Annotated in this window: 105 protein-coding genes, 1 tRNA gene and 1 pseudogene (2 of these 107 running past the window's edge); 54 read left to right on the plus strand and 53 right to left on the minus strand. The window is 65.9% G+C overall.

Translation table 11 applies throughout. From position 1 onward, the window contains the following. From ASE82_RS00800 to ASE82_RS00810, 3 genes are all read right to left on the minus strand, one after another. Positions 1 to 229, minus strand: the 5' end (the start) of a protein-coding gene (locus ASE82_RS00800) for an AMP-dependent synthetase/ligase (protein WP_056057648.1). It extends 1559 nt beyond the left edge of the window; only the first 229 of its 1788 coding nucleotides appear in the window; its start codon is at positions 227 to 229; the stop codon falls past the left edge of the window. 163 nt (positions 230 to 392) lie between these two features. Further along, a complete protein-coding gene (ggt, locus tag ASE82_RS00805; protein ID WP_056057650.1) occupies positions 393 to 2129 on the minus strand; it encodes a gamma-glutamyltransferase in 1737 nt (578 codons plus the stop codon). A gap of 181 nt (positions 2130 to 2310) precedes the next feature. Continuing rightward, positions 2311 to 3336 carry a quinone-dependent dihydroorotate dehydrogenase gene (locus ASE82_RS00810; protein ID WP_056057653.1) on the minus strand — a complete coding sequence of 342 codons (1026 nt, stop codon included), beginning with the start codon at positions 3334 to 3336 and terminating at the stop codon, positions 2311 to 2313. Positions 3337 to 3635: 299 nt separating this feature from the next. Between ASE82_RS00810 and ASE82_RS00815 the strand changes: the two genes are divergently transcribed. From ASE82_RS00815 to ASE82_RS00855, 9 genes are all read left to right on the plus strand, one after another. Continuing rightward, on the plus strand, positions 3636 to 4064 hold the full coding sequence (locus ASE82_RS00815) for an SUF system Fe-S cluster assembly regulator (RefSeq protein ID WP_056057656.1): 429 nt from the start codon (positions 3636 to 3638) through the stop codon (positions 4062 to 4064). 130 nt (positions 4065 to 4194) lie between these two features. Next, positions 4195 to 5685 (plus strand): Fe-S cluster assembly protein SufB, encoded by a 1491-nt coding sequence (gene sufB / locus ASE82_RS00820; protein WP_056057660.1) that lies wholly within the window; start codon positions 4195 to 4197, stop codon positions 5683 to 5685. Between the two features lie 151 nt (positions 5686 to 5836). Beyond that, positions 5837 to 6580, plus strand: coding sequence for a Fe-S cluster assembly ATPase SufC (gene sufC, locus ASE82_RS00825; RefSeq protein ID WP_056057662.1), 744 nt, complete (start codon positions 5837 to 5839; stop codon positions 6578 to 6580). Positions 6581 to 6582: 2 nt separating this feature from the next. Then, positions 6583 to 7656, plus strand: a complete 1074-nt coding sequence (locus ASE82_RS00830; RefSeq protein ID WP_056057664.1) for a SufD family Fe-S cluster assembly protein — start codon at positions 6583 to 6585, stop codon at positions 7654 to 7656. Between the two features lie 112 nt (positions 7657 to 7768). Further along, positions 7769 to 8983, plus strand: a complete 1215-nt coding sequence (locus ASE82_RS00835) for a cysteine desulfurase (protein WP_056057667.1) — start codon at positions 7769 to 7771, stop codon at positions 8981 to 8983. After that, positions 8980 to 9441, plus strand: a complete 462-nt coding sequence (locus tag ASE82_RS00840; RefSeq protein ID WP_056057670.1) for an SUF system Fe-S cluster assembly protein — start codon at positions 8980 to 8982, stop codon at positions 9439 to 9441. Before ASE82_RS00835 ends, ASE82_RS00840 begins: the two co-directional genes overlap by 4 nt. Positions 9442 to 9553: 112 nt before the next feature. Beyond that, positions 9554 to 9907 carry a HesB/IscA family protein gene (locus ASE82_RS00845; RefSeq protein WP_056057673.1) on the plus strand — a complete coding sequence of 118 codons (354 nt, stop codon included), beginning with the start codon at positions 9554 to 9556 and terminating at the stop codon, positions 9905 to 9907. A 304-nt stretch (positions 9908 to 10211) separates the two neighbouring features. Further along, complete coding sequence (locus ASE82_RS00850; protein WP_056057675.1) at positions 10212 to 11603, plus strand: amino acid permease; 1392 nt, start codon at positions 10212 to 10214, stop codon at positions 11601 to 11603. Next, the gene (locus ASE82_RS00855; protein WP_056057677.1) at positions 11600 to 12472 is read left to right on the plus strand and encodes an S-methyl-5'-thioadenosine phosphorylase; all 873 of its coding nucleotides are present in this window, start codon (positions 11600 to 11602) and stop codon (positions 12470 to 12472) included. The genes ASE82_RS00850 and ASE82_RS00855 overlap by 4 nt, the downstream gene beginning before the upstream one ends. 551 nt (positions 12473 to 13023) lie before the next feature. Here ASE82_RS00855 and acnA read toward each other — a convergent pair. Beyond that, positions 13024 to 15708: an aconitate hydratase AcnA gene (acnA, locus tag ASE82_RS00860; protein WP_056057681.1), complete on the minus strand. Its 2685-nt coding sequence runs from the start codon at positions 15706 to 15708 to the stop codon at positions 13024 to 13026. A gap of 204 nt (positions 15709 to 15912) precedes the next feature. Then, the gene (locus tag ASE82_RS00865) at positions 15913 to 16263 is read right to left on the minus strand and encodes a hypothetical protein (RefSeq protein ID WP_056057684.1); all 351 of its coding nucleotides are present in this window, start codon (positions 16261 to 16263) and stop codon (positions 15913 to 15915) included. A 131-nt stretch (positions 16264 to 16394) separates the two neighbouring features. Here ASE82_RS00865 and ASE82_RS19195 point away from each other — a divergent pair, with 131 nt between their 5' ends. The 7 genes from ASE82_RS19195 to ASE82_RS00895 all read left to right on the plus strand — a co-directional run bounded on the left by ASE82_RS19195 (position 16395) and on the right by ASE82_RS00895 (position 25787). Next, positions 16395 to 16544 (plus strand): hypothetical protein, encoded by a 150-nt coding sequence (locus ASE82_RS19195; RefSeq protein ID WP_156348714.1) that lies wholly within the window; start codon positions 16395 to 16397, stop codon positions 16542 to 16544. A gap of 224 nt (positions 16545 to 16768) precedes the next feature. Then, positions 16769 to 20173: an autotransporter family protein gene (locus tag ASE82_RS00870; RefSeq protein WP_235524319.1), complete on the plus strand. Its 3405-nt coding sequence runs from the start codon at positions 16769 to 16771 to the stop codon at positions 20171 to 20173. A gap of 346 nt (positions 20174 to 20519) precedes the next feature. Then, a complete protein-coding gene (locus tag ASE82_RS00875) occupies positions 20520 to 20990 on the plus strand; it encodes a MarR family winged helix-turn-helix transcriptional regulator (RefSeq protein WP_056057690.1) in 471 nt (156 codons plus the stop codon). Continuing rightward, positions 20987 to 22396, plus strand: a complete 1410-nt coding sequence (locus ASE82_RS00880; RefSeq protein ID WP_056057692.1) for an efflux transporter outer membrane subunit — start codon at positions 20987 to 20989, stop codon at positions 22394 to 22396. The genes ASE82_RS00875 and ASE82_RS00880 overlap by 4 nt, the downstream gene beginning before the upstream one ends. Next, the gene (locus ASE82_RS00885; RefSeq protein WP_056057695.1) at positions 22393 to 23556 is read left to right on the plus strand and encodes an efflux RND transporter periplasmic adaptor subunit; all 1164 of its coding nucleotides are present in this window, start codon (positions 22393 to 22395) and stop codon (positions 23554 to 23556) included. Before ASE82_RS00880 ends, ASE82_RS00885 begins: the two co-directional genes overlap by 4 nt. 277 nt (positions 23557 to 23833) lie before the next feature. Continuing rightward, a complete protein-coding gene (locus ASE82_RS00890) occupies positions 23834 to 25378 on the plus strand; it encodes a DHA2 family efflux MFS transporter permease subunit (protein ID WP_056057698.1) in 1545 nt (514 codons plus the stop codon). 133 nt (positions 25379 to 25511) lie between these two features. Then, positions 25512 to 25787 carry a hypothetical protein gene (locus ASE82_RS00895; RefSeq protein WP_056057701.1) on the plus strand — a complete coding sequence of 92 codons (276 nt, stop codon included), beginning with the start codon at positions 25512 to 25514 and terminating at the stop codon, positions 25785 to 25787. Here the strand turns inward: ASE82_RS00895 and ASE82_RS00900 are convergent. Together ASE82_RS00900 and ASE82_RS19200 are read right to left on the minus strand one after the other, a co-directional pair. Then, positions 25784 to 26830 (minus strand): lactonase family protein, encoded by a 1047-nt coding sequence (locus tag ASE82_RS00900; RefSeq protein WP_056057704.1) that lies wholly within the window; start codon positions 26828 to 26830, stop codon positions 25784 to 25786. The two genes, ASE82_RS00895 and ASE82_RS00900, sit on opposite strands and share 4 nt — an antisense overlap. Before the next feature lie 48 nt (positions 26831 to 26878). Further along, positions 26879 to 27037 carry a hypothetical protein gene (locus tag ASE82_RS19200; RefSeq protein ID WP_156348715.1) on the minus strand — a complete coding sequence of 53 codons (159 nt, stop codon included), beginning with the start codon at positions 27035 to 27037 and terminating at the stop codon, positions 26879 to 26881. Positions 27038 to 27111: 74 nt separating this feature from the next. Between ASE82_RS19200 and ASE82_RS00905 the strand changes: the two genes are divergently transcribed. Further along, positions 27112 to 27426 (plus strand): hypothetical protein, encoded by a 315-nt coding sequence (locus ASE82_RS00905; protein ID WP_235524321.1) that lies wholly within the window; start codon positions 27112 to 27114, stop codon positions 27424 to 27426. Positions 27427 to 27448: 22 nt separating this feature from the next. Here ASE82_RS00905 and ASE82_RS00910 read toward each other — a convergent pair whose 3' ends face one another. The 7 genes and pseudogenes from ASE82_RS00910 to ASE82_RS00940 all read right to left on the minus strand — a co-directional run bounded on the left by ASE82_RS00910 (position 27449) and on the right by ASE82_RS00940 (position 36537). Further along, positions 27449 to 27724, minus strand: coding sequence for a hypothetical protein (locus tag ASE82_RS00910; protein ID WP_056057707.1), 276 nt, complete (start codon positions 27722 to 27724; stop codon positions 27449 to 27451). A 91-nt stretch (positions 27725 to 27815) separates the two neighbouring features. Then, on the minus strand, positions 27816 to 29243 hold the full coding sequence (locus ASE82_RS00915; RefSeq protein ID WP_156348716.1) for an efflux transporter outer membrane subunit: 1428 nt from the start codon (positions 29241 to 29243) through the stop codon (positions 27816 to 27818). 10 nt (positions 29244 to 29253) lie between these two features. Further along, positions 29254 to 32434 (minus strand): annotated as a pseudogene (locus ASE82_RS00920) (efflux RND transporter permease subunit). Between the two features lie 135 nt (positions 32435 to 32569). Continuing rightward, the gene (locus ASE82_RS00925) at positions 32570 to 33847 is read right to left on the minus strand and encodes an efflux RND transporter periplasmic adaptor subunit (RefSeq protein WP_056057710.1); all 1278 of its coding nucleotides are present in this window, start codon (positions 33845 to 33847) and stop codon (positions 32570 to 32572) included. Then, entirely contained in the window at positions 33844 to 34242 is a 399-nt protein-coding gene (locus ASE82_RS00930; RefSeq protein ID WP_056057712.1) for a hypothetical protein, read from the minus strand. The genes ASE82_RS00925 and ASE82_RS00930 overlap by 4 nt, the downstream gene beginning before the upstream one ends. Before the next feature lie 314 nt (positions 34243 to 34556). Beyond that, positions 34557 to 35171: a TetR/AcrR family transcriptional regulator gene (locus tag ASE82_RS00935; protein WP_056057716.1), complete on the minus strand. Its 615-nt coding sequence runs from the start codon at positions 35169 to 35171 to the stop codon at positions 34557 to 34559. 64 nt (positions 35172 to 35235) lie between these two features. Then, the gene (locus tag ASE82_RS00940) at positions 35236 to 36537 is read right to left on the minus strand and encodes a UDP-glucose dehydrogenase family protein (protein WP_056057720.1); all 1302 of its coding nucleotides are present in this window, start codon (positions 36535 to 36537) and stop codon (positions 35236 to 35238) included. Between the two features lie 131 nt (positions 36538 to 36668). Between ASE82_RS00940 and ASE82_RS00945 the strand changes: the two genes are divergently transcribed. Beyond that, entirely contained in the window at positions 36669 to 37115 is a 447-nt protein-coding gene (locus ASE82_RS00945) for a phasin family protein (RefSeq protein ID WP_056057723.1), read from the plus strand. Between the two features lie 111 nt (positions 37116 to 37226). Here ASE82_RS00945 and ASE82_RS00950 read toward each other — a convergent pair whose 3' ends face one another. Beyond that, entirely contained in the window at positions 37227 to 38225 is a 999-nt protein-coding gene (locus ASE82_RS00950; protein WP_056057726.1) for an inorganic phosphate transporter, read from the minus strand. A gap of 195 nt (positions 38226 to 38420) precedes the next feature. Further along, complete coding sequence (locus ASE82_RS00955; protein WP_056057730.1) at positions 38421 to 39539, minus strand: DUF47 family protein; 1119 nt, start codon at positions 39537 to 39539, stop codon at positions 38421 to 38423. A 195-nt stretch (positions 39540 to 39734) separates the two neighbouring features. Between ASE82_RS00955 and ASE82_RS19755 the strand changes: the two genes are divergently transcribed. Then, complete coding sequence (locus ASE82_RS19755; protein WP_165895438.1) at positions 39735 to 39899, plus strand: hypothetical protein; 165 nt, start codon at positions 39735 to 39737, stop codon at positions 39897 to 39899. A gap of 137 nt (positions 39900 to 40036) precedes the next feature. On the opposite strand, the gene ASE82_RS00960 is transcribed toward ASE82_RS19755, so the two are convergent. Continuing rightward, entirely contained in the window at positions 40037 to 41362 is a 1326-nt protein-coding gene (locus ASE82_RS00960; RefSeq protein WP_056057732.1) for an MFS transporter, read from the minus strand. A 114-nt stretch (positions 41363 to 41476) separates the two neighbouring features. Between ASE82_RS00960 and pgsA the strand changes: the two genes are divergently transcribed. From pgsA to ASE82_RS00975, 3 genes are read left to right on the plus strand one after another with little or no spacing between them, the layout of a single operon-like run. Beyond that, positions 41477 to 42028, plus strand: a complete 552-nt coding sequence (gene pgsA / locus ASE82_RS00965; protein WP_056057734.1) for a CDP-diacylglycerol--glycerol-3-phosphate 3-phosphatidyltransferase — start codon at positions 41477 to 41479, stop codon at positions 42026 to 42028. Between the two features lie 2 nt (positions 42029 to 42030). Next, entirely contained in the window at positions 42031 to 42288 is a 258-nt protein-coding gene (gene moaD / locus ASE82_RS00970) for a molybdopterin converting factor subunit 1 (RefSeq protein ID WP_056057738.1), read from the plus strand. Further along, positions 42285 to 42734, plus strand: a complete 450-nt coding sequence (locus ASE82_RS00975) for a molybdenum cofactor biosynthesis protein MoaE (protein WP_056057741.1) — start codon at positions 42285 to 42287, stop codon at positions 42732 to 42734. Before moaD ends, ASE82_RS00975 begins: the two co-directional genes overlap by 4 nt. 111 nt (positions 42735 to 42845) lie before the next feature. On the opposite strand, the gene ASE82_RS00980 is transcribed toward ASE82_RS00975, so the two are convergent. From ASE82_RS00980 to ASE82_RS00990, 3 genes are all read right to left on the minus strand, one after another. After that, positions 42846 to 43517 (minus strand): fasciclin domain-containing protein, encoded by a 672-nt coding sequence (locus ASE82_RS00980; RefSeq protein WP_082440958.1) that lies wholly within the window; start codon positions 43515 to 43517, stop codon positions 42846 to 42848. Between the two features lie 134 nt (positions 43518 to 43651). Beyond that, a complete protein-coding gene (locus ASE82_RS00985) occupies positions 43652 to 44284 on the minus strand; it encodes a fasciclin domain-containing protein (RefSeq protein WP_056057744.1) in 633 nt (210 codons plus the stop codon). 256 nt (positions 44285 to 44540) lie between these two features. Beyond that, the gene (locus ASE82_RS00990) at positions 44541 to 45443 is read right to left on the minus strand and encodes a hydrogen peroxide-inducible genes activator (RefSeq protein ID WP_056057748.1); all 903 of its coding nucleotides are present in this window, start codon (positions 45441 to 45443) and stop codon (positions 44541 to 44543) included. A gap of 147 nt (positions 45444 to 45590) precedes the next feature. Between ASE82_RS00990 and ASE82_RS00995 the strand changes: the two genes are divergently transcribed. Together ASE82_RS00995 and ASE82_RS01000 are read left to right on the plus strand one after the other, a co-directional pair. Then, the gene (locus ASE82_RS00995) at positions 45591 to 46136 is read left to right on the plus strand and encodes a peroxiredoxin (protein WP_055879693.1); all 546 of its coding nucleotides are present in this window, start codon (positions 45591 to 45593) and stop codon (positions 46134 to 46136) included. 128 nt (positions 46137 to 46264) lie between these two features. After that, a complete protein-coding gene (locus tag ASE82_RS01000; protein WP_056057750.1) occupies positions 46265 to 46783 on the plus strand; it encodes a carboxymuconolactone decarboxylase family protein in 519 nt (172 codons plus the stop codon). A gap of 135 nt (positions 46784 to 46918) precedes the next feature. Here the strand turns inward: ASE82_RS01000 and ASE82_RS01005 are convergent, their stop codons facing one another. Further along, positions 46919 to 47686 carry a sulfite exporter TauE/SafE family protein gene (locus tag ASE82_RS01005; protein WP_056057753.1) on the minus strand — a complete coding sequence of 256 codons (768 nt, stop codon included), beginning with the start codon at positions 47684 to 47686 and terminating at the stop codon, positions 46919 to 46921. A 162-nt stretch (positions 47687 to 47848) separates the two neighbouring features. Between ASE82_RS01005 and epsC the strand changes: the two genes are divergently transcribed. Further along, positions 47849 to 48541 (plus strand): serine O-acetyltransferase EpsC, encoded by a 693-nt coding sequence (epsC, locus tag ASE82_RS01010; protein ID WP_056057758.1) that lies wholly within the window; start codon positions 47849 to 47851, stop codon positions 48539 to 48541. Positions 48542 to 48554: 13 nt separating this feature from the next. Then, entirely contained in the window at positions 48555 to 48893 is a 339-nt protein-coding gene (locus ASE82_RS01015; protein WP_056057761.1) for a DUF2794 domain-containing protein, read from the plus strand. A gap of 180 nt (positions 48894 to 49073) precedes the next feature. Here ASE82_RS01015 and ASE82_RS01020 read toward each other — a convergent pair whose 3' ends face one another. After that, positions 49074 to 51998, minus strand: coding sequence for a TonB-dependent receptor plug domain-containing protein (locus ASE82_RS01020; protein ID WP_333960298.1), 2925 nt, complete (start codon positions 51996 to 51998; stop codon positions 49074 to 49076). Positions 51999 to 52156: 158 nt separating this feature from the next. Beyond that, on the minus strand, positions 52157 to 53461 hold the full coding sequence (gene pncB, locus ASE82_RS01025) for a nicotinate phosphoribosyltransferase (protein ID WP_056057767.1): 1305 nt from the start codon (positions 53459 to 53461) through the stop codon (positions 52157 to 52159). Positions 53462 to 53543: 82 nt separating this feature from the next. Here pncB and ASE82_RS01030 point away from each other — a divergent pair, with 82 nt between their 5' ends. Continuing rightward, on the plus strand, positions 53544 to 54158 hold the full coding sequence (locus ASE82_RS01030; protein ID WP_056057769.1) for a cysteine hydrolase family protein: 615 nt from the start codon (positions 53544 to 53546) through the stop codon (positions 54156 to 54158). An 87-nt stretch (positions 54159 to 54245) separates the two neighbouring features. Here ASE82_RS01030 and ASE82_RS01035 read toward each other — a convergent pair whose 3' ends face one another. The 6 genes from ASE82_RS01035 to ASE82_RS01055 all read right to left on the minus strand — a co-directional run bounded on the left by ASE82_RS01035 (position 54246) and on the right by ASE82_RS01055 (position 59804). Beyond that, positions 54246 to 55541, minus strand: coding sequence for a glycoside hydrolase family 130 protein (locus ASE82_RS01035; protein ID WP_056057772.1), 1296 nt, complete (start codon positions 55539 to 55541; stop codon positions 54246 to 54248). A 208-nt stretch (positions 55542 to 55749) separates the two neighbouring features. Next, entirely contained in the window at positions 55750 to 55908 is a 159-nt protein-coding gene (locus ASE82_RS19205) for a hypothetical protein (protein WP_156348718.1), read from the minus strand. Between the two features lie 29 nt (positions 55909 to 55937). Then, complete coding sequence (locus ASE82_RS01040) at positions 55938 to 56657, minus strand: hypothetical protein (protein WP_056057774.1); 720 nt, start codon at positions 56655 to 56657, stop codon at positions 55938 to 55940. A gap of 78 nt (positions 56658 to 56735) precedes the next feature. Next, entirely contained in the window at positions 56736 to 58115 is a 1380-nt protein-coding gene (locus tag ASE82_RS01045; protein WP_056057777.1) for a sensor histidine kinase, read from the minus strand. After that, positions 58115 to 58837, minus strand: a complete 723-nt coding sequence (locus ASE82_RS01050) for a response regulator (RefSeq protein WP_056059479.1) — start codon at positions 58835 to 58837, stop codon at positions 58115 to 58117. The genes ASE82_RS01045 and ASE82_RS01050 overlap by 1 nt, the downstream gene beginning before the upstream one ends. 58 nt (positions 58838 to 58895) lie before the next feature. Next, complete coding sequence (locus tag ASE82_RS01055) at positions 58896 to 59804, minus strand: LysR family transcriptional regulator (RefSeq protein ID WP_056057781.1); 909 nt, start codon at positions 59802 to 59804, stop codon at positions 58896 to 58898. Positions 59805 to 59899: 95 nt separating this feature from the next. On the opposite strand from ASE82_RS01055, the gene ASE82_RS01060 reads away from it, so the two are divergent. Together ASE82_RS01060 and ASE82_RS01065 are read left to right on the plus strand one after the other, a co-directional pair. After that, positions 59900 to 60781, plus strand: coding sequence for an aldo/keto reductase family oxidoreductase (locus ASE82_RS01060; RefSeq protein ID WP_056059482.1), 882 nt, complete (start codon positions 59900 to 59902; stop codon positions 60779 to 60781). Positions 60782 to 60818: 37 nt separating this feature from the next. Further along, positions 60819 to 61076 (plus strand): hypothetical protein, encoded by a 258-nt coding sequence (locus ASE82_RS01065; RefSeq protein ID WP_056057783.1) that lies wholly within the window; start codon positions 60819 to 60821, stop codon positions 61074 to 61076. 13 nt (positions 61077 to 61089) lie between these two features. On the opposite strand, the gene ASE82_RS01070 is transcribed toward ASE82_RS01065, so the two are convergent. Genes ASE82_RS01070 through cysD form a run of 3 tightly spaced genes read right to left on the minus strand, consistent with a single transcriptional unit; the run spans position 61090 to position 64693 of the window. Continuing rightward, positions 61090 to 61830, minus strand: a complete 741-nt coding sequence (locus ASE82_RS01070) for a 3'(2'),5'-bisphosphate nucleotidase CysQ (protein ID WP_156348719.1) — start codon at positions 61828 to 61830, stop codon at positions 61090 to 61092. Between the two features lie 5 nt (positions 61831 to 61835). Then, positions 61836 to 63773 carry a sulfate adenylyltransferase subunit CysN gene (cysN, locus tag ASE82_RS01075; RefSeq protein ID WP_056057791.1) on the minus strand — a complete coding sequence of 646 codons (1938 nt, stop codon included), beginning with the start codon at positions 63771 to 63773 and terminating at the stop codon, positions 61836 to 61838. Continuing rightward, entirely contained in the window at positions 63773 to 64693 is a 921-nt protein-coding gene (gene cysD, locus ASE82_RS01080; protein WP_056057794.1) for a sulfate adenylyltransferase subunit CysD, read from the minus strand. The genes cysN and cysD overlap by 1 nt, the downstream gene beginning before the upstream one ends. Before the next feature lie 232 nt (positions 64694 to 64925). Between cysD and ASE82_RS01085 the strand changes: the two genes are divergently transcribed. Then, positions 64926 to 65789 carry an HpcH/HpaI aldolase/citrate lyase family protein gene (locus ASE82_RS01085; protein ID WP_235524328.1) on the plus strand — a complete coding sequence of 288 codons (864 nt, stop codon included), beginning with the start codon at positions 64926 to 64928 and terminating at the stop codon, positions 65787 to 65789. Positions 65790 to 65798: 9 nt separating this feature from the next. Here ASE82_RS01085 and ASE82_RS01090 read toward each other — a convergent pair whose 3' ends face one another. Continuing rightward, positions 65799 to 66857, minus strand: a complete 1059-nt coding sequence (locus tag ASE82_RS01090; protein WP_056059484.1) for a CaiB/BaiF CoA transferase family protein — start codon at positions 66855 to 66857, stop codon at positions 65799 to 65801. Positions 66858 to 66935: 78 nt separating this feature from the next. Continuing rightward, positions 66936 to 68216, minus strand: a complete 1281-nt coding sequence (locus ASE82_RS01095) for an NAD(P)/FAD-dependent oxidoreductase (protein WP_235524332.1) — start codon at positions 68214 to 68216, stop codon at positions 66936 to 66938. Positions 68217 to 68430: 214 nt separating this feature from the next. Here ASE82_RS01095 and ASE82_RS01100 point away from each other — a divergent pair, with 214 nt between their 5' ends. The 3 genes from ASE82_RS01100 (at position 68431) to ASE82_RS01110 (ending at position 70501) form a co-directional block, all read left to right on the plus strand. Further along, positions 68431 to 69444, plus strand: coding sequence for a sensor histidine kinase (locus ASE82_RS01100; RefSeq protein ID WP_200910633.1), 1014 nt, complete (start codon positions 68431 to 68433; stop codon positions 69442 to 69444). A 250-nt stretch (positions 69445 to 69694) separates the two neighbouring features. Next, positions 69695 to 69979: a CsbD family protein gene (locus ASE82_RS01105; RefSeq protein WP_056057800.1), complete on the plus strand. Its 285-nt coding sequence runs from the start codon at positions 69695 to 69697 to the stop codon at positions 69977 to 69979. A gap of 249 nt (positions 69980 to 70228) precedes the next feature. Next, complete coding sequence (locus ASE82_RS01110) at positions 70229 to 70501, plus strand: hypothetical protein (RefSeq protein WP_056057802.1); 273 nt, start codon at positions 70229 to 70231, stop codon at positions 70499 to 70501. A gap of 76 nt (positions 70502 to 70577) precedes the next feature. On the opposite strand, the gene ASE82_RS01115 is transcribed toward ASE82_RS01110, so the two are convergent. Both ASE82_RS01115 and ASE82_RS01120 read right to left on the minus strand, forming a co-directional pair. Continuing rightward, entirely contained in the window at positions 70578 to 71063 is a 486-nt protein-coding gene (locus ASE82_RS01115) for an Hsp20 family protein (RefSeq protein WP_056057805.1), read from the minus strand. A 255-nt stretch (positions 71064 to 71318) separates the two neighbouring features. Then, positions 71319 to 71639 carry a DUF2147 domain-containing protein gene (locus tag ASE82_RS01120; protein WP_235524335.1) on the minus strand — a complete coding sequence of 107 codons (321 nt, stop codon included), beginning with the start codon at positions 71637 to 71639 and terminating at the stop codon, positions 71319 to 71321. A 190-nt stretch (positions 71640 to 71829) separates the two neighbouring features. Between ASE82_RS01120 and ASE82_RS01125 the strand changes: the two genes are divergently transcribed. Continuing rightward, a complete protein-coding gene (locus tag ASE82_RS01125; RefSeq protein ID WP_268795388.1) occupies positions 71830 to 74451 on the plus strand; it encodes a PAS domain-containing protein in 2622 nt (873 codons plus the stop codon). A gap of 31 nt (positions 74452 to 74482) precedes the next feature. Here ASE82_RS01125 and ASE82_RS01130 read toward each other — a convergent pair whose 3' ends face one another. After that, positions 74483 to 75310: a helix-turn-helix transcriptional regulator gene (locus ASE82_RS01130; RefSeq protein WP_056057808.1), complete on the minus strand. Its 828-nt coding sequence runs from the start codon at positions 75308 to 75310 to the stop codon at positions 74483 to 74485. A 97-nt stretch (positions 75311 to 75407) separates the two neighbouring features. Between ASE82_RS01130 and ASE82_RS01135 the strand changes: the two genes are divergently transcribed. Then, positions 75408 to 76313, plus strand: coding sequence for an SDR family oxidoreductase (locus ASE82_RS01135; protein ID WP_056057811.1), 906 nt, complete (start codon positions 75408 to 75410; stop codon positions 76311 to 76313). Between the two features lie 119 nt (positions 76314 to 76432). After that, the gene (locus ASE82_RS01140; protein ID WP_082440960.1) at positions 76433 to 77989 is read left to right on the plus strand and encodes an amidase; all 1557 of its coding nucleotides are present in this window, start codon (positions 76433 to 76435) and stop codon (positions 77987 to 77989) included. Positions 77990 to 78001: 12 nt separating this feature from the next. Here the strand turns inward: ASE82_RS01140 and ASE82_RS01145 are convergent, their stop codons facing one another. Further along, positions 78002 to 79276: an MFS transporter gene (locus tag ASE82_RS01145; protein WP_056057814.1), complete on the minus strand. Its 1275-nt coding sequence runs from the start codon at positions 79274 to 79276 to the stop codon at positions 78002 to 78004. Positions 79277 to 79550: 274 nt separating this feature from the next. On the opposite strand from ASE82_RS01145, the gene ASE82_RS01150 reads away from it, so the two are divergent. Together ASE82_RS01150 and ASE82_RS01155 are read left to right on the plus strand one after the other, a co-directional pair. Then, on the plus strand, positions 79551 to 80663 hold the full coding sequence (locus tag ASE82_RS01150) for a metallophosphoesterase family protein (protein ID WP_056057816.1): 1113 nt from the start codon (positions 79551 to 79553) through the stop codon (positions 80661 to 80663). A 52-nt stretch (positions 80664 to 80715) separates the two neighbouring features. Next, positions 80716 to 81969, plus strand: coding sequence for an arsenic transporter (locus ASE82_RS01155; protein ID WP_056057819.1), 1254 nt, complete (start codon positions 80716 to 80718; stop codon positions 81967 to 81969). A 22-nt stretch (positions 81970 to 81991) separates the two neighbouring features. On the opposite strand, the gene ASE82_RS01160 is transcribed toward ASE82_RS01155, so the two are convergent. Then, a complete protein-coding gene (locus tag ASE82_RS01160; protein ID WP_056057822.1) occupies positions 81992 to 83305 on the minus strand; it encodes a metal-dependent hydrolase family protein in 1314 nt (437 codons plus the stop codon). A 187-nt stretch (positions 83306 to 83492) separates the two neighbouring features. Here ASE82_RS01160 and ASE82_RS01165 point away from each other — a divergent pair, with 187 nt between their 5' ends. The 4 genes from ASE82_RS01165 (at position 83493) to ASE82_RS01180 (ending at position 88536) form a co-directional block, all read left to right on the plus strand. Continuing rightward, positions 83493 to 83999, plus strand: coding sequence for a 2Fe-2S iron-sulfur cluster-binding protein (locus tag ASE82_RS01165; protein WP_056057825.1), 507 nt, complete (start codon positions 83493 to 83495; stop codon positions 83997 to 83999). Then, complete coding sequence (locus ASE82_RS01170) at positions 83996 to 84982, plus strand: FAD binding domain-containing protein (protein ID WP_056057828.1); 987 nt, start codon at positions 83996 to 83998, stop codon at positions 84980 to 84982. Before ASE82_RS01165 ends, ASE82_RS01170 begins: the two co-directional genes overlap by 4 nt. Next, complete coding sequence (locus tag ASE82_RS01175; RefSeq protein WP_056057831.1) at positions 84979 to 87315, plus strand: xanthine dehydrogenase family protein molybdopterin-binding subunit; 2337 nt, start codon at positions 84979 to 84981, stop codon at positions 87313 to 87315. The genes ASE82_RS01170 and ASE82_RS01175 overlap by 4 nt, the downstream gene beginning before the upstream one ends. 78 nt (positions 87316 to 87393) lie before the next feature. Next, positions 87394 to 88536 carry a nucleoside hydrolase gene (locus ASE82_RS01180; RefSeq protein WP_056059494.1) on the plus strand — a complete coding sequence of 381 codons (1143 nt, stop codon included), beginning with the start codon at positions 87394 to 87396 and terminating at the stop codon, positions 88534 to 88536. 98 nt (positions 88537 to 88634) lie between these two features. Here ASE82_RS01180 and ASE82_RS01185 read toward each other — a convergent pair whose 3' ends face one another. From ASE82_RS01185 to ASE82_RS01215, 7 genes are all read right to left on the minus strand, one after another. Beyond that, entirely contained in the window at positions 88635 to 89210 is a 576-nt protein-coding gene (locus ASE82_RS01185; RefSeq protein WP_056057833.1) for a hypothetical protein, read from the minus strand. Positions 89211 to 89309: 99 nt separating this feature from the next. After that, positions 89310 to 89385: transfer RNA gene (locus tag ASE82_RS01190), tRNA-Lys, on the minus strand. 156 nt (positions 89386 to 89541) lie between these two features. After that, on the minus strand, positions 89542 to 90648 hold the full coding sequence (gene rodA, locus ASE82_RS01195; protein ID WP_056057836.1) for a rod shape-determining protein RodA: 1107 nt from the start codon (positions 90646 to 90648) through the stop codon (positions 89542 to 89544). A 19-nt stretch (positions 90649 to 90667) separates the two neighbouring features. Next, positions 90668 to 92710: a penicillin-binding protein 2 gene (gene mrdA, locus ASE82_RS01200; protein ID WP_200910657.1), complete on the minus strand. Its 2043-nt coding sequence runs from the start codon at positions 92708 to 92710 to the stop codon at positions 90668 to 90670. Positions 92711 to 92736: 26 nt separating this feature from the next. Next, positions 92737 to 93267 (minus strand): rod shape-determining protein MreD, encoded by a 531-nt coding sequence (gene mreD, locus ASE82_RS01205; RefSeq protein ID WP_082440961.1) that lies wholly within the window; start codon positions 93265 to 93267, stop codon positions 92737 to 92739. Continuing rightward, positions 93264 to 94136 (minus strand): rod shape-determining protein MreC, encoded by an 873-nt coding sequence (mreC, locus tag ASE82_RS01210; RefSeq protein ID WP_056057843.1) that lies wholly within the window; start codon positions 94134 to 94136, stop codon positions 93264 to 93266. Before mreC ends, mreD begins: the two co-directional genes overlap by 4 nt. 106 nt (positions 94137 to 94242) lie before the next feature. After that, positions 94243 to 95286 (minus strand): rod shape-determining protein, encoded by a 1044-nt coding sequence (locus ASE82_RS01215; RefSeq protein WP_055878614.1) that lies wholly within the window; start codon positions 95284 to 95286, stop codon positions 94243 to 94245. A 141-nt stretch (positions 95287 to 95427) separates the two neighbouring features. Between ASE82_RS01215 and mutL the strand changes: the two genes are divergently transcribed. The 10 genes from mutL to ASE82_RS01265 all read left to right on the plus strand — a co-directional run bounded on the left by mutL (position 95428) and on the right by ASE82_RS01265 (position 105034). After that, positions 95428 to 97233: a DNA mismatch repair endonuclease MutL gene (gene mutL, locus ASE82_RS01220; protein ID WP_056057846.1), complete on the plus strand. Its 1806-nt coding sequence runs from the start codon at positions 95428 to 95430 to the stop codon at positions 97231 to 97233. A gap of 479 nt (positions 97234 to 97712) precedes the next feature. Next, positions 97713 to 97946, plus strand: a complete 234-nt coding sequence (locus ASE82_RS01225; protein ID WP_056057848.1) for a hypothetical protein — start codon at positions 97713 to 97715, stop codon at positions 97944 to 97946. 154 nt (positions 97947 to 98100) lie between these two features. After that, positions 98101 to 98469 carry a 30S ribosomal protein S13 gene (gene rpsM, locus ASE82_RS01230; protein ID WP_056015521.1) on the plus strand — a complete coding sequence of 123 codons (369 nt, stop codon included), beginning with the start codon at positions 98101 to 98103 and terminating at the stop codon, positions 98467 to 98469. 84 nt (positions 98470 to 98553) lie between these two features. Further along, on the plus strand, positions 98554 to 98943 hold the full coding sequence (gene rpsK / locus ASE82_RS01235; RefSeq protein WP_031395237.1) for a 30S ribosomal protein S11: 390 nt from the start codon (positions 98554 to 98556) through the stop codon (positions 98941 to 98943). Between the two features lie 115 nt (positions 98944 to 99058). Then, a complete protein-coding gene (locus ASE82_RS01240; RefSeq protein ID WP_031395236.1) occupies positions 99059 to 100129 on the plus strand; it encodes a DNA-directed RNA polymerase subunit alpha in 1071 nt (356 codons plus the stop codon). Between the two features lie 228 nt (positions 100130 to 100357). Beyond that, entirely contained in the window at positions 100358 to 100780 is a 423-nt protein-coding gene (gene rplQ / locus ASE82_RS01245; protein WP_056057851.1) for a 50S ribosomal protein L17, read from the plus strand. Between the two features lie 94 nt (positions 100781 to 100874). Then, the gene (guaA, locus tag ASE82_RS01250) at positions 100875 to 102431 is read left to right on the plus strand and encodes a glutamine-hydrolyzing GMP synthase (protein WP_056057854.1); all 1557 of its coding nucleotides are present in this window, start codon (positions 100875 to 100877) and stop codon (positions 102429 to 102431) included. Between the two features lie 160 nt (positions 102432 to 102591). After that, positions 102592 to 103437, plus strand: coding sequence for a subclass B3 metallo-beta-lactamase (gene bla, locus ASE82_RS01255; protein WP_056057858.1), 846 nt, complete (start codon positions 102592 to 102594; stop codon positions 103435 to 103437). A 5-nt stretch (positions 103438 to 103442) separates the two neighbouring features. Further along, entirely contained in the window at positions 103443 to 104096 is a 654-nt protein-coding gene (locus tag ASE82_RS01260) for a DUF969 domain-containing protein (protein ID WP_056057861.1), read from the plus strand. Further along, entirely contained in the window at positions 104093 to 105034 is a 942-nt protein-coding gene (locus tag ASE82_RS01265) for a DUF979 domain-containing protein (protein ID WP_056057863.1), read from the plus strand. The genes ASE82_RS01260 and ASE82_RS01265 overlap by 4 nt, the downstream gene beginning before the upstream one ends. On the opposite strand, the gene ASE82_RS01270 is transcribed toward ASE82_RS01265, so the two are convergent. From ASE82_RS01270 to ASE82_RS01285, 4 genes are all read right to left on the minus strand, one after another. Further along, positions 105013 to 105504: a cupin domain-containing protein gene (locus ASE82_RS01270; protein WP_056057866.1), complete on the minus strand. Its 492-nt coding sequence runs from the start codon at positions 105502 to 105504 to the stop codon at positions 105013 to 105015. The genes ASE82_RS01265 and ASE82_RS01270 overlap by 22 nt on opposite strands. Next, positions 105504 to 106601 carry a Gfo/Idh/MocA family protein gene (locus ASE82_RS01275; RefSeq protein WP_056057869.1) on the minus strand — a complete coding sequence of 366 codons (1098 nt, stop codon included), beginning with the start codon at positions 106599 to 106601 and terminating at the stop codon, positions 105504 to 105506. The genes ASE82_RS01270 and ASE82_RS01275 overlap by 1 nt, the downstream gene beginning before the upstream one ends. Next, a complete protein-coding gene (locus ASE82_RS01280; RefSeq protein WP_235524341.1) occupies positions 106601 to 107458 on the minus strand; it encodes an alpha/beta hydrolase in 858 nt (285 codons plus the stop codon). The genes ASE82_RS01275 and ASE82_RS01280 overlap by 1 nt, the downstream gene beginning before the upstream one ends. 133 nt (positions 107459 to 107591) lie before the next feature. Beyond that, positions 107592 to 108152: a gluconokinase gene (locus tag ASE82_RS01285; protein WP_056057876.1), complete on the minus strand. Its 561-nt coding sequence runs from the start codon at positions 108150 to 108152 to the stop codon at positions 107592 to 107594. Positions 108153 to 108322: 170 nt separating this feature from the next. Between ASE82_RS01285 and ASE82_RS01290 the strand changes: the two genes are divergently transcribed. Next, positions 108323 to 111358 (plus strand): glycosyl hydrolase family 28-related protein, encoded by a 3036-nt coding sequence (locus ASE82_RS01290; protein ID WP_082440963.1) that lies wholly within the window; start codon positions 108323 to 108325, stop codon positions 111356 to 111358. Between the two features lie 67 nt (positions 111359 to 111425). Further along, on the plus strand, positions 111426 to 112538 hold the full coding sequence (locus tag ASE82_RS01295; protein ID WP_056057879.1) for a lactonase family protein: 1113 nt from the start codon (positions 111426 to 111428) through the stop codon (positions 112536 to 112538). 15 nt (positions 112539 to 112553) lie between these two features. Here ASE82_RS01295 and ASE82_RS01300 read toward each other — a convergent pair whose 3' ends face one another. The 3 genes from ASE82_RS01300 to treF all read right to left on the minus strand — a co-directional run. After that, complete coding sequence (locus tag ASE82_RS01300; protein WP_082440965.1) at positions 112554 to 114125, minus strand: carboxylesterase/lipase family protein; 1572 nt, start codon at positions 114123 to 114125, stop codon at positions 112554 to 112556. A 102-nt stretch (positions 114126 to 114227) separates the two neighbouring features. Continuing rightward, a complete protein-coding gene (locus tag ASE82_RS01305; RefSeq protein WP_235524348.1) occupies positions 114228 to 115112 on the minus strand; it encodes an exonuclease domain-containing protein in 885 nt (294 codons plus the stop codon). A 69-nt stretch (positions 115113 to 115181) separates the two neighbouring features. After that, positions 115182 to 115343: the 3' end of an alpha,alpha-trehalase TreF gene (treF, locus tag ASE82_RS01310; RefSeq protein ID WP_056057883.1), read on the minus strand. Its footprint extends 1386 nt past the window's final position; only the last 162 of its 1548 coding nucleotides appear in the window; the start codon falls outside the window, past its right edge; its stop codon occupies positions 115182 to 115184.

Below are 115343 nucleotides of genomic sequence, written 5' to 3' on the forward strand. Positions count from 1 at the left end.
ACCATTCGGGGCGGTTCTCGGCGACCAGCATGACGCGGTCGCCGCGCTTGAGGCCGATCGCGGTGAGCGCGGTGGCGAGGCTGGCGACCTGGCGTGCGGCTTCGGCCCAGCTGGTGGCGACCCAGGTGCCGCCCGTCTTGGTCCATAGGAACGGGGCGTCGCCTTTCTCCGCGGCGCGCGTGAAGAACATCGTGACGAGGTTCGGGAAGCGTTCGAGCTGGCGGGCCATTGTCTCTCCTGACGTGCTCTGCGAGCTTGCCTTGGCGGGGGTGCTCGATCTTTGGGGTGGTATAGCCCGTCGGCGTGTCACGCTCCAAGCTTGTTTCCCCGCGAAGGCGGGGACCCAGTCTGGGCTCCCGCCTTCGCGGGAGAACAAGGGGGCAGAACGCGGCTTACTCCGGTGCGCGCTGAAGGGCGCCGACGCGCTGGATCTTGGTGACGGTACCGTCCTCCGCGATCGCGACACCTTCGCTGCGGGGGTCTGCTGCGCCGACCCATTTGCCGCCTACGCGCTCGATCGCGTTTGCCTTGAGGCCTAGCGCTGCGACCTGGACCGTCTCGCCTAGCGCTTGCAACGAGGGAACCATCCCTTCGCGCTCTGTGCCCTTTTCGGCGGCGGCGACGTGGCCGGGCGCGTAGAGCAGGCCGAGCGCGATCGAGTCCTGCGCGGACAGCTTCCAGTCGACCACGCCGATGATCGCCTTCGCCACCTGCGCGATGATCGTCGAGCCACCGGCTGCGCCGACCGCGAGGCGAACCTTGCCGTCGGGGCCGTAGACGATCGTCGGCGACATCGAACTGCGTGGGCGTTTGCCACCCTCGACGCGGTTGGCGACAAGCGCGCCGTCCTTCTCGGGGACGATGTCGAAATCGGTCAGCTGGTTGTTGAGCACGGTGCCGTCGACCGTCAGGCCCGAGCCGAAATAGCCTTCGACGGTGGTGGTCACCTCGACGACGTTGCCGCGCGCGTCGACGGTGGCGATGTCGGTGGTGCCGGCGACTTCGCTGACCGGCGCGCGGGTGCGGGCAGGGGCGCCGGGGGGCGAGCCTGCCGCCACGTTCGTCATCGTCGTGGTGGGGGAGATCAGCGCCGAGCGCGAGGCCAGATACTTGGTATCGAGCATGCCTTGCACCGGCACGCGGACGAAGTCGGGATCGCCGACGTACAGGTCGCGGTCGGCATAGGCGAGGCGCGAGGATTCGGCGAACAGGTGCCAGGCTTGGGCGCTGTTCTTACCTAGCCCGGCCATGCCGAAGCGTTCGAGCTGTTTCAGGATCATCAGCACGGTGATGCCGCCGGACGAGGGCGGGCCCATCCCGCAGACGCGGTAGACGCGGTATTTTACGCAGACCGGTGGGCGCGATTTCGCGTCGTAGCTGGCGAGGTCGCCGAGCGTCATCTTCGACGGATTGCGCGCGGCGGTGTTGACCGCGGTGACGATCTTCTGCGCCTCGGGACCGACATAGAAGCTGTCGGGGCCTTGGGTGGCGATGCGCTGGAGGAGTGCTGCTTGGGCGGGGTTCTTGATCGTGGCGCCGATCGCGATCGGTGAGCCGTCGGGGGCGGAGAAGAGCCGCCGCGTCTCGGGCGTGATGTGGTCGCCGTATGCCTTCATGCCGTTGACGAGGCGCGGCGAGGCCTGGAAGCCGTTGGTCGCGAGGCGGATCGCGGGCGCGAACAATTGCGCCCAGGGGAGCTTGCCCGAGGTCCGGTGCGCCAGTGCCATGCCGCGGAGCGCGCCGGGGACGCCGACGCTGCGGCCGCCGGGGACGGCGTCGGCGTGACTCAGCGGCGTGCCGTCGGGGGCGTAGAACCAATGCGCGTCGGCGGCCGCGGGAGCCTCTTCGCGCGCATCGATCGTGCTGAGCGCGCCGCCCGCCGCGTGGGAAATCCAGAAGCTGCCGCCGCCGATGCCCGAGCTTTGCGGTTCGACGACGTTGAGGGCTAGCATGGTGGCGATGGCGGCGTCGGTGGCGCTGCCGCCGGCGCGGAGGATCTCGACGCCGGCGGCGGCCGCGCGAGGGTCTGCGGCGCTGACCATGCCCTGCTCTTTGGTTGGGGCGGGTTGGCGCGCCTCTACGGTGGCGGTGGGAACGAGGAGGGCGAGCGCTAGGAGAGAGGTCTTCATCGAGCGCGAGCCTAGCGTGGTTCGGACATGAGGCAACCCGTCTCGCAACCTTGCAATCCTCCCCCGCCAGGGGGAGGTGGCGCCGAAGGCGACGGAGGGGGAGGACACGGAACAGCGGTTACTCTTGCCGCCCCCTCCGTCTGGCGAGTGCCAGCCACCTCCCCCTTGCGGGGGAGGATCGTTAGGCGTCTACGCCTACCGCGTCGGCGACCGAGGCGAAGCCGTCGCGCGTTAGCAGCGCGTCCAGTTCGCGGAGGATGCGGGCGGGGAGGCTGGGGCCTTCGTACACCAGCGCAGTGTAGAGCTGGACGAGGCTCGCACCGGCGCGGAGGCGGACATAGGCCTCGGCGCCGCTGTCTACGCCGCCGACCGAAATCAGGGGGATCGCTGCGCCGGTTGCCTTGCGGAAGTCCGACAGGCGTTGGCGGGCTAGCGGGACCAGCGGCGCGCCCGACAGGCCGCCGGTTTCCTGGGCATTGGCCGAGCGCAGGCCGGGGCGGGAGATCGTCGTGTTGTTGACGATCAGCGCGTCGATGCGGTTGTCGATCGCGGCGCGGGCGATGTCGTCGATGTCGGCGGGTTCGAGGTCGGGGGCGACCTTTAGGAAGATGGGCGTGGTGCCCTTGGCGGCGGTGCAGGCGGCGAGGAGGTCGCGGAGCGCTGCGCCGTGCTGGAGGTCGCGCAGGCCGGGGGTGTTGGGGGAGCTGATGTTGATGGTGATGTAGTCGGCGTGCGGCGCGGCTCGGGTGACGCCGTGGACGTAGTCGGCGGTGCGATCCGACGCGTCCTTGTTCGCGCCGACGTTGATTCCGAGAACGCCGTTCCGCTTTGCGCTCTGTGCCCGGGGAAGCGCGCCATCGAGGCCGCCGTTGTTGAAGCCCAAACGGTTGATCACCGCACGGTCTTCAGGAAGGCGGAAGATGCGGGGTTTGGGGTTGCCGGACTGCGCGAGCGGCGTGAGCGTCCCGATCTCGACGCTGCCGAAGCCCAGCCCGAAGAAGCCGTCGATCGCGCGGCCGTCCTTGTCGACCCCTGCTGCCAGTCCGACCGGGTTGGGGAAGGCGATTCCCGCCACGGTCGTCGCGAGCCGCGGTACGCTGGGGGCGAGTGGCGTGCCGGCCTTCCCCCATGCGGCAAGCGCGGCGATGGTGAGAGTATGCGCGCGCTCGGCGTCGAGACGGAAGAGGATCGGGTGGTAGAAGGCCATGCGCGTCGTCCTTGCTCCTTCCACTGGTCGGGAAGGGTCATTCTTGCCCCCCTCCCTGGAAGGGAGGGGCTGGGGGTGGGTTGGTCCGTTGGCTGGTGCTCCCTGACGTCAGCAGCCGACCCACCCCCGACCCCTCCCTTCCAGGGAGGGGGGAAGTCAAGCTTTCGGGCCTTACGCGATGCACAAAACCCGCCCCCAGTTGCGAGTCGTTAGCACCGCCCGGCGGGTTGACGATGCACTGCACAAAGCCCATTTGACCAATCGGATCATATCGGTCCGATTGGACTTTCGAAGCCACCATGCGTCTTTCCAGCCTTGCCGACTATGCGGTCGTGATGATGAGCGCCGCGGCGCGTCATTGCGGCGGTATCGCGCGGCTGAACGCGACGCTGCTCGCCGAGGAGACCGGCGTGCCGCTGCCGACCGTGCAGAAGCTGGTGAGCCGGCTTTCCGCTGCCGGGCTGATCGAGAGCACGCGGGGCACCGGCGGCGGCTTTCGCCTGTCGCGTCCGCCCGCGATGATCTCGCTCGCCGACATCATCGAGGCGGTCGAAGGGCCGATCGCACTGACGTCGTGTGTCGATGGTGCATCGCAAGATTGCTGCGTCGAGCAGACGTGCAAGGTGAAGCCGCACTGGAACGCCGTCAACGGCGCGGTCCGTGGTGCGCTCGCCGGCGTGTCGCTCGCCAGCCTTTCGCAAACCCCGGTTTTACAGGTGCCCGCATGAAGAACACATCGCGCGCAGCGCTTCACCTTTTCCTCCGCGTCTCCGCGTCTCCGCGTGAATCAGTTTTGTTCACGCGGAGACGCGGAGACGCGGAGATTTTAGAGAGCCGCTTTGCGGCCGAGGACAGATAATGGCTACCCGGAACGCAGAGGCCTATGCCGCCGCGAACAAGACGTACGAGTGGGGCTTCTCCTCGGACATCGAACAGGAATTCGCGCCCAAGGGTCTTTCGGAAGACACGGTGCGCTTCATTTCCGCCAAGAAGGGCGAACCGCAGTGGATGCTTGACTGGCGGCTGAAGGCGTTCGCGTTGTGGCAGACGATGGAGGCGCCCGACTGGTCGAAGCTCAACGTGCCGCCGATCGATTACCAGGACGCGTATTATTACGCGGAGCCCAAGGCGAAGCCGAAGCTCGGGTCGCTCGACGAGGTCGATCCGGAGATCCTGCGCGTCTACGAGAAGCTCGGCATTCCGATCGGCGAGCAGAAGATGCTGGCGGGCGTGGTCGAGGATCCGCTGAACGAGGACGGCACGCCCAAGCGCCGCGTCGCAGTCGATGCGGTGTTCGACAGCGTCTCGGTCGCGACCACGTTCCGCAAGGAGCTTGAGGCCGCGGGCGTGATTTTCCGCTCGATCTCCGAGGCGATCAAGGAATATCCCGATCTCGTCCGGAAGTGGCTCGGCAAGGTCGTGCCGCAGCGCGATAACTATTTCGCGACGCTGAACTCGGCGGTCTTCTCCGACGGGACGTTCGTCTATATCCCGGAGGGCGTCCGCTGCCCGATGGAGCTGTCGACCTACTTCCGCATCAACGCGGAGAATACCGGGCAGTTCGAGCGCACGCTGATCGTGGCCGACAAGGGCTCGTACGTCTCGTATCTCGAGGGCTGCACCGCGCCGATGCGCGACGAGAACCAGTTGCATGCCGCCGTGGTCGAACTGGTCGTGCTCGACGATGCCGAGATCAAATATTCGACCGTGCAGAACTGGTATCCGGGCGACGAGAACGGCGTCGGCGGGATCTACAACTTCGTCACCAAGCGCGCGCTGTGCCAGGGCAAGAACTCGAAGGTCAGCTGGACCCAGGTCGAGACCGGCAGCGCGATCACGTGGAAATACCCGTCGTGCGTGCTGCTCGGCGATGGCTCGGTCGGCGAGTTCTATTCGGTTGCGGTGACGAACAATCGCCAGCAGGCCGATACCGGCACGAAGATGATCCACCTTGGCAAGAACACGCGTTCGACGATCGTGTCGAAGGGGATTTCGGCGGGGCGTTCGGACAACACGTATCGCGGGCTGGTGCGCGTCGCGCCGACGGCGGAGGGTGTACGCAACTTCACGCAATGCGACAGCCTGCTGCTCGGCGACCAGTGCGGCGCGCATACCGTGCCGTATATCGAGGTCCGCAACCCGTCCGCGCAGATCGAGCACGAGGCGACGACGTCGAAGATCTCCGAGGACCAGCTGTTCTACGCGATGTCGCGGGGGCTGGATCAGGAGGCGGCGGTGGCGCTGATCGTGAATGGGTTTGCGCGGGAGGTGCTGCAGCAGCTGCCGATGGAGTTCGCGGTGGAAGCGCAGAAGCTGCTCGGGATTTCGCTGGAAGGCTCCGTGGGGTGACACGCCCCCTTTCGTCATTCCCGCGAAGGCGGGAATCCACTCCGCCTTTCGCGCATGCGGATGGGTGGATTCCCGCCTTCGCGGGAATGACGGGGTAGGATTGGCGTAATTGGCGCCTCGTATTTAGAGATTTGGAATTGGGCTACATTCGATGCTGAAAATTGAAAACCTCCACGCCGAGATCGACGGCAAGGAAATCCTCAAGGGCTTGTCCCTGACCGTAAACGCGGGCGAGGTGCACGCGATCATGGGGCCGAACGGGGCGGGCAAGTCGACGCTGGGCTATGTGCTCGGCGGACGGCCCGGTTACGAGGTCACCGCGGGCTCGGTGACGTTCGACGGCGTCGACCTGCTCGAGCTGGAGGCGCACGAGCGCGCCGCGGCGGGCGTGTTCCTAGGCTTCCAGTATCCGGTCGAGATCCCTGGCGTGTCGAACGTCCAGTTCCTGCGCGAGGCGCTCAACGCCCAGCGCGCGACCCGGGACGAGAAGCCGCTGTCGGGCGGCGAGTTCCTGAAGCTCGCGCGCGGGCAGGCGGATCTGCTCGGCATGGACTACGATATGCTCAAGCGGCCGGTGAACGTCGGCTTTTCGGGCGGCGAGAAGAAGCGCAACGAGATGGTCCAGATGGGCATCGTCAACCCGAAGTTCGCGATCCTCGACGAGACCGATTCGGGGCTCGACATCGATGCGCTGCGCGTCGTCGGCGACGGCATCAACCGCATCATGCGCGCGCCCGACAAGGCGGTGCTGCTGATCACGCATTACCAGCGGCTGCTCGACTACGTGGAGCCGGACTTCGTCCACGTGCTGGCGGACGGCAAGATCGTCCGCTCGGGCGGCAAGGACCTCGCCAAGCAGCTCGAGAGCGAAGGCTATGTGGGGATCGCCGCGTGACGATGCTGCTCGACCTTCCCTCGACGCGCGAGGAATCGTGGCGCTGGGGTGATCCGGCGGCGATTGCGGCGGCGGCCGGACTGCCGCGCGGCGCCGCGCTGGACGCGGATGCGTGGTTTATGGACCTGCCGGGTGCGCGGGCGCTGTTCGTCGATGGCGTGCTGGATCAGGGTCGAAGCGATCTGCGCCATGTCACGATGACGGCGATCCATGGCGGCGAGCATGCGCTTGGTCGTCGCACCACGGGTAGCGGTTGGTCGATACAAGTCGAGGCGAACGCCGGCGTAGAGCTTCTCCAGATCGTCCACATCGCGACCGGTGGTGAGAACCAGCTTCCCGCCGAGATCGTGCTGGCCGATGGCGCGAGCGCTTCGGTGGTCGAGACCTATGTCGGCGCTGGCTGGTCGAACCGGTCGACGCGGATGGCGCTTGGCAAGGGTGCCAAGCTGACGCGGGCCGTGCGGTTGCTTCAGGCCGATGGCTTCGTGTCGTTGCGCGACGAGGTCGAGATCGGTGCTGAGGCGAGCCTGATCGTCACTGTGTTGGGCGCGGGCGATGCCGGGACGCGGATCGATGGGGCGATCACGGTAACGGGCGACGATGCGTTTGCCGAATATGGCGGCGCGTTGCTGACGCGGAACGACCAGCGGCAGGAGTGCGCGGTGTCGGTGCGGCATGCGGCGCTGAACGGGCAGAGCAAGCAGATCTGGCGTGCGGTCGCGGCGGACAAGTCGACCGCGAGCCTCGCTGCCCGGGTCGAGGTGGCGCGCGATGCGCAGAAGACCGACGGGGTGCAGTCGCTCCGCGGGCTGCTGTTGCAACGCACCGCGACGGTGAACCTGAAGCCCGAGCTGGAGATCTTCGCTGACGACGTGAAGTGCGCGCACGGCGCGACGGTCGGCGAACTCGACCAGCGCGCGCTGTTCTACATGCAGAGCCGCGGGATCTCGCATGCCAAGGCGCAGGCACTGCTCACGCGCGCATTCGTCGGCGATGCGTTCGTGCAGATTGTTGATGAGACGGTGCGCGAGGCTTTCGTGGCGGACGCCGATGCATGGCTGGAGCGTGCGTTGTGACACACCCACTCCGTCATGCCGGGCTCGTTCCGGCATCCACCGTTCCGCGTGCTCCTCAAGCGTTGGGTCAGGCCCAACGGTGGACCCCGGAACTCGTCCGGGGTGACGGGGTATGAGCGTGACGACCGAAACCCGTCCCCTGGATCGCCTGTCGGATTTCCCGGCGATCCCCAACGGCTGGGCGTATCTCGATACCGCCGCGACCGCGCAAAAGCCGCAGGTGGTGGTCGACGCGATCACGCGCGCTTATGGCGAGACTTACGCCACCGTGCACCGCGGCGTGTACCAGCGGTCCGCTGACATGACCGTCGCTTACGAAGCGGCGCGTAAGGCCGTGGCGCGGTTCATTGGCGCGGGATCGTCGGACGAGATCGTGTTCGTGCGCGGTGCTACCGAGGCTATCAATTTGGTAGCGACGTGCTGGGCCGGGACGCAGTTGAAGGCGGGCGACCGCATCCTGCTCTCCATGCTTGAGCATCACTCGAACATCGTGCCTTGGCAGATGATCGCGGAAGCGCGCGGCGTCGCGATCGACGTGTTGCCGTTGACCCCCGACCACCGCATCGATCTCGACGCGATGGAGCGGATGATCACGCCGGCGCACCAGCTGGTCGCGCTGGGGCATGTCTCGAACGTGCTCGGCTCGGTGCTCGACGCCAAGCGCGCGACCGAGATCGCGCATTCGGTCGGCGCGAAGATCCTGCTCGACGGGTGCCAGTCGGTGCCGCGGATCACGGTCGATGTTAAAGTGATCGGCTGCGATTTCTACGTGTTCTCCGGGCACAAGCTGTACGGGCCGACCGGGATCGGCGTGCTGTGGGCCAAGCCGGAATTGCTCGACGCGATGCCGCCGTACCAGGGTGGCGGATCGATGATCGACAAGGTGTCGTTCGCCAAAACCACCTACGCGCCGCCGCCGGGACGGTTCGAGGCGGGAACGCCGCATATCGTCGGTGCGCTCGGGCTGCATGCGGCGATCGAGTATGTCGAGAGCATCGGGCTCGACGCGATCCACGCGCACGAGACCGCGCTGGTGACGGCCACGCGCGAGGCGCTGTCGGGTATCAATTCGGTGCGCCTCTATGGCCCGGCGGACTCGGCGGGGATCGTGAGCTTCACGATCGAGGGGGTTCATCCGCACGACATCGGCACCATATTGGACGAGGAGCGCGTCGCTATCCGTGCCGGCCATCACTGCGCGCAGCCGTTGATGGGGGCGCTGGGCGTCGAGGCGACGGCACGCGCGAGTTTCGGCGTGTATAACGGGCCGGCGGACGTCGAGGCGCTGGTGCGCGGTATCGAGCGAGTAACGAGGATCTTCAAATGAGCGATCGGTTCGAGATCGAGGAAGTAGATGCGGTCGCATCGCCGCCCAAGGCGCGCGTCGTCATGGAGACGGACTCCGACGCGGAGCGCAAGCGCGATTATCTCGCGGGCTTCCTCGCGCAGAAGCCGCAGGTGGATTCGCCCGGCGAGCCCGGTGGCGCAGTGTACGATGCGATCATCGATGCGCTGAAGGAGATCTACGATCCCGAGATCCCGGTGAACATCTATGACCTGGGGCTGATCTACGGCGTCGAAGTGACCGAGGACGGGCACGCGGTGGTGGCGATGACGCTGACCACGCCGAACTGTCCGGTGGCGGAGTCGATGCCGGCGGAGGTCGAGATGCGGGTTGGGTCGGTGCCTGGCGTTGGGTTTGCGGAAGTGAATCTGGTCTGGGATCCGCCTTGGGATCCGCAGAAGATGTCGGACGAGGCGAAGCTCGAACTGGGCATGCTGTAATCATTCCCCTCCCGCTTGCGGGAGGGGTTAGGGGAGGGGAGAGCGGAACGCTGCTGTTCAAGCCCTCCCCCGACCCCTCCCGCAGGCGGGAGGGGAGCAGAAGGAATTGGTGATGGCGACGACATTGCGAGCACGGCCGGCGGCGCTGAACCTGACGGCGACGGCGCATGCGCGGATCGCCGACCTGATGGCTCGGGCTCCGGAGGATGCGATCGGAGTGAAGCTGTCGACGCCGAAGCGTGGGTGTTCGGGGCTGGCCTATTCGGTGGATTACGTCACCGAGGCCAAACCTTTCGACGAGCGGATCGATACGCCGGGGGGGACCTTGTTCGTCGATGGCGGGTCGATTTTGTACCTGATCGGGTCGACTATGGATTGGGTCGAGGACGACTTCACCGCTGGCTTCGTGTTCCAGAACCCGAACGCCAAGGGTGCTTGCGGGTGTGGGGAAAGCTTCACCGTTTGAATCCCGGCATCAGATAGCTTGTGTCCCCGCGAAGGCGGGGACCCAGACTGCACTCCCGGCTTCGCGGGAGAACAAGGACGAGCGGACTGCCGTTCGATTTCGTCTCCCCTCTACCACCCCGGCGAAGGCCGGGGCCCAGTTGGGAAACGCTGCTGACATAGCGCTGCGCATCGTCACGATGACCTTGCCGACTGGACCCTGGCCTCCGCCGAGGAGGATATTGGCGCTCGGGTAAGTGGTTGGCTGGTGCCTTGCCCGCCGCGCCCCACCTGTGCCACTCCCCGCGCAACAAAAGGGGATATCCGTGGCCAGTCTGTTTCGCCGAAAAATCGTAACCGAGCAGCCGCCCGAGCATCAGCTCGCGCGGACGCTATCGTGGCCGCATCTGGTGGCGATGGGTGTCGGTGGGATCGTCGGTACCGGCATCCTGACACTGATCGGCGTCGGTGCAGGGCTTGCCGGACCCGCCGTAATCCTGTCCTTCATCATCGCCGGCGGGATCTGCGCCTGTGCCGCGCTCGCCTATGCCGAGATGGCGACGATGATCCCGGCCTCGGGCAGCGCGTACACCTACAGCTATGTCGTGCTCGGCGAGCTGATCGCGTGGGTGATCGGCTGGAGCCTCATTCTTGAATACTCGCTGGTCGTGTCGACCGTCGCGGTCGGCTGGTCGGGCTACGCTGCGCCGTTGCTGCGCGGCGCGTTCGGCTTCCCCGAGGCACTGACGCTCAGCCCCGAGCTTGGCGGCATCCTCAACGTGCCCGCGATCTTCATCATCGCGGTCGTGGCGGGCGTTCTGTCGTTCGGCACGCGCGAGAGTGCGACGCTGAACGCTGTGCTGGTCGGCGTGAAGATGATCGCGCTGACCGTGTTCGTGTTCATCGCGCTGCACTATTTCAACAGCGCGAACCTCCACCCGTTCATGCCCTATGGCTTCCCCAAGGCGGTCCAGCCCGACGGCGCCGAGCGCGGCGTCATGGCGGCGGCGGCGATCATCTTCTTCGCCTTCTATGGCTTCGACGCGATCTCGACCGCGGCGGAGGAGACCAAGAACCCCGGCCGCGATCTCGCGATCGGGATCGTCGGGTCGATGGTTGTGTGCATCGCGATCTACATCCTCGTCGCGGTCGCCGCGGTCGGCGCGCTGTCCTACACCAAGTTCGCCGGCAGCGCCGAGCCACTCGCGCTGATTCTGCGCGAGATTGGTCGGCCGGGGTTTGCGACCTTCCTCGGCGCTTCCGCTGTCATTGCGTTGCCGACGGTGCTGCTCGCGTTCCTGTTCGGGCAGAGCCGGATCTTCTTCACGATGGCGCGTGACGGGTTGCTGCCGTTGAGCCTTGCCAAGGTGTCGCGGCGGGGCGCGCCTGTGCGGATCACGTGGATCACCGCGGCGATCGTCGCGGTGATTGCAGGCCTGTTGCCGCTCGCCGAGATCGCCGCGCTCGCCAACGCGGGGACGCTCGCCGCGTTCGTCGCGGTCTGCGCGTGTATGCTCGTTATGCGCCGCCGGGCGCCCGACGCGGTACGGACGTTCCGGGCGCCAGCAGCGACGCTGGTTGGGACGATCGGTATCCTTGGGTGTCTATATCTGTTCTTCAGCCTGCCTTCGAAGACGCAACTGTATTTCGGACTTTGGAACCTGCTCGGGCTGGTGATCTATTTCGTTTACGCACGGCCTAGGGCGCTCGCCGAGTGAGTGGCTGGACGATCGGCGTCATCGGCGGGTCGGGGCTGTATGCGGTCGATGGGATCGAGGACGGGCGTTGGCAGACGGTGGAAACGCCCTGGGGCGAGCCGTCCGATGCTATCTATACCGGGCGAGTCGGGCATGTCGGGGTGGCGTTCCTGCCGCGGCATGGGCGTGGGCACCGGATCTCACCGTCGGAGCTGAACGCGCGCGCGAACATCGATGCGTTGAAGCGGCTTGGCGTGACGGACGTGCTGGCGGTGTCGTCGGTCGGGTCGCTGGTCGAGCAACGGCCGCCAGGGAGTTTCACCGTGGTCGACCAGTTCATCGATCGCACCAAGGGGCGGCCGTCGAGTTTCTTCGGCACCGGCCTCGTCGCGCATGTCTCGATGGCGGACCCGGTCTGCCCGCGACTGGCGCGCTATGCCGCCGACGCCGCGCGTGAGGCGGGTGCGCAGGTCGACGACCGCGGCACCTATCTCGCGATGGAAGGCCCGCAATTCTCGACGCGGGCGGAAAGCCGGCTCTACTGCCAATGGGGCTGCGACGTGATCGGGATGACCGCGATGCCCGAGGCGAAGCTCGCGCGGGAGGCGGAGCTTCCGTACGCGCTGGTCGGCATGGTGACGGATTACGATTGCTGGCGTGAGGACGAGGCGGGCGTCGATGTGACGCAGGTCGTGGCGCAGCTTGGTGCCAATGCGGCGAAGGCTCGGGCGATGGTGATGGCGTTGCTGCGCGCCTTGCCGGTGGAGCGGGAGGCTTCGCCGATCGATACGTGCCTGGATAGCGCGATCATTACGGCGCGGAAGGCTCGTGATCCGGCGTTGGTGGCGAAGCTGGATGCCGTGGCGGGGCGGGCGCTTTCTCGGGGCTGAAGCTTGGCCTTGCCCTCACCTTTCCCACCGGCAAGAGCCGGCGGGCTCCTTCCCTCTCCCGATGGGAGAAGGGGAGACGGCGAAGGCGGCGAGGGTGAGGGCAGGGGGCGCTGGCGATGGCGCTTGAAACCCTGGGCTCCCGCTTTCGCGGGAGAACAGGTTGGCAGCGCTTAACTAAAAGTTCGTCCGTCGCCCCGTCCGACATATCGCTGCAACATATCGGGACGAAAGGGAGTGGGTCGCCGCCCCTCTCCCCCTGTGGACGGCGACTTGACCGGGTCTCCCCTGTCCCGGTCTTCTCCCTGAACTACGGGGCGATCCTTGCGATCGCCCCGCCTTTTTCGATTGGGAGTGCGGGGAATCGCGGCGAAAGCCGCGCGGCAATAGCTTGAGATTTTGGAAGTCTATCGACCCTCCCCCGCTTGGGGGAGGTGGCAGGCGGTTGCCTGAGGGAGGGGGGAGGTAAGGGGAACCTCTGTTCCGATGTCCTCCCCCTCCGTCACCTACGGCGCCAACTCCCCCTTGCGGGGGAGGATCAATAGGGCGCAGTCTTACGCGGCCAGCTTGCGCAGGACGTAGTGGAGGATGCCGCCGTTTAGGAAGTATTCCAGCTCGTTGACGGTATCGATCCGGCACTTGGTGTGGAACGTCTCGCTCGACCCGTCAGCGCGGGTCATCTCCACGGTGACGTCCTGACGCGGACGGATGCTCGCGACGTCGAGGATCGTGAAGGTCTCCGAGCCGTCGAGGCCGAGCGTCTTGCGATCGGTGCCTTCCGCGAACTGCAATGGCAGCACGCCCATGCCGACCAGGTTCGAGCGGTGGATGCGCTCGAAGCTTTCGGTGATGACCGCGCGGACGCCGAGCAGGTTGGTGCCCTTCGCCGCCCAGTCGCGCGACGAGCCGGTGCCGTATTCCTTGCCGGCGACGATCACCAGCGGGGTGCCGTCCTGCTTGAAGCGCATCGCCGCGTCGTAGATCGCCATGACCTCGCCGTCGTACTTCGACATGCCGCCCTCGATGCCGGGGACCATCTCGTTCTTGATGCGGATGTTGGCGAAAGTGCCGCGCATCATGACATCATGGTTGCCGCGGCGTGCGCCGTAGCTGTTGAAGTCCGCCTTGCTGACCTGATGCTCCTGCAGGAAGCGGCCCGCGGGGCTGTCGGCCTTGATCGAACCGGCCGGCGAGATGTGATCGGTGGTGATTGAATCGCCGAGGATCGCGAGCGGCTTGGCGTCGATGATGTCCTGCACCGGCGACGGCGTCATGCTGAGGCCCTCGAAGTACGGCGGGTTCGCGACATAGGTCGACCCTGCGCGCCATGCGTACGTGTCCGAGCCCGTGACGTCGATCTCGCGCCACTTGGCGTCACCCGCATAGACGTCGCCGTAGCGCGCGCCGAACATGCCGGCGTCGATGTTGGCGTCCATCGTCGTGCGAACTTCCTCGTTGGTCGGCCAGATATCGCGCAGATACACGTCCTGGCCGTCCGAACCCTGGCCCAGCGGCGTCTCGATCATGTCGGTCGTGACGGTGCCCTTGATCGCATAGGCGACGACGAGCGGCGGCGAGGCGAGGAAGTTGGCGCGAACGTCCGGCGACACGCGGCCTTCGAAGTTGCGGTTGCCCGAGAGCACCGACGCAGCGACGAGGTCGTTCTCGTTGATCGCGGCCGAAATCGCAGGGGCCAGCGGCCCCGAGTTGCCGATGCAGGTCGTGCAGCCATAGCCGACGAGGTTGAAGCCGAGCGCGTTGAGGTCCGCGGTAAGCCCGGCCTTGTCGAGATAGTCGGTGACGACCTGCGAACCGGGGGCGAGCGAGGTCTTCACCCACGGCTTCGACTTCAGGCCGAGCGCGTTCGCCTTGCGTGCGACGAGCCCTGCGGCGACCAGCACCGACGGGTTCGACGTGTTGGTGCAGCTGGTGATCGCGGCGATGACGACGTCGCCGTCGCCGATGTCATGCTCGCGGCCTTCCACGGCGACGCGCGCGGGCTGCTCCTTGTGGTACAGCTTGTGGAGGTCGCTGTTGAACACCTCGTCGACCTTGTTGAGGCTGACACGGTCCTGCGGGCGCTTCGGGCCTGCGAGCGACGCGACGACGGTGCCCATGTCGAGCTCGAGCGTGTCGGTGAAGACGGGGTCCTCGGCGTTCTCGTCGCGCCAGAAGCCGTTCGCCTTGGCATATGCTTCGACCAGCTCGACATTCTCGTCCGAACGTGCCGTGAGGCGCATGTAATCGAGCGTCTTGTCGTCGATCGGGAAGAAGCCGCAGGTCGCGCCGTATTCGGGCGCCATGTTGGCGATCGTCGCGCGATCGGCGAGCGTCATCGACGACAGGCCGGGGCCGAAGAACTCGACGAAGCGGCCGACCACGCCCTTGGCGCGCAGCATCTGCGTGACGGTGAGCACGAGATCGGTGGCGGTGATGCCCTCGTTCAGCTTGCCGAGCAGTTTGAAGCCGACGACCTCGGGGATCAGCATCGACACGGGCTGGCCGAGCATCGCGGCCTCGGCCTCGATCCCGCCGACGCCCCAGCCGAGCACGCCCAGGCCGTTGATCATCGTCGTGTGGCTGTCGGTGCCGACCAGCGTATCCGGATACGCGATCATCGTGCCGTCGCCGTGGTCACCCGACGACGCCGACGACCAGACTGCCTGGCCGATATATTCGAGGTTCACCTGGTGGCAGATGCCGGTGCCGGGGGGGACGACCTGGAAATTGTCGAGCGCCTTGCTGCCCCACTTCAGGAACTCGTAGCGCTCGATGTTGCGCTCGTATTCGAGATCGACGTTGTCGTGGAACGCCTGGGGCGTGCCGAACTCGTCGACCATCACCGAGTGATCGATGACGAGGTGGACGGGGACCTGCGGGTTGATCTTCTCGGGGTTGCCGCCAAGCTTGGTCATCGCGTCGCGCATCGCGGCGAGGTCGACCACGCAGGGAACACCGGTGAAATCCTGCATAAGTACGCGGGCGGGGCGGTACTGGATCTCGCGGTCGCTGCGACGCTCCTTCTGCCAGTCGACGATCGCCTGGATATCCTCGCGGGTGACGGTCACGCCGTCCTCGAAGCGGAGCAAATTCTCGAGAAGGACCTTCATCGAGAACGGCAGGCGGCTGATGTCGCCGAGCTGCTCGGACGCCTTGGCGAGGCTGTAATAGTCGTACGACTTGCCGCCGGTGGAGAGGCTGGTGCGGGTCTTGAGGGTGTCCTGGCCGATGGCAGTCATAGGGGTCCTTCCCGTGGGCGTCGGGCCGCCGGGCGCCGAGGGGAAAGCAGCCGTATAGGCCACGCGGGCGCGTCGGGGACCGAGCGAAAAATGCTGTTACCGGAGGGGCCTTAGCAAGGGGGAGCGCATCGGGGAAGGGCGCGGGAGTGCCGTAGGCCGGTTATTCCGCCTTCGCGTTGCCGAGTGGACGAGTGCACTGGCGCGTCAGGCGGGACCATCGCTTTCGTGGACGCCGGCGGCGCGTCGCAGGAACAGGTTCATGCGATCGACCGCGGAACGGGTAAGCGTTATCGTACCGCCGTCCGAATAGGGCTCGATCTGCGCATCCGCGACGAGATGGGCGAGCCAGCGCTGGCCCACCGCGGGCGGCGTCTTCGTGAGCGCCATCAGGTCGGGTGCGGTAATGGCTTCATCGCTGGCTTCCGCGACGAACAGCCGTAGCAGCATGTTCCACGCGTGTTCGTCGAAGATCTCGCTGGGAAATATTTCCCCACGCATGTCGCGTACCGTGAGGAGGTTTTCCGCGGTGCGGGCCGAGTCGGTGTCGATTGCCATACGCTAACATGACAGATCGCGGTTGCGACGCGCTAGCAAAAATAGCGCGATTTCGTGGCTAACACAGGTTGCCGAGCGCCGTGATAACCTAGCGCATTGCGCACGATCGCTCCGGCGGCGAACGTGGGGGTATGGGCCCCGATACCGAAGAAACGCGGATTTTGCGCGATGCCATCGAACATGCCTTGGCAATTGCCGATGCGCAGCGACGGTATCTAATGGCGGCGTTGCTGGCACATTGCCTCGACGAACTGGCGGACAACCCTCCAACAAGCGCGTGATGGTGCCAAGCCGGGCACCGCCTCTGTTCATTATCGCCGCTGTCGTCACGAAACACCGAAGCGTCCAAACCGGCCGAGCGGTGACAATTTTACAACGTTTAAGACAGAATGTTACAGTTCCCTGAATAAGGCGTAGTCATTGATTGCGTTCCCAAAATGGTCTGCATACCCTCTCCATATTGGCGTACGTCCCAGAGCGGGTGGCGCGAACAAGGGGATGTAACGTGACGACTATCGCTACCTTGCGCACGCGCGGCGCACGCACCGGATCGCGCCATGCGCGCGCGACTCTGCTGACCTCGACGGCGTTGCTCGCCGCGGCGACGCTGCCATCGATCGCTGCCGCGCAGGACCGCCTGCCGCGCATGGAATCGATCGCCTATGGAAGCACGCTGAACCCGGTCGATGTCGTTTCAGAACCCAACATCGTGATCTCGGCGCCGGGCACGCCGACCACAGCGCAGGATGTCGCTGGCGGCGTCAACGGCGTAGGCCAGATGACGATCTCGACGGGCGGCGGCGGCGTCGGCCTGTGCACGGGGACGCTGATCAATCCGCGCACCGTGATCTTCGCCGCGCACTGCGTGAACGAGAACGCTGCCGGCACCGGCGCGCAAAACCCCTGGGGCTACGGCGCGCAGGGCGGTGGCATCCCGATCGCGTTCGGTTTCCAGCAGAACAACCGTCCAGCGCTGCTCGACTGGTTCCTACCGACCACCGCGACCGGCGCGGTCAACACGCAGCAGTACAAGACCAACACCGCCAACTTCCTCTATAACGTCAACCAGGTCGTCTATAACGCCGACTCGCTGAAGCTCGGGCTCGCGCAGAACTTCCTGCAGGGCGACGTCGCGATCGCGACGCTGGACACGCCCGCGGCCAACGTGCCGACCTGGGCGCTGCTGCTGTCGGCGCTGCCCGCACCTGCCGCGATCAGCGACACCACCGGCACCGGCTACCACGTCACGATCACCGGCTATGGTCGCAACGGCCAGGGCGGTACGCTCGTCGGCGACACCAACGGAATCGATTACCGCCGTCGCATCGCCGAGAACACGATCGGCATCCTCGGCTCGTTCGACGACCTCAACGGCTTCCTCTACGGCTCGATCGATGGGATGCCGCAGAACCTGTATCAGCTCGATTTCGACGATCCCCGCCGTGGCACCGCCGCTGCCAGCCCGTACGACTTCAACATTTTCAAGGACAACGCACTACCCAACGAGGGAACGACCGCAGGTGGGGATTCGGGTGGGCCGCTGATCCTCGACCGGACTTTCGCCAAGCAGGTCGTGATCGGCGTGTTGTCGGGCGGTAACCGCTTTTACAACGAGACACCGTTCGGAGCTTACGGGACGGCGAGTTTCTACCAGCCGCTGTATCTGTTCGCGGACTATATCGCTGCCAACAACCCCTATCGCTATGTGCAGACCAAGACCGGCGACGGCTTGTGGACCGATGCGTCGCACTGGGTGACCGCGCTCGATCCGAACTACCAGATCATCGTCGACGGCAAGCTCGTGAACGGCGTTCCCACCACCGTCGGTGCGGGCATCGCAGGCGATGGCAACAAGTTCGGTCAGGTCTGCTTTGAGATCGACTGTCTCGATGTGAAGACCGGCGTCGAGACGATCGGCGGCGTACCGGTGGCCAACGGGCCACGTCCTGCCGCCGGACCTGCGCTAGCGGCGCTGTCGCCCACGCTTGCCAACGGCCTGCCGGGCGCGAGCAATTTCGTGCCAAACAACATCGATCCCGATCGCACGACACAGCGTAGCGCACGCTATTACGACGTCACGTTGTCGGCGGCGGGCACGACCACGCTAAACTCCGCGGTGACGGTCGACAAGTTCACCGTCGCGGGCAGCACGGCGAAGCTGGCGGTGACGTCGGCCGGGTCGCTCACCAGCCTGATGGCGATCAACCAGGTGACCGGCGTCGTCCAGAACGACGGCGTGATCTCGACCCCCGGCGATTACTTCATGCTGTCGGGCATGCTCACCGGTTCGGGGCGGATCAACACGCCATTCTTCACCAGCGTCGCCGGGATGATCGCACCCGGCACGACGGGGACGATCGGCACGCTGACGATCGGCGGCAACGGCGTGCTCGCCTCGAGCACCAACCTGCTGGTCGATCTCGGCCCGAACGGCACCTCGGACAAGCTCGCCTTCGCGGCGACGACGTTCAATGCGGCAGGGGCCGCGACCAACGGCATCGTCAGCCTCAGCGGTCGCGTCGGGTTCGCGCCGGTCGCCGGCTATACCGTGCGGTATAACGATCTCTACACGATCCTGACCGCACAGGGCGGCATCACGGGCGCGTTCGGTGCGGCGACCCCGCTGAGCGCGATCCTGACACCGAGCTACGTCTACAGTGCCAATGCGGTGCAGGTCCGGATCCTCGCGGGTCAGTATCGCAACGTCGTCGATGCAACGCCGGTCCAGTCGGCCTATGCCGGGCTGCTCGACCAGAACCGCTCCAACTATGCGGCGCTGAGTGGGGTATATGGCTCGCTCGACCTGCAGAATGCGGCGACGATCCGCTCGACGCTCGAGGGCCTTGCGCCGCGGGCCGAGACGCTCAAGTCGAGCCTCGGCGTCGCGTCGATCGACACGATGTCGCGCTTCTACCGTGATCACATCGCGCAGATCGATACGCGTGGCGGGCTCGGCGGTACGCTCGCGCTGATCGGCAAGCCGGTCCAGGTCGCCTCGCTGATGGCGAGCGACCTGCCGGGTGGGCAGGACACGATGAGCGACTCGAGCGGCACCGTGTTGCAGCAGGGTCGTCTGCCCGACGACATGAGCGGCTTCATCGCGGGCGGCTATATCGACGGCAAGAGCCGGTCGATGCCGGGGACCAATCCGTTCGGCGGGCATGACAAGTTCGACGGCTATTTCGCGGCTGTCGGTCTTGAAAAGCAGGCAGGCGAGGGCGGCGTGATCGGCTTCTCGTTCTCGTACACCAACACCGACGGAACAACCGGCGGGATCGCGCAGCGCGCGAAGGGCGAGCTGTTCCAGGGCACGCTGTACGGCAAGCTGGAGACCGCATCGGGGATCGTCCTCGATACGCAGTTCAGCGCGGGCGCGTTCGTCGCCAAGACCGATCGCAATGTCGGCTTCGTTGGCACTAGCTATCGTCTTCGCGGCACCGACAACGCGTTGACCGTCGTCAGCGAGGTTGGGCTTGGCAAGGCGTTCGACCTGTCGATGCTCAAGGTCGGCCCGCGCGTGTCGATGCGCGCCAGCCATATCGGCTTCGGCAAGTCGATCGAGAATGGCGGCGGACCGGCTCTGTTCGTCGATCGCGACAGCTTCGACAGCCTGCAGGGTCGCGCCGGGCTGACGCTCAGCGGCGGCACCTCGATCCGGCCGTATGCTGCGGCGAACTACGTCCACGACTTCCAGTCGACGCCGGGCGTGTTCGGTGCGAACTTCGTCGGCGGGATCGGTCCGAACGCACTGTTCGCGCTGGCCGGGCAGGACAAGAACTGGGGCGAGATCAGCGCCGGATTGACTCTGGTCGGCGACAGCGTCGACATCTCGGTCGGTGCTGATACCACCGTCGAGCGCAAGGACGTGTCGAACCAGTCGTACAAGGGTTCGATCAAGATCCGCTTCTGATCGGGGCAGTTCCAGATCGTTGGAATGGCGAAAGGGTCATCCGCTCATGCGGGTGGCCCTTTTTCATATTCGCGGCCGAGCTGGCCTGAGATTTGGGGGACTGAACGCTTTCGAGGCGCGTCCATCCACCAGTCCGCCGTCCTGACGAAAGTCAGGATCCAAAGCCGTGAAGGGCGGTCATCCGTTACCCTGGATCCTGACTTTCGTCAGGATGACGGAGGGTCGGAGCGCGCGCTTGGACGACTTGTCGTACCTCGGGCCGCCACAACACGAACGTCCGCCGTCATCACCTCAACATGCAAAACGCGCAATTGACTGCCTGGGCAATGGTTGCCATAGCAACGAAATGGCGTTCTACACCAAATCGGAATTCGGACCGGACTGTTCGCTCGGCTACCTCGCGCGACGGATCCATCAGATCGGGCAGAGTCTGATCGAGCCGGTGTTCGCGGCGGAGGGTCTGTCCGGGACGCAGTGGTCGGCGCTCATGTCCATCCTCGCAGGCCGGGCGGCGACGTGTGCCGACCTCGCGCGCGATCTTTCGCACGACAAGGGTGCGACGACGCGGCTGGTCGACGCGATGGAGCAGAACGGGTGGGTCACGCGGTCGCGCGCGAGCGACGACCGGCGCGTGTTGAATCTCGAACTGACGTCCGACGGCGAGGCGGTTGCGATCCGGTGTCGCGATAAGATCATCGAATACTGGAATAGTCTGCTGACGGGCTGGGACCGGGCTGAAATCGAGAAGCTAATCGAATTGATGCAGAAGCTCCGCACGACGCTGGACGACGCTCTGACACAAGGACGCCGCGCATGAAGATTGGCACTGCCCTGGCCCCGCTCACGGTGGCGGGGCTGCTCGCGGGATGCGCGATCCCGGCGTCGAAGACCGTCGTGGAGCCGGTATCGGCCACTGCGCTGGGGCTGGCTCCGGACGCCGCGCCGGTGATCGCGGCCGACTGGTGGCGGTCGTTCGGCGATCCGCAGCTCGATCGGCTGGTGCGCGATGCGGTCGCGGGCAGCCCGTCGCTCGATGCGGCGCTGGCACGGGTCGCGCAGGCGCAAGCGGTGCTGTCGACGCGGCGTGCTGACAATGGCCCCGACGTGACGCTCGATGCGCAAGAGCAACTCGCGCGGCTGAGCGGTCGCTATACGATCCCACCGCCCTATGCGGGGTCGACACGGTTCGTCGGGTCGACCGCGGCGAACCTCAGCTGGAACCTCGATCTGTTCGGACGCCAGAAGGCTGCGATCGAGGGCGCGCGGGCGTCGGTGCGTGCGGCTTCGCTCGACGTTGCGGCGGCGCGGATGGCGCTGTCGGGGGCGGTCGTGCAGACCTATATCGATCTCGAACGCGCCGAGGCGCAGGCGGGTATCGCGCAGCGGACGATCGCGACGCGCCAGAATTCGCTGAAGCTGGTGAACGTGCGGATCCGCAACAATCTGGCGAGCAAGCTCGACGCGCAGGCCGCGACGACGCTGCTGGCGCAGGCGCGGCAGGCGTTGCTGAGCGCGCAGGCGGCGCGGGTGCTCGCGAAGAATGCGCTGGCGGCACTGGCAGGGCGTGGCGCGGATTATCCGGCGACGATCGGTGCGACTGCGTTGCGGCTCGATGCGGCGCTGCCGTTGCCGAAGACCGTACCGGCCGACCTGCTCGCGCGACGTGCCGATATCGCGGCGGCGCAGGCGCGGATCGAGGCTGCGGCCGCCGGGCGTCAGGTTGCGCGGAAGGCGTTCTATCCGAACGTCAATCTCGCGGCGCTCGCAGGGTTCCAGGCGGTCGGGCTCGGCAATCTGTTCTCGCTCGATGCCGGCACGGTCGGCGTCGGGCCGGCGATCCACCTGCCGATCTTCGACAATGGCCGGTTGAAGGCGGATCTCGCGGGCGCGACCGCCGCGCTCGATCTGGCGACCGCAGATTATAACGACCGGGTGATCGGTGCGGTCCGCGAGGCGGGCGATGCGGTGGCACGGATCGGGGCGCTCGACGCCGACCGGCAGCGACAGCGCGAGGTGGTGCGCGGCTATGCCGAGACCGGGCGGCTGAACGCGATCCGGGTGTCGAGCGGCCTCGATAGCCGGCTCGATCTGGTCGACAACGATGTCCGCACGCTGGCCGCCGAGCAGGCCGATGCCGACCTCGCCGCCGATGCCGCGCAACAGCGCGTGCAGCTCGTGCTGGCGCTGGGTGGTGGTTATGATTTTCAGGGGATGACGCGATGACCGATACGCAAACGCCGGCGCCCGCCGCAGCTCCGACCGGCAATCCACGTGCACGGAAGCGCGCGCTGACGATCCTAGGCGTGGTCGTCGTGATCGGCGCGATCGTGTGGGCGGTGTTCCACTTCCTGCTCGCTGCGCCCGAGCAGGAGACCGACGATGCCTATGTCGCGGGCGACGTGGTGGCGATCACCGCGCGCGATCCGGGGCAGGTGACCGCGATCCATGCCGACAATACGCAAGTCGTGAAGGCGGGCCAGCCGTTGATCGACCTCGACGCTGCGACTGCCGATGTCGGCGTGGCTTCGGCGGAGGCGGAACTCGCGCGGGCGGTGCGCGCGACACGGTCGGACTTCTCGAAGGTGAACGAGACCGGGGCTGCGGTCGTGCAGGCCGAGGCCGAACTGGCGCGGGCGCGGAACGATCTCGCGCGTCGTCGTGGGGCGGCCGCGGAGGGCGCGATCTCGGGCGAGGAGCTGAGCCACGCGGCGGACCAGGCGAAGGTGGCGAGCGCGACGCTGCAACTTGCGCGTAGCCAGCAGGCGCAGTCGAAGAACGGCGTCGTGGGCACCACGGTGTCCAACAACCCGGCGGTGCTGGCGGCGATCGCGGCGTATCGACGCGCGGCGATCACGCGGAGCCATATGCACGTCGTTGCGCCGATCGACGGCGTGGTCGCGCAGCGGACGGTGCAGCTTGGGCAGCAGGTTTCGGCGGGACTGCCGCTGATGGCGGTGGTGCCGCTCGACCGGGTCTGGGTCGATGCGAACTTCCGCGAGACGCAGTTGCGCGATCTGCGGATCGGGCAGGCGGCGACGGTGACGGCGGACATGTACGGGGACGACCTGGTGTATCATGGCCATGTCGTCGGGCTCGGTGCGGGTAGCGGCAATGCGTTCGCGCTGCTGCCGCCGCAGAACGCGAGCGGGAACTGGATCAAGATCACGCAGCGCGTGCCGGTGCGGATCGCGCTCGACAAGGGTGAGCTGCGGCGCAATCCGTTGCGGGTCGGGCTGTCGGTGAACGCGATCGTGGATACCGCGAACAAGTCGGGGACGATGGTCGGGCGACCCGCGGTCGCGGCGTACAAGGGGCTTCAGACCGGGCAGGGCGATGCCGCGGTCGACGCGAAGATCCGCCAGATCATCGCGGCCAACCGGTGATGATTTTGCGGTGGCCATTACTCCGGTGCGGTCCTGCTTTCCTTGTTCTCCCGCGAAGGCGGGAGCCCAGTCTGGGTCCCCGCCTTCGCGGGGAAACAATTTTGTTGGTAACCTCCACGCTTCAGGCTGCACCACCCCGGCGGAGGCCGGGGCCCAGTTGGAAAGGTGGTCGTAACGGCGCGCTGTCTTTCGTCACCAGCGTCCCCCAACTGGGCCCCGGCCTTCGCCGGGGTGGTGGCTTTGGTTGGGTCATCCCTTCTCAGGCGAGTGCCACCTGATGGCAGCCCCTTCCGGTGCCGGTCCCGCCCCTCTCGTCGGCGGCTCGCTAGCCCTCACCGCATTCGCGCTCGCGCTTGGCACCTTCATGCAGGTGCTCGACACGACGATCGCCAACGTTTCTCTCCCCACCATCGCCGGTAATCTCGGCGTTTCCAGCGACAACTCGACCTGGATCGTCACGGCGTTCGCCGTCGCCAACGGAGTCGCGGTGCCGTTGACCGGGTGGCTGATGGGCCGGTTCGGCGTGGTGCGGACGTTCTGCGTCTCGGTCTTCCTGTTCACCATCGCGTCGTTCCTGTGCGGGATCGCGTGGGACCTGCCCTCGCTGATCGGCTTCCGCATCCTCCAGGGCGCGGTATCCGGACCGATGATCCCGGGCAGCCAGGCTCTGCTGATCGCGATCTTCCCCGTCCATAAGCGCTCTACCGCGCTCGGCATCTGGTCGATGACCACGCTGGTCGCGCCGATCATGGGGCCGATCCTTGGCGGCTACATCTCCGATAACTACCACTGGAGCTGGATTTTCCTGATCAACGTGCCGTTCGGGATGTTCTGCGCGTTCGTATGCTGGAACAAGCTCGGCAAGCGCGACACGCCGACGCGGAAGCTGCCGATCGACCAGGTCGGGCTGATCCTGCTGGTGATCTGGGTCGGTGCGCTGCAGATCGTGCTCGATCTCGGCAAGAACGACGACTGGTTCGCCGCCGACCGGATCGTCATCGCCGCGGTCGTCGCCGCGATCGGCTTTGTCGGCTGGATCATCTGGGAGCTGACCGACGCCAACCCGGCGGTGAACCTATCGCTGTTCAAGAGCCGCAACTTCACGATCGGGACGATCGCGTTCTGCCTCGGCTATGCGGTGTTCTTCGCCAATACGCTGCTGCTGCCGCTGTGGTTGCAGACACAGCTCGGCTACACCGCGACCTGGGCGGGGCTGGTCGCCGCACCCTCGGGCGCGGTGGCGGTGATCCTGACGCCATTCGTCGCGCGACTGAGCGGCAAGATCGACGCGCGCATCCTTGCCACGGTGGCATTCGCGTCGTTCGGCTACTCCTATTACCTCCGCTCGGGCTACACGACGGGGGCGAGCTTCTACGACCTGATGCTGCCGCTGATGGTGCAGGGGATCGCGATGAGCACGTTCTTCCTCGCGATGCTGACGATCTCGCTCGACCGTATTCCGGCGGAGCGGCTGCCGTCGGCGACGGGCATCTCGAACTTCGCGCGCATCACCTCGGGCAGCTTCGCCGCGTCGATCATCACGACCGCCTGGGATCGCCGCGAGACGCTCCACCAGAGCCGGTTGTCGGAAGCGATCGGGACCGGTTCGCCCTACCAGATGGCGCAGGGCGCGCTGACGCGGATCGGGCTGACCGACGTGCAGGCGGCAGGCGCGATCACGCGGCAGATGGTGGCACAGGCGTATCTGCTCGCATCGACCGACCTGTTCCGCATCTCGGCCTGGCTGTGCCTCGCGATGGTGATCATCGTCTGGTTCACGCGACGCGCGAGCCCCCCGCAAGGCCCGATCGCAGCGGATTGATCGCTTCGGTTGTCGTTTTCTTACCACCGGCGGGCCGTCGTACGATTGCCCGCCGATTGAAACGTTATCGCAACCACTTCGCCCCTAACGGTCGCTTTACCAGATACCAACTGCCTGTGGGGGGCCAGCTACCATGATGACCAAGAACACCGTTTTGCGGATCGCAGCCGCATGTCTTTTGTCGAGCGCGGCGCCAGCCTGGGCCGGTACGCCGACGACCTGCATCCAGACGATCAGCACGCCGCGCCTGGTCTGCGACGAAGGGGCGTGCGTGCGCGTCTCGGTCAAGGATTTGTGCGACGCGGTGCGCGCGTCCTATCCCGTCAAGCGCCGTGCGGTGAAGCCCATCCGCAACGACGACAACCCGGTCCGTACCGAACTCACGCTGCTCATCGCCAGCGTCAGCTAAGCGATGAAGGCGAACGCGGCGCCGGGGACGTGCACCGCGAAGTCAGTCGAGGCGAGCGTCCCGTCCGGCAGGATATCGAGCATCGTCACTCGCTGATCGCGTTCGTGGACGACGAGCATCCGGTGTTCCTCTTCCAAGATAATAAAGAAGCGCGGCGATGCGCCTCCGCTGGCGATATGCTGGAGGAGTGTGGGATCGCCGCCTTCGCTCAGCGCAAAGACCGCGATGCTGTCATGGCCGCGGTTGGAGACGTACAGCCGGTCGCCTGCCGAGTTGGCACCTATGTGCGCGATGATATTCGCGCCCTGCCAGCCTGCGGGGAGGGTCGATAGTGACATGCGGGGCTTCAGATCGCGGCCCTCGACGGTAAGCGCTATGAGCGTGCTATCGAGTTCACAGGCTAAGTACGCCGATTGCGTGTGCTGCTCATGGAACAGCAGGTGTCGGGGCCCTGATCCAGGCACTGCCTTGAGCGCAGTGTACGGCTCTTCAAGTGTTGCCCGTTCCGCGTCGAACGAGAAGGCGAGCACTTCGTCGGTGCCGAGATCGGCGACATACAGGAATTGATTGTCGAGGCCGAAGCCGACCCAGTGCGCGTGTGGCGATTGCTGGCGTTCGGAATCGGGACCGCCACCGCTATTGGTGTGCACCACAGGCTGGCCGACCGGCAGGCCACTCCGTGGATCGAGCTGGAACACCGAGACGCTGCCGCTCGCGTAGTTCGCGACCGCGATGACAGATTGCGTGCGATCCAGCGCGGCATGGCACGGTGCTGCGCCACCGACCGGGACATGCGCTAGCCGGACCCAGCCCGAGGCGGTGCGACGGTGTACGCCGAGCGCGCCATTGTCCTGCTCGTCGACCAGATAGTGAAGATCGAACCGCGACGAATATGTGCCGAACGATGCGTTGCGTGCATCCGCGTAGGGCGGGGCAAGCGTGCCGATTTGATCAAGCGGATAGATGCCCATACCGCCTCCGCCGGCATAGGTGCCGATCCAGAGGATTTTTGCGGTGTCGGGGTGGGGGTTGGAACGGGTCATCCGTCGGCTTCTAACCGGGGTCGGTGCTGCATCGCATCCCAATTCAGATCAGCGCTCGATCAGCGCGACCAATTGCTCGCGGTACAGCAACGCCAGTTCTTCGTGCATCCGCGCGATGATCGCGTTCGGTGCCTGAATCGCGAGCACGGACTGGTCGTCCATCCGGCGTTCGATCACGGAAGGGTGCGGGAGGAAATCCATTACCATGCTTTTGGCCGCACGATATTGCGGCCGGATTTCGCAACACGGTTAATCTCGAAATCCTCCCCGGAAGGAGTGTGTTGCGGCAAAATTTCCGAAGGCTGGTATTGGCGTCGGCGTTGCCCTACCGCGGCGTCATGGGCGATCTGGATAGACTGGTACCTTCGGGGATAATCGAGCAATGGGTCTATCACCTGCGACGACAGCGTTCGCGGGCGAGCGACGCGATCTGGCTGATAGACCAAGGGTTTACGCTGCATGACGGGCAGGATGGTATCCCGTCGCACGACGCCACCGAGCGCTGGCGGACGGAGCAGGAAACCGTGGTCGAGGAAGTGACCGCCTTGCTCGCGCTCTACGACAAGATCAACCTCGGCAAGGCCGACATCGCCTGACATCACCCGGTTGGCAGGGTCGCTATCCGACATCACCGTAACTCCGGCGGATCAGGTCGCCGGTCTGCTCCAGCGACGAGCTTTGCGGTGGTTCGGCATCCGGCATTTCGGCGACCAGTTCGGCCGTCGCCGCGAGTTGAAGATGTCGCTCGCTCAGGACCCGATGCGCGGTATAGGCCGCGTCCGAGCGCGCGGAAACGGCAAGTACCCGTTCCTGCGCAGCCCGGTCTTCATGATACGTGGCCCGATCACGCCACGCTGCGGCGTTCGTATCCGTCTGTGCGATCTCGTCGGTCATACTGCGGTCCGTTCGTCGTCAGACTTGATCTACTTTAGTTGCTCCTTACAGTATTATGTTGGCTATCGCATCGGTTCTCGATGGATCTACCTCATGCGGCAGGGCGGCTCGGCGCCTGCCAGCCACCGCCCAGCGCACGGAACAGGTCGACCTGCGCCCCTGCGATCCGCGAGTCGGCGGCGGCGAGGTCCGTGTCCGTGTCCGCTAGCGTACGTTCGGCGTCGAGGACGTCGAGGAAGTCGATCTGGCCTTCGCGTTGACGGGCACGGGTGATGCGGGCGGCGGTGGCGGCGTTGTCGTGCGCGGACTGTAGCTGCGTGCGGCGATCGAGTTCGCGGGCGTAGTTCGATAGCGCGGTCTCGGTTTCCTCGAGTGCGGTGAGGACGCTGCCGTCGAAATTTGCGAGCGCGCCGCGCGAGTCCGCCTCGGCGCCGGCGATGCGCGCGCGCGCGGCGGACTGGTTGAGCGACCAGTTCAGCAGGGGGCCAAGCAGCCAGCGGATCGGGCCGCCGGTGAAGATGTCGCCGACGCTGAGTGCGGTCGAGCCGATCGACCCGCCCAGCGAGATCTGCGGATAGAGCTGCGAGGTCTGGACGCCGATCCGCGCGGTGGCCGCGGCCAGCCGACGTTCGGCGGCTTGGACGTCGGGGCGACGTGCTAGCAACGCGGCGCCGTCGCCAATCGGGATCGGCTGGTCGAGGCGGGGCGTGGTGGTGCGGGCGCCGGCGGTTGCGGGCAGGTCCTGCGGGGTGCGGCCGGTGAGCGTGGCCATGCGGAAGAGCGCGGCCTGGCGCTCGGCTTCGATCTGCGGGATGTTGGCGGCGCGCTGATCGCGCAGGGCTGCGATCCGGACCTGGTCGAGGCGGGCGGCGCGACCGGCGTCGACGCGCTTGCCGGTCAGCGTGTTCGACTTGTCGAGCAGGTCGACGATCCGCCGGGCGACCGCCAGACGCTCGGCGGACGAGGCTGCGTCGACATAGGCGCGGGTGGTGGCGGCGACGATCGAGACGCGGACGGCGTCCGCATCGGCCTGCGCGGCGCCGACGTCACCGCGGGCGGCTTCGACGTTGCGGCGGACTCGGCCGGCGAGATCGACCTCGTAGCTGACGTCGAGCCCTACGTCGTAGGTGGCGCGCTCACGGTCGAGACCGGGCAGGTTCTGGAGCTGCGAGGTGCGCGCGTAATTGCCGCTCGCGCCCGCGTTCAACTGAGGTTCGCGGTCGGTCTTCGCGCCGCGCAGGGAGGCGCGGGCGCTGTCGAGCCGCGCGACGGCGACGCGGAGGTCGGTATTCGCTGCCAATGCATCCGCGACGAGGCCGTCTAGGACGGGGTCGCGGTACATCCGCCACCAGTCGTTGTCGGGCGCCGTCGTGACGGTGGCCGCGGTGCCGTTAACAGAGGGCGCGGTGACGAACGACGCCGCCGCCTTGGGTGGGGTGATGGGTGCGACATAGTCGGGGCCGGCGGCGCACGCGGCGAGCGTCAGCGCCGAGAGGCTCGCTAGGAGGGCGGACTTCATGATGCTGGTCCTATTCGGCTGGCTGGAGCGTCGGGGCGGCAGCGGTTGGCTTGCGGCGTTCGAATCGCAGCGCCAGCGCCCGTGCGACGACATAGAAGGTGGGAGTGAAGAGCAGCCCGAACCCGGTCACGCCGATCATCCCGAAGAACACCGCGGTCCCGAGCGCCTGGCGGAGTTCCGCACCGGCACCGGTCGCGATTACCAGCGGCACCGCGCCGAGAATGAACGCGAAGCTCGTCATCAGGATCGGCCGCAACCGGTCCTTCGCCGCGCGTACCGCCGCCTCGACCGGGGTGAGCCCGTCCTGTTCTTCGGCCTGTTTCGCGAACTCGACCACGAGGATCGCGTTCTTCGCGGCGAGAGCAATCAGCACGACCAGACCGATCTGCGTCAGGACGTTGTTGTCCATGCCCCGCAGGTTCACGCCGGTCATCGCGGCCAACAGGCACATCGGCACGATCAGGATGATCGCTAGCGGCAACGTCAGGCTCTCATATTGCGCGGCGAGCACGAGGAAGACGAACACCACCGCCATGCCGAAGACGAGCGCGGCGGTGCTGCCGGCGGCCTTTTGCTGATAGGCGATGCCGGTCCATTCATGCGCGTAGCCTGCCGGGAGCGACGCATCGGCGAGCTTCTCCATCGCGACCAGCGACTGGCCCGAGGAATAGCCCTTGGCGGTGTCGCCATCGACCTCGACCGCGGGGAACAGGTTGTAGCGGACCACGCGGTACGGGCCGGTCTTGTCCTTGAACGTCGAGACCGAGCCGACCGGGACCATCTGGCCCGAGTTGGAGCGCGTCTTGAGGTTGGCGATGTCCGCCGTCGTGTTGCGGAACGGCGCGTCGGCCTGCGCGGTGACGCGATAGGTGCGGCCCAACAGGTTGAAGTCGTTGACGAACGCCGAGCCGAGATAGACCTGCAACGCCTCGAACACGCGCTCCGGGGGGACGCCGAGCAAATTGGCCTTGGCGCGGTCGACATCGGCGAAGATGCGCGGCGTCGCGGTGTCGAAGAAGGTATAGATCTGTGCGAGACCCGGAGTCTGGTTCGCTTTGCCGATCAGCGCGTACGACGTCTTGCCGAGGTCGGCGTAACCGTGGCCGCCCTGGTCCTGCACCATCAGGCGGTAGCCACCCGCCGAGCCGATACCCTGGATGAGAGGCGGCGGGACGATCAGCAGGCGCGCTTCGGTGATGTCGCCGGTCGCCTTCTGCGATTCCGCCATGATGCTGGCGAGGGTGACGCCAAGTTTCTTGCGTTCCTCGAAGCTTTTCAGCGGGATGTAGGCGGCGGCCGAGTTGGGGGCGAGCGTCTGCGACGGACCGTCGAAGCCTGCGAGCATGACCGCGCCCTTGACGCCGGCGAGCGGCAGGATGCGCTTGGCGACCTTCTGCATGACGGCATCGGTGCGCTCGACCGACGAGCCGGGCGGAAGCTGGATGACGGTCAGGAAGTAGCCCTGATCCTGCGCAGGGACGAAGCCCGATGGGGTGATCGTGAACACGCCGACCGTGACCGCGATCAGCGCGGCATAGGCGATCATCATCCGGCGCGGCGCGGTGACTAGGCGCGCGGTGAGGCGGGCATAGCTGTCGCTCATCCGCTCGAACCCGCGGTTGAAGGCATCACCGGCGCGGCGCACGGTGCGAGTCAGGCGGTTGCCGGAATCGGCGGGCGCGGTCGGCTTGAGCAGCATCGCGGCGAGTGCTGGCGACAGCGTCAGCGAGATCAGCAGCGAGATGATCGTCGCGGTCGAGATCGTCACCGCGAACTGACGGTAGAACGCGCCCGAGAGGCCGGTGAGGAACACGGTCGGGATGAACACCGCGCAGAGCACGAGCACGATCGCGACGAGTGCGCCCGAGACTTCGTCCATCGACGTGCGCGCCGCCTCTAATGGGGAGAGCCCGTGTTCGAGGTTGCGCTCGACATTCTCGACCACGACGATCGCATCATCGACGACGATGCCGATCGCGAGGACGAGGCCGAACAGCGACAGGTTGTTGAGTGAATAGCCAGCCGCCGCCAGCACCGCGAAGGTACCGATCAGTGAGACCGGGATCGCCACGATCGGAATGATCGCCGCACGCCACTTCTGCAGGAAGACGAGGATGACCAGCACGACGAGGACCATCGCCTCGAACAGCGTGTGCTTCACCGCGTCGATCGACTGCGCGATGAACTCGGTCGGGTTGTAGATGACCTTGTATTCGAGGCCCTTGGGGAAGCGCTTCGACATGCTCTCCATCTCGGCGGTGACGGCCTGCGCCGCGCCGAGTGCGTTCGAGCCGGGACGCTGGAAGACCGCGGCGATGACCGTGGGTTTGCCGCTGAGATAGGTATTCGCGCCGTAATCCTGTGCGCCGAGCTCGACCCGGGCGACGTCCGAAACGCGGACCTGGCGGCCTTGTGCGTCGGTGCGGATGACGACATCGGCGAACTGCTTGGGGTCGGTCAGGCGGCCCTGCGTCTCGACGTTGAGCTGGAACGCGCTGTTGCCCTTGTCATAAGGCGGCTGGGCCGAGCGTGCCAGCGGCGACCTGGACGTTCTGTGCACGCAGCGCGGCGACGATCTCGCCGGCGGTGAGGTCGAGCGCGGCGGCGCGACCGGGGTCGATCCAGATGCGCATGGAGTAATCGCGTGCACCGAACAGCTGCACGTCGCCGACGCCGTCGATGCGGCTGAGGCGATCGCGGACCTGCGTCAGCGCGTAGTTGGAGATGTACCCGCGATCGAGCGAGTTGTCGGGCGAGACGAGGTTCACCACCATCAGGAAGTCGGGCGACGTTTTCCGCGTCACCACGCCGAGACGCTGGACGTCCTCGGGCAGGCGCGGGACGGCGACGGCGACGCGGTTCTGGACGAGCACCTGGGCGGCGTCGAGATTGGTGCCGATCTTGAAAGTGACGGTGATCGTGACCTTGCCGTCGCCGGTCGATTGCGACGACTGGTACAGCATGTTGTCGACGCCGTTGATCTCCTGCTCGATCGGCGCGGCGACGGTCTCGGCGACCGTCTCGGCCGAGGCACCGGGATAGGTCGCGCTGACGGTGACGGTGGGGGGAACGATATCGGGATATTGCGACACCGGCAGCGTCATGTAGGCGATCGCACCGACGATCGTGATGATCACCGCGATCACGCCCGCGAAGATCGGCCGGGTGATGAAGAAGCGCGAGAAGCGCATGGGAATTTCCTCGGTAGAGGGGCGCGGGCACACACCAACACCACCCCGGCGGAGGCCGGGGCCCAATTGGGCGAACCGCAGTGATTAAGTCGAAACGCTATCCCAATTGGGCCCCGGCCTTCGCCGGGGTGGCGTCTATCTCGCGAGGGTGGCTTCACCCGAGATCGGCTGGACCGACGCCGGCGCACTCGTACCCGAGGCGACCACGATCCGGCCGACCTTCGGCGCGACGGTCGCGCCCGGCATCGCCATCTGCGTACCCTGGATGATGATCCGGTCGTTTGGACCGATCCCCGAGCGCACAATCCTCAGCCCATCGACCACCGGTCCAAGCTCGACCGGCTTCTGGCTCACGACGTTCTTCGCATCGATCGTCAGCAGGACCTTGCGCGCCTGATCGGTCTGCACCGCATCGTCGGGCACCAGCAGAGCCTGGCGCGTTCCCGCACTGGCGAGGCGCATGTTGCCGAACATCCCCGGCGTCAGGAAATATCCCGGGTTGGCGAGAACCGCGCGGCCGCGGATCGTCCCCGAGCGCTGGTCGAGGCCGTTGTCGGTGAAGTCGAGCTTGCCTTTCCAGCGATGCTCGGTCTCGTCCTGCAACTGGATCTCGACCGCCGCTGGCGTCGCGCCGGGCTGCCGTGCGCGCTGCGTCTTGAGGTACAGCGCTTCCGACCCATCGAACGTGAAGTAGATCGGGTCGAGCGCGTTGATCGTCGTCAGCACCGTGCCGCCAGTGCCTTCGCCGCCCGCGACCTGGTTACCCGCATCGACGCGACGATCGGAAATGCGACCGCCGATCGGTGCGCGCACCTGCGTGAAGCCGACATCGAGCGCGCGAGCGCGTTCGCGAGCCTGCGCCGCAGCGAGTGCGGCCTGCGCTGCTTCGAGCCGACCGCGGAGGGCGTCAACTTCGCCTGCGGAGACCGCTTCGTCGGCTACCAGGCGTTGCGCGCGACCAAGATCGGTACGCGCCAGCGACAGAGCGCTGCGTGCACTGGCGACGTTAGCGTGTGCCTCGGCCAGAGCGGCGGCGAACGGGCGGGAGTCGATCGTGAAGAGCAATTGCCCCTTGCTGACGATCTCGCCATCGCGGAAATGGATGCCGGTGACTTCGCCCGCGACGCGCGGGCGGATCTCGACGGTGCGGCTCGGCGCGAACCGGCCGACATAATCGTCCCACTCGCTGACCTGCCGCACCAGCGGCGACGCGACCGTGACGGAAGCGGGCGGGGGTGCCGCCATAGCCGCGTCGGGATGGTCGAACATCTTCACGCCGACCGCGCCGAGCAGCGCGATCGGCACGAGCACCATTGCGCCGCGCTGCCAGGCCGGCCGTCGGTGACGGTCCGCGGGCGGCGACGCGACGACGTCGGCGTCGTTCGCGGCCGTGATCGTGGTAAGTTGGTTCACGCTGCGATTCTCCGCTTCTGCTGTGCGCCGACGCGCATGCCGGTCACGCTCTCGACGAGCGTTTCGATCTGTGCCTCGGCAAAACCGGCGGCGAGGAAGCCCTGGATCTCGGCCATCGGCAGCGCAAAGCCGCGACGCCAGGCGTACACCGCCATCCGCCGTAGCGCCTCTAGCCTGGGGTCGGCGAGCCGCGACGCGGTGCTGAGGCCGAACAGGCTGCCCATCGCGCGCGACATGCGGCTCGGGCCGGACAGGCTGCGCAACGTGTCGCGCTTGGCGAGCGCGATGACGCTCCATTCCAGCGCGGAAAAGCCGGTCGGGGCAGGGGCTGCCACGGCCTGGGCGCGGCTGGTGACGGGCGAAGCGAACATGTTGTCGAGGTCGAGATAAGCCATGGGATTGTCCCCCTTTTGATCTTGGGCAAGCGCTGGCCTTCGTCGCTGGATGGTCCACCGACGTCAGCTGGTCGCAGGGCGTGCGCGGTCGTTGCCGACACATCACCGTGCCGCGCTTGCCCGCTTGGAATTTTCGAAAGTTTGGCCGAAGCCGTCTTAGGTTTGAACCGTGGTCATGGGTTGGTGTCCCCGGCTGCCCCATCCGAAGTAGGAGAGAGCTTCGATACCAGTCGGTATATAAACCTGGCGTTCATCTAGTCAACAAGACTTTTGTACCGGCCGGTATTTTTTCCGCGGCGCGGTAGAAAGCGTGTCTATTTGGTTGGCCACATGAGCATGCTGGTCTCGACGAGCTGCTGGAGTTCGGTGCAACTAGCGCCCGAGCCAGCCTGGATCGACAGCCCCTGCATGATCGCGAAGAGGTAGCGCATCAGCGCGTGCGACTCGAGACCTTCGGGGAACTCGCCCGCGGCCTTGGCTTCGTCGAACCGCTTCATCAGCGCGGCTTCGGACGACGCGCGGCGCTTGGCGACTTCGGCCTTGATCGGCTCGGCTTCGGCGCTGCAGGCCACGCTGCTGATGACGCTAAGACACCCCTTGGGGTCGCAGGTGCTCATCTGCATCTGCAACGCACCGCGGAGCAGGTTTTCCGCTACGGCACGGGCGGTCGGCGCGTCGAGCGCGGACGTCATATAGGCGAGCTTCTCGCGTTCGTAGAGGTCGAGCGCCTTGTGGAACAGCGCCTCCTTGTTACCGAACGCGGCGTAAAGGCTGGGCTTGGTAATCTTCATCTCGGCGGTCAGTTCCGCCATCGATGCGCCCTCGTAGCCGTTGCGCCAGAACACGCGCAGCGCACCCGCCAACGCTTCGTCGAGATCGAACTCGCGGGGGCGGCCCTTGGGGGCGGTGAGCGTGCAAAGCCTATTCATACCGTTCGGTATATAGTGAGAGCGCGCAAAAGGTCCAGTGACTGGAATATGTTGCCGGGGACGCTCACCGACCGACCGCGGTGTAGGCGAACCCGGCCTGTTCGACGTCCGCGCGCTGATAGACGTTGCGCAGGTCGACCATCACCGGCCCGGCCATCACGCGCTTCAACCGCGCAAGATCGAGCGCGCGATAGGCATCCCATTCGGTCACGATCACGACCGCGTCGGCACCCTCCGCGGCGTCGTATGCGTCGGTGCAGTAGACGAGGTCGGGCATCATCGCCTTGGCGGGCGCCATGCCTTCGGGATCGTGCGTGCGGACCGTCACGCCGGCGTCGGCAAGCGCGGTCGCGATCGCGAGACTCGGGGCGTCGCGCATGTCGTCGGTGTTGGGCTTGAACGTGAGGCCGAGCAGCGCGACCGTCTTGCCGCGGGGGTTGTCGCCGAGCGCATGCAGGACTTTCCGGCCCATCGCGCGCTTGCGGCTGTCGTTCACCTTCACGACGGCTTCGACGATGTGGACCGGCGTGTCGTAATCCTCGGCGGTCTTGAGCAGCGCCAGCGTGTCCTTGGGGAAGCACGAGCCGCCATAGCCGGGTCCGGCGTGGAGGAATTTCTTGCCGATCCGGTTGTCGAGCCCGATCCCGCGCGACACGTCCTGCACGTCCGCGCCGACCGCTTCGCACAGATCCGCGATCTCGTTGATGAAGGTGATCTTGGTCGCGAGGAACGCGTTGGCCGCGTATTTGATCAGCTCCGACGTGCGGCGACCGACGAACAGGATAGGCGATTCATTGAGATAGAGCGGGCGGTAGACGTCGCGCATGACCTGTTTGGCACGCTCGTCCTCGGTGCCGATGACGATGCGGTCGGGTCGCTTGAAGTCGCCGATCGCGGCGCCCTCGCGGAGGAACTCGGGGTTGGAGACGACCGCGACGTCGATGTCGGGACGCTTCTCGCGCAGGATAGCCTCGACCCGGTCGCCGGTGCCGACAGGGACGGTCGACTTGGTCACGACCACGGTCGGCCCAGTGACTGCGGCGGCGATTTCCTCGGTCGCGGCGAACACGTAGCTGAGGTCGGCATGGCCGTCGCCGCGTCGTGACGGCGTGCCGACCGCGATGAAGATCGCGTCGGCGTCCGCGACCGCGCTGGCGAGATCGGTGGTGAAGGTCAGCCGCCCCGCAGCTACATTGGACGCGACGAGCTGATCGAGACCGGGCTCGAAGATCGGCATGCGGCCGGCATGCAGCGCATCGATCTTCGACTGATCCTTGTCGACGCAGATCACGTCATGGCCAAAATCCGAAAAGCAGGCGCCGGACACCAGGCCGACATAGCCAGAACCGATCATCGTGATGCGCATGGACGTTCCCCGTAAAAGCCGCGCGACCTATCGAGACTAATGCGCGCGGGTGCAAGCTGGCGGGCGCAACCAAAGCGGAGCATACCGGTTGAAACTTCGACCAAATGGCATCGCAAAACAGGAGAGAGACGATGGCTGACGACTTCAAGCAGGCAGTCGATGACGGTGCGAACGCAAGCAAGGCGGCGACCGACCGCGCGGCGGATGCGGCCAAGGGCGCGGCGGACGCGATGCGCGAGAATGCCGGGAAGGCGCGCGATGCGTTCTCGGAGAAGGTCGTCGATCCGGCGCGGCGCGCAGGCGAGGCGATGAAGGAGTCGGGCGGCAAGATTGCCGAGGGCGGCGCGACGATCGGCAAGGCGATGATCGATCAGGCCGAGCAGAATGCGCGCGAGGCCTTCGCGGCGATGCGCGAGGCGGCGAGCGCCAGCGACCTGACACAGGTGATGAAGATCCAGGGCGATTACCTACGCGAGCAGAGCCAGCGAAGCATGAGCCAGGCACGCGAGATCGGCGAGCTGATCATGAAGTTCGGCAAGGACGCGGTCGCACCGTTGCAGGGCGGCGGGATCAAGTAAGCCGATACGCCGCTCCCCGTTTTGCGGTGGAGCGGCGTACGGACGAGCAAGAACGCCGCCGCTCCGACACTATGACGGAGCGGCGGCGGATCAGCCTCAACTATTTCCGGCTTAAACGAACAGTCCGACGAGCCAGTACGTGCCGGCGCCGATCAGCCCCGCGGCGGGCAGAGTAAGCGTCCAAGCGACGACGATGTTGCTCGCGACGTTCCAGCGGACGGCGGACAGGCGCCGCGCGGCGCCGACTCCGACGATCGAGCCGGTGATGGTGTGCGTCGACGATACGGGAATGCCCCAGAAGGTCGCCGCGAACAGCGTGATCGCGCCGCCGGTCTCCGCGCAGAACCCTTGTGCGGGGGTGAGGCGGGTAATCTTCGAGCCCATCGTGTGGACGATCCGCCAGCCGCCCGACAGCGTGCCAAGCGCCATCGCCGCCTGGCAGGACAGCACGACCCAGAGCGGCACGTGGAACTCACCGCCGAGCAGGCCTTGTGAATAGAGCAGGACGGCGATGATCCCCATCGTCTTTTGCGCGTCGTTGCCGCCGTGGCCGAGCGAGTAGAGCGCGGCGGAGATCAGCTGGAGCTTGCGGAAACGCTTGTCGACGCCGAGCGGGGTGAGCTTGAGGCTCGTCCAGGCAACGATCAGCACCAGAACCAGCGCGAGCATCAGGCCGATCGCGGGCGAGGCGAAGATCGCGAGCACGGTCTTGATCACGCCGCTCCAGACGATCGCGCCGAAGCCGATCTTGGCGATGCCGGCGCCCAGGAGCCCGCCGATCAGCGCGTGGCTGCTGCTCGACGGGATGCCGAGCACCCAGGTGATGACGTTCCACGCGATCGCGCCCATCAGCGCGGCGAAGATCACCTGTGCATCGATAACGTGCGCCTGGACGATCCCGGTGCCGACGGTCTGCGCGACGTGGAGGCCGAACACCGCGAACGCGATGAAGTTGAAGAACGCTGCCCAGAGCACGGCGTATTGGGGCTTCAGCACGCGCGTGGAGACGACTGTGGCGATCGAGTTCGCCGCGTCGTGGAGGCCGTTCAGGAAGTCGAACAGCAGCGCGATGCCGATGAGACCGATTAGGAGGGGGAGGGAGAGGATCATGCGCGGCCGCCCGCGGTTACGCGGATAAGGTGCGCCGCCGCTCTCTCAACCACTCCACCACCCCGGCGAAGGCCGGGGCCCAGTTGGAGAGGTCGTAGTAACAGCGTACCGCCCTCAGTTATTACCGTCCCCCAACTGGGCCCCGGCCTTCGCCGGGGTGGCGCCTTGTTGGAGCGTCGCGACTCGTACGACACATCAAGCATGGTCGATGACCAGCCCCTGGATCTCGTTCGCGACGTCCTCGAAGCGGTCGACGATCTTTTCCAGGCTGCTGTAGATTTCGCGGTTGATGATGAACGTCATCGGGTCCGCACTGATCTTCGACGCCTGGAACAGCGCGCGCAGGCCCGTGTCGTGGATATCGTCGGCATGCCCCTCGATCTGGATCAGGCGCGCGGTCAGGTCGTGCAACCGGCCGGCGTTGGTGCCGAGCGACCGCAGCAGCGGGATCGCCTCTGCTGTGATTCGCGCGGCCTCGACGATGATGCCGGCCATGTCGCGCATCTGCGGCGAGAACTCGGTCACCTCGTACAGCGCGATCGCGTTGGCGGTGCCGTTCATCTGGTCGATCGCGTCGTCCATCACGCCGATCAGGTCGGTGATCGCGCTGCGGTCGAACGGCGTGACGAACACCCGGCGGACGTCCTGCAACACCTCGCGCGTGATATCGTCGGCCTCGTGCTCGCGCTTGACGATCTCGGCGATCTGACCCTCGATCGAGCCTTCGCCGTGGAGCAGCCGTGCAAGCGCATCGGCACCGGCGACCAAGGTCGCGGCATGCGCGTCGAACAGTTCGAAGAACCGTCCCTGCTTCGGCATCAGCGACTGGAACCAGCCCAGCATCGGAATTCTCCTTTTCGCGCTCGTGCGCACGACGGGTAAGATACGTTGCGCGAGCGACGCCGGGATCGGCGGCTCACGGAAAGCAGCGATCAGCGCCTTCAGGCCGGGCTCATTGACAGCCTCCGCCGCGCGATCAAGCGTAAACCAGCGTGTGTCGCGTTGATGACGCTCGGGCCAGTCCTCCACCTGCTCGACGAATGCGAGCGGAAACACGGTGACGATCATGTCGCGGTAACGGCCGGTGCGGCGGCGTTTTCGGTATGCGAATTGCCCGACCGGCGACGGGCAGGGGATGCCGCGGATGCCGGCTTCTTCGTACGCCTCCTGCGCGGCGGCCTCGTGGCTGGCGAGGCCTACAATGGGGTTGCCCTTGGGGATCACCCAGCGGCCGGTGTCGCGCGAGGTGATCAGCATCACGCGAGCGTGGCCGGCTTCGTCGATCACATAGGGAAGTGCGCCGATCTGCTCGATGGTTCGGGTCCTTGCACCCGCAGAATCGCGGGGAAAGTCGGGAGCTTATACCCGGTTTTTACGCAAGGATAGCGGCGCGGCGGAGAGTTTTCGGACCGTCGCCGCGGGTCCATTTCTGTCCCATTGCCGGACGCCGCTACCTTAACCACCTTTGTCACTGGTCGAATTGGTAAACGCGACGTTAACGTTTGCATCATGACCAGACGCCTAGTCCTCACCAACGAAGCCGCCCGCCACCCGCTGCGCCGTTCGCTGCCGCCGCCGGTGATCGCGAGCGCAAGGAACGACGATCAGGACGTGAAGCTGTTCCTGTTGAGCTTCGCCGCGTTCTTCACGTGCTTTTACAGCTTCATTTTTTGAGATTGAGCTGTCGATCCTCCCCCGCCAGGGGGAGGTGGCTGGCTTGCCAGACGGAGGGGGAGGAAAGGAAAACATCCGTCCCGTGTCCTCCCCCTCCGTCACCTTCGGCGACACCTCCCCCTGGCGGGGGAGGATTTTCAGTGTCGAAGCGTCGGCAGACACCCGATCGCATCGTCGTCGCAGGCCCGGTGCAGCTTCTGCGCGAGCCATGCCGAGACGAGGCACATCGCCGCCACGAGGAACAGCATGTCCTCGGGCGTCACACCCATCGCGGTGATGCCGATGACGAGGATCGAGCCGATCGTCATCGCGCCCGAATTGACGACGTTGTTCGCCGCGACTGTGCGCGCGGTCTGGTCCTTCTCGACGGTCGTCGTCAGGAACGCGTAAAGCGGCACGACGAACATCCCGCCGGTGATCGCGATCGCCAGCAGCGTCGCCAGCACGGGAATCGCACCCGGCTGATGGATAAACCCCGCCCAGTCGTAATAATGTCCCGGAGCCGCGGGCGTCCAGTTCCGTGCGAGGAACGAGAACAGCACGACGAAGCCGCCCATCGCGATCACGGACGCGGGCGAGAACTTCGCGGAAATCCGCCCACGCAGCATCGAATTGATCACGACCGAGCCGATCGCAACTCCGACCGAGAACACCGCGATCACGAAGCTCGCGACTCGCTCGTCGGCGGTCAGCACGTTCTTGACCAGCGGCGGGAAGACGATGATCAGCACAGCGCCGATCGTCCAGAAGAAGCTGATCGCGACGATTGCCAAGAACAGGCGGGGGATATGCAGCGTCGCGCTGATCAGGCGCCACGAGGCAGTGAACGGATTGTAGTCGAGCTTCAGCGGCGGGCCTTCGCGCGGTGCGGGGGGCACTTGCCGGCCAGAGAACCAGCCGATCACGGCGACAATCAACACGCTGGCAGCCGCACCCTCGATCGGGATCCAGCCTGCCGTCACCGTGCCCAACAGGATCGCGAGATACGTCCCGGCCTCGACCAGCCCGGTGCCGCCGAGCACGTCGCACGGTTTCAGATGCTGCGGCAGGATCGCGTATTTGATCGGCCCGAAGAACGTCGAATGCACGCCGAGGCACAGCACCGCGCCGAGCATCAGCCCGATCCCGAGCGACGGATGCCCGGCACGCGCGACCATCAGGCCGGTCGCGCCGAGCAGCATGATGCCGATCTCGACCGTCTTCACGATCCGGATGATCCGCGCCTTGTCTTCGCTATCCGCCAATTGCCCGGCGAGCGCGGACAGCAGGAAGAACGGCAGGATGCCGAGCCCCGTCGCCAGCGCGTTGAAGTTCGCCTCCATCTTCGGATCGTTGAAGACGGCATAGGTCGCGAACAGGACCATCGAGGTCTTGAACAGGTTATCGTTGAACGCGCCGAGAAACTGCGTGGTGAACAGGGGCAGGAAGCGACGTTGCTTCAGCAACCCGAGGGCATTGAGCATGACGGGAAATAGCCCTGATCGTTGCGGTAATGTGTCGAACCCTTAGCCGAGCGTCATCCGCACGCCAACGTTAAACCGGTTTCGCCCCGCGACCGACCGGTATAGGGGTGGTGGGTGCTGAGCTTGCCTAACCTCCTGACATTGTCGCGGATCGTCGCGGTGCCCCTGCTGGTCTGGTTCCTGTGGTGGCCCGACTGGGAGGCAGGGTACGGCATCGCCTTCGTGCTGTACTGCCTGATGGGCATCACCGATTATTTCGATGGTTACCTCGCGCGATCGAGCGGCGCGGTGTCGCGGTTGGGGATCTTCCTCGATCCGATCGCCGACAAGATCATGGTCGCCGCGGTGATCCTGATCCTGGTCGGCACGCGCGATATTGCCGGCATTCATGTCATCGCCGCGTTGGTGATCTTATTGCGTGAGATCGCGGTGTCGGGCCTGCGCGAGTTCCTGGCACAGGTGCAGGTTTCCGTGCCGGTATCGCAGCTCGCCAAGTGGAAGACGACGCTGCAGCTCGTGTCGCTCGGCGGAATCATCCTCGGCGGTGCGGTGCCCGACATGGTCTGGGTGCACACCGTCGGGATCGTCGCGCTATGGGGTGCGGCCGTCCTCACGTTGCTGACCGGATGGGATTACCTCCGTGTCGGCCTGAAGCACATGGACTAATCATGACGATACGGATGGTGTATTTCGCCTGGGTGCGCGAGCGTATCGGCACGGGCGAAGAGTCGGTCGAGCCGCCGGCGAGCGTCGTGACGGTGGCGGATCTGGTGGACTGGCTGGCCGAGACGAGCCCGGCGCATGCGGGGGCTTTCGAGAACCGATCGCGGTTGCGCGCGGCGATCGATCAGGACTTCATGCCGCTCGATACGCCGATCGGCCGCGCGCAGGAGATCGCGATCTTCCCACCGGTGACCGGCGGATGATCCACATCTCGGTCCAGCAGTTTGCGATCGATATCGCGGCCGAGATGACGCGCGCGGAAGCGGCAGGGGCGGGCGCGGTGGCGACGTTCACCGGGCTGGTGCGTGCTGACGACGGTGTGGGGACGCTTGAGCTTGAGCATTATCCCGGTGCAACCGAGGCTGCGTTGCTGAAGGTTGCGGAAGGCGCGATCGAGCGTTGGTCGCTGAGTGCCGCGATCATCGTGCACCGCGTTGGGCCGATGCATCCGGGGGAGCGGATTGTCTTCGTCGCTGCGACGGCGGCGCACCGTGGCGCGGCGCTTGAGGCCTGCGCGTATCTGATCGACCGCCTGAAGACCGACGCGCCGTTCTGGAAGCGCGAGACGCGCGGCGCTGAAGCTAGCTGGGTCGAAGCACGCGATGGCGACCACGCTGCTGCTGCTCGATGGGACAACTCGAGCCGCTAGCGCAAAGCTTGTCCTCGCGCGAAGGCAGAAGCCATGCTGGATCCCCGCCTTCGCGGGGAAACAAAGTAGTGCGGGCCGCGCTCCCGGATGGGATTGCGGCCCGCAGTCACATCAGCCGAGCTTCGGAACGCTCATGCCGTTGGTCAGGTGGACGACGCCGTTCGTCTCCTTGATGTCCGCCGTATCGATGTACGACTTGATACCAGCCGTGTCGGTCAACTCGATGTTGCCGTTCGGCCCAAGCCCTGCGATCAGCGGCTGGCCTGCCAGCGTCGTCAGCGTGGCCTTGCCACCGCCCGCAGTGATCTGCGCCTTCAACTGGTCCGCGGTCAGCGCACCGGCAACGACGTGATACTTGATGATCGTCGCCAGCGTCGGTGCCGACTCAGGCTTCAGCAGCGTGTCGAGCGCACCGGCGGGCAGGCGCGTGAAGGCTTCGTCGCTCGGCGCGAACAGCGTGTACGGGCCGGGGCCCGCGAGCGTCGCCTGCAACTTCGCGGCGGTCACCAGCTTCGCCAGCGTCGCACGGTTCGGCAGCGTCGGCAGTGCAGCGGCGATCGTCGTCGTTGCCGCAGCCGCCGGCGCAGCGGGCGCACCGGGCTGTTGCGGAGCAACCGCCGTGCCGGGTGCTGCCGGAGTGGTTGGCGTCGCTGGCATCGCCGTCTGCGGTGCGGCCGGTGCCGCAGTCCGCGGCGCGGTTGGTGCTGCCGTCTGGGCAGTCGCGCCGGTGGCAATAAACAGGCTCGTTGCCGCAACAATCATAAGGTTGGTCTTAACAGTCATCTGCAACTCCAGAGATTGTGATTGGGACGAATGAAACTGGAACGATAGAAACTGGGTATAGAACCAGCGATCTCAACAATTTTACCGACAAAGCATGGCACCGGTGCGATGAACCGAGCCTGTCTAACTCAGATTTAGCTCAGTTTAGGGACGATCACGCCATTGACGACGTGAACGACGCCGTTCGACTGGCGGACATCTGCCGTCTCGACATAACTCTTGTTAGCGTTGACGTCGGTGAGCGCGATGACTGCGCCTACCATCGTCGCAGTGATCGGGTCACCTTCGACCGTGGTCAACGTCGCGGTACCGCCACCGGCCGCGATGCGCTGGCGCAGATCGTCGGCAGTGATGACCCCCGGCACGACGTGATACGTCAGCACCTTGGTCAGCGAGGCCTTGTTCTCTGGCTTCAGCAACGTGTCGACCATGCCGGGCGCGAGCCTTCCGAAGGCATCGTTGGTCGGGGCGAATACGGTGAAGGGGCCGGGGCCGGACAGCGTGCCGACCAGATCTGCGGCCTTTACCGCGGCAACCAGGGTCGACAGGTTCGGTGCAGCCGACGCGTTGTCGACGATCGTCCGCGTCGCCATCATCGGCACGCCGCCGACGGTCGGATTGGCGACTGCGGGCGGCCCGTTCGGTACCGCCAGCGCAGGATTGGCGGGCGTCGTCGAGGCGCTGGCCACGTCGTCCTTGGATTTGCCGCTGCACGCGGCGAGTGCCAGCGCGCTGGTCATCAGCAGCAGTGGAAGCGTCTTCGACATCGTTCGATCTCCAGCGGGAACTGGGAAACATACGATCGAAGGCCAAGTTGGTTGCGCAAGCGTGTCGATCTCGGGATGGGGTGAAGACCGAGCGCGCCCAGTTCGCAACGGTCTCCCATCCCTGAAAGGGAGGGGCAGGGGGTGGGTCGGTTTCCGCGTCTTGGACCGCTGGCGACCCAAGCTGGCCGACCCACCCCCGACCCCTCCCTTTCAGGGATGGGGGCAGAAGTAAGGGCGGGGCTTTACGACAGTGCAGTTACTGAACGTCCGCCAGCGCCTTTGCCATCAACCGGAAGTCCTTCTCGCGCGGACTGGCGCGGCGCCAGACGAGCGCGATCCGCCGCACCGCATTCTTCTCGTCGAGCGGCCTCGCCGTGATGTTGGTGTTGTCGAGGATCCCCGCCTTTAACGCCATTTCCGGCAGCATCGTGATGCCCAGCCCGTTGTCGACCATCTGCACGATCGTGTGCAGCGACGTACCCAGCATCGTCGCCTCCGCGCGCAGCTCCGGACGGTTGCACGCGCCAAGCGCGTGATCCTTCAGGCAATGCCCGTCCTCGAGCAGCAGCAAGCGCGTCTCGTCGATCGCCGACGCCGGGATCGCGGGCAGCGCGGTCGGCTCCTCGCCCGACGGATACGCCACGAACAGCCGATCCTCGAACAGTGTCTCCGACGTCACCTCGCCGCACGCATAGGGGAGGGCCAGCAGTACGCAGTCGGTGCGGCCGTTGTGCAGGCCTTCACATGCCGGGCCGCTGGGCTCTTCGCGCAGGAACAGCTTCAGGTCCGGATAGTCCTTACGCAACCGCGGCAGGATCCTCGGCAGCATGAACGGCGCGATCGTCGGGATGACGCTCATCCGCATGTCGCCCGACAGCGGCTGTCCCGCGGCACGCGCCATGTCGCCCAGTTCCTCCGCCTCGCGCAGCACGCGCCGCGCCTTGTCGGCGATCCCGTCGCCCAGCGGCGTGAACCGCACGACTCGCCGGGTGCGCTCGACCAACACCACGCCGATCAGCGTTTCCAGCTCGCGCAGGCCCGCCGACAGCGTCGATTGCGTCACGAAACACGCCTCCGCAGCACGTCCGAAATGGCCGTGGTCCTTCAGCGCAACAAGATATTGCAACTGTTTCAACGTGGGTAGGTAGGTCGCAGCCATTAATCGCCTCTATCGATCATCAGATGATAAATAGAGCGTTGGATCGATTACACCAGCCCCCTATACCGCAATGCACAACAACCGAGCGGGCCAACCGCCGCCTTTGAGGATGCCTGGAGTCAAGTTTATTTCCAGGAGGCTTCCATCATGTTGACCATCGGCGACCAGTTCCCATCGATGACCATTCCCGTCCAGCAGGGTACCGCAGCGCTGCCCGCCGGCGAGACGCTCGACCTGACGACGGCGTATCCCGGCAAGTGGAAGGTGCTGTTCTACTGGCCGAAGGACTTCACGTTCGTGTGCCCGACCGAGATCGTCGGCTACAGCGACATCCGCGGCGATTTCGAGGACCGCGATGCCGTCCTGATCGGCGCGTCGACCGACACCGCGCACGTCCACCTCGCCTGGCGCAAGTCGGACGCGGACCTTGCCGCAGCGGACTTCCCGTGGCTCGCGGATAACGGCGCGAAGCTCGCCGACGCGCTCGGCATCGTCGACAAGAACGAGCATGTCGCGTTTCGTGCGACCTTCATCATCGATCCGGACAACGTCATCCAGGCGGTCCAGGTCAACGGCCTGAACGTCGGCCGCAATCCCGCCGAGACGCTCCGCGTGCTCGACGCACTGCAGACCGACGAGCTCTGCCCGTGCAACTGGAACAAGGGTGACGACGTCCTCCAGCTCGCTGCGTAACTGAAACTCCCCTCCCGTTCACGGGAGGGGTTGGGGGAGGGCGTGTCCATACGGACCGCCCTCTCTTTTTGTCTCCAGTCCCTCCCCCGACCCCTCCCGCAGGCGGAAGGGGAGCAGAAGGAATTATCATGTCGCTCAAGGAATTCGCCGGGACACTCCCGGACTACGCCAAGGACATCCGCCTCAACGTCGGCTCGCTGCTGAACGAGACGCATCTCACCGACCAGCGCAAATACGGCCTGCTGCTGACCTGCGCACACGGTTCGGGCTACAAGCCGTTGGTCGAGGCCGCGGAAGCCGAATGCGCGCCGAAGCTCTCGCCCGAGGCCGCGAACGCGGCGCGTGCAGCCGCTGCGGTGATGGCGATGAACAACGTCTATTACCGGTTCACGCATCTTGCCGGGAACCAGGAATACCGCAACATGCCTGCTAAGCTGCGGATGAACGTGATCGGCCAGCCCGGCATCGACAAGGTCGATTTCGAGCTTTTCAGCCTTGCCGTGTCGGCGATGAACGGCTGCGGCATGTGCATCGACAGCCACGAGCAGATTCTGAAGAAGGCCGGTGTGACCGCGGAGGCGATCCAGACGTCGGTACGGATCGGCGCGGTTATGGCCGCGGTTGCTACGGTCCACGCGACGCTGTGACCTAAAAACGGGAGGCTCCCCTCCCTGGAAGGGAGGGGCTGGGGGTGGGTCGGCCCGCCTGTGTCGCCAACGTCGCCTGATACGGACGCCGACCCACCCCCGACCCCTCCCTTCCGGGGGGGGGCAAGAATTAGATCAGTGCCAGATCGCGCGGTACAGGCCGAAGAGACTCGTGATCGTCAGGATCACGCCAACCAGCACCATCAGCGTCTTGGCCGGCACGCGCTGCGCCAGCATCGCCCCAAACGGGGCGGCCAGCACGCCGCCGATCAGCAGCCCTACCGTCGCCTGCGTGAACGCCGCCCAGCCGAGCTGCGTGATGAACGTCGCCGAGATCGTTGCGGTCAGAAAGAACTCGGCGGTATTCACCGTACCGATCGTGGTGCGCGGCGATGCGCCCTGCACCAGCAGGTTCGACGTCACCACCGGCCCCCAGCCACCACCGCCCGCCGCGTCGAGGAACCCGCCGACCAGCCCGAGCGGCTCGACGATCTTCGGCTCCTTCTGCTTCGGCGGATAGCGAAGGCCGCGGTACAGCAGGTAGACGCCGATCGACGTCAGATAGGCGAGGATGAACGGTTTCGCCGTGCTCGCATCGATGTTCGACAACACGTACGCGCCCAGCACGCCGCCGATGACGCCCGGGATCATCAGCCGCAGGAACAGCGTCCAGTTGACGTTCTTGTGCAGCACATGGCTGATCCCCGACACCGCGGTGGTGAAGGTCTCGACGGTATGCACCCCCGCCGACGCTGCGGCCGGTGGCACGCCGACCCACAGCAGCAGCGTGTTCGAAATCACCCCGAACGCCATCCCCAGCGCGCCATCGACGATCTGCGCGGCGAACCCGACCAGGATGAACGGCAACAGCGTCTCGAAGCTCAAGGTCGTCAGGTCGAACATTGGCATCCCCTCAATATCGCGCGCAGAGTGCAACGCGCGGGCTTATCCCACAACAAAGATAGGCTTTACCCCGATCCCGATGCGTTGAGGCAGCCCATGCGCGCGGTTCTGGAAATCGGTCGTTCGATACCCTAGATACGGAAATCGCGAAGGGGACTGCGGATGTCGAGCGGATTACTGGCCTATCTGGATTCGATCCGCGCCCGCGATCCCGCCCCGCATTCGCGCGCCGAGATCATGCTGTATCCCGGCGTCTGGGCGCTCGGCTATCACCGCATCGCGCACCGCCTGTACAAGGCGAAGCTCTATTTCCTCGCGCGCTGCGTCAACCACTGGTCGCGGTTCACGACTGCGATCGACATCCACCCCGGCGCGACGATCGGCCGCAATTTTTTCATCGACCACGGCTTCGTCGTGATCGGTGAGACTGCGGAGATCGGCGACGACGTCACGATCTACCAGTGCGTCACGCTCGGCGGCACCAGCCCCGACAACGGCGTGCAGGGCAAGCGCCACCCGACGATCTCCGATGGCGCGATCATCGGTTCGGGTGCGCAGGTGCTGGGCCCGATCACGCTCGGCAAGCGCTCGCGCGTCGGCGCCAACGCCGTCGTCACGCGCGACGTGCCGGCGGGCACGACGGTCGTCGGCATCCCCGCGCGCGCGACGACAATCGAGGGCGGCAACGCGCCCGAGGTGCCGCGCTTCGTGCCCTACGGTACGCCGTGCAGCGAGATGTTCGATCCCGCGACGCAGAAAATGGAGATCATGCGCTGCGAGCTGGAGACGATGCGCAAGCGGCTCGACGCGCTGCTCGCCGACGAACATCCAGAGGACCGCCGCGACCGCGCATGATGGTGGATAACTGATGGGCGTCGTCCCTTTTCCCACACCGTCCAAGGCGACGCAGGTCGGCTTCGAACGCCTCGAACTGAACCGGATCCTGGATCTCTACGGCCGGATGGTCGCGGCAGGTCATTGGCGCGACTATGCGATCGATCTCGGCAAGGATGCCGCGGTGTTCGCCGCCTTCCGCCGTGCTGCCGAACGGCCTGAATTCCGGATCGAGAAACGTCCGGCGCTACGTAACAAGCAGGGGATGTGGGCGCTGATCGGCGAGGGCGGCGCGGTGGTGAAGCGCGGGCACGAACTGGGGCCAGTGCTGGCCCCGGTCGAGCGTCGTTTCATGAAGTTGGTCGAAGACTAAGCCGAATTTTGTGATCCTCCCCCGCCAGGGGGAGGTGGATCGCGTAGCGAGACGGAGGGGGAGGAAAGGGAAACCGCTGTTCCGCATCCTCCCCCTCCGTCGCTTCGCGACACCTCCCCCTGGCGGGGGAGGATCGATTAGCCTGCCCACTCACAATGAGCGGACCGGCATTTCATCAGATCAAAGCCCCCACGACAGACGGATATACCCGAATTGCCCCGGCACGTCATAGGTGCTCGGGTCGTAGTTCGGTCCGGTGCAGCTGAAGCACGCCGGCGGGTCCTGGTTGAACACGTTGTTCACGCCGATCGTCAGCCCCAAGCGGTTTTCCAGCCAGCCCGGCGCCAGCGTAACCTGCACGTCGCCGTAGAAGGTGTTGTCGAGTGTCTTGCCGTCCGCTTCCTTCACGCTCTTGATGTAGCGACCGGTGAACGAGGCGCGGGCCATGCCGATGTCCCAGTCGAGGACCGCATTGCCCTTGAACTTCGGATAGGACTGCTCGGGCGACCCACGCGTCGTACCCTGGTAGTTGGTGGTGGTGAAGCCGACCGTCGCCGGGAAGCTCTCGGCGTATTTCAGCAGGATGTTACCGTTGAGCGAAAGCCCGAACGTCCCGGCCGAGGTCTGCGGCGAGCGATAGACCGCGGTGACGTCGACGCCGCGGGTGCGGATGCCGCCGATGTTCTGCAACTGCGCGTTGATCCGCGAGATGATCCCGTTGGGCGTGCGGGAGATCGCCGCGCAGCTGAGGGCGTCCGCCGCCTGCGAACAGCGGCTGAGCGTCAGCGTCGCGTCGGTCGCCGCGATCGCGTCGTCGACCTTGATGTCGTAATAATTGCCCTCGATGCTCAGCTGGCTGGCGATCCCGCTGGTCCGTGCCCAGCTCGGCGCATACACCGCGCCGAACAGCCAGGTGCGCGACGTCTCGGGCTTCAACGCCTCATTGCCGCCGGTCAGTACGCTCAGCTGTCCGCCATTCGGTTCCTGATAGCTGCCGTTCGCGGGCACGCCGTTGGCGATGCAGTTGGCGCGGACGGTCGCGGACGACTGGAACGGCGATCCGGCGACGTTGGTGCAGGGATCGTCGATCGCGGCGTCGGACCGCGATGCCGCGCCGAACAGTTCGCCGATGCTCGGTGCGCGGAAGCCCTGTGCATAGGACGCACGCAACAGCAGGTCGCTGAACGGCTTCCACAGGCCGCTGCCGGTATAGGTCGTGTTGCTGCCGCTGATCGAATAGTTCGAATGCCGCACTGCGCCGCCGATTTCGAGCGATTGGATGAGCGGCGTGTTGTGGATCAGCGGTACGCGCAACTCGGCATAGACTTCGTCCGAGTTGAAGTGCCCACGCGCCGGTTGCGCCGGGATATCGGCGCCGAGCCCGGCGGTGATCAGCGGATCGGGCGTGAAGCTGCCATATTGGACGCGGTGCTCATAGCCCGCGGCGAGACCCACGGCGCCGGCGGGAAGGTCGAACAGGTCGCCCGAGATATTGGCGGTATAGTCCTCCAGGCTCTGCGAACTGCGCGCACGCTCGTCGAACGCGATGAAGCCGAGCATCGCCGGCGTAACCGATCCTGCGCCACCGAAGATGTTGAACGGTACGCATGCCCCGGTGCAGTTCGCGACCGGGCCCAGCGCCTGGGCGAGATTGGCCGCGTTGATATTGCCGGTGAACAGCTGCTTGGCATCGTTGAAGCCGAGGACCGCATTCACGTCCCAGTAGAATTTGTGGCTGCCGACGTTGAACGAGCCATCCAGCGTCGCGGTCGCCGACATCGTGTCGACGGTCTGCGAATAGGTCCGCTGGCCAGCCTCGACCAGACGACGACGCACTGTCGAATAGTTCGCCGGACCATTGCCTGCGCCGCCCGCCGACAGCGTGTAGCCGAACGGATTGAAGGGGTTGGTCGCATCGACCGAGATCGTGTCGAGCAGGTTGCCGTTGCCAGCGTCCGGCCCGATCACCAGCGGCAGGAACGCCGCCTGGTTCTGCGAATTGCGTCGCGTGTAGTTCATCTTCACGCGCAGGTTCACGTTGTCCGTGAGTTCCTGCTTGGCGCTGACGAAGAAGCCGTAGCGCTCCGACGGGGTCAGGAAATAGTTGAACGGCGAGAAGTTGAAACGATCCGCGGGCGTGAATTCCTTGAAATCGCTGTTCGGGCCGGTCGGATTGGCGGCGTCGTAGCGTGGCCGCCCGAGGATAGGCGCCGACTTCAGCGTCAGGTTCCGGCCACCGACCTGGAAGAATCCGTTGGGTGTCGCGCCCGAACAGCCACCGATCGGCTCCTCGCAGGCGCGCTGGCCGGGATTGGGGAACTGCGAAATCTTTCGATCGCGCGTGCTGACCGCCTCCTGCTTCACGTAGCTGCCGCCGAACACCACGCTCGTCCGCGGCGCCTGGATGCCGTAGCTGACGTTATAGTCCTGCGTATGACCGTCGCCCTGCCGGAACGTGCCGAACTGCGCAGACGCCTTGAGGCCCTTTTGCTGCGACTTGGTGATGATGTTGACGACGCCGGCCAGCGCGTCCGATCCGTAGAGCGGCGACTGGCCCGACTGGAGGATTTCGATCCGCTCGATCGAGCCGACCTGGATCGTGTTGAGATCGACCGTCGAGGGAATGCCGCTCGCCGATGCGCCGTTGACGAAGCGAAGGCCGTCGACCAGCACCAGCGTTCGCTTGGCAGTCAGATAACGCAGGTCGATCTCGGCCGACCCTGCGCCAACGCCGCCACCGTCGGGCGGATTGCCGATGTTACCCGAATTGTTGACCTTCGAATTGAGCCCGCCCGCCGCGCTCGGCAGCCGCTGGAGAACGTCGGCGACCGACGAAAGCCCGGTGCGCTGGATCGACTGTGCATCGACCGTGACGACGGGGGAGGGCTGGTCGAGCGGACTGCGGCGGATGCGCGATCCGGTCACGACGATCTCATCTCCGCCAGCCTGGTCTACGGATGGATCGGCGGCCTGCACGCCCTCGGCGGCCGGTGTCGTCACCGCTTGTGCGAAGGCCGGCATCGCTGCGAGCATCGCCACCAATGCCAACCCGCTGGCGCCGGCATATTTGCTCGCGCCTGTGAACGTCTTGAACCCACGCTTCAACATTTTTCCCCTTGTCCGCGCCCCAGCAAACATCCGCTCTCTTATCTTATGTGTGCGAATGATGGCTCAGGGGCGTAACGAAGCAAGGGAAGATTGCGTGATGCGACAATTTTGTTGCGATATGTGTCCCGCGTGTTGCGCGCAGGACACGCAGGTGATCAGACCAAAACGGGTGCCGCAGCGCGGTCCGCTTCCCCGAATACGCGCAGATACCGTGTGATCTCCGAGGGTTCTCCGGTCGCCTTCGCCGAATTGTCGGACAGTTTTACCGCCGGCCGGCCATTCGCTTCGATTACCTTGCAGACCAGCGAGATCGGCTCGAGCGCGGCCGCACCGTCGGGATCGCAGCCGCGGAAGTCGTTGGTCAGGTTGGTCCCCCAGCCAAAGCTCATCCGCACGCGGCCGTGAAAATGGCGATAGGTCTGCTCGATCGTGTCGATGTCCATACCGTCGGAGAAGATCAGCAGCTTGGTCTTGGGATCGACACCCTGCTGCTCCCACCAGCGGATGATCTGCTCGCCACCCGCGATCGGTGGCGCGCTGTCGGGACGGAAGCCGGTCCATTCCGCCAGCCAATGCGGTGCGTTGCGCAGGAACGCAGTCGTCCCGAACGCATCGGGGAGGGCGATCAGTAGATTGCCGTTATAATGTTGCCGCCAATGCTCGAGCACGCGGTACGGCGCTTCGGCGAGGTCTGCGTCGCTGTCGGCCAGCGCGGCGGTCACCATCGGCAGTTCGTGCGCGTTCGTCCCGATCGCCTCGAGGTCGGCGTCCATCGCCAGCAGCACGTTCGAGGTACCGATAAAGCGGTCGCCGAGCCCTTCCTTCAGCGCCTCGACGCACCAGCGCTGCCACAGGAAGCCGTGCCGGCGCCGCGTGCCGAAGTCCGACAGCACGAGGTCGGGCAGTTCGCGCAATCGCTCGACCTTCTCCCACAGTTTTGCCTTGGCGCGCGCGTAGACGATGTCGAGCGCGAACCGGCCGCGGTCACGCAGGGCCGCGCGGGATTTCAGCTCGTTGATGATGGTCAGCGCAGGGATTTCCCACATCGTCGTGTGAGTCCAAGGCCCCTCGAAATGCAGCTCATACTGCCCATCGACTTTCCGCAGGTCGTAGGCGGGTAGCTGGAACTCGGCGAGCCAGGCGAGGAACTCGGGCCCGAACATCTTCTGCTTGCCGTAGAAGCTGTTGCCCGCGAGCCAGATAAGCTCCTTTTTCGCGAACCGCAGCGTCCGCGCATGATCCAGTTGCGCGCGCAGTTCGTCCTCGTCAACGATCTCTGCGAGCCGCACCGTCTTGGTCCGGTTGATGAGCGCGAAGGTGGCGTTGACGTCGGGATAGGCCTGCCGGATCATCTGCAACATCAGCAGCTTGTAGAAATCGGTATCGAGCAGGCTGCGGACGATCGGATCGAGCCGGAAATTGTGATTGTACGTCCGGGTGGCGATATCGGTCACGGCCATGCGCGTGGGCTCCTGCGTTGCGTGGGGGCCGGGTGTCCGAGAAGACGCGTTTGTGTCAAGCAGCGGGCAAGGGAGATGGGCGATGGCGCGGTTCGTGGTCGTGGTGGATACGCAGTGGGATTTCATGGCGGGCGAGGGCGCGCTGAGCGTGGTGGGGGCCGACGCACTGGTCGCGCCGATGCAGTCGTGGCTGTCGGCTCTCACGCCTGACGAGGTTGCCGGCGTCCTGTTCACGTTCGACACGCATTTCGTCGAGACCTACGCCGCGTCGCCCGAGGCGCAGATGTTTCCGATCCACTGCGTGCGGGGGACGCGAGGGTGGGGCAACATGCTCGACGTCGCGCTGGTCGACGCGGCGATCCCGGCGTGGCGGATCGAGAAGGGCGTGTTCGACATGTGGGCCGAACCGGGGCTTGCGATCGAGGATGCGCGGGATGCCAAGCGGCCGACTATTGAGCGCGAGGCTTTTTTCGCGGCGTTGGCGGCAAGTGGCGTTACGGAGGTCACGGTAATCGGGGTTGCGGCGGATTACTGCGTCCGTTGGGCGGTCGATGGACTGCTCGCGCGGGGGTTCGTGGTGACCGTTCCGGCGGGCCTCACGCGCGGTATCGAGCGACAGATCGACGCGGTTGCGGCGGAAGATTTCGCGGGGGCGGGGCTGATCGTCGAACGCGCCAGTACGCCGAACGCAGCGTAAGATTGTTCTCCCGCGAAAGCGGGAGCCCAGGCTGGGTCCCCGCCTTCGCGGGGAAACATGCTAGTGCAGACCGCCGGTCGGCTCGACTCACGCCATTGCCGCAAGCAGTCGCCCGACATCCACCGTCGCGAACGAGGCGAAGTTGTCCGCCACCCCGAACGGCAGCAATAGCGTGCGATCGTGGACGATCCCGCCGCAGCTATACACGACGTTCGGCACATAACCGTCGCGTTCGGTTGGGCTCGGCACGATCAGCGGATCGGTCATTCGCGCGAGCAATTTGGTCGGGTCGGTCTTGTCGAGCAGGCATGCGCCGATGCAGTAATTACGGACGCTGCCAACGCCGTGGGTCAGCACCAGCCAGCCCTCCTCGATTTCGATCGGCGATCCGCAATTGCCCATCTGGATGAATTCCCACGGCCATTTCGGCTCGACGATCTTGGTGCCGCCGTCCCAGGTCAGCAGGTCGTCCGAGGTCAGGTACCAGATGTTCTCGTTATCCTGCCGCCCGAGCATCGCATAGCGCCCGTCGATCTTGCGTGGGAACAGCGCCATGCCCTTGGTCGCCGATACCGCGCCGCGCATCGGCTGCATCTCGAATGTCTTGAAGTCCTCGCCGCGGAGTAGTTCGCAGCGCGCTTCCGAGCCGCTGAACGCGGTATAGGTGCCCAAGTAATGCACCTCGCCTTCGTCCTCGAACCGAACGAGCCGCAGGTCCTCGATCCCCTGATGCTGGCTCGGCAGGATCGGAAAGATCACCGTCTCCGACAATTCGCGACTGCCTCCACATTCCAGTCGGGTGGGACCGCCATCGGTCGCGCCCTGATCGGTCGGTGTGACCCGCGGCGGCACCGCGGTCTGGCTCGCGGGATCGACCGAGAAACCGTCGTCGGGCGACCAACTCCCGGTGCGGAACGTCACCGACGAGACATGGCCTTCGCCGATCCCGCGTAGCGACAGGATGAAGCGCAGGCCGCCTTCGGGGGCGTTGGCTTGATCGGGGTCGAGCACCATGCTCGGGTTGAACAGGGCGGCGGCCTCGAACGAATATTCGCCGCTCAGATAGGCGCCGACCAGCAGTTTCTGGTCGGTGTCGATTTTGCGCGGGTCCTTCAGCACCGCCATGATCTCGCCGAACCGGTGCAGGAGAAGCTCGTCGACATCGCGGTGGCGTTCGTCGAGCGACTCCATCACGCGACGACGCTCGGCGCGAAGTTCGTCGGGCGACAGCGACAGAACTCGGTCGATCACGCGGACGGCGCGGGGGTGGCCATCGACCTTGAACGCGCCGGGATATTCGATGTTGAACGGCCTGATCACGGTCCGCGATGGGTCGGGCCGCAACTGGATATTGGAAAAGGCGACGAGTTCGGCTTCAGCCATGGTCGGCTCCAGGTGACGCGCTGTCGTCGCGTCGAAACGAACGCCACGACACCGCGAGGGGTACCCGGCACTGAACGCCGAAACCGCCGCCTTGGCTACATGAATTCAGTGTCACGCGCGGCTGCCGAAACACCGCGGAAAACTTCACCTGTCACACCGCCAGCTCGATCATTCGACGACCGGTGCACGAAGGAAGCGGTATGCAGGCTCAACCATCACGACCCGGCAATTGTGCGATCGGCCGCCACGTGCCGCGATCCCGGCACCGCGACGTGAAGGGGGAGCCGATCCAGCGTTCCGCCTGCCGTTGCTGCGGCGCGGCGATCGTCAAGTCCGCGGTCAGTCGTCGCTGGATCGTGTCGGGCATGCTCGGCTGATTAGACGTCGCCCTTAGCGTCAGGGGTCGCGACGTTCCGGAGGCGGGACGGTCGGTTCGTCCGAGCCGTTCCGCCACGTCTCGCCGCCCGCGCGTGGGAGTTCGCCGTGGGTCAGCGTGCCGTCGTGGTTCCGGTCGAGCGCGGCGAAGCGCGTTGCCGCAGCCTTGGCAAACTCGCCTGAATCGATGCCGCGGTTCAGGTTCGCATCGGCGGCGATCACCGGCTCCGGCAAGTCGAAGAAGCCGTAGCGCGCGGCGCCGATGCGTTCGTGGACGGCGGTGGCGCCCTTCTTCCTGTCGCCATTGCCGAACTGCATGCCCTGGCCGCCAGACCCGCCGCCACCTCGTCCGCGTCCGCCACGGCCGCGCTCGCCACCTTCGGACCTTGGCCCACGGCCGCCCGACGCCACGCGGATTTCCGGCACCAGGACGTTCTCGTAATAGGCAATGTCGTCGGGATCGATCTCGCCGTCCTTGCCGCGATCGAGCACGGCGAAGAAACGCGCGGCATCATGCTGGAATTCAGCCATCGTGATCCGCCCGTCGCCATCGGTATCGGCGTCCGCGAACCACAGGTCCTGCGCCGCGCCCGGCTTCAGCGACGCGCGGAACGGTTCGCCCATCGGACTGATGAACAACTGACCGCGCCCATGCGCCGGACCATGTCCGCCATGCGGCCGCGGGGTCTGCGTGGCACATCCGGCCAGCGCGGCGACGAGGCCGATATAAAGGATACGCATGCAATCTCCCGAAATACCGTGATGTCCGTCTGACACGGCGATCGTTGCCGCGATGTTTCGGCTGCCCGCTTCAGCAGTTCAGATCGGCAACGTCACGCGCGCGAGCAACCCGACGCCCGGGCGGTTCTCGATCGTCGCATCGCCACCATGCGCGCGCGCCACCGCGCGGACGCTGGCGAGGCCAAGCCCGCTGCCGCCCGTGTCGCGGTTGCGCGATTGCTCGGCGCGGAAGAACGGCTCGAATGCGCGGGCGAGATCGGCGGGCGCCATGCCCGGACCGGAGTCGCATACCTCGACGATCGCGACCCAGCCCTCGCGGCGCACTTCCACCTCGGCATGGCCGGCATATTTGACCGCGTTGCCGACCAGGTTCGCGAGCAGCGCCTTCAACGACGGAGCATCGCCCTCCAGCGCGAGTGGGTCGCCCGGAAGCAACGCCACCGCATCGCCGCGATCGGCAAAATCATCCGCGACGCTTTCGGCCAGCGACCGGAGATCGAGCCGCTGGCGGCGGACATGCCGGGTCATGTCGCGGACGAACGCCATCGCCGAACCGATCCGCTCGCTCATCTCCTTGATATCGCCTTCGCTCGCCGCGCGGATATCGTCGGGCGCCTTTTCAAGCCGCAGCGATAGCCGCATCAATGGCGTCCGCAAATCATGTGCAACCGCGGCGATCAGAGTCGTCCGATCCTCGACATAGCGGTTCAGCCGTTCCTGCATCAGGTTGAACGCGGTGGCCGCTTCGGCGATCTCGGGCGGGCCGACGATCGGCAGCGGTTCGGCGCGCGGATCACGACCGAGACGCTCGGCGGCGGCGGCGAACAGCGCGATCGGCTTCACCACGCGCCGCGCCATTACCCATGCCACGGCCGCGGCGACGATCATCGCGACCAGGAACCACAGCACGATCCGCATCCGCCACGGGCCGATCGTGGTGTGCGTCGGCCGGATCACGCGCCACCGGCCGCTCGGCGTCTCGATCGACACGACGAACGGGCCGAACAGCGCATTGTCGAATGATTGCGGCACATGCCCCGAACGGCCCATGCCCATCGGCAGCGGCGGCCTTAGCGCGCCCGCGAACAGCGGCATCGCCGACCGTTCGGTTTCGACGGTCACCTTGGTCCGCACCAGTCCGAGATCGGCGGCAATCGACTCGGCGAGCCGAGCGTCGCGCGGATTGTCGGTCGGGTGGGGTGGGCCGGTGGCAATCTCGACCTTCAACTGACTGGTCGAATCGCGTCCCGTCCGTGCGACGGCGGCGACGCGGTTGGCGGTGAAGATCTGCGGGCGGGGCGGGGGCATCAGCAACACGATCGCGAAGTTCAGGATCTGGACGAGCAGCACGGTCGTCAGCCCCAGCACGAAGATGCGCAGGAACATCGGCCAGGATTGCTGCGGGTTGCGCCGTATTGGCAGGTCGATCTTGCCGGCCGTCGGCGTCGGCTGGCGCATCACAGGCGCACCACGCGGGGAACGAAGAAATAGCCCTCGTTACGGATCGTCCGGATGATCTCGTCGTCATGCGAGCGCAGCTTGCGGCGTAACCGGCTGACCTGCACGTCGATCGCGCGATCGAACGCGTCGGTGTCCGGCCCTCGCGCAGCCTCCAGCAACGCATCGCGCGCCAGAACGCGCCGTGGTCGCTCGACGAACGCGCGCAACACTGCGAACTCGCCGTCGGTCAGGTCGATCAGCGTGCCGTTCGGATCGAACAGCTCGTGCGCCGCGAAATCGACCCGCCAGCCGAGGAACCCGAACGCGCGGCTGTCCCCTGCATCCTGCATCTCGCGCGCGCGCAATGCAGCACGAACGGTCGCCAGGATCTCGCGCGGGCTGCACGGTTTGGACAGATAATGGCTCGCACCGATCTCCAGCCCCAGGATCCGGTCGGGCTCGTCGCCCAGCGCGCTCAGCATCACCACCGGCGGCGCACCCGTCCGCGCCAAGCGACGGCACACCGACAGGCCGTCCTCGCCGGGCATCATCACGTCGAGCAGGATCAGCGACACCGCACACCGTGCGAGCACGCCGTCCATTTCCTGCGCGTTGGTCGCGGTCTCGACCTGATAGCCGTGCATGCCGAGACTCTCCGCCAACAGCGTACGGATCATGTGGTCGTCATCGACCACCAGCAGCACGGGTTTCGCAAGGTCGGGGACGGGGCGTGGGATCATTCGCCGGTCCTGCCGCACGAGTGTGTTCGACATATTTCCGCGTGTGGTCGGACATGGGTCATTTTTCGGAGCGCCTAGCTGCAACGAAATCGATGAACGCGCGGAGTGGTGCCGGAAGATACCGCCGTCCCGAATAATAGAGGAACGGACCGGAGAAGCGCTGCCACCACGGCTCCAGCACCGGCACTAGCGCACCGCTGTCGAGATGCGGCCGCAGCCAATCCTCGAACAGGTGGATGATGCCGGTTCCCGCCAGCGCTGCATCGACCGCGAGATCGGTGGCCGCGCCGACGCGCACGATCAGCGGTCCGCCGGGCTCGACCTTGACGATCTCGCCGTCGCGCTCGAACTCCCAGGGCATCATCGAACCGCTCGAGAACTGCCCACGGATACACGCGTGGTCGAGCAGATCGCGAGGATGCCCGGGCGTGCCGCGGCGCGCCAGATAGTCGGGGGACGCCGCGGTCGCGAACCGTTGCTCGCGCGGACCAATCGGTATCGCGATCATGTCCAGTTCCAGCCGCTCGTCGTAGCGGATACCGGCATCGCACCCCGCTGCAAGCATGTCGACGAAACTGTCCTCCGCGATCACCTCCAGCCGGATATCGGGGTAGGCGGCGAGGAACGCCGGCACGATCGCAGGCAGGACCAGCCGCGCGGCGCTGACCGGCACGTTCAGCCGCAACGGTCCCGCGGGCAAGTCGCGATAGCCATTGACCACGTCCAGCGCCGCCTCGACTTCGGCAAGCGCGGGGCCGAGCCGGTCGAGCAGGCGCGCACCGGCTTCGGTCGGCGCCACGCTCCGTGTCGTCCGGTTGAGCAACCGCACGCCGAGCTTCGCCTCCAGTCGGCGAACCGCTTCGCTCAGCCCCGACGCGCTGCAGCCACTGATCCGTGCGCCGTCGCGAAATCCGCCCGCCCGCGCGACCGTCACGAATGCGGAGAGATCGCCTGCATCCACTGCCATTGTGCGTGCTCCCGTACAGCCCGTGCCGATACTGCTGCGTTATCGTAACAGCCAACGCGGTCCATATGAAGGTCACACTTCGAAAGGACCGGATCATGACCACGCACGGCATCACCATCACCGCCCCGCTCGCGGGCCGCACCGTCAACCGTCTCGGCTACGGCGCCATGCAGCTCGCCGGCCCCGGCGTGTTCGGGCCGCCCAAGGATCACGACGCGGCGCTCGCGGTCCTGCGCGCGGCAATCGAGGCAGGCGTGAACCATATCGACACGAGCGATTTCTACGGGCCTCACGTCACCAATCGCCTGATCCGCGAGGCGCTGCATCCGTATGCCGACGACCTCGTGATCGTCACGAAGATCGGTGCGCGGCGGGGGCCGGAAGGATCGTGGGATCCGGCTTTCTCCGCCGCGGAGCTGACCAGCGCGGTCCACGACAATTTGCGCAACCTGGGGCTGGAGACACTCGACGTCGTCAATCTGCGCGCGATGTTCGACGCGCATGGCCCCGCTGAGGGCTCGATTGTCGAGCCGCTCGCGACGCTCGTCGATCTCCAGCGGCAGGGTCTGGTCCGCCATATCGGGCTCAGCAACGTCACGCCGACGCAGGTCGCGGAAGGGCGCGCGATGGTGACGATCGCCTGCGTGCAGAACCAGTATAATCTCGCGCACCGCAACGACGACGCGCTGATCGACGACCTTGCCGAGGCCGGGATTGCGTATGTTCCGTTCTTCCCGCTCGGTGGGTTCTCGCCGTTGCAGTCGACCGCGCTGTCGGACGTCGCACGCGATCTGGACGCGACGCCGATGCAGGTCGCGCTCGCCTGGCTGTTGCAGCGTTCGCCGAACATCCTGCTGATACCCGGCACGTCGTCGGTCGGTCATCTGCGCGAGAACCTTGCCGCAGGTGACATCGTGCTGCCAGCCGACGCGATCGCCACGCTCGATCGGATCGGGAACGACGCCGCTAGCGACTAAGCATTTCCGTCCGGGCGGCGGGCGGCTAACGGCAGCCATGGCCAAGAAACGCTACCTCACCGCGACGCTGCCCGACGGTTATGTGAAGACGATCGGCCCGACGTCGACGCCGTTCACGCATTACTGGCGGATCGTCGCGGTGCTGGCCAACGGCAAGACCGAGATATTCTGGGGCCACACCAAGTCGCTCGTCGAGGCGAAGAAGAAGCGCAACGCACTGGCCGAGGCCGCGGTGCAACGCGGGTGGCAGCGCTACGACTTCGAGTTCGTCGAGCTGGTGGCCTCCGACGGCTGATACCGTCCGCCGTTCAGGCGGACGGCAGCGCCTTCACCAGCTCAAGCACGCGCGCCGCCAGTTCCATCCGACAGATCAGCAAATCGGGCAGATACGGATCGGCGCAATTATAGACGAGCGGCGATCCGTCGACGCGGCTGACGTGGAGCCCGGCCGCCTGCGCGACCGCGATCGGCGCGCAATTGTCCCACTCATATTGACCGCCGGTGTGAAGGTAGATGTCGGCCTGGCCGCGCACCACTGCCATCGCCTTCGCGCCCGCCGAGCCCATCGGCACGAGCGTCGCCCCCAACGTCTCGGCGACCGCCACCGCCTCGCGCGCCGGACGGCTGCGGCTGACCAGCATGCGGAGCGGATCGCCCGCCGGTTCCAGCGGCTTGGGCGAACCCGAGGTCAGCGTCATCCCGAGTCCCGGCAGCGCCACGGCGCCCACGATCGCGACGCCGTCGATGGCAAGCGCGACGTGCACCGCCCAGTCGGTCCGCCCTTCGCCATATTCGCGCGTGCCGTCGAGCGGATCGACGATCCACGCGCGGCGCACCGAACAGCGATCGCCCGTATCCTTCTCTTCCTCGGACAGGATCGCATCGTCGGGCCGCGCCGCGCGCAGCATCCGCATGAGGAAGGTGTTGGCCTGCTCGTCGCCCGCCTTGCCGAGGTCCTTGCCCGTCAGCCCGCTGCTTTTCTGCAACGCGAGCAATATCTCGCCCGCCTCGGTGGCAAGGCGTTCGGCGAGACGGACGTCGCTTTCCATGACCGTCACTTGAGCGGCATGATCTGGCGAACGATAAACGCGGCGGCTTCGGCCGGCGTCATCTCGACCGTATTCACGCGGATCTCCGCGTTCAGCGGCGCCTCGTAAGGGCTGTCGATTCCGGTAAAATTCTTCAAATCGCCTGCCCGTGCTTTCTTGTAGAGGCCCTTCACATCGCGACCTTCCGCCACATCGAGCGGCGTGTCGACGAAGATCTCGATGAACTCGCCCGCCGGCAGCATCGCGCGCACCATGTCGCGCTCGGCACGGAACGGCGAGATGAAGGCGGTGAGCACGATCAGCCCGGCGTCCGCCATCAGCTTGGCGACCTCGCCGACGCGCCGGATATTCTCGATCCGGTCGGCCTCGGTGAAGCCCAGATCCTTGTTCAGCCCGTGGCGGATGTTGTCGCCGTCCAGCAGGAAGGTATGCCGGTTCATCAGGTTGAGCTGCTTCTCGACCTCGTTGGCGATCGTCGACTTGCCCGCGCCCGACAGCCCGGTGAACCACAGCACCGCCTGTTTCTGGTTCTTCAGCGCGGCATGCGCCTCCCGGCCGATGTCGGTCGCCTGCCAGTGCACGTTCTGCGAGCGGCGCAGGCTGAAATGGACCATCCCCGCCGCCACGGTCGCATTGGTGATCTTGTCGATCAGGATGAACCCGCCGAGCACCTTGTTCGGAGCGGCACCTTCCTGCGCATAGGCCTCGAACACGATCGCGCGATCCGTCGTGATCTCCGCAACGCCGATCGCGTTCAGCTCGAGCGTCTTGGTCGCGAGCCGTTCCATCGTGTTGACGTTGACCTGGTATTTCGGCTCGCGCACCGTCGCCGACACCATCTGCGTGCCGAGCTTCAGCCAATAGGAGCGACCGACGATCAGCGGCTCGTCGTCCATCCAGACTATCGTGGTCTCGAACTGGTCGGCGGTCTCGGGCGGCGCGTCCGACGCGGCGATGACGTTGCCGCGCGAGCAGTCGATCTCGTCGGCGAACGACAGCGTGACCGACTGGCCGGCGACCGCCTCGTCGAGGTCGCCGTCGAGCGTCGTGATCCGGCTGATCGTCGAGGTCTTGCCGCCGGGGAGGACGCGGATCGCGTCACCGGGCTTGACCGTACCGGCGGCGATCTGGCCGGAGAAACCGCGGAAATCGAGGTTGGGGCGGTTGACCCACTGCACGCTCATCCGGAACGGCTTGGCCTGGTCGTCGTCGACATCGACATCGACGGCTTCGAGATGCTCCATCAGCGTCGGGCCGGTGTACCACGGCATATTCTCGGACCTGAGTGAGATGGTGTCGCCCTTGAACCCCGAGATGGGCATCGGCGTGAACGCGGTGATGCCGATGCTCTCCGCGAACGCCGAATACTCCGCGACGATCTCGTCGTAGCGCGCCTGATCGTAGCCGATCAGGTCCATCTTGTTGACGGCGAGCACGAGGTTCCGGATGCCGATCAGGTGCGCGAGATAGCTGTGGCGCTTGGTCTGCGTCAGCACGCCCTTGCGCGCGTCGACCAGGATCACGGCGAGGTCGGCGGTCGAGGCGCCGGTTACCATGTTGCGGGTATATTGCTCATGACCCGGCGTATCCGCGACGATGAACTTGCGTTTTTCGGTCGAGAAGAAGCGATAGGCAACGTCGATAGTGATGCCCTGTTCGCGCTCGGCAGCGAGCCCGTCGACGAGCAGCGCGAAGTCGATCTCGCCACCTTGTGTGCCCACGCGCTTGCTGTCCGCCTCAAGGGCCGCGAGCTGATCCTCGAAGATCATCTTCGAATCGTACAGCAGCCGGCCGATCAGCGTCGACTTGCCATCGTCGACCGAGCCGCAGGTTATGAAGCGCAGCATCGTCTTGTTGCGATGCTGGTCGAGATACGCGTCGATATCGTCGGCGATCAGCGCGTCGGTCTGGTAGGCCGATTCCTGGATTGCGATGTCGCTCATCAGAAATATCCCTCCTGCTTCTTCTTCTCCATGCCAGCGCCGCCGGCATCCTTGTCGATCGCGCGGCCCTGGCGTTCGCTGGTGGTGGTAAGCAGCGTTTCCTGGATGATCTCGGACAGCGTCGACGCCGTGCTCTCGACCGCGCCCGTCAGCGGATAGCAGCCAAGCGTGCGGAAGCGGATCGATCGATCTACCGGGACCTCGCCGGGTTCGAGACGGAAGCGGTCGTCGTCGACCATCAGCAGCATGCCGTCGCGCTCGACCGTGGGGCGGACGCCCGCGTAATAGAGCGGGACGATCGGCACGTCGTTGAGCTGGATATATTGCCAGACGTCGAGTTCGGTCCAGTTCGAGATCGGGAACACGCGGATGCTCTCGCCCCCCCCTTTTTTCCAGGGCGCCTTCCGCGCGTTGTAGAGGTTCCACAATTCGGGGCGCTGGTTCTTCGGATCCCAGCCATGCGTCGCGGTGCGGAACGAGATGATGCGTTCCTTCGCGCGCGATTTCTCCTCGTCACGCCGCGCGCCACCGAACGCCGCATCGAACCCGTGCAGGTTGAGCGCCTGCTTCAAGCCCTCCGTCTTCCACATGTCGGTGTGGAGTGCGCCGTGATCGAACGGATTGATCCCGCGCGCGGCGGCTTCGGGGTTCTGGTAGACCAGCAACTCCATGCCGCTCTCCGCCGCCATCCGGTCGCGCAGCTTGTACATTTCCTGGAATTTCCAGGTCGTATCGACGTGCAGCAGCGGGAAAGGCGGGGGCGACGGATAGAAGGCCTTCCGCGCGAGGTGCAGCATCACCGCCGAGTCCTTGCCGACCGAATACAGCATCACCGGCTTGTCGGCTTCGGCGACGACTTCGCGCAGGATGTGGATCGCCTCCGCCTCGAGCCGTTCCAGATGGGTGAGTGTCTTCGCCATGATGTGTCTCCGCGGCGCCGTTTGCCCGGCGCAGGGCGGTGTCGGCAATCAATGCATTCTTCGGTCGGGGAACGCTTCGCTATCTCATGCCGCGAATGACGGCACTGCGCACCATGCACGATTTCGCGGCGAACCCTGCGCCGCAGTTGCCCGCCCGCGATCGACGCCGTACGCAACGCGCCTGTTTCGATCCGTCTGGGACCATGCCGCCATGTCCGTTGCTTCGTTGAAAATGCGCTCCTGGTTGTTCGCGCCGGGGGACAGCGAACGCAAGATGACCAAGGCGGTAGAGGGCAGCGCCGACATCGTCCTGTTCGATCTCGAAGACGCGGTGACGACCGAGAACAAGCCGCTCGCGCGCCAGACCGTCCACGACATGCTGACCGCGCATGTCGCGCACCGCGCGCGAATGTGGGTGAGGGTCAATCCGCTCGACGGGCCGTATACGCTGACCGATCTCGCGGCGATCATGCCGGCGCGGCCGGGCGGGATCATGCTGCCGAAGGTCGCCGGGCGGCAGGATGTCGAGCGGCTCGATCATTACCTGTCCGCGTTCGAGGCGGCGAACGGCATCGCGATCGGGTCGACCCCGGTGATCGTGCTGATCACCGAAACGGCGGGGGCGATGTTCCACACCGGCGATTACAAGGGCGCGCCTCGGGTGGTCGCGCTGACCTGGGGCGCGGAGGACCTGGCGGACTCGATCGGCTCTAGCGCGAACTGCAATCCGGATGGCAGCTATCGCTTCACTTATGAACTCGCGCGATCGATGTGCCTGTTGGGCGCGGCGGCGGCGGGCGTCACCGCAATCGAGACGATCCAGGGCGACTTCCGCGATCTCGGCACACTGAAGACGCGCGCGGAACAGGTGCGGCGAGACGGTTACCGCGGCATGCTCGCGATCCACCCGGCGCAGGTCGACGTGATCAACGCCGCGTTCACGCCAACCGAGGCGGAGATCGCCGAGGCGCAGGCGATCGTCGATCTGTTCGCGGCAAACCCCGGCGTCGGTACGATCGGCTACAAGGGCGGCATGCTCGACCGACCCTATCTGTCGCGCGCGGAGCATCTGTTGCGGCAGGTCGGGCGCGCGTGATCCGGCGTCCTAGCCGACGCCCCATTCCGCTAGCAGCGCCGTGCCATCGGACGTGGGGGCGATCCGGCCCGGCGTGCGAGACAGGCGCGGGGCAGGGGCTGCCTGCCAGATGCCGTCGACGACGACACCGCGATCCGCCATGTGGCGATGCGCCGGCACCTCGTCGAGTTCCAGCACGGGTGCAAAGCAGGTGTCGGTGCCCTCCAGCGCCGCGCACCAGTCGTCCCGCGACCGGGTCACGAACACCGCGGCGAAGCGTCGCGCGGTTTCGGGCCAGCGCTCGACGACCATCTGGTCCGCCGCGAGGTCGGCGGGTAGCCCCAGCCGATCGAGCAGTTCGGCATAGAATTTCGGCTCGATTGCGCCGACCGAGACGTACCGCCCATCGGCGCAGGTATAACAGCGGTAGAACGGCGCCGCGCCGCCGAGCAGATTGCGCTCGCGGTCCATCGACATCACCCCGGCCGGGACCATTCCCGCGAACAGCGCCATCATCGACGAAACCCCGTCGACGATCGCCGCGTCGACGACTTGGCCAAGCCCGGATCGCGCGCGTTCGAGCAGCGCCGCGAGGATACCGGTAACGAGATACAGCGATCCCCCGCCGAAATCGCCGATCAGGTTGAGCGGCGGCGGCGGCGGCGTTCCCGGCGCGCCGATCGCCGCGAGCACTCCACTGAGTGCGATGTAATTGAGATCGTGGCCCGCCACCTGCGCGAGTGGCCCGGTCTGTCCCCACCCGGTCATTCGCCCATAAACGAGCCTCGGGTTGCGTTCGAGCATCACCTCCGGACCCAGGCCGAGCCGCTCCATCACGCCCGGTCGGAGCCCCTCGATCACGACGTCGGCGCGGTCCGTGATCGCCAGCGCCTGCTCTCGCCCTTCCGGCGTGCGGATGTCGAGCGCGAGCCGGGCGCGACCGCGGTCGAGCACCGGATTGCGAAAACCACCGCCGACCCGCTCGATCCGCAGCACCTCCGCACCGAGATCCGACAACAGCATCGCCGCATGCGGACCGGGCCCGATGCTGGCGAACTCGACGACCCGCAGGCCCGCCAGCGCCGTCATGCGCCGATACTCATCATTGCCATGCGATCCGATATCCGCGCTGTTCGGCTGCAAGGTGCGACCGATGCCGAACCGAAGTCAAGAAAGCGTCGGCGGGTCCAGCGGCGCCATGTCCTTCAGCATGATGCCGGGGTCGGCGAGGATGGTCCGGTCGATCATCGCACCGGTTTCCACCAGCTTGCGGCCCTGGACGTAATCCTTGACCGCTCCCACGCAGTCGAGCGCGATGACGCGGCGGTCGCGCAGGTAAACGACCGAGAATTTACGCGTCGCCGGATCGCCGCGCAGGACCGCCTCGTCATAGCCGATCGACAGTCCTACGGTCTGCAGCTTCAGGTCATACTGGTTCGACCAGAACCACGGCACCGCGTCATACACCGCCGGCTGGCCGACGATGTCCTTCGCCACGACGGTCGCCTGGTCGTTCGCATTCTGCACCGATTCGACACGCACTGCCGCGCCGCCAGCAAACCGGTTGGCGTGCAACGCGCAGTCGCCGATCGCATACACGTCCGGCACGCTCGTCCGGCATGCGTCATCGACGCTGACGCCGTTGCCACCCGCCGCACCCGCGTCGATCAGGGGTGCGACTTCGGGAAGGATGCCGATGCCGACGATCACCATGTCGGCGGCAATGACGGTGCCGTCCCCCAGCCGGACCCCGGTGACGCGGTCGTCACCAAGAATGCAGTCGACCGACTGCCCGAGCCGCACGTCGACGCCGTGCGCGCGGTGCTCCGCCTCGAAGAACCGCGACAAATCTTCGCCCGCGACGCGCGCAAGCACACGGTCCAGGGCTTCGAGCAGGATGACGGACTTGCCGAACTTGCGCAGTACCGCCGCGGCTTCGAGCCCGATATACCCGCCGCCGATCACGACCGCGGTCCCGACATCCGGCAGTTCGGCGATCATCCGGTCGGCGTCGGCGCGGTCGCGCACGGTGTGGACGCCGGTGAGATGATGGCCTGCGCAAGACAGTCGTCTAGGCGTCCCGCCCGTCGCCCAGACCAGCCGCCCATAGCCGATCGTCGTACCGTCTTCCGTCGTCGCGCTGTGCTCGACCGGATCGACCGATACGATGCGCGATCCCAGCCGCAGATCGATGCGCTGCTCGGTCCAGAACGCCGCCTGTCGGATCAGGATACGCCCGAAGACCTTCTCGCCCGACAAATACTCTTTCGACAAGGGCGGCCGTTCATAGGGAAGCTCCGCCTCCTTGCCGACGATCAGGATCGATCCCTCGAAGCCGATCTTGCGCAACGCGATCGCACACGCCGCACCGCCGTGCCCGCCGCCGACGATGACGACATCGGCGAACACCGGCGTGTCCCGTCGTGCATCGCCTGTCATGCTGTTCATTTCGCTACCCTCGTTCACCTGATGCCCGGTCGAGTAGCACGCCGATCTGCTCTCGAGGTGCGCATTCCTAGGGGCCATGTCGGATGACCTCAACTGCAGCCGGAGATCCGTGAATGCGGCGAACACCGCCACTTGCGCGAAGTTAACGTAAAGCGCGCGCGGTGTGTATTAGGCGTCGTGGCCGGGCTCTGCGCTCGGACGGGGGATTGCCGAAGTGATTGCAGACGGAACTGCCGAAATACCCAAGGCGCATGCGTGGGACCCCGACCATCTGCGGCTTGCGGTCACTGCGGCGGGCGTTGCCCTGTGGGCATGGAACGTCGACACCGACGCCTTCACGATGGACGAGCGCGGCTTCGAGCTATGGGGCCTCCCGTGGCGCGCCGAAGTCACGTTCGAGGAATTGTCCGCGCATATCCATCCGTCCGATCGCGACCGCGTCCATTCCGCCTTCGCCGCCACCCGCGCGGTGCTCGGCAGCTACGAGACCGACTTCCGGATCATGATCGGTGAGGAGGTCCGCTGGATCTCCGCACGCGGCCAGGGCGAGGATGTCGGGATCGTCGGACGGACGATGTTCGGCATCTTCCTCGACGTCACCGGCCGCAAGCAGGCGGAGGAGGGCAACGAACTGCTCGCCGGCGAAATGAGCCACCGCGTCAAGAATTTGCTGGCGATCGCGAGCGGCCTGACCGCGATAACCTCGCGCACTGCACCCAATACGCAGGACATGGCGCGCGAACTGACCGAGCGCTTGAGTGCGCTGGGACGGGCGCACGATCTCGTCCGTCCGTTGCCGGGCGGGCAGGGCGACGCGGCGTTGCTGGGCGACCTGCTCTCGGTGTTGCTCGCACCCTATGACGACATGGGCGCCTTCAAGGGCCGCATCCGCGTCGCGGTCGAGCGCATGGGCGTCGGCGAGAATGCCGCGACCGGACTGGGACTGATCATCCACGAACTCGCGACCAACTCGATGAAATACGGTGCGTTGTCGGCGCCGACCGGAACGCTCGACCTGTCCAGCACCGCGACCGACGACGAAGTGATCCTGACCTGGCTCGAACGGGGCGGTCCGGAAGTCGAAAGCCCGAATGCCGGAGAAGGCTTCGGCAGCAAGCTCGTCCGCCGTACCGTTGCCGGGCAGCTGGGGGGCTCGATCGCCTATGAATGGTCGACGGGCGGGGTGATCATCACGCTGACGATGCGGCGGGATCGACTTTCGTCCTGACTGGCTTTCAACGGCCGGCCGTGATCACCAGGATAGTAGTTCAGTACCTGCTTCGGGTGCAGGAATACTGCGGAAACATCCGCGGTCCGATGGGTTATGTCTCTGGGCAATATGAGTTTCGGGTCTGCCGGAGCGCGAACTCCTTTGCCCGTGCGCCCCTATCGTTTTCACCAGCGCGGAGCAGCGCGGGATATTCCCGCCGGCTTCGTCGTTTGAAGCCCCATCATCCACGTATCGAAGGAGATCATTCATGAACACCGACACCCTCAGCGGCGCAGCAACCGACGTCAGCGGCAAGGTCAAGGAAACCCTTGGCGGCGCGATCGGCGACAAGTCGCTGCAGAGCGAAGGCGCAGCGGATCAGCTGACCGGTACCGTCCAGAAGACGGTCGGCCAGGCCAAGGACGTCGTCGAGGAGAACATCCGTCCGCTGGTCGACTATGTCCGCCAGTTCTCGAAGGAGCGTCCGTTCACCGCCGCAGCGGTTGCCGGTGTACTGGGTATCGCCCTGATCAACACGCTCCGCGGCAAGTAAGCCTCGGCGTGTCGCGGCGGGGGCGCATGATCGCTCCCGTCGCTATACCGTTACTCGCGTTACCGAAGACATACGACACCAAGCGCACTCGATCGTTGCGCTACCGATAAACAAGCCGCGGCTGGTCGATCGAACATCCGACGACCTCACCGCGAACCACGCAACACCAATTCGCTGCAATTGCGGACCGTGATCCACGGTCGCGCTGCCGAAGAACTATGTCGATCGGACTTCGGAGAGGAGACCCGCATGACGGATCATACGGATTACGAAACCGATTACGATTCCAACCTCGTCGTGGGACACCGCGAGCAGCGATCCGACGACGACTGGGACAAGGTCTGGAATACCGACGATCGCAACCGCGATACGCTCCGCAAGATCGAGTTCGGGCTGGCGGTGATCGCTGCGGGCGTAGCACTCGTGATGGTCCGCGGTGGATGGCTGCGGATGACCGCGCGACCGAACCATGTCGTGCCCTCGGCGGCCGATATTCACGTCCAGATGCCGCCGCTGCGCTAAAACCGGGCGCGTCGAATGACTAGCGCCCGATTAAAAGAACGACTGCCAGCATTTGGGCTGGCAGTCGTCATTCCCGTTACGCGGCGGAGCGTTCCGCCTGCTTGTCTTCGAGACGATCACCGCCGCAATCATTGGCTGCGGAGCCGTTGATCTCGATCCGGCGCGGCTTCATCGCCTCGGGGATTTCGCGCTTCAGCGCGATGCGTAGCATGCCGTTGTCGAAGCTCGCATTCTGGACCTGCACGAAGTCGGCAAGCTGGAAGCGGCGCTCGAACGCACGGGTGGCGATCCCGCGGTGGACGAAGCGGCCATCGTCGCGTTCGTCGGGCTTGCGCCCGCTGACCGTCAACTGGTTGTTCTGCGCGACGATCTCGATGTCGTCGGGGCGAAACCCGGCGACGGCGAGCGTGATCTGATAGCTGTCCTCGCTCTCGCGTTCGATATCGAATGGCGGGTAGCCATCGACCGTTTCGGTCCGCGCGGTCGCTTCCAGCAAGTCGAACAGCCGGTCGAAACCGACCGTGGAACGACGGTAAGGCGCAAAGTCGAAGTTCGTCCTCATATCCAAATCCTCCTCATGAGCAATCTGAGCACGAGGGGCACCGGTAAAGCCGGTGCCCTCAGTCGCCGGACCGATCGACGCGTCCGGCGACCGGGGAAATAATTTCGCGTCCGAAGGCGTCAAGATTTTCGAACGAAATTTTTTGCACCGGTCGCGAGCGGCGGCGATCCGCTACTTGATGCGCTTCCACGACTGCGTCTTGCAGCCGAACCCCGCGAACGTGCAGCCTTCGCCGACCAACGTGTGGGGATCGATCTACGTGATCGTGCCGGACACGGTCTGGCCGACATCGGGAATGAAGACCTCGCCGCTCCATCGCCCAGGCTCGTCCTCGACGAAATCGCGGAACAGTTCCTCGCCGACGAGCTGGTCGACGCCGCCGCGTTGCGCGTCCTCGATCGCAGTGCGGCTCGCCCACACGACCGTCCCGCAGATCGCATCGCGACAGCGCTTGAAGGTCACGTGAACGGTGTTGTGCGGGTTGGCCCAGATCCCGGCGGGCGGCGGGGTTCGTGCCGCGACGGGCGCGGCGACCAGCGAGAGTGCCAGGATTGCGGCCGAATATTTGAAAAGCATGTCATCCTCTCGGATTTCCTACCGGATCGAACGTGCCAAACCTCGCTTCGAGCCCTGCCGAAAAGGTAAAACCGAAATTTCGATTGTCTCCTATGCGGCTGATTTGGCTCAGTATCCAATGGTCGGCGTTGCGGTGATTTGTTCGCTACCCTAGATACTGGGATTGGTGATCATCGACGAGTAGACTGTTTTGACTGATATCATCGACAGCGCCGTCGAAAGCGCCCCGAAAATGACGGCGGATGCAGAGCGGATCGCGGCTGAGCTGATCGCGCAGGACGTTGGCACCGATCCGTTCGTCGCGGCCGTGCGGGCCACGCGGATGCCGATGATCATCACCAATCCCCGGCTGCCCGACAATCCCGTCGTGTTCACCAACGACGCGTTCTGCCGGTTGAGCGGGTATAGCCGGGCGGAAATCCTCGGCCGTAATTGTCGCTTTTTGCAGGGGCCGGAGACCGATCCCGCGACCGTCGTCAAAATTCGCGAGGCGGTGCGGCAGGTCAGACCGATCGAGATCGACATCCAGAACCACCGCAAGGACGGCGAGCTGTTCTGGAACCGCCTGTTACTGGCGCCGGTCTACGATACCGAAGGCGTGCTCGCCTATTTCTTTGCGAGCCAGGTCGATGTGACGCTCGAGCGCGAACGGCTGCAAGGTCTGGAATCGAGCAATGCCGCGCTTCTGGCCGAGCTGACCGACCGATTGCGGATGCAGCAGGAGCAGGAGCGCGAGCTGGCCTTCACGTTGAAGGCTGCCCGCTTCGGAACCTGGAGCCTGGAGATCGCCAGCAAGCAGTTGACTGCCTCTGATACGTGCAAGGAAATATTCGGCCGCCCCAGCCACGAGCCCTTCACCTATGAGGACCGGCTCGAGGCGATCCATCCCGAGGATAGAGCGAAAAGCGTCGCCGAAGTCCGTCGCTGCGTCGCGGAGGGCACCGACTATGACGTGATCTACCGCATCTATCGCCGCGATGGAGAACTGCGCTGGATCGCCTCGCGCGGTCAGCCCTTCTTCAACACCGAGGGCGAGGCGTTGCGCATCGCCGGCGTCTCGACCGACATCACCGATCAGCGCCGCGGCGAGATCATGCGCGCGGCACTCGTCGAACTGGGCGACGTGTTTCGCGATACGGACGAACCGGATGATATCTCCTTCGCGGCGGCGCGGATCATCGGCCAAACGGTTGCGGCGGATCGCGCGGGCTATGGCGAGATCGACGCCGACACGCTCACGATCATGCGGGACTGGAGGGCACCGGGGGTCGCGCCCCTTTTCGGGAGCTTCGATCTACGCAGCTTCGGAACGTACATCGACGATCTCAAAAACGGCGACGAGGTGTGTATCGCGGACGCGCATACCGATCCGCGGACGCGGTCGTCGGTCGATGCACTTGAGGCGGTTTCGGTTCGCGCGATCGTCAACATACCGATCATGGAGAATGGTCGGCTGGTCGCGATGCTCTATCTTGGCAGCGGCTGTGCACGGCAGTGGCGCGCGGACGAGGTGGCGTTCGTTCGTGAAGTTGCCGAGCGCACCCGCATTGCGACCGAACGGCGGCGCACGGAACAGGAACTCGCAGCTCTGGCCGCGTCGCTGGAACAGCAGGTTGCGGCGCGGACCGGCGAGCTCCAGCATGCCGAAGACGCGTTGCGCCAGTCGCAGAAGATGGAGGCGGTCGGCCAGCTTACCGGCGGCGTCGCGCATGATTTCAACAATCTGCTGACCGTCATCCGTTCGGCGACCGACCTGCTGAAGCGTCCGGACCTCAGCGCGGAACGGCGCGAACGCTATATCGACGCGATCTCCGATACCGCCGATCGTGCCGCGAAACTGACGGGGCAACTGCTCGCCTTCGCGCGACGGCAGGCGCTCCAGCCAGAAGTGATCGACGTTGGACAAAGCCTGCGCGTCATTGCCGATATGCTGGGCACGCTGACCGGCTCGCGGATCGTCATCGACATCGACGTGCCCGAGACGCCGCTGTTCACCAACGTCGATCCCAGCCAGCTCGATACCGCGCTCGTGAACATGGCGGTCAACGCGCGCGACGCGATGGACGGCGCGGGCCATATCCTGATCGCGGTGCGGCCCGCATCGTTCATCCCCGCCGTTCGCTCGCATCCGGCCGTGCCGGGGCGCTATGTCGCGATCTCGATGACCGACAGCGGCACCGGCATCGAACCCGAAAAACTGGAGCGTATCTTCGAGCCGTTCTTCACGACCAAGGGCGTCGGGCAGGGCACCGGCCTCGGGCTCAGCCAGGTGTTCGGGTTCGCCAAGCAATCCGAGGGCGACATCGTCGTCGAAAGCCCGCCCGGCGAGGGCGCGACCTTCACCCTGTACCTGCCACAGGTCGACGAGAGCGACCGTCCCGTCGAGGACGACGCTGTCCAGACGCTGGCCGACGGTCATGGAACCTGCGTGCTCGTCGTCGAGGACAACAGGGAAGTCGGGACGTTCACCACCCAGTCGCTGGCCGAGCTTGGCTATGTGACGGTGTGGGCGGCCAATGCGCAGGAGGCTCTGGCGGAGCTGGGCAAGGATGCCTCGCGCTTCGACATCGTCTTCTCCGACGTGGTCATGCCGGGGATGAACGGCATCGAACTCGGCAAGGCGATCCGCGCCGACTATCCGAGCCTGCCGGTCGTGCTGACGTCGGGGTACAGCAACATCCTCGCGCAGGACGGCACGCACGGGTTCGAACTGCTCCACAAGCCGTATTCGGTCGAGCAATTGTCGCGCGTGTTGCGCAAGGCGGCGGGCTGGGGAAGCGCCGACAGAAGTTCGGACGGCTCGGCGGAATAACGGAGAGGCTGCCGATCCGCGGGCGAAAGGCTCAGGCGGTCGGCGCCATCAACGACCGGATACGCTGGGCCGTTTCCGGGGAGGCGGGATTGTAGACGATCATCCCGAGTTCAGGTCGACCGTCGACCGCGAAGGCCGAGAATTCGAGTTCGAGCAAGCCGTGTACCGGGTGGTGCAGCCGCTTCAGGCCGTCAGCGTGCCGGGCGACGTTATTATCGCGCCACAACGCGTCGAACTCGGGACTGAGCCGCGATAGTTCCTCGACCAGTTGCGCGATCTCCGCACCCGCACCGGCACGCGCGGCATCCGCGCGAAACGCGCCGACGACGTAACGGGCGACGTTGAGCCAGTCCTCCTGCGCCGCCTTGATGCTCGCATTGGTGAACATCAGGCGCAGGATGTTGCGCTGGTCGCGGGGAAGCGTCGCATAGTCGGTCAGCAGGGTCGCCGCCGCCGCGTTCCACGCGACCACGTCCCAGGTCGGCGTCTTGACGATCGCCGGGCTGAACTCCAGCGCATCTAGTACGCGCTGCAGCCGCGGCGTCACTGCGTCGGAGGCGCGATAGGTCGCTTCCGGCGGGCGGCCGAGACCGAGAACGAAAAGATGTTCGCGCTCCTGCTCGGTCAGCATCAGGCCGCCGGCGATGCGGTTGAGGACGTCGGCCGACGGCGCGCCGCCGCGCCCCTGTTCGAGCCAGGTGTACCAGGTCGCCGAGATGTTCGCGCGCTGGGCGACTTCCTCGCGGCGCAAGCCGGGCGTCCGCCGTCGTCCACCGCTGAACCCGAAAGCTGCCGCGTCCATGCGTGCCCGGCGATCGCGCAGGAACGTGCCGAGCGCATTGTCAGTCTCGATAGACATCGCCATCCTGTTGAAGATTATACCATGATAAGGTCACTACTTTTACAGGTGTTGAAGTACGCCCAAGTCTTCCTCCGGACAATATCGGAGAGTTTGGATGCGTGTATTTTTGACGGGTGCGACGGGCTTCATCGGGTCGCGGATCGTGCCGGAACTGCTGAGTGCCGGGCATGAGGTCTTGGGTCTTACCCGGTCGGATGCCGGCGCGCGGTCGCTGGTAGAGGCTGGCGCCGAGGTACATCGCGGTGATCTCGTCGATCTCGACAGCCTGCGCAGCGGAGCGGAGCAGGCCGATGCGGTGATCCACACCGCGTTCGATCACGAGTTCACCAACTTCGTCGCGAACTGCGAGAAGGACCGCCGCGTGATCGGCGCGATGGGGGAGGTCCTCAAGGGGAGCGGTCGTCCCTTGATCATCACGTCGGGTACCGGGATCGGCGATACCGGCCCGGGCAAGCCTGCGCTCGAGTCCGCGTTCAACCCCGATTATCACAACCCGCGGATCGCGTCGGAAAAGGCGGGGCAGGCGCTATTGGAGGCAGGCCTGGACGTCCGTGTCATGCGGCTCCCGCAGGTTCACGATACCGTCAAGCAGGGGCTGATCACGCCCTATGTCGATATCGCGCGCGAGAAGGGCGTGGTGGCCTATGTCGGCGACGGCGCCAATCGCTGGCCCGCGGCGCACGTGCTGGACGTGGCGAAACTCTACGCGCTCGTGCTCGACAAGGGCGAGAAGGGCGCGCGGTACAATGCCGTTGCGGAAGAAGGCGTCAGCGCGCGGGCGATCGCCGAAGTCGTCGCGGCCGGGCTGGGCCTGCCGACGCTATCGCTGACTCAGGAGCAGGCGAACGACCATTTCGGCTGGTTCGGGATGTTCGCCTCGCTCGACATGCTTGCCTCCAGCAACTGGACGCGCGCGCAACTCGGCTGGAACCCGACCGGTCCGGGATTGATCGCCGATCTGGAAGCGATGGACTATGCGCCGGGCCTAGTCGCCGCCTGACCGGGCATCCCGCTGGCGGCAATTTATAGTTTGCCGTCAGCGGGATACGCGTCGAGCAGATGCCGCTTGCATCGGTGCGCGGCTCGGGACCATCCTGCGACATTGTCTACGGGGGTCTCATGCGTCGTTTCATCACTGCGGTACTGCTCGCCTGCGTTTCCACACCTGTCATCGCCAAGACCGTGGTCGTCGAGGAAGTGTCGCTCGATCGGTTGAGGACGCTGATGAACGACGGCGCCGCGAGCAGCGTCGACATCACCCAGGCCTATTTCGCGCGGATCGCAGCGATGGATCGCAAGGGACCGGCGCTGCACAGCGTCATCGCGGTCAATCCCGATGCACTCGCGCAGGCCAGGGCGCTCGATGCTGAACGCAAGGCGGGGCATGTGCGCGGTCCGCTGCACGGCATTCCGATCCTGATAAAGGACAATATCGAGACCGCGGATCCGCTGCCGACGACCGCAGGCAGCCTCGCATTGCGCGACAATATGACGCGCCGGGACGCGCCGATGGTCGCCTATCTGCGCCGCGCGGGTGCGGTGATCCTCGGCAAGACCAACTTGTCGGAATGGGCGAATATCCGCTCGACTCATTCGATGAGCGGCTGGAGCGCGGTCGGCGGGCTGGTGCGCAACCCTTACGCGCTGGACCGGACCGCGTGCGGCTCCTCGTCGGGATCGGGCGCCGCAGTCGCCGCGAGTTTCGCCGCGGCGGCCGTCGGTACCGAGACCGACGGTTCGGTCGTGTGCCCGTCGTCGCTGAACGGTCTGGTCGGTTTCAAGCCGTCGATCGGGTTGGTCAGTCGTACGCATATCGTGCCGATCAGCCATAGCCAGGATACGCCGGGGCCGATGGCGCGCAGCGTTACCGACGTCGCGATCCTGTTGTCGGGCATGGTCGGTGCGGATCCGGCGGACGGCGTGACGGCGGCCGCGGTGACCAGGAATTATGCCGCCGGGCTCTCGGCCAGCGCGTTGTTCGGCATGCGGGTCGGCGTCATCCGGCCTGACGGCATGTCCGCGGATCTTACCACCCGCTACGACGCGGCGCTGAACGTCCTGCGCACAGCGGGTGCCGTGCTGGTCGAGGTGAAGACGCCGAAACTCGACGGGCTGGGCGAAGCGGAACTCATGGTCCTGAAAACCGAACTCAAGGCGGACCTGAACACCTATCTCGCTACCACGCCGCCCTCGGTCCAGACGAAGACGCTGGGCGCGGTGATCGCCTTCAACCGCGCGAACGCCGCAACCGAGATGCCGTTCTTCGCACAGGAATTGTTCGACGATGCCAATAAGACCAAGGGGCTTGACGATCCCGCCTACAAGGCCGCGCGCGCAACATCGCTGCGGCTGGCGGGTGCGCAGGGGATCGACGCGATGCTGCGCGCGGCGGGTGCGCAGATCCTGGTCGAGCCGACCTATGACGCAGCATGGCTGAGCGATCCGGTTTACGGCGACACCTATGCCGGACCCTCCGCCGCGACGTTGCCTGCGGTCGCCGGTTATCCGCATCTGACCGTGCCGATGGGTCTCGTACGCGGATTGCCCGTCGGTCTGTCGTTCATCGCCACCAAGGATGCCGACCAGACCGTCCTGCGCGCCGGCTATGCATATGAACAGCGCGCCAAGGCCCGGTCGGCGCCGCGGTACTTGCCGAGCATCGCCGTCGACCGGTGAGCCGAGGGGGGCCTACCCCGCCTTCTGCTTCGTCTCGGGCATCGCGAAGAAATACAGCATGAAGCCAGCGCCAGCGACCACGGCCAAGGTCAGGAAGCTCACGCTGTAGCCCGCCCACACGATGATCGCGCCGGCCAACGTCGCGGACAAGGCCGCACCCAGGCCCTGCGCGCTCGCCACCGCGCCCTGGCTGACGTTGAAGCGTCCCGTCCCCTTGGTCAGGTCGGCAATCACGACGGGGAACAGCGCGCCGAAGATACCCGCGCCGATGCCGTCCAGCGCCTGCACGCCGACCAGCCACCACGGATTATCCGACACGGTATACAGCGCGCCACGTGCCGCGAGGAACCCGAAGGCGACGAGGAACAGCGGCTTGGTGCCCCATTTCTCGGTGTTGCGACCAACCACGATCGCGACGGGTACCATCACCAGCTGCGCCGCGACGATGCACGCGGCGGTCAGCGACGTCGCCTGATCCTTGCCGACGGTCCGCGCGAGCAACTGGCTGACCGACGTCAGCATCGCCGCATTGGCGAGGTGGAACAGGAACGCCGTCCCCGCGAAGATCATCAGCGGCTTGTTCTCGACCAGTGCCTTCCACCCGCTCGGCTCCTCGCAATCGTCCTCCGGCTCGCAATCGAGACCGCGCGCGACCGCGTTGTCGATGTCGTCGTTGTTGATCCGCGACGCGGTCACGATGCTCGCAACCGTCAGCGCGCCCATCAGGTAGAAGACGACGACCGGTCCGAACTTCCACGCGAGCACGCCCGCGAGCGCCGCCGACACCGCATTACCCGCGTGGTTGAACGCTTCGTTGCGACCGACGCGCTTGGCGAACAGTTTCGGGCCGACCAGCCCCAGCGTGATGGCGGAGATCGCCGGCGCGAATACAGCACCGGCGACTGCCGCGATCGACTGGGTGACCGCAACCGCGGTAAAGCCACTGACGATCGGCAACGAGACGCTGCTGAGCGTCACGAGCAGCGCGGCGATCATCACGATACGCGGCTTGTTCCTGCTGCGATCGATCAGCCCGCCCGCGGGCGTCTGCGAGATCAGACCGACGATCCCGGCGATCGTCAGGATCATGCCCACCGTCGCCTCGTTCCAGCCATGCGCAGGCCCACGTACCGCGACGAGATAGATCGCCAGATAAGGCCCGAGCCCGTCGCGAACGTCGGCAAGGAAGAAGTTCAGCGCATCGAGCGTCTTCTTCGGCGCGGATGTGGCGTCCGACCCGCCCTTGGCCTTGCCGTTGTTGGCGGATGCCGTGTCCGTCGTGGCCATGAGAATTCCCTGAAATGTCGGTGTCGTCGAACCCGGTGCCGCACGAGAAACCCGCGAGACGTCGGATCGCTAAAGCTGCGGCACCAGGCAAAGTTTCCACACCGCCGAAATATTGTTCGGCTTGATTTTTTCCAGTGATGTCAAAAGCTAAACCGAAACTGAACGAGCCGGTTAAGTCTCAAATCATGAAGTTATTGTCACGGAACGATGAGCACGCAGCCTCGCTATGGGCAGCATCGGCAGATCATCTGCCAGACGACTTGAAAGTGCTTTAATGACAGGATGCCTGACCTGGATTCACTTTGGCGATCTACATGTCGACGAAGCCGATGAGTATGAAGGACTGTCCCGGTTTCGCGCGCTGGCCGCCATTGCAGAGTCACATCTGGGCGACGCGGTCGACTTCGCACTGTTGCCCGGCGACAATGCCAATCACGGTACCGACGACCAGTACGCGCGGATCGCCGACGCGATGACGGGGCTGTCGCTGCCGTGGCACGTGCTGGCAGGCGATCATGATTTCGAACCCGGCGACCTTACCGCGATGCGCGCGATCACGGCGAAGATGGCGCCTTATGCGGAGACGATCGCGGGTTATCGCTGCCTGTTCCTGGATATCGTCTCGGCGGGGAAGGGTGGTCCCGACTTCCGGATCGACCCGGCCCAGCGCGCCTGGATCGAACGCGAACTGAGCGCCGCCGCGGTCGCTGGCGAACCGGTCGCGGTGTTCATGCATGCCTATCCCGGCGACCTACGCGACGATCCCGACGGTATCGCCGGGCTGTTCGCCGCGCACCGCGTCGCGTTCGTCGACACCGGCCACACGCATTACAACGAGCTGCTCAACGACGGCCGCGTGATCTACGGCGCGACCCGCTCGACCGGCCAGATCGAGGAGGGCGCACCCGGTTTCTCGATCGTCACGCTCGACGACGGCGTCCCGAGTTGGCGGTTCCAGGCGATCGACGATCCCTGGCCGCTCATCCAGATCACCAGCCCCGCCGACCGCCGCCTGATCACCGACCCGGCGCGCGCCGACAACGTACCCGGCAGCGCCTTCACCGTGCGCGCGAAGGTATTCGGCGGCGCAGACACGGTGTCGCTGTACGTCGATAACGGCCAAGCCGTCCCGATGACGCGCGTCGACGGCGTGCCCTCGTTTTGGAGCGCCTCGGTCGATGGCGTAGGCGATGGCCTGCACCGTCTCTGCGTAAGCTGTGACGGGACCGAGGACCGGATCCAGATCCTCGTCCGCAACGCAGGACCTCGACCGAAACGCAATCCTCCCGTCGCGCTCGGCCGCGACGTGAACGCGATCGGTGCCTGGCTCGATCGTGGTATCGACGGTGCGCAGCGCGGCCCGAACAAGAACGGACTCGATTGGTGAATACCGAAACGATGACGATGGTCCGGCGTATCGACTCGCGGATGCCCGCGGCATGACTCTCCACACCTACGCGATCTGGGCGATCTGCTTCGTCGCGACCTTCGGCGTGATCACGCGTCCGTTCAAGCTGCCCGAAGCGGTCTGGGCGGTCGCTGGCGCTGCGGTGTTGCTCGTGTTCGGGCTGATGTCGCCTGCTGCTGCGTGGAGCGCCGTATTGAAGGGTGGCGACGTCTATCTGTTCCTGATCGGCATGATGCTGCTATCTGAAGTCGCCCGCGAGCAGGGGCTGTTCGACTGGGTCGCCGAGCACGCGGTGCGGCTTGCAAAGGGATCGACCAGTCGCCTGTTCGCGCTCGTTTTTGGCGTCGGCATCGTCGTCACGACCTTCCTCTCGAACGACGCGACCGCAGTGGTGCTGACCCCCGCCGTCTACGCCGCGGCGAAGAAGGCGAAGGCCGACCCGCTGCCGATGCTGTTCGCCTGCGCGCTGATCGCCAACGCGGCTAGCTTCGTCCTGCCGATCTCCAACCCGGCGAACCTCGTGCTGTACGGTGGCGCGCTGCCGTCGCTCGGCGCGTGGATGGCGTCGTTCGCGCTGCCATCGCTGCTGTCGATCGGCGTGACGTTCCTCGTCCTGCGCTGGGTCGAGCGCGAGCGGCTCACCGGGCAGTGCGAGACCGTCGTCGAAACCGGCACGCTTCCTCGCGGCGGCAAGATTGCGTTGGGTGGTATCGTCGCGACTGCGGCCCTGCTGATCGCCGCGTCGGCGCAGGGCCACGACCTCGGGCTGCCGACCTGTCTTGCCGGTATCGCGACGATGGCGGCGATCTGCATCGGGGAGCGCAAATCGCCGTTCACGACGCTTGGCTCGGTATCCTGGGCGGTGCTGCCGCTGGTCGCGGGCCTGTTCGTGCTGGTCGAGGCACTGGCGAGCACCGGCGTTATCACGATGCTGGCGCGCTGGCTCGCGGCGGGGGCAGCGCAGTCGCCTTCGACGACCGCAGGCGTTGCTGGAACGATCCTGGCATTCGGTTCGAACCTGATGAACAACCTTCCGGCTGGACTGATCGCCAGCACCACGTTGCAACAGGCACACGTTCCGCAGATCGTTACCGACGGCCTGCTGATCGGCGTCGACCTCGGCCCGAACCTGTCGATCACCGGCTCGCTCGCCACCATATTGTGGCTGACCGCGATCCGCCGCGAGGGCGAGGACGTCGGCTTCTGGCGGTTCCTCAAGGTCGGCGCCGTCGTAATGCCGCCGGCGCTGTTCGCCGCGCTGGGCGCGCGCATGCTCATCGGCTGAGCGCGCGCCGAGCGGCAGCCGATCAGATGCCGTCGACAGGTGTCTTCGCGACTGCCCCACGGTGCATGACGAACTCGACGTGTTCCAGCCGCGTGACGTCCTGCAGCGGAGACCCCGCGACGGCGATGATGTCCGCGGTCTTGCCGGGCGCGAGCGTGCCGATGTCGTCGCGCCCGAGCAGGTCTGCTGCACCCACCGTGGCCGCTGCGATCGCCTGGGTCGGGGTGAGCCCGTTCCTGACCATCAGCGCGAACTCGGTGGCGTTGTCGCCATGCTTCGACACGCCGGTATCGGTGCCGAACGCTACCTTGACGCCGGCGGCATAGGCGCGGCGGTGACTGGCCGCCATCGCCGCGGCCGCCGCCTCGGCCTTGACGATCGTCGCTGGTGGCAACGCGCCGCCGCGTGCCTGCGCTAGCGCCGCGACGGGTGCGATCTCGGTCGGCACCAGATAGGCGCCCTTGGTCTTGAACAGCCGGATCGTCTCGTCGTCGAGGAACGTGCCGTGCTCGATCGAGTCCACGCCGGCCTCCAGCGCAGCCTTCGTGCCCTCGGCGGCATGGCTGTGCGCCGCGACCTTGCGGCCGAGCGCATGCGCGGTCTCGATGATCGCGCGCATTTCCTCCGGCGTCATCGCACGGCCGAGGCCGCCGCTGACGTTCGACAGCACGCCACCGGTCGCCGCGAACTTGATGACCCGCGCGCCCAGCGCGACCTGCGCCCGCACGGCGCGGCGGCAATCGTCGGGGCCGTCGCACAGGTTCATTTCCTTCGCGTGCACCATGTCTGCGAACTCCTCCGCGAGCCCGTTGCCGCCGTCACCATGCCCGCCCGTCACCGAGATCATCTCGCCGGCGTTGGTGATGGTCGGCCCCTCGACGGTGCCGGCATCGATCGCATCGCGCAGTGCCCGGATACCGCGTGGGTCGCCGCCCAGGTCGCGCACCGAGGTGAAGCCTGCCGCCAGCGTCGTGCGCGCATTGGCGACCGCGGTCATCTCGTCGTCGAACCGGTCGCGGTTGAGTGCCTCCAGCCGCGCGCGCATCGGATCGCCGCCAATGCCCCAGAGATGGACGTGCATGTCGACCATCCCGGGCAGTACGAACGCGGTACGCAGGTCGATCAGCTTTGCCCCCTGTTCCGGCGCGACGAAGCCATCGCGCAGTTCGACGATCTTTCCGTCGCGGACGATGATCGTGGTGTTGCCGCGCGGCGCCTGGCCGGGCCGGTCGAGCACCGTGCCCGCCTGGATATAGGTCGTGGTCGACGGCTTGCCCTGCGCCAGTACCGGTGCCGCGACGATTGCCGTCAGCCCGATCATCCATGCCTTGATCATCACATTCTCCCCCGTTGATACGTGATGCTCGCCGATGCGCGACGCGGCGGCAAGAGGGCATCGATCTATCTTCACGATCGCACCGCCAGACGCTTGGCAGACCCCGTCAGGCGCGACTATACCGCTCGGTACTGAAATACGGATTCGGCGGTCGCAACGACACCGTCGGCTCAACAGGAGAGTGGCGATGTCGATACTTGTCAACGGGTCAGCGGTGGCGCTGCCCGACGATCCCCGTGTCTCGCTGCTCGATCTGTTGCGCGAAGGGCTGCATCTGGCTGGCACCAAGAAGGGCTGCAACCAGGGTGCGTGCGGCGCCTGCACGGTGCTCGTCGATGGCGAGCGGATCGTCTCCTGCCTCGCGCTCGCGGTGCAGTATGACGGGCGACAGGTGACAACGATCGAAGGATTGGCCGACGGCGACGCGCTGCATCCGTTGCAGCAAGCCTTCATCGATCACGACGGCTTCCAGTGCGGCTATTGCACGCCGGGCCAGATCTGTTCGGCGATCGGCATGGCGGCGGAGGCGAAGCGGGGCGTGCCAAGCCATGTCAGCGCCGATCTCACCGCCGACGTGACGCTGACCCGCGAGGAATTGCAGGAGCGGATGAGCGGCAATTTGTGCCGTTGCGGCGCGCATAACGGGATCATCGACGCGATCCGCGAAACCGTGGCAGCGGAGATGGCGGCATGACCCCGTTCACCTACGCGCGCGCCGAAGACGCGGCCGACGCGCTCCGGCTCGGGCAGGCGAATGCGACGGCCTATCTCGGCGGCGGCACCAACCTGGTCGACCTCATCCGCGAGACCGTCGCTAAGCCAAGCGCGCTGGTCGACGTGACCGGGCTGTCGAACGAGATCGAGGAGACGGAGGGCGGTGGGCTGATGATCGGCGCGGCGGTGCGCAATACCGCGCTTGCCGAGCATCTGGCGGTGCGGACGCGCTTTCCGGTACTGTCGCGCGCGATCCTGGCGGGGGCGTCGGCGCAGATCCGGAACATGGCGACGGTCGGCGGCAACCTGCTCCAGCGGACCCGGTGTACCTATTTCTACGACACCGACGGATCGCGCTGCAACAAGCGCACGCCGGGGTCGGGCTGCGACGCGATCGAGGGTTTCACGCGGGGACACGCCATTCTCGGTGCGTCGTCGGCGTGCGTCGCGACGCATCCTTCCGACATGTGCGTGGCGCTCGCCGCGCTCGATGCGGTCGTGCATCTTGACGGGCGGGGCGGGGCCCGGACGCTGCCGTTCACCGAGCTTCACCGACTGCCGGGCGATCATCCCGAGTTCGATACCGTGCTCGAGCCGGGCGAACTCATCACCGCGATCGAACTGCCGCCGCTGAGTTTCGCGGCCAACTCGACCTATCGCAAGGTGCGCGACCGGGCGAGCTACGCCTTCGCGCTGGTCTCGATAGCAGCCGCGCTTGAGATCGAGGACGGCGTTATAAAGGACGTGCGGATCGCGCTCGGCGGGGTCGCGCACAAGCCGTGGCGCGCGTCGAAGGCGGAGGCAGCATTACGGGGCGGTCCGGCGACCGAGGAAGCGTTCCTCGCCGCCGCCGTTGCCGAGATGGCGGACGCCGCGCCGCTGCGCGACAATGGTTTCAAGATCGCACTGACCAAGCGCACCCTCGTTGCCGTGCTTGGCGACCTTGCCGGAGCAGCAGCATGAGCATCGTCGACACGGTCAAGGAAACCGCGCAAGGCCTGGTTCAGGGCGCGATGAGCAAGCTGGTGCCGCTCGCCCCCGACAGCTGGGTTCCGGGCGGCGTGCCCGATCCGCTGATCCGCCAGCAGCACGGGCTGATCGGTACGTCGGTCTCGCGGCTCGACGGTCCGCTCAAGGTGCGCGGCGCCGCGCCGTTCGCGGCCGAGTTTCCGCTGGAGAACATGGTCTACGCCGCGCTCGCCTATGCGACGATTCCGCGCGGGCGGATCGCGACGATCGATACCGCGGCTGCGGAGGCTGCGCCGGGCGTCGTGGTAGTGATGACGCACCTGAACGCGCCCCGGATGAACCCGCCGGCGGTGTTCGGCTCTTCGCCCACCGCGGCGGGACCGGCGGACCTTCCGATCATGCAGGACGACCACGTGCACTGGAACGGCCAGCCGATCGCGGTCGTGCTCGCCGAGACGCAGGAACAGGCCGACCACGCCAAGTCGCTGATCGTCGCGACCTATGCGGCCGAGCCTTCGACCACCTCGCTCGCCGCGGCCAAGGCGGAAGGACCCAAGCAGGGTCTGTTCATGGGCCAGCCGTTGCTCAACGAAATCGGCGATGCGGATGCGATGCTGGCAGCGGCGCCGCACAAGGTCGATCATGTCTATCGCACGCCGCGCCATAACCACAACGCGATCGAGCCGCATGCCGCGACGATCGCGTGGGTCGGCGACGAACTGATCGTCCACGACGCGACGCAGCTCGTCACCGCGGAGGCGCAGACGATCGCCGACGTGTTCGACCTTAAGGCGGCACAGGTCCGCGTGACGTCGCCGTTCGTCGGCGGCGGGTTCGGCGGGAAGTGCCTGTGGGATCACCAGATTCTCGGTGCCGCGGCTGCCAAGCTCGCTGGGCGACCGGTCCGGATCGCGCTATCGTGCGAGGGCGTGTACCGCGTCGTCGGCGGGCGGACGCTGACCGAGCAACGCGTCGCGATCGGCGCCGACGCAGATGGCCGCTTCAAGGCGCTGGTCCATACCGGTATCGCAGCGATGACCCCGCACAACAATATGCCCGAACCGTTCATCCTCGGCACGCGCGGCGGCTACGCCGCAGACAGCTTCAAGCTATCGGTCGAGACGGTCAAAATGAACATGCTCGCCAACACCTTCATGCGTGCGCCCGGCGAGGCGGTCGGCACGTTCGCGCTGGAATCGGCGATCGACGAACTGGCGGTCGAACTCGACATGGACCCGATCGCGCTGCGCATCCGCAACGAGCCGGACAAGGACCCGACCTCGGGCCTGCCATTCTCGTCGCGGCATATCGTCGAGGCGTGGCGTAGCGGTGCGGAGCGGTTCGGCTGGAGCGAGCGGAGTGCCGAGCCGGGTGCGCGTCGCGAAGGTGAGTGGCTGATCGGCATGGGCTGCGCGACGGGGACCTATCCCTATTACCGTATGCCGGGCGCCGCCGCACGGATCACGCTGCGCCGTGACGGGCATGCCCTTGTCGAGATCGCCGCGCATGAGATGGGCATGGGGACGTCCACGACGACCGCGATGGTCGCCGCCGATCGCCTCGGGCTACCGCTGGACCGGGTATCGGTCGGCTATGGCGATTCGATCATCCCCGGCGCGATCCTAGCCGGCGGATCACAGCAGACCGCGGCGATCGGCGCGGCGGTGATCGCCGCGCATCATGCGCTGGTCGCCGAACTGCTGAAGCCCGCGGGCAATGATTCGCCGCTCGCAGGCCTGTCGCCCGACGAGGTCGGCAGCGAAGACGGCGGACTGGCCAAGCTCGACGATCCGTCGCGCCGCGAAAGCTATGTCTCGATCCTCGAACGAGCGCAGCGCGAGAGCGTCGTCGTCAGTGAGGAAGCATCGCAACCGCTCGAACTGATGCATTGGTCGATGCATTCGCACAGCGCGCTGTTCTGCGAGGTGCGGGTCAACGCGATCACCGGCGAGACTCGCGTCAGCCGCTTCCTCGGCGCATTCGATTGCGGTCGCATCCTCAACCCCAAGACCGCGCGCAGCCAGTTCCGGGGCGGGATCGTCATGGGCCTCGGCATGGCGCTGATGGAGGAGACGCAGTTCGACGAGCGCAATGGTCGCATCATGAACCCGAGCCTCGCCGAATATCACGTGCCCGTGCACCTCGACGTGCCCGAGATCGACGTGATCTGGACCGACATCGCCGACCCGCACACGCCGATGGGCGCGCACGGCGTGGGCGAGATCGGCATCACCGGCGTCGCCGCGGCGGTAGCGAACGCGATCTACAACGCCACCGGCAAGCGCGTGCGCGACCTGCCGATCACGCTGGACAAGGTGCTGATCTGATCGGAGAGCGTATTGCCAGTCCTGCCGGAGATCGCCTGCATGGATTGGCATACCGATCTGGCAGGGAAGAGTTGCGCGATGGCCTTTCGTTTCGTCTCGGTCAGCTGTCTTGTCGCGCTACTTTCCCTCGCGACGCCCGTCGCGGTCTCGGCACAGGACGCGACGGCCAGGCGGCTCGTCCTGATCGATGACGACGTCGTCGGTCTCAACGGCGCGCCCGCGCTGCTGCTTCAGGCACCGGGCGTCGAAGTGCTGGGGATCACCACGACCAGTGGTTCGGTCTGGCGCGATACCGCAACGGCCTATGCGCTGCGGACCGTCGAGATCCTCGGGCGTACCGACGTACCGGTGGTGCCGGGCGCAACCTATCCGCTGGTGAACAGCGAGGCGGCGACCAAGCGGTGGGAAGGGCTGTACGGTCGTCTCGAGTTCAAGGGACCTTGGACGGAGCCCGCGTCCGCCGGCGCGGGCCAGTCCACCCCGGGGACGCCGTCGCCTTCGGTCGTGCCCAGCCTGCCGATCGGCGATCCCGTCACCAAGCCGTCCGGCGAGATCGCCGCAGCGTTCCTCGTCCGGATGGTCCGGGCGCATCCGCACCAGATCACGCTGTTCGCCACCGGCCCGATGACCAACATCGCGATCGCGCAAAGCCTCGACCCGAGCTTCGCCGCGAATGTGAAAGAGCTCGTCTACATGGGCGGCAGCCTCAACCCGCAGCAGATCCTAGATACGCCCGCCACTGCCGCGTTCGCGCGCGAATTCGTCAACACGCCCCGCCGCGAGTTCAACATCCGCTGGGATCCCGAAGCCGCGCGGATCATGGCGCATGGGGCATGGCCGAAGGTGACGATGGTCCCGATCGACCCGTCGACGGGCACGCAGTGGACGCGTGCCTTCCTCGACAGCCTCAAGCCGGCCCGCACAGCGCTCACCGATGCATTACAGACCGGGCTCGAACCGGGGTTTCCGATGTGGGACGAGATTGCGGCGATGGTCTGGCTGGAGCCCGCCATCGTCACGCGCGCCGAGGCGCTCTACATTGATTTCGACACCAGCCAGACCGCCGGATACGGCGATACCCTGTCGTGGCACGACGCATACCGCCCACATCTCGGCGAACGCGCGCAGACAGTCGTGCTTCGCGTCGACCGCGATAAGATGGAGGCGGCAATGCGCGCGCTCTACACAAGACCTCTGAAGCGTGAACCGGCATCGCGGTAGCGACGTCGACCCGACAAGGACATTCGCCCCCTAGGGCGTCCCCTGGACGGAACATACGGAACTACCGACGCCCTTCGCCCGATATCCGAGAGCAGGTGTCACTCTTGGGACGCGCGCCACCGACGCACGGCTTCCTCATACGCCTGCTTTTGCCCGCGCAGCGCGTCCTCCGCAGCCTCGATGCTGGAGGAGCGAGCCCGCTCCAAAGCGCGACGATCCCGCGCAAGCGCCGCCTCGCGTTCGACGAGATCTTTCTTCTTCCGGTCAAAGTCTGCTTGTAACGACGTCAAAGCCTCCTCAGCCGCATCAAGCTCGTCGCGTTTCGGCCGCGGCTTGGGTTTGGGTTTAGCCTGAGGTTTCGCTCGCGGTTTCGCGGCAGGTTTCGGATCGGCATCCGCATCGGCATCGCGCGGCGCGGCAGGCGCCCGCTGTTCGGGCAGTGCCGCAATCTGTTCCGCCGTCGTCCCACGCGAGTGCTTCACGACCGTGCCAGGGGAGGCCAGTGGTTCCGCCATCAACGCCGGATCCGTGACTTGCTCGGCAATGCCCCGCGCGAACAAGTCGCGGTCACTACCCCACGCCGCCAGTGCCGCCTTCTGGCTCGGCGCAGCGACATACGCATCGTAGAAACCCGCTACGGTCCGGTACACCTTCAGCTTTTGGACACGCGCCATGCCAATCGATAGCGCGAGGCGCCGCTCTGCGAAAGTTGCCTGATGCAGGTCACTCGCCGATGCGGCCAATCGGTGCCGGTATCTAACGCTGTAAGAAAATGGTGGACGCACTTGGGCTCGAACCAAGGACCCGCTGATTAAGAGTCAGCTGCTCTACCAACTGAGCTATGCGTCCATTCCGGGGCGGTTTTGAGTGGCGCCCTGGTGTGGCGCCCCGCTGCTGGAGGCGCGCTGTTAGCAGACTCATCGGGGGCCGCAACCCCCTTTTCGTCGATCCGAGTCCGTTTTGGTCGATCAGGCCGTTTTTTTCCGAATTAAACCGGTTTTCGCGTTACCAGCCGACCGTCTTGCGGTTCTGGCGGTCGATCGACATCAAAATACCGAGGCACAGCAGCACGGTCATCTGCGCCGAACTGCCGAAGCTCACCAATGGCAGCGGGATGCCGACCACGGGGGCGAGGCCCATCACCATCATCAGGTTGATCGCGACGTAGAAGAAGATCGTCGTCGACAGGCCGGCGGCGGTCAGCCGGCCGAAGCGGGTCTGCGCGCGCTGGCCGACCTCGATGCCCCAGCGGATCACCAGCAGGAAGGCGAGAATCAGCAGGCAGCCGCCGACTAGGCCCCATTCCTCGGCCATCGTCGCGAAGACGAAGTCGGTATGCCCCTCGGGGAGGTAGTCGAGGTGGCTCTGCGTGCCTTGGAGGAAGCCCTTGCCCCAGATTCCCCCCGAGCCGATCGCGATCTTCGACTGGCTGATGTGATAGCCGGTCCCGAGCGGGTCGCTCTCGGGGTCGAGGAAGATCAGGATGCGATTGCGCTGATAGTCGTGCAGCGCGAAGTTGATCGCGAGCGGGATCGCGACGGCCGCCCCGATCGCGCCGCCGACGAACAGCCGCAGCGGGATGCCGGCAAGGAACATTACCGTCGCACCGCCCGCGCAGATCATCAGCGCGGTGCCGAGATCGGGCTGAAGCATCACCAGCGCCGCCGGTACGCCGATCAGCATCGCCGCCGGCCAGACCGCGCCGAACCGTCGCGTCTCGTTGGGAGGCAGCATGTCGTAGAATTTGGCGCAGGCGAGCACGATCGCCGGTTTCATGAACTCGGAAGGCTGCAGGCGGATGAAACCGAGATCGAGCCAGCGTTGCGAGCCACCCGAGACTTTCCCTAGCAGTTCGACCGCGAGCAACGAGACGACGAGGATCGCATAGGTCGGCAACGACCCTGCCTTCCAGACGCCCTCGGGCACGTAGGAGAGGCCGATCGCACCGGCCAGCAGCACGAAGAAGCGGATGCCCTGCGACAACGCCCAGGGGTGCAGCGAGCCGCCGGCCGCGGAGTAGAGCACGACCTGCCCGAAACAGCCGATCGCGACGACCAGCAGGATCACCATCCACGGCAGCTTGGCGAGCGGTTCGGGGACGATGCGGTTCATCGCTGGCGCTCGGTTGAGGTCACGGCTGGCGGTCCCTTGAATCATCCTCGGCCACCGTCGCGCCGGGCGCGGTGAGCGCTTCCTGCGTGGCGTTGGCCATGTCGGTGGCGTTGGCGACCGCAGGCGCGTCGCTTGGCACGATCGCATCGGTCTTGGTGGCGATCGCCGCGGGCGGTGCGGATTGCGCCTTGCGGTACGCTTCCGCGGTTGCCGCCATCCGCGTGCGTATGTCGCCGCCCCAGGTCGGTTCGACCTCGGCAAGCGACTTCAGCGCGCGCTCGCGGTCGAGCATGTAGGTCATGATGTCGCGGCCGATCATCGGCGTGTCGAGATTGCGCACGGTGTGGCCGTTATGCTCGAGCACGACCGCGAGCGCGTACCGCGGGTTATCCGCGGGCGCGAAGCCGATGAACAGCGCGTGGTCGCGCATCTTGAACGGCAGCTGCCCGTTCTTGAGCACGCCAGAGCGCCGTTCCGCCATCGTGATGCGGCGGACCTGCGCGGTGCCGGTCTTGCCCGCGATGGCGACGCCGGGGATCAGCAGTTTCGCCGCGCCGCCGGTGCCGCCTTGGTTGATCACCCCGAACATCGCGTCGCGGACTCGCGCGAGATGCTCGGAATCGATGTCGAGGGCAGGGGAGTCGCGGTGGACGTGGGCAGCGAGGATGCTCGGCTGCAACGCGCGCCCCGAGGCGAGCCGCGCGGCCATCACCGCGAGCTGCAACGGGTTGGCCAGCACATAGCCTTGGCCGATCGACGCGTTCAGCGAATCCGCGACGGTCCAGTCGTGCTTGTACTTCTTCAGCTTCCACGCCGGATCGGGCACCGTCCCGTAACGCTGCGTCGAGAAGGGCAGGTCGAACTTCTGCCCCATGCCGAGCACGCGCGCGACCGGGGCGATCGCGTTGTAGCCGACCCGCCGCGCCATCTCGTAGAAATAGATGTCGCAGCTCTGCATGATCGCGTTCTTGAGATCGAGCGGACCATGGCCGCTCTTCTTGTGGCAGTGGAACACGCTGGTCCCGAGCCGCATCGCGCCCGAGCAATTGACGCGCGTCGACGGATCGACGCCCGCATTCATCAGCGCGAGGCCATTCATCGGCTTCACGGTCGAGCCCGGCGGATACAGCCCCTGCGTAACCTTGTTCATCAGCGGCACGTGATCGTCGTCGCTCAGCATCTGCCATTCGAGATGGCTGATCCCGTCCGAAAAGCTGTTCGGATCGTACGCCGGCATCGACACCATCGCGAGCATCTCGCCGGTGCGGGTATCGAGCACCACGACCGACCCGGAATTGGTGCCGAGCCGCCGCGCCGCATATTCCTGAAGCCCAACGTCGATCGTCAGCCGTGCTGTCTTGCCGGGTACGTCGGGCTTGGTCGCGAGTTCGGCGACCAGCTTGCCGCGCGCGGTGACCTCGACCCGCTTGGCACCGGCGACGCCGCGGAGCTCGGCCTCGAGCATCTTCTCGAGCCCGTCTTTGCCAAGCTTGAAGCCGGGGGTGACGAGCAGCGGGTCGTGCGTCTTCTTGTACTGCTCGGCATTGGGCACGCCGACATAGCCGGTCAGATGCGCGACCGCGGCGCCCGCGGGGTAGCTGCGCGCGAACCCACGGGTGGGCGCGACGCCGGGGAGTTCGGGCAGGCGGACGCTGACCGCGGCGAACCGCTCCCAATCTAGATTTTCCGCGACCTGGACCGGCTGGAACCCGGCGGCGTGTTCGAGGTCGATCGCGATCCGCTCGACTTCCTCGGGCGGCAATTGGAGGATGCGGCCTAGAAGCGGCAGCACGCGCTCCTTGTCGCGGAGGCGGTCGGGGATGATGTCGACGCGGAAATCGGTGCGGTTGTTGGCGATCGGTACGCCGTGGCGATCGACGATCCAACCCCGGCGCGGCGGCAACAACGTCATGTTGACGCGGTTGCTCTCCGACATTTGCGTGTAGCGCTCGTTCTGCGCGATCGACAGCCACGCCATCCGCCCGGCGAGCAGCAGCCCGACGCCGCCTTGCGCCGCGCCCAGCATCCACGCGCGCCGCGAGAAGCTGTACGCCTGCGACATCTCGGTGACGATTCGCGGGGTATTCCTCACTCGGCACCGCGCTTGTTCTGGATCGCCGCGACGATGCGGGCCGCCAGTGGGAACATCAGGATCGTGACCGCGATCTGCGCGATCAGGATCGTGTCGACATGCGCGCCGACCGGCACCGCAATGAAGCGCCCGACCAGGATGCACGCCGCGATCAGCCCGCCGGCGATCAGCCAGTCCTGCCAATAGTCGCGAAACGCGAGGCGCTGTTCGATCATGTCGATCGCGACGAACGCGAGCGACCACATCAGTACCGCGCTACCGAGCGGTTGGCCGCTGACGAGATCGTCGAAGAAACCAAGCGGCGCGGCGGCCCAGGGCTTGAACGCAAACCGGGCGAGCAGCCGCCACGCGAGCAGCATGACGAACCCGAACGGCGGCAGCAGCGGGATCGTCGCGACGACCGGGATGATCGTGATCAGCGATCCCGCCATCACCGTTGCCCAAGGGATCGCACGCGACCGGCCTGCCGGGATCTTGGTCTCGAACGGCTTGTAGTCGACGCTGTCGACGACGCGAGCGCGACTCATTGCTGCGCTACCGGGCGGGGCGGTGGCACCGGCATGAACATCCGCTCGACCAGCGCGAAGTCGAGCGTGTCGGGATCGGCGAACGCGCGCGCCATCACCGAGTCCGACCCCGCCTTGGTCACGCGCGCAACGGGCACGCCGGGCGCGTAGATGCCACCGGTCCCGGTCGTCACGAACAGGTCGCCCGCATTGAAGCGGACGTTGGTGGCATTCACCGAGCGGATGTCGATCATCCCGTCACCGCGCCCCGCCGCGATCGCGGGCATGCCGTCACGCGTGCGGCGGACCGGCACGATGCTGTCGCCGTCGCTAAGCAACAGGATGCGCGCCGCGTTGGGGCCAGTCTCGACCACGCGCCCGATCAGGCCGTCGGGGCCGCGTACCGGCATGCCGGGCAGCACGCCGTTCCAGCGCCCCGCATTGAGCAACGCATAGCGCCGCCCGCTCGACGCGCTCGAACTCACCAGCCGCGCGGTGACGACCGGCGCGGTCGAGCGTTCGCGGATCGCGAGCAGGCTGCGCAACCGGCGATTGTCATAGGCGATCGTCCGCGCGCGCATCAGCAGCGCCCGCGTTCGATCGCGATCTGCCCGAAGCGCGACGTTCTCCTGCTTCACGAAGAAGTAATTCCCGATCGCATCGGGGATACCCGATATCGAAGACCCTACCGTGGCGAGTCCCGTCGACACCGGCGTCGTCACCCCCGCGACGCCCATCCGCAGTGCGGAAAACGCGGGCGGATTGAACGTCGACGCGACGAGCAGCACCAGGCCCACCACCGCACCAGCGACGGCGAGCACATAGCCCATGAACACACCATATTGCCGACGCCGGGAAAACCCCGTGCGCCGGTCGCGGGCTGGCGCCATGCGCCTGTCCCCCTGTCTCGGGCGCCGCCGAAGCATGGAAGCCAGAACCTCCACGACTCGGACGGCGCGATTTCGTGTCCGCGTGTCTTAAAGCAAAAACAAACCCTTAGCCGCTCATCAGCACGCCGCGGAACAGCGGGTCCTCGAGCGCGCGACCGGTGCCGAGCGCGACGCAGGTCAGCGGGTCCTCGGCGACCGTCACCGGCAGCCCGGTCTCGTCGCGCAGCACCTCGTCCAGACCCTGCAGCAGCGCGCCGCCACCGGTCAGCACGATGCCCTGGTCGACGATGTCCGCGGCCAGTTCCGGCGCGGTGTTCTCGAGCGCGACGCGGACGCCCTCGACGATCGTCGCGACCGGCTCGCTCAGCGCCTCGGCGATCTGGCCCTGGTTGATCTGGATCTCCTTGGGCACGCCGTTGACGAGATCGCGGCCCTTGATCTGGATGATCATGCCGATGCCGTCGACCGGCGGCTTGGCGATGCCGACTTCCTTCTTGATCCGCTCCGCCGTCGCTTCGCCGATCAGCAGGTTATGGTTGCGGCGCACATAGGAGACGATCGCCTCGTCCATCTTGTCGCCGCCGACGCGCACCGAGGTCGTGTAGGCGAGGCCACGCAGCGACAGCACCGCGACTTCGGTCGTGCCGCCGCCGATGTCGACGACCATCGAACCGATCGGCTCGGTGACCGGCATGTCCGCGCCGATCGCCGCCGCCATCGGCTCCTCGATCAGCCATACCTGCGACGCGCCCGCGTTCGACGCGGCATCACGGATCGCGCGGCGCTCGACCTTGGTGGAGCCCGAGGGCACGCAGATCACGATCTCGGGCCAGCGCGCGAACTTGCGCGGGCCGTGGACCTTCTGGATGAAATACTTGATCATCTGCTCGGCGACGTCGATGTCCGCGATCACGCCGTCGCGCAAAGGCCGGATCGCCTCGATGTTGCCCGGCGTCTTGCCCATCATCATCTTGGCGTCGTCGCCGACCGCCTTCACGCGCTTGATGCCGTTGATCGTCTCGACCGCGACCACCGACGGCTCGTTCAGGACGATGCCGCGGCCACGGACGTAGACGACGGTGTTCGCGGTGCCGAGGTCGATCGCCATGTCGTGCGACATGAACTTGAAGAAACGCGAGTAGAAGGCCATTCAATCAGGGTCCCGTAATCCTTGGCCGCCGGACGGGCAGCCCATCGCACAAAAATCTCGCGTGGCCCGCCGGTGTTTAACTCACCGGGTGCTTGCGTTTGCGGGTCGCGGGATGCCGTCGCTTGGTCTAGACGCAAACCCATGTCAATACGGCGTCTCCCCGAGCATCTGGTCAATCGCATCGCCGCCGGTGAAGTGGTGGAAAGACCCGCCAGCGCGTTGAAGGAGTTAGTCGAAAACGCCATCGACGCAGGGGCGGGGCGCGTCGCGATTCTCCTCGTTGAGGGCGGCACGTCGCGGATCGAAGTCGCCGACGACGGCTGCGGCATGACCCCCGCCGACATGGCCTTGGCACTCGAACGCCACGCGACCTCCAAGCTGCCCGACGAGTTCATCGAATCGGTCGTGACGCTCGGTTTTCGCGGCGAGGCGTTGCCCTCGATCGCGAGCGTCGCAAGGCTGACGATCGAAAGCCGGATCCGCGGCGCCGAAGGCTGGGCGCGCACCGTCGACAATGGCAAGGTCGAGCGCGAAGGCCCCGCCGCGCTCCCGCCCGGCACGCGCGTCGTGGTCGAGGATCTGTTCGCGCGCGTCCCCGCGCGCCGCAAGTTCCTCCGCTCCCCCCGCGCGGAATACGCCGCCTGCCTCGACGTCGTCCGCCGGCTCGCGATGGCTAGGCCCGATATCGGCTTCACGCTGGAGCATGACGGCCGCCGCGCGTTGTCCGCAATGCAGGTCGAGGACCGGCCGGGCAGGGTGGCGACACTCACCGACCGCGCACTCGCCGACAATTCGGTCGCAATCGACCTGGAGCGGGAAGGCCTGGTTCTCGGTGGCGTCGCGAGCCTGCCAACCTACAACCGCGGCATCGCCGACCACCAGTATCTCTTCGTCAACGGCCGTCCGGTAAAGGATCGCCTGCTGATGGGCGCGATCCGCGGCGCCTATGCCGAGATGCTCCCGCGCGACCGCCACGCCGTCGTCGCGCTGTTCCTCGACATCCCCACCGACCAGGTCGACGTCAACGTCCACCCCGCCAAGACCGAAGTCCGCTTTCGCGACCCCGCGATGGTAAGAGGCCTCATAGTCTCGGGCCTCCGCCGCGCCCTCGACGCCGCCGGCCACAGAAGCCAACGCGCCAGCGAGTCCGCCCTCTCGATGTGGCAACCGGAAAACATCTCCTCTCCCCACGGGGGAGAGGAAGGGGCCCGTCCACAAAGCGGATGGGAAGGTGAGGGCACGCCCCAAAGGCTACCGTTGGAAATTCGCAGCTACGGAGCGGTCAACGATTCCCGCCCAACCTTCTTCGCGTCACCACCCCAAGCGCGCGCAGAACCCGCCTGGACACCCCCGCCCCAAACCGCAGCCTTCCCCATGGGCGTAGCAAGAGGCCAGATCGCCAAGACCTACATAGTAGCCGAAGCCGAAGACGGTCTCGTCCTGGTCGACCAGCACGCCGCCCACGAACGTCTTGTCCTCGAACGCATGCGAGCAGCCCTGGTCGGCGGCACCATCGCGAGCCAAGCCCTCCTGATTCCCGAAGTCGTAGAACTCGACGAATCCGCCTGCGACCGCCTCGAATCCCGCGCCGAAGAACTCTCCGAATTCGGCCTCGACCTCGAACGCTTCGGCCCCCACGCCATGCTGGTCCGCGCCACCCCCGCGCTCTTGGGCCAAAGCGACCCCAAAGGCCTGGTAACCGACCTAGCCGACGAACTCGCCGCCTTCGACGAAGCGCTCTCCCTAAAGGAACGCCTCGACGCAGTAGCCGGCACGATGGCCTGCCACGGCTCCGTCCGCGCCGGCCGCATCCTGTCGGTCCCAGAAATGAACGCGCTCCTCCGCGAAATGGAAGTCACCCCGCACTCCGGCCAATGCAACCACGGCCGCCCCACCTGGGTGAAACTCGCACACGGTGACATTGAGAAGCTGTTCGGGCGGAAGTGAGGACCTTTCGAAGAGCCGTAAGATTATTAATCATCCCTAGAGCCAAAGCATATCGAGGGGCGTTGCGTGCCCGTCGGCGATTCAGTACGTTACCTTTAATTTCGTAAACGTCTGGCATGGAGAGTGCGATGCGGAACGCGGGGCTTATTTTGATCGGTCTGCTAGTCACCGGTGCGGCGGATGCACAATCACAGGTAGATACTGGTCGAATATCGCAAATCGACATGGGGCGCATCTACGAAGGTAGAAACTCCGAATTCATTAGAACGTCGGTTGAGCCGACCACGTGTCTCATTCGAAAATCCACGAAGAAGCGTGAGTGTCGAACACGCGATCAGTGGAAACGTCTGGCGCAGCGGATGCCGGTCAGCAAAACTTCAAATCGCTAGTATTCACGACTGTTTTCGCCGGTTGCGCAGAACCGCTTCTGGTGCGCGCATAGGCTGGTGCCTTGAGCCTGTTCAGGGCATGAGCTTCCTATGGACGCGCTCTCTCTATTCGGCCTAGCCGCGGTATCCTTCACCCTGCTATGCTACGCCAAGGAAGCCGGTTCGCACTGGTGGACGCTGGGCTTCGCATTCGGGTGCGTCCTAGGCTCGATCTACGGCTTCCTCCAAGGCGCTTGGCCGTTCGGGGTGGTCGAGCTGATCTGGACAATCGTGTCGTTCTCCCGCTGGCTCAAGATGCGCCGCGCCGCGGAACCGCTCGCTTGACACTGCGTTCGCCCGCGCCTAGTTGAACTCTCCCCGACACGACGGTTCCGGCGGCGCTTGTTTGCGTTCGTCGCTATCGTGCGTTTCGGTTCATCGCTAAGAGATGGGGTCTGTGCAGCCATGCCGGACCTCGTGGAGCAGGAGAACCAAGTTCATGGCACGTATCGCGGGTGTTAATATCCCGACCAACAAGCGCGTGGTGATCGCGCTGACCTATATTCACGGCATTGGTTCGACGAAGGCCAAGGAAATCGTCGCGAAGCTCGGCATCGCCGACACCGCACGCGTTCAGGACCTGACCGACCAGGAAGTCCTGCACATCCGCGAGACGATCGACGCCGATCACACCGTCGAGGGCGATCTGCGCCGCCAGACTTCAATGAACATCAAGCGCCTGATGGATCTCGCCTGCTATCGCGGCCTGCGTCATCGCAAGGGCCTCCCGGTCCGCGGCCAGCGCACGCATACCAATGCGCGCACCCGCAAGGGCAAGGCCAAGCCGATCGCCGGCAAGAAGAAGTAATCCACTTTTTCAATGGATTACTCCGCCGGCGCTGGTCCCAACGGGCCGCCCGGCGTCACGCAGATACAGGTCAGGAAATACACCATGGCACGCGAACCTCAGCGCATTAAGCGGCGCGAGCGCAAGAACATCACCTCTGGCGTCGCTCACGTGAATGCCAGCTTCAACAACACCATGATCACGATCACCGATGCCCAGGGCAATGCGATCTCGTGGTCGTCGGCCGGCGCAATGGGCTTCAAGGGCTCGCGCAAGTCGACCCCGTACGCGGCCCAGGTCGCAGCGGAAGACGCCGGCAAGAAGGCCGCCGAGCACGGCGTCCGCACGATCGAAGTCGAGGTCAAGGGCCCCGGCTCGGGTCGCGAATCGGCCCTGCGCGCGCTTCAGGCCGTCGGTTTCCAGATCACGTCGATCCGCGACGTGACCTCGATCCCGCACAACGGCGTGCGCCCTTCGAAGCGTCGTCGCGTCTGATTTCTCCGACGTTGTCCGCGCGCGGTCGTCCCTGATCAGGTCGAACGTGCGTCGCGGATGCATTTTAATGGCCGGCGGAAGTCCTTTCCGTCGGCCCCCAAATTAGGGGAAGCATGTGTCTGTCAACGCAAAGAACTGGCAGGAACTCAAGAAGCCCAGCGGCCTGGAGAAAAAGGCCGGTGGCGACACCAAGCGCAAGGCGACCTTCATCGCCGAGCCGCTCGAGCGTGGCTTCGGCCTGACGCTCGGCAACGCGCTGCGTCGCGTGTTGCTGTCGTCGCTGCAGGGCGCGGCCGTCACCTCGATCAAGATCGAGAACGTGCTGCATGAGTTCTCGTCTCTGGCCGGCGTCCGCGAGGACGTGACCGACATCGTCCTCAACGTGAAGCAGATTGCGATCCGCATGCAGGGCGAGGGGCCCAAGCGCCTCCAGCTCTCGGCAACGGGTCCGGGTGAAGTCAAGGCCGGCGACATCGCCGTTTCGGGCGACATCGAGATCATGAACAAGGATCTCGTGATCTGCCACCTCGATGAGGGTGCGACGCTCAACATGGAGCTGACCGCCGACATCGGTAAGGGTTACGTGCCCGCGACCGCAAACCGTCCGGCCGATGCGCCGATCGGTCTGATCCCGGTCGATGCGCTGTACTCGCCGGTACGTCAGGTTTCGTACAAGGTCGACCCGACCCGCGTCGGTCAGGACCTGGATTACGACAAACTGACGCTGACGATCGAAACCGATGGCACGATCACCCCGGAAGACGCAGTCGGCTATGCCGGTCGCATCCTCCAGGACCAGCTCGCGCTGTTCGTCCACTTCGACGATTCGTCGGTGACGCGTTCGTCGGCCCCGATCGGCCAGGCAGCACCTGCTGCCGGTGGTGCGGAGCCCGCAGGCGACACCCAGCAGATCAACCGCTACCTTCTCAAGAAGGTCGACGAGTTGGAGCTGTCGGTGCGTTCGGCGAACTGCCTCAAGAACGACAACATCATCTACATCGGTGATCTGGTCGGCAAGACCGAAGCCGAGATGCTGCGTACGCCTAACTTCGGCCGCAAGTCCTTGAACGAAATCAAGGAAGTGCTGTCGTCGATGGGTCTTCGCCTAGGCATGGAAATCCCCGGCTGGCCACCTGAGAACATCGAAGAGATGGCCAAGAAGCTCGAGCAAGAGATAATGGGATAAGTGGTTCGGGGCCGAGTAATATCGGCCCCGACCTCTTGTTCACCCGCGAAGGCGGGTGCCCAGACTGGATCCCCGCCTTCGCGGGGAGACAATTGAGGGAAAGGCTGAGGGAGCGTCGTTGGCGTAACCTTAGTGTGACCTTTGGACTACGGCGATTGGCAGTGGCCGCAACACTGCCTGCTCCCGGGTACCTCATACGGCCCCTGAACGAACGAAAAGGTATTAAACATGCGCCATCGCGTAGGCGGCCGTAAGCTTCAGCGGACCTCGGCCCACCGTCTTGCTCTGTTCCGCAACATGAGCGCCGCGCTCATCAAGCATGAGCAGATCACCACCACCGTCGCCAAGGCGAAGGAACTGCGTCCGTACGTCGAGAAGCTGATCACGCTCGCGAAGAAGGGTGGCCTGTCCAACCGTCGTCTCGCGTACGGCAAGCTGCTCGACGATGCGCAGCTGATCAAGTTGTTCGACACGCTCGCGACCCGGTATGCGGATCGCAACGGCGGTTACACCCGCGTCATCAAGGCCGGTATCCGCATGTCGGACGCCTCGCCGATGGCCGTCATCGAGTTCGTCGACCGCGACGTCTCGGCGAAGGGCCAGGATTCGGGTCCGGTGATGTCGGACGAGGATTACAACGAAGCGGCATAATCCCCGCCTCCTAGTATTCGAATTGCAGGCCGCGTTTCCCATCCGGGAGGCGCGGCCTCTTTCGTTACGGGTCCCATCCGGCTATGCGCCCGACATGGAGCACCCAGACAGCATTCTCATCGTCGATTTCGGCAGCCAGGTAACCCAGCTGATCGCCCGCCGCGTGCGCGAGGCTGGCGTCTATAGCGAGATCGCCCCCTTCCAGTCCGCCGAGGCCGCATTCGACCGGATGCAGCCCAAGGGCATCATCCTCTCCGGCGGCCCCGCCTCGGTCACCACCGAGAACTCGCCGCGCGTGCCGCAGCGCTTTTTCGAGGCGGGCATCCCGATCCTTGGCATCTGCTACGGCCAGCAGGTCATGTCCGCACAGCTCGGCGGCAACGTGATCGTCTCGGGCGATGGCGGCGAGTTTGGCAGCGCGTTCATCGAGGTCAAGTCCAACTGCGCGCTGTTCGACGGCCTCTGGGCGGAGGGCGAGCGCCATCAGGTCTGGATGAGCCACGGCGACAAGGTCGACGCGATCCCGCCGGGCTTTACCCCCGTCGCCACCTCGACCGGCGCGCCCTACGCGATCGTCGCCGACGAGGCGCGGCGCTTCTACGGCGTGCAATTCCACCCGGAGGTCGTCCACACGCCCGATGGCGGCAAGCTGATCGCCAACTTCGCGCGCCACGTCTGCGGGCTGAGCGGCGACTGGACGATGGCCGAGTTCCGCGAGACCAAGATCGCGGAGATTCGCGCGCAGGTCGGCAAGGGCCGCGTCATCTGCGGCCTGTCCGGTGGCGTCGACTCGGCGGTCGCAGCCGTGCTGATCCACGAGGCGATCGGCGAGCAGCTCACCTGCGTCTATGTCGATCACGGCCTGATGCGTGCGGGCGAGAGCGAGCAGGTCGTCAGCCTATTCCGCGGCGCCTACAACATCCCGCTGATCCACGTGAACGTCGAGGAGTTGTTCCTCAGCGGCCTCGCCGGGATCACTGACCCCGAACTGAAGCGCAAGTTCATCGGCAAGACCTTCATCGATGTGTTCGACATCGAGGCCAAGAAGCTCGGCGGCGCGGAGTTCCTCGCGCAGGGCACGCTGTACCCAGACGTGATCGAGAGCGTCAGCTTCACCGGTGGCCCCTCGGTGACGATCAAGAGCCACCACAATGTCGGCGGCCTTCCCGAGCGCATGAACATGAAGCTCGTCGAGCCGTTGCGCGAGCTGTTCAAGGACGAGGTCCGCGTGCTCGGGCGCGAACTCGGGTTGCCCGAAATCTTCGTCGGCCGTCACCCGTTCCCCGGACCCGGCCTCGCGATCCGCATCCCCGGCGAAGTGACCAAGGAACGCTGCGACATCCTGCGCAAGGCGGATGCGATCTACCTCGAGGAGATCCGCGCGGCGGGGCTCTACGACACGATCTGGCAGGCGTTTGCGGTGCTGCTTCCGGTCCGCAGCGTCGGTGTGATGGGCGATGGCCGCACCTACGATAACGTGCTGGCCCTGCGGGCGGTTACCTCGACCGACGGCATGACCGCGCAGGCGTTCCAGTTCCCCGGCGACTTCCTGCCGCGCGTCGCGACCCGCATCATCAACGAGGTCAAGGGCATCAACCGGGTGACCTACGACTACACCTCGAAGCCGCCCGGCACGATCGAGTGGGAATAAGCTAGACACGCACCACGCGATCCTCCCCCGCAAGTGGGAGGTGTCTGGCTCTTGCCAGACGGAGGGGGAGGACACGATGCAGACGTTACCGCTTACCGCCCCCTCCGTCAGGCTACGCCTGCCACCTCCCCCTGGCGGGGGAGGATCGTTCGGCTCCCACGTGAGATTTTTGGTCGGCACACTGGCAACTACCGCCAGCGCACCGCTGCTCCTCGGCGCCGCGGACCCTCCAGCCTGGACACGGCCGCAGGCGCCGTTCCCGATCGCCGGCCCGATCACCTATGTCGGCAGTGAAGGCATCGCTGCCTACCTCATCAAGACCAGCGCCGGCGCGATCCTGATCGACGGCACGCTCGCTGAGAATGCGGGCATGATCGAACGCAACATCGCCGCGGCCGGAGTCCGGCCCCGCGACGTAAAGCTCATCCTCGTCACGCACGCCCACTTCGATCACGCCGCAGGTGTCGCCGCGCTCAAGCGCGCAACCGGCGCTCGCGTAGTCGCCGGCGCTCGCGACGTCCGCGCGCTCGAAACCGGCACACCGCCCGGCGAGACCAGCTACGGCGTCATCCGCTTCCCGCCCGTCCAAGTCGACCGCGGCGTACGCGACGGCGACAAGGTCACGCTCGGCAACGTGACGCTGACCGCACGCGCCACGCCCGGCCACACGCCCGGCTGCACGACCTGGACGATGCGCATCCCCGCCAAGCCGCGCCCGCTAGACGTCGTCTTCCCGAGCAGCGTCAGCGTCGCCGGCAACCGCCTAATCGGCAACCGTGCCTATCCCGGCATCGTCGCCGACTACCGCCGCAGCATCGCGATGCTCGGCACGTTGCACGCCGATATCGTCCTGCCGTCGCACCCCGAACTCGCCGACGTGATCGCCAAGGGCAAACGCCGCCAAGCCGGCGACACGACCGCGTTCGTCGACCCCACGCTGCTCCCGAAGATCGTTGCGAAGGCCAAGATCGCGTTCGACGCCGATCTCGCCAAGCAGGCACGCTAGACGGCATGCTGGTCCTTTGCGGCATCGCGGTGATCGTCGCGGGCTTCCTGCTCCGGTTCAATCCGCTGCTCGTCGTAGCGGTCTCCGCACTCGTTACCGGCCTCGCCGCCGGGATAGCACCCCTCGTGATCCTCGCCGCGTTCGGGAAGGCATTTAACGAGAACCGCTACGTCACCGTGATCTACATCGTGCTCCCGGTGATCGGGATGCTCGAACGCCACGGTCTCCAGGAACGCGCGAGACTAGCCATCGGCAAGCTCAAGGGGGCGACCGTGGGGCGTTTCCTTACCGGCTATCTCCTGTTCCGCCAGCTCACCGCAGCGCTCGGCCTTACCTCGATCGCCGGCCCGGCGCAAAGCGTCCGCCCGCTGGTCGCGCCGATGGCCGAAGCCGCCGCCGAAGCGCAGGGTATCGCGCCCGGCGGTGACCGCATCCCGGCGATGGCGGCCGCGACAGACAATATCGGGCTCTTCTTCGGCGAGGACATCTTCATAGCGATCGGCTCGATCCTGCTGATGAAGGGCGTGCTCGAAGGCTACGGCATCGTTATCCAGCCGCTCCACCTCTCGATGTGGGCGATCCCGACCGCGATCGCTGCGTTCCTCATCCACGGCTTCCGCCTCTGGCTGCTCGATCGCAGACGGGCGCGCGTGCGATGATCGGCACCGGCTTCATCTACGGCATCGCCGGCCTGATGTTCGCGGCATTCGCGATCCTGAGCGCGACCGATCGCGCCAACCCGAAGCGCTTCGGCAATGCGGCCTTCTACGCGGTGCTGGCGATCAGCTTCCTGCTGGGTGGAAAGCTCGGTGATGTCGGCAACGGCGTGCTTGTCCTGGCGCTCGTCGCGATCGCCGGCTCGGGCGCGATGGGGAGGGGCGGGCGTGCTACGACTACACTCGACGAGCGCCGTGCCGAAGCCGCACGGCTCGGCAACCGGATATTCCTCCCCGCCCTGATCATTCCGGCCGCAGCACTCGGCGGCACGGTCCTGTTCCGCGCCGTCCCCAGCCTAGTCGACCCCAAGCAAGCAACACTCGTCGCGCTGACCTGCGGCGTCCTGATCGCGCTGGTCGCCATGCACCTGTGGTTCCGCCCCCGCATCGCCACGCCGCTTGCGGAGGGTGTCAGGTTGATGGACGCGATCGGCTGGGCCGCCGTGCTCCCCCAGATGCTGGCGAGCCTCGGCGCGGTGTTCGCGCTCGCCGGCGTCGGCGACGTAGTCGGCGGTCTGGCCGGTCACGCGATCCCGGAGGGGAGCCTCATCGGTGCAGTGCTCGCCTACACGCTGGGCATGGCGCTGTTCACGATGATCATGGGCAACGCGTTCGCGGCGTTCCCGGTGATGGCCGCAGCGATCGGCATCCCGCTGCTTGTCCGCCACTATGGCGGCGACCCGGCGGTGGTCGCGGCGATCGGCATGCTTAGCGGGTTCTGCGGCACGCTGATGACGCCGATGGCGGCGAACTTCAATCTCGTCCCCGCCGCGTTGCTCGATCTCAAGGACAAGAACGCGGTCATCCACGCGCAGATACCGACCGCACTCCCGCTGCTCGCGGTCAATATCGGGCTGCTTTACTGGCTGGGCTTCCGCTGACCTGACGTCCGGATCTTCGTCCCGAGCATGACCAGCTTGCCATCGATGCCGAACCAGTGCGGCGTCCCCGCCGGGATCAGGAACACGTCGCCGACCGCAAGCTTCCGCGTCGTGCCACCCTCGATCCGATCACCTTCGACCAGCCCCGGAAAGCGCAGCTTCGGCGCGATCAGCGTACCGCCCGAGACGAGCGTCCCCGATCCCGCCATCACGGTCGCGTATTCGGCCTCGTCCGGATGCACCGCAGGCTTGCCCGGCGCCTTCCAATATTCGAGCGCCGCGCTCGTCCCGTTCGCCTGTACCAGCGGCGCCATGGCGAACCCCTGGCCTGGTTTCATCGTCTTCTCCAACGCAACGATCCGCGCGCGAACGTCGGCAGATGCAGCGAAGCTCGTCGGATCGCTGGCGGTCTGCGCGGGCAACGCAGAGGCTGCGGCGAGCGCCACCGCAGCGGCAAGCAACGGCCGCATCACAGCTTCACCGTCCGGCCTTCGCGGACGGACCGATAGATCGCCTCGACGATCCGCATGTCGCGCAGGCCTTCTTCGCCCGAGACGATCGGTTCGCGCCCATCGAAAATGCATTCGGCCAGATGATCGAGTTGTCCCGCGAACTGGGTCTTGCCGGGGCCGGGCGGGGGGCTGGTGATCGCGGTCTCGCGACCATCGCGGCCGGTCCACATCTTGTTGCCGTCATAGCGCGTCGCCGGTTCCAGCTCGATGCGCCCCTTGTCGCCCATCAGCAGGATATGGTTTTGATTGGCGCTGTACATCGACTGGCACCCCGCGATCGCGCCCGACGGGAACTCGAGCGTCCATTCGATCATGTCCTCGACCTCGCGAAAACGCGGATCGCGACGGTCAGTGGATTCGCGCGCGGTAACCGCGATCGGCTCCTCGCCGGTCATGTAGCGCGCGGCCTGCAGGCTGTAGATGCCCATGTCCATCAACGAACCGCCGCCCGACAATGCGCGCTTGAGCCGCCATTTGTTCGGGTCGCCCTGGACGAAGCCATGCTCCGAACGGACGTAGCGGATCTTGCCCGCCGCACCGGACTTGGCGAGTCGCATCGCCTCCAGGTTGAACGGTTCGAAATGGCAGCGATAGCCGATCATCAGCTTTTTGCCCGCGGTCTTGCACGCGCGGATCATCTGCTCGCATTCGGCGACCGATACAGCCATCGGCTTCTCGCACATCACGTGCTTGCCGGCCTTCGCTGCGCGAATGGTGTATTCGGCATGCATCGAATTGGGCAGGCAGACATAGACGATGTCGACGTCGGGATTGTCGCGGATGCGGTCGAAATCGGCATAGGTATAGATCGACCGCTCGGGCACGCCGTACTTCGTCGCGGTCGCGAGCGCCTTGGTCCGATCGCCGCTGACCAGCGCTGTGACGCGCGAATGCTCGCAATTGACGAATTGCGGCATGATCGTCTGCAACCCGTAATAGCCGAGCCCGACGATCGCATAGCCGAGCTTCCGGTCGGGGGCCGCACGCGCCACGCCGCTCGATGTGGCGGCCAGCGTTGCCGCGGCGACCAGGAGATCACGCCTGCCGAATTCCATCAGGGTTCCTTTCGAGAAACTGGGGGTATCTTCGCCGATCCATGCGGAATGAGCCAGCCTCCATCGGCGAGCCAGTCCGCCAATCGATCGGGCCAATGCTGGATCGAGATGCGCTCCGACCGCGTGCCGAGATTGAACGCGTGATCGGTGTCCGCGTAAAGGTGCAACTCCGCCGAAACGCCCGCCGAGCGAAGCTGCGAATACAGCGCCATCGCCGATGTCGCGCAGCACTGGTCGAGCGACCCCGCGACAAGGAATGCCGGCGGCGCGTTTGCGACGGCCTTGGCCGGCGTGCCAAGTGGTCCCGGATAGACGAGCACCTGGAAGTCCGGCCGCGCACTCACGCGGTCGATCGCATCCATCGGCGTCTGGGCCGGCGCGGGGTTGTCGGCGACGAGCGACACGAGTTCGCCGCCAGCCGAAAAGCCCATCACGCCGATCCGGGCAGGATCGATCGCGTAGTCGCTCGCATGCGCGCGGACCCATCGGACAGCGCGCCGCAGATCGGCTGCCGCGTCGCGCTCGATATCGTACGATGAGCCGGGATCGCGCGCGAGGCGGTATTTCAGGACGAACGTCGTGACGCCGTAGCGGTTGAGCGCCTTGGCGGGCACTTCGCCCTCGTTGATCCACACCAGCATGCGGTGACCGCCACCCGGCGCCACAATCACCGCGGCGCCGTTGGCATGGCTCGGGGCGGGGCGGTAAATCGTCAGCGTGGGGTTGTGGACGTTGCTGACATAGCTGTCCCTGACCGTCTCGGCTTCGGTCCGGCGCGCTTCCGATCCGGGCGCGCCGTTCGGCCAGAGCGCCACGACGGGCGCCTGCTGCGCAGCGGCGGGCGCTGCAACCAGCATGAGGGCGAAAGCAACGCGTAGCGACATCAACGACCCTCGACCGCACTCCTGCGCGAGTACTGCCATCGAGTGTCGGCCTTGTCGGCCGGCTTGGCTATTACGACCTTCGTCGTGCGTCTTCGGCCGTCTCGACTCAGCCGGGCATCTCGCGTCCGATCCACGCGAGCGCTTCGGCGCAAAGCCGATCGGGCGCGTCCTCCGCATCGAGCGTGACGGCGCGCTCGTCGGGACCGAGTGCTTCCAACGTATCGAGCTGGCTCGCGAGCAGGCTGGCGGGCATGTAATGGTCCGCACGGTGAACCAGCCGTCGGGCGAGTTCGCCGCTGTCCTTCGTATCGAGAAACACGAACAGCAGCGGCATGCCGACGGCGTGCGCCAGTCGATCGCGATAGGCTCGCTTCAACGCCGAACACGCTGCGACCGCAGTACCGTCCGTCCGGGCCGCATCGTGCAACCCGGCTGCGATCCTATCGAGCCAGGGCCAGCGGTCCTGGTCGTCGAGCGGCCGGCCCGACCGCATCTTCGCGACGCTGCCGGCACTGTGGAAGGCATCCCCTTCTAGGAAATCGCAGCGCAGACGGCGCGCAAGTTCGGCACCCAGTGTCGACTTGCCGCTGCCGCTGACGCCCATCACGATGATGGCATAGGGTAGCGCGTCGGCCGGATTGGGGATCGTTTCGGAGGGAGGAGGCACTGGCTCTCCATAAGCTGCGCGCGGTCGGTTCGTCACCGTCTATCGTCCGTGGACGCGGGATCGGCTACTACGACCTTGGTCGTGATCGCCTATGGTCGCATGGGCCACTACCTGCGGTGCACACTGGCGGACATCGTCCGGCGCGTCCCACAACAATCTCGGGTGAGCCTGTGAAACTGACACTAGCGATCGCGCTTCTGGGGACGACCGTTCCAGCGTTTGCAGCCCCCCGTTCGGCCTCTCCGTCTCAATCGGTATTTCTCACCGCACCGGCGGATCCACGCGCGGTGACGGTTCGCGGCCGCGGTGACGGCCGATCCGACGATACCGCCGCGATCCAGGCCGCGATCGACAGCGCGGCGAGCGCGAAAGGCGGCGAGGGCATCGTCTTCCTGCCCGCCGGCCGCTATCGTATCTCGCGGACGATCTTCGTTTGGCCCGGCGTGCGCGTGTTCGGCACGGGCAAGACGCGCCCCGTCATCACGCTCGGCGCGGCAACCCCGGGGTTCCAGACCGGCGTGGCGAACATGCTGTTCTTCACCGGCTCGCGTGCCGACAGTCGCGCCGCACCGCCAAAGGTGCCGGTGCCGCCGCCGACCAGCGTACCGTTCGATGCCACCATCACCGACGCCAATTCGGGGACGTTCTACTCCGCGCTCAGCAACGTCGATTTCGAAATCGGCGACGGCAATCCCGCGGCAACCGCGGTGCGTTTCCATTTGGCGCAGCACGCGTATCTGAGCCATATCGACTTCCACATCGGCTCCGGGCTGGCCGGTATCTATCAGGTCGGCAATGTCGGGCAGGACCTGCGCTTCTTCGGTGGGCGCTACGGCATCCTCAGCGAGAAGACCTCGCCCGCATGGCAGTACACGCTGCTGGATTCGTCGTTCGAGGGACAGCGCGATGCCGCGATCCGCGAGCATGAGGCGGGGCTGACGCTCGTCAACACCAGCATCCGCAACGTTCCCGTCGGGATCGAGATCGACCGCGGCTATGGCGACTGGCTATGGGGCCGCGACGTGCGGTTCGAGAACGTCTCGGACGCCGCCGTCGTCATCAGCAACGAGGACAATGTCTACACGCAGATCGGCTTCCAGGACGCCACTGCCAGCGCCGTGCCGATCTTCGCGCGGTTCCGTGACAGCGGTAAGACCGTGGCCGGGCAGGGCGCAAAATACCGGGTCAAGGCGTTCACCTACGGCCTGACGCTGCCGGGTCTCGGCGCGACCGGCAAGTACGAGACGCGAGTCGATGCCGTGCCGATCCCGGCAATGCCGAAGCGGATACCGCCCGCGATCCGCGCGCTGCCGCCCGTCGCGCAGTGGTTCGACGTGCGGAGCGCGGGCGCGAAGGGCGACGATGCGACCGACGATACAGCGGCGATCCAGCACGCAATCGATACGCACCGCGTGGTCTATTTCCCGACCGGCTTCTACCGCGTCTCCGATACGCTGAAGCTGCGGTCCGACACGGTGCTGATCGGCCTGCATCCGGACATGACGCAGATCGTCCTGGCGGACGACACGCTGGCGTTCCGCGGCATCGGTGCTGCCAAGGGGTTGATCGAAAGCGCGAAGGGTGGCGCGGCGATCGTCTCCGGCATCGGCTTGACCACCGGCGGCATCAACCCGCGCGCGACCGCGTTGCTGTGGAAGGCGGGCCCGGACTCGCTGGTCGACGACGTCCGCTTTCACGGCGGTCATGGTACCAGCCGCGCCGATGGCAGTCGGATCGATCCGTACAACGCCGACCATACCGGCGACGCCGATCCGCGCAAGCGCTGGGACGGGCAATATGCGAGCCTCTCGGTCACCGATGGCGGCGGCGGCACGTTCAACAATTTGTGGACCCCCAACACCTTTGCCGCCGCCGGCCTCCACGTCTCGAACACGAGCACGCCGGGCCGTGTGTACGAGATGTCCGCCGAGCATCACGCGCACGCCGAAATCGTCCTGGACGGCGTCAAGAACTGGGAGTTCCTCGCCCCGCAAACCGAGGAAGAGGCGGGCGAGAGCCGCAACGCGCTGTCGCTCGAGGTTCGCAATTCGAGCAACATCCTGTTCGCGAACTATCACGCCTACCGCGTAACGCGGTCGCTCCAGCCGGCGCCATCGGCGGTGCGGATCTACAATTCCGACGATATCCGCTTCCGCAACGTGCATGTGAACGGCGAGAGCGGACTGGCGTTCTGCGATGCGGAGGGCTGCGGTACCGACCTGCGCGCGAGCAAGTTCCCGTACGAGAACGCGATTCAGGACATGACCTCCGGGGCGGAGGTGCGCGAACGCGAGTTCGCGGTGCTGGACGTGAAACGCGGCGCCACGCTGGTCGCGACGACCACTGGCCCAACCGTTCGCAAGCTGGAAGACGGGTTTTACTCGATCGCGGGCGCGGCGGTGGATGCGAAGGGCAAGCTCTACTTCGTCGAGCATAATACACACCGCATCTATGGCTGGACGTCGAGCGAGGGGCTGTCGGTCGCCGCCGACGCGCCCGTCGATCCGGTCAATCTCGCGGTCGATCGCTCGGGTAACCTCATGGTGTTGTCGTCGGACGGCGCGGCGGGGACGGTCTACAGCATCAAGCCCGGCGATCCGGACAGCATCGCCGTGATCCCCCCGACGCCGGTCACTCCGCACCGCGATGCGAACATCGCGCTACCGGGCAATTTCTGGGTCAATGGCGAGTTCAAGGATCAGATCGATCCGACGACCTACCAGTTCACGACGCTCGGCGAGATGTTCGCGCGCGACATGGCCGTGCCCAAACCGCGCGAATATGTCTCGCCAGATGGCTCGCTGGTCCTGCCCGCGTATCGCACCGTCCAGCAGGGGCCGCCCAACCATCTCGGCTGGCGCTTCTCGGACGCACTCGACACCTACGGCTTCGTGAACGCCAAGCTCGGTGAGCGCGTGTTCGTCAGTAATGGCTCCGAAGCCAAAACCTATAGCGGACTGGTCGGCGCCGGCGGCAGCATCACCGATCTGAAGCCGTTCGCCAATCGCGGCGGTGAGAGCGTCGCGGCTGGACCGGACGGCCGAGTCTATCTCGCCAACGGCCAGGTGTTCGTCCACGACGCGGATGGACGCGAGTCCGGACGGATCGACGTGCCCGAGCGGCCGTTGCAACTGATCTTCGGCGGTGCGAACGGGCGGACGTTGTTCATCCTGACGCACCACGCGCTCTACGCGGTCGAAACCTGAGCGGCGTTCGTTGCCTCGGTGGCACCGCTGACGCATGACACCCGCCGATAGCTGCAAAGGAACGGGCATGACCGACTGGACCACGACACGACGGTCGGCCCTGACCGCGATGGCGGCTACGATCGCCTTCCCGGCGGTCGCGGCCGGCGGCGGCAAGCGGCGGGTACGGTTGATCGCCGGCACCTACGCACGCGAAGGCGGCAAGGGCGTGTATCCGATCTCGTTCGACCCCGATCGCGACACATGGCAGGTCGGCACGCCGATATCCGGGATCGACGACGCCTCGTTCGGCGTCGGCGGCGGCCCGGGCGGTGCGTATTACTTCGTCCGCGAGAAGGCCGCGGGGGAGATCGCTGCCTACGCGCCGGACTGGTCGCACCGCGGCACCGCCCCCACGACAGGCGCCGACCCGTGTTACGTCGCGATCGACCGCGCCAGCACCTGCCTCGCGGTCGCCAATTATTCGAGCGGCAGCGTGGCGTTCCACCGCCTCGACCCGCGCACCGGTGTGCCAGGCGAGCCAGTCGTGTTCCGCCACACGGGGCATGGCCCGAACACGGCCCGGCAGGAGGCACCGCATGCGCACTGGGTCGGCTTCAGCCCGGATCGCCGCTGGCTGCATTCGGTCGACCTGGGGACGGACACAATCTTCGCCTATCGCTTCGACCCGCATGCGCGCTCACTGTCCGAGCCGGTCGCGGCATGGCGTGCGCCGCCGGGCGCGGGGCCGCGCCATCTGGTCCACTATCCACGCCGTCCACTCGCCTACGTCGTATGCGAACTGTCCAATACGGTCATCATGCTCGACGCCCGCGCAGACGGCAGTTTCGCGACCCGCCACACGGTCTCGACACTGCCGAGCGGGTACGAGGGCGCCTCGCAGGCCGCGCATATCGCGATCGACCAGGCCGGGCGGCGGCTCTACGTCTCGAACCGCGGCCATGACAGCGTCGCCGTCTTCGCGCTCGACGCGTCAGGCGTGCCGAGACTGCTCCAGCATATCCCCAGCGGCGGCACGTGGCCGCGCTTCCTTCTGGTCCTCGAAGCGCAGCGCCGTGTCCTCGTCGGCAACGAGCGATCAGGCACGCTGGCGATCTTCAGGATCGAACCCGATGGCCGACTGACCACAAACGGACAGACGGTGTCTGTGCCCGGCGTGGTCTTTGTCGGCCAGGTCTAGCACGGGTCCGCTAGTTCAGGGCACCCGCCGTTCGAGCAACGGTGTCGCCGCGACATAGCGTGCCTGCTCGACGAACGGTTCCGAACGCGTCTGCACGTCGACGATCTGGCGTGGAATAACGCCCTCTCCGGATGGCGCAGGCGACCAGTTCGGTAGCCCGGCAGCGTTCGGATTACCGGTTTTGATGAACGCGGCGAAATTCCCCTGGAACACCGTCGAGATCCGGCGATCGTCCGCCGTCCACGCATAGGCCGGGTTCGTATCAAGGTTGCCTAGCGCGTATTCGATCTCCGCGCTGTGCACCGCCCCGATCGGCGGCACGTCGGGGTTGGTCAGCGGCGGCAGCGCAGCCGGGCGGGGATGCGCGAAATGATAATAATAGGTCGGCTGACGCATCCGGCGGTGCAGGTCGAACCACTGCCACGTCGACGCGCCGAGAAACGCATCGCTTGCCAACGCGGTCGCCGCGACGGGCACGTCAGCATCCGACTTCGCCGGGTACAAGGCGAGCAGGGCGTCCGGATCGGTAAAGAGTTTCGCGACGCCCGCGCGATAATTCGCCACCGTCGGCGGTTGCCCGGCAAGGATGCTCGTCCAGCTTCCCTCCTGCGAGTTCGCACCGACCAGCAACGGCACGCGCGCCGCTCGCCCCGCCGTGTAGGTATCGATCGGCGGCTCCATCAGGAACTGCCCGTCGACGATGAAGTCCGCCCGGAACCGCTGCATACCCTGTGCAGCGAGCAAAGCCTCGGCCGGCATCGCCCGAAGCGCGTCGAGCGACGGCGCACCCGCCGCCACTGTGAACCCATCGCCGTCCTTCGTCGCCACCGCGAGAGGCTTGGGGCGGAAGGTTGGCGGCAGCACGCCACCGCTCTCGCCGATCGCCCCCGCGAACTGCGTGCGGGTGAGCGGCGAGGTCATCAGCACGCTGACCGACATCGATCCCGCGCTCTCCCCGCCGATCGTGATCCGCGCCGGATCGCCCCCGAAAGCGGCGGCGTTGCGCCGGACCCAGGCCAGCGCCGCTGCCTGATCGAGCAGGCCGTAATTCCCCGCGGAATGCGTCGGCGACTCCGCTGCCAGCGCGCTGGTCGCGAGGAATCCGAACGCGCCCAGCCGGTAGTTGATCGTCACGACGACGATGCCCTTCTGCGCCATCGCCGCCCCGTCATAGCGCAGTTCCGACCCGTCACCCGCGATCGCGCCGCCACCGTGGATGTAGAACAGCACGGGCAGCCGCGCGCCCGGTTTCGCGCCCGCCGGCGTCCAGACGTTGAGCGTCAGGCAGTCCTCGCTGATACCCGGCGAGCGGAACTTCATGTCGGCGAACAGCGGCTGCTGCATGCAGCGCGCACCGAAACGGTCTGCCTTGCGTACACCAGTCCATTGCGCAACCGGCCGCGGTGGCTGCCACCGCAACGGGCCGATCGGTGCCGCCGCATAGGGGATGCCGAGAAACGCATCGACCGGCGTCGCGGCGGTCGAAACGTGCGTGCCCTCGATCGCGCCGTTCGCCACTTGCACACGTTGCGCCATCGCCGGTGCTGCCAGCAAGCCGACCGCCATTCCCCAAGTCGCCAACCGCATATCGCCCTCCGCTATCGCTTTGGGACAATGGTCGCACCCCACCTGGCGTTTGCCAAGGCGGACGGTCGCTGTTCCTTCAGATTGCCGGTAGCACGCGCCTGCTCAGGCTGCCGTAAAGCTGGCCGCGATAGCCGGCAGATCGAGCTCGACCTCGGATACCACACGGATCGTTCCGCCGAGCCGCCGATACTGCTCCGCGCGGCGATACGCGCCGCTGTTGCGCACCGAATAGCTGAACGGCGCGCGCCCGGTGATGACGAGCATAGTCGTCGTATTGCCGACCGCCGACACGATCCGCCCGCCAAGCGCGGCAATCGCGTTGGCAAGCCGCCCATCGCGAGGTTCACCGAGAAGGGCGATGCGTTCGCCGCTGAGCGGACCGGCGGAAGCGGGGCGCGGTGCAGGGCCAGGCTTGCGCGGTGGTTTCAGCCATTCGTCGAGCGCGATGCCAGTATGGTCGATCGCCTTGACGATCACCCAGCCGGCGGCGCGCGCATCGCTCAGCGCGTCGTGATGCTTGTGCGCGATCCCGAGATATTGCGCGAGGCCGCCCAGTCGGTGGTTCGCCAGATCGGGCCAAGCCCGCTGCGCAACGCGGACGCTGTCGAGCCAGACCGTCTGGATCGGGGGACGGTCATGGATGCGACACGCGGCGGCGAGTGCGCCCTTGTCGAAATAGGAATGCGCCACCGTCGTCCGCCCCGACAAATGACCGTCGACGATGCCGTGGATGTCGGCAAAGCACGGCTTGCCCGTGACGTGATCCTCCGTGATCCCGTGGATCCGGGTATTGAACACATTGAACTCGTCGCGCGGGTCGACCAGCGTCTCGTATTCGAAGATCTCGCGGCCGTCGCGAAATCCGACGATCCCGACCTGGCAGATGCTGCTGACGCGCGAGCATGCCGTCTCGACGTCGATGACGACGAAATCCGGTGTGAGCATATCGGTGACGTCGGTCTGGCTGGCGGGCGCTGGGTCGAGCATTGCACGTCCATATGTGGCGCCGGGTGCCGTAAGCAACCATTGCCGCCGGAACGTTCGCTAGCGCCTGCCTTACTTCGCCTTCTGCGCCAAGTCGGGATAGCGGTCGAGGATCGCGCTGGTCACGCCGTTGGTCCACCCGAAGCCGTCCTGCACCGGATATTCGCCGCCACCCCCCGGCGTACGCTGCTCGATATTGTATTTTTCCAGCATCTTGCCCGTTTCGGCATAGGC

Origin of the sequence: Sphingomonas sp. Leaf230, from assembly GCF_001421745.1 — a bacterium.
Taxonomy (GTDB): domain Bacteria; phylum Pseudomonadota; class Alphaproteobacteria; order Sphingomonadales; family Sphingomonadaceae; genus Sphingomonas.

Coding starts and splice junctions, on each gene's coding strand:
- ASE82_RS00990 (WP_056057748.1), bottom strand. CDS start 45,443: ATGGCTGCGACCTACCTACCCACGTTGAAACAGTTGCAATATCTTGTT.
- ASE82_RS01090 (WP_056059484.1), bottom strand. CDS start 66,857: ATGACGGCGCTGGCGGGCCTGCGGGTCGTCGAGTTCGCCAGCATCGGG.
- ASE82_RS19200 (WP_156348715.1), bottom strand. CDS start 27,037: ATGGTAATGGATTTCCTCCCGCACCCTTCCGTGATCGAACGCCGGATG.
- ASE82_RS01140 (WP_082440960.1), top strand. CDS start 76,433: ATGCGTCGTTTCATCACTGCGGTACTGCTCGCCTGCGTTTCCACACCT.
- ASE82_RS01275 (WP_056057869.1), bottom strand. CDS start 106,601: ATGGAATTCGGCAGGCGTGATCTCCTGGTCGCCGCGGCAACGCTGGCC.
- ASE82_RS00835 (WP_056057667.1), top strand. CDS start 7,769: ATGAGCGTGACGACCGAAACCCGTCCCCTGGATCGCCTGTCGGATTTC.
- ASE82_RS01115 (WP_056057805.1), bottom strand. CDS start 71,063: ATGAGGACGAACTTCGACTTTGCGCCTTACCGTCGTTCCACGGTCGGT.
- ASE82_RS00980 (WP_082440958.1), bottom strand. CDS start 43,517: ATGACTGTTAAGACCAACCTTATGATTGTTGCGGCAACGAGCCTGTTT.
- ASE82_RS01185 (WP_056057833.1), bottom strand. CDS start 89,210: ATGGCGCGTGTCCAAAAGCTGAAGGTGTACCGGACCGTAGCGGGTTTC.
- sufC (WP_056057662.1), top strand. CDS start 5,837: ATGCTGAAAATTGAAAACCTCCACGCCGAGATCGACGGCAAGGAAATC.
- ASE82_RS01035 (WP_056057772.1), bottom strand. CDS start 55,541: ATGGCTGAAGCCGAACTCGTCGCCTTTTCCAATATCCAGTTGCGGCCC.
- ASE82_RS01040 (WP_056057774.1), bottom strand. CDS start 56,657: ATGCGTATCCTTTATATCGGCCTCGTCGCCGCGCTGGCCGGATGTGCC.
- ASE82_RS01005 (WP_056057753.1), bottom strand. CDS start 47,686: ATGTTCGACCTGACGACCTTGAGCTTCGAGACGCTGTTGCCGTTCATC.
- ASE82_RS01060 (WP_056059482.1), top strand. CDS start 59,900: ATGACCACGCACGGCATCACCATCACCGCCCCGCTCGCGGGCCGCACC.
- ASE82_RS01280 (WP_235524341.1), bottom strand. CDS start 107,458: ATGCTGGTTGCAGCGCCCGCCGCTGCGCAGCAGGCGCCCGTCGTGGCG.
- ASE82_RS01045 (WP_056057777.1), bottom strand. CDS start 58,115: ATGCGCCAGCCGACGCCGACGGCCGGCAAGATCGACCTGCCAATACGG.
- cysD (WP_056057794.1), bottom strand. CDS start 64,693: ATGGCGAAGACACTCACCCATCTGGAACGGCTCGAGGCGGAGGCGATC.
- ASE82_RS01270 (WP_056057866.1), bottom strand. CDS start 105,504: ATGCGGCCGTTGCTTGCCGCTGCGGTGGCGCTCGCCGCAGCCTCTGCG.
- ASE82_RS01155 (WP_056057819.1), top strand. CDS start 80,716: ATGACTCTCCACACCTACGCGATCTGGGCGATCTGCTTCGTCGCGACC.
- ASE82_RS01215 (WP_055878614.1), bottom strand. CDS start 95,286: ATGGCCTTCTACTCGCGTTTCTTCAAGTTCATGTCGCACGACATGGCG.
- ASE82_RS01130 (WP_056057808.1), bottom strand. CDS start 75,310: ATGTCTATCGAGACTGACAATGCGCTCGGCACGTTCCTGCGCGATCGC.
- sufB (WP_056057660.1), top strand. CDS start 4,195: ATGGCTACCCGGAACGCAGAGGCCTATGCCGCCGCGAACAAGACGTAC.
- ASE82_RS01120 (WP_235524335.1), bottom strand. CDS start 71,639: ATGCTTTTCAAATATTCGGCCGCAATCCTGGCACTCTCGCTGGTCGCC.
- ggt (WP_056057650.1), bottom strand. CDS start 2,129: ATGAAGACCTCTCTCCTAGCGCTCGCCCTCCTCGTTCCCACCGCCACC.
- ASE82_RS00930 (WP_056057712.1), bottom strand. CDS start 34,242: ATGGCTTATCTCGACCTCGACAACATGTTCGCTTCGCCCGTCACCAGC.
- ASE82_RS00840 (WP_056057670.1), top strand. CDS start 8,980: ATGAGCGATCGGTTCGAGATCGAGGAAGTAGATGCGGTCGCATCGCCG.
- ASE82_RS01085 (WP_235524328.1), top strand. CDS start 64,926: ATGCGCTCCTGGTTGTTCGCGCCGGGGGACAGCGAACGCAAGATGACC.
- ASE82_RS00880 (WP_056057692.1), top strand. CDS start 20,987: ATGAAGATTGGCACTGCCCTGGCCCCGCTCACGGTGGCGGGGCTGCTC.
- ASE82_RS01030 (WP_056057769.1), top strand. CDS start 53,544: ATGGCGCGGTTCGTGGTCGTGGTGGATACGCAGTGGGATTTCATGGCG.
- ASE82_RS00945 (WP_056057723.1), top strand. CDS start 36,669: ATGGCTGACGACTTCAAGCAGGCAGTCGATGACGGTGCGAACGCAAGC.
- rpsM (WP_056015521.1), top strand. CDS start 98,101: ATGGCACGTATCGCGGGTGTTAATATCCCGACCAACAAGCGCGTGGTG.
- ASE82_RS01145 (WP_056057814.1), bottom strand. CDS start 79,276: ATGGCCACGACGGACACGGCATCCGCCAACAACGGCAAGGCCAAGGGC.
- ASE82_RS01065 (WP_056057783.1), top strand. CDS start 60,819: ATGGCCAAGAAACGCTACCTCACCGCGACGCTGCCCGACGGTTATGTG.
- ASE82_RS00885 (WP_056057695.1), top strand. CDS start 22,393: ATGACCGATACGCAAACGCCGGCGCCCGCCGCAGCTCCGACCGGCAAT.
- ASE82_RS01295 (WP_056057879.1), top strand. CDS start 111,426: ATGACCGACTGGACCACGACACGACGGTCGGCCCTGACCGCGATGGCG.
- ASE82_RS00940 (WP_056057720.1), bottom strand. CDS start 36,537: ATGCGCATCACGATGATCGGTTCTGGCTATGTCGGCCTGGTGTCCGGC.
- mreC (WP_056057843.1), bottom strand. CDS start 94,136: ATGGCGCCAGCCCGCGACCGGCGCACGGGGTTTTCCCGGCGTCGGCAA.
- cysN (WP_056057791.1), bottom strand. CDS start 63,773: ATGAGCGACATCGCAATCCAGGAATCGGCCTACCAGACCGACGCGCTG.
- ASE82_RS19205 (WP_156348718.1), bottom strand. CDS start 55,908: ATGCCCGACACGATCCAGCGACGACTGACCGCGGACTTGACGATCGCC.
- ASE82_RS00995 (WP_055879693.1), top strand. CDS start 45,591: ATGTTGACCATCGGCGACCAGTTCCCATCGATGACCATTCCCGTCCAG.
- ASE82_RS00960 (WP_056057732.1), bottom strand. CDS start 41,362: ATGCTCAATGCCCTCGGGTTGCTGAAGCAACGTCGCTTCCTGCCCCTG.
- ASE82_RS01260 (WP_056057861.1), top strand. CDS start 103,443: ATGCTGGTCCTTTGCGGCATCGCGGTGATCGTCGCGGGCTTCCTGCTC.
- ASE82_RS01180 (WP_056059494.1), top strand. CDS start 87,394: ATGGCCTTTCGTTTCGTCTCGGTCAGCTGTCTTGTCGCGCTACTTTCC.
- ASE82_RS01300 (WP_082440965.1), bottom strand. CDS start 114,125: ATGCGGTTGGCGACTTGGGGAATGGCGGTCGGCTTGCTGGCAGCACCG.
- rodA (WP_056057836.1), bottom strand. CDS start 90,648: ATGAACCGCATCGTCCCCGAACCGCTCGCCAAGCTGCCGTGGATGGTG.
- ASE82_RS00915 (WP_156348716.1), bottom strand. CDS start 29,243: ATGAAGTCCGCCCTCCTAGCGAGCCTCTCGGCGCTGACGCTCGCCGCG.
- ASE82_RS00845 (WP_056057673.1), top strand. CDS start 9,554: ATGGCGACGACATTGCGAGCACGGCCGGCGGCGCTGAACCTGACGGCG.
- ASE82_RS01150 (WP_056057816.1), top strand. CDS start 79,551: ATGACAGGATGCCTGACCTGGATTCACTTTGGCGATCTACATGTCGAC.
- ASE82_RS01015 (WP_056057761.1), top strand. CDS start 48,555: ATGGGCGTCGTCCCTTTTCCCACACCGTCCAAGGCGACGCAGGTCGGC.
- ASE82_RS01265 (WP_056057863.1), top strand. CDS start 104,093: ATGATCGGCACCGGCTTCATCTACGGCATCGCCGGCCTGATGTTCGCG.
- ASE82_RS01105 (WP_056057800.1), top strand. CDS start 69,695: ATGAACACCGACACCCTCAGCGGCGCAGCAACCGACGTCAGCGGCAAG.
- mrdA (WP_200910657.1), bottom strand. CDS start 92,710: ATGTCGCAGGCGTACAGCTTCTCGCGGCGCGCGTGGATGCTGGGCGCG.
- guaA (WP_056057854.1), top strand. CDS start 100,875: ATGGAGCACCCAGACAGCATTCTCATCGTCGATTTCGGCAGCCAGGTA.
- pncB (WP_056057767.1), bottom strand. CDS start 53,461: ATGGCCGTGACCGATATCGCCACCCGGACGTACAATCACAATTTCCGG.
- ASE82_RS00900 (WP_056057704.1), bottom strand. CDS start 26,830: ATGACCCGTTCCAACCCCCACCCCGACACCGCAAAAATCCTCTGGATC.
- ASE82_RS01305 (WP_235524348.1), bottom strand. CDS start 115,112: ATGCTCGACCCAGCGCCCGCCAGCCAGACCGACGTCACCGATATGCTC.
- ASE82_RS01165 (WP_056057825.1), top strand. CDS start 83,493: ATGTCGATACTTGTCAACGGGTCAGCGGTGGCGCTGCCCGACGATCCC.
- ASE82_RS00815 (WP_056057656.1), top strand. CDS start 3,636: ATGCGTCTTTCCAGCCTTGCCGACTATGCGGTCGTGATGATGAGCGCC.
- mreD (WP_082440961.1), bottom strand. CDS start 93,267: ATGAGTCGCGCTCGCGTCGTCGACAGCGTCGACTACAAGCCGTTCGAG.
- ASE82_RS01135 (WP_056057811.1), top strand. CDS start 75,408: ATGCGTGTATTTTTGACGGGTGCGACGGGCTTCATCGGGTCGCGGATC.
- ASE82_RS01070 (WP_156348719.1), bottom strand. CDS start 61,830: ATGGAAAGCGACGTCCGTCTCGCCGAACGCCTTGCCACCGAGGCGGGC.
- ASE82_RS01110 (WP_056057802.1), top strand. CDS start 70,229: ATGACGGATCATACGGATTACGAAACCGATTACGATTCCAACCTCGTC.
- ASE82_RS01050 (WP_056059479.1), bottom strand. CDS start 58,837: ATGATCCCACGCCCCGTCCCCGACCTTGCGAAACCCGTGCTGCTGGTG.
- ASE82_RS00875 (WP_056057690.1), top strand. CDS start 20,520: ATGGCGTTCTACACCAAATCGGAATTCGGACCGGACTGTTCGCTCGGC.
- moaD (WP_056057738.1), top strand. CDS start 42,031: ATGACGATACGGATGGTGTATTTCGCCTGGGTGCGCGAGCGTATCGGC.
- mutL (WP_056057846.1), top strand. CDS start 95,428: ATGTCAATACGGCGTCTCCCCGAGCATCTGGTCAATCGCATCGCCGCC.
- ASE82_RS00810 (WP_056057653.1), bottom strand. CDS start 3,336: ATGGCCTTCTACCACCCGATCCTCTTCCGTCTCGACGCCGAGCGCGCG.
- ASE82_RS00830 (WP_056057664.1), top strand. CDS start 6,583: ATGCTGCTCGACCTTCCCTCGACGCGCGAGGAATCGTGGCGCTGGGGT.
- ASE82_RS00865 (WP_056057684.1), bottom strand. CDS start 16,263: ATGGCAATCGACACCGACTCGGCCCGCACCGCGGAAAACCTCCTCACG.
- ASE82_RS19195 (WP_156348714.1), top strand. CDS start 16,395: ATGGGCCCCGATACCGAAGAAACGCGGATTTTGCGCGATGCCATCGAA.
- ASE82_RS01175 (WP_056057831.1), top strand. CDS start 84,979: ATGAGCATCGTCGACACGGTCAAGGAAACCGCGCAAGGCCTGGTTCAG.
- ASE82_RS01000 (WP_056057750.1), top strand. CDS start 46,265: ATGTCGCTCAAGGAATTCGCCGGGACACTCCCGGACTACGCCAAGGAC.
- rpsK (WP_031395237.1), top strand. CDS start 98,554: ATGGCACGCGAACCTCAGCGCATTAAGCGGCGCGAGCGCAAGAACATC.
- ASE82_RS00890 (WP_056057698.1), top strand. CDS start 23,834: ATGGCAGCCCCTTCCGGTGCCGGTCCCGCCCCTCTCGTCGGCGGCTCG.
- ASE82_RS00910 (WP_056057707.1), bottom strand. CDS start 27,724: ATGACCGACGAGATCGCACAGACGGATACGAACGCCGCAGCGTGGCGT.
- ASE82_RS00950 (WP_056057726.1), bottom strand. CDS start 38,225: ATGATCCTCTCCCTCCCCCTCCTAATCGGTCTCATCGGCATCGCGCTG.
- acnA (WP_056057681.1), bottom strand. CDS start 15,708: ATGACTGCCATCGGCCAGGACACCCTCAAGACCCGCACCAGCCTCTCC.
- ASE82_RS01055 (WP_056057781.1), bottom strand. CDS start 59,804: ATGGCAGTGGATGCAGGCGATCTCTCCGCATTCGTGACGGTCGCGCGG.
- ASE82_RS01160 (WP_056057822.1), bottom strand. CDS start 83,305: ATGATCAAGGCATGGATGATCGGGCTGACGGCAATCGTCGCGGCACCG.
- ASE82_RS00975 (WP_056057741.1), top strand. CDS start 42,285: ATGATCCACATCTCGGTCCAGCAGTTTGCGATCGATATCGCGGCCGAG.
- ASE82_RS19755 (WP_165895438.1), top strand. CDS start 39,735: ATGACCAGACGCCTAGTCCTCACCAACGAAGCCGCCCGCCACCCGCTG.
- ASE82_RS00895 (WP_056057701.1), top strand. CDS start 25,512: ATGATGACCAAGAACACCGTTTTGCGGATCGCAGCCGCATGTCTTTTG.
- rplQ (WP_056057851.1), top strand. CDS start 100,358: ATGCGCCATCGCGTAGGCGGCCGTAAGCTTCAGCGGACCTCGGCCCAC.
- ASE82_RS01225 (WP_056057848.1), top strand. CDS start 97,713: ATGGACGCGCTCTCTCTATTCGGCCTAGCCGCGGTATCCTTCACCCTG.
- epsC (WP_056057758.1), top strand. CDS start 47,849: ATGTCGAGCGGATTACTGGCCTATCTGGATTCGATCCGCGCCCGCGAT.
- ASE82_RS00985 (WP_056057744.1), bottom strand. CDS start 44,284: ATGTCGAAGACGCTTCCACTGCTGCTGATGACCAGCGCGCTGGCACTC.
- ASE82_RS01095 (WP_235524332.1), bottom strand. CDS start 68,216: ATGAACAGCATGACAGGCGATGCACGACGGGACACGCCGGTGTTCGCC.
- ASE82_RS01170 (WP_056057828.1), top strand. CDS start 83,996: ATGACCCCGTTCACCTACGCGCGCGCCGAAGACGCGGCCGACGCGCTC.
- ASE82_RS00935 (WP_056057716.1), bottom strand. CDS start 35,171: ATGAATAGGCTTTGCACGCTCACCGCCCCCAAGGGCCGCCCCCGCGAG.